Origin of the sequence: Kribbella sp. NPDC048928, from assembly GCF_043197975.1 — a bacterium.
Classification (GTDB): Bacteria; Actinomycetota; Actinomycetes; order Propionibacteriales; family Kribbellaceae; genus Kribbella.
Window position 1 is genome coordinate 1 of the sequence record NZ_JBICUC010000011.1, and the last position, 111,214, is coordinate 111,214.

Genomic DNA, 111,214 nt, shown 5'->3' on the forward strand with positions numbered 1-111,214 from the left:
TCGAGGACGGATCGCTCACGGACTTGTCAGTGCAGTTGAACGAGGCGGTCACGGTCGAACTCGTCAACGAGGCGTTCGCCGAGGCCGCGGCCGGACGTCTGAAGGGGATTCTGCGCTACTCGACCGATCCGATCGTGTCCCGCGACATCGTCGGCGACCCGTCGTCGTGCATCTTCGACGCGCCACTGACCCAGGTCCAGAACCATCTGGTCAAGGTCTTCGGCTGGTACGACAACGAGTGGGGCTACACGAGCCGCCTGGTCGACCTGACCGCACTCGTCGCCACCTCGCTCTGAGCAGTTTCTGGAGGAGAGATGAACAGCGAGTACGTCGTTCGCCTGGACGGCGAGGTGCTGCCGGGCCTGGACGAGGCTGACGGGTTCGATCCGTCGCAGGTCGGTGTCAAGGCCGCGCGGCTGGGGCCGGCGATCGCGCAGTCGATCCGGCGGTTCCGGGCTGGGCGCGACCTGGTGGTGGCGGCTGCGATCCGCTCCGCCTGCCAGGACGCGTCGTGGCCCCAGGCCGGTACCGTTGCTGTCGGCAACCGAGAGGCGGAGGGTGTCGACCAGTACTCGGTCCACCCGGGGCGCAGGCCGCTGGTCGTGAAGCACCGCGGCGCCAAGCTGACCAAGACCGTGTACGCCGACCCGCATGGCACCCGGACCGTTCCGACGTCGTACGACGAGCGGATGGCCTTGGTCCTCACCGACGAGGAACTCCAGCAACTCGCCGAATGGTCGGAGCCGGCCGACAAACGCTTCCATCGCGCGATGAGCCTCGAATGGGCGAAGGACGGCCTGACGAACAACCTGTACGTCGTCGAGGTCCGCCCCTGGACCGTGCCACCGCTGACCGTGGTCGCCCGCGGCCGCACGATCGCCGTACCGCAGCTGGGATGACCGCCATGTTCGAGGTGCGGATTCATGGCCGAGGCGGCCAGGGGGTGGTGACGACGGCCGAGCTGCTGTCGGTCGCGGCGTTCACCGACGGCCGGCAGGCGCAGGCGTTCCCGACCTTCGGGTCGGAACGGACAGGCGCCCCGGTCGTCGGGTTCTGCCGGATCGGCAACCGCCCGATCCGGACCCATGAACCGATTGCGGAGCCCGACGCGGTGATCGTCCAGGACGCGACCCTGATCCATCACACGGACGTGTTGGGTGGTCTCAAACCGGACGGATACCTGCTGTTGAACACGTCGTGGTCGCTGACCGAACTGGGACTGGACGCGTTCGTTCGGCAGTTCCGGCCGGACCGGGTGCTGTCTGTGCCGGCGACGGAGCTCGCGCTCACCCATCTCCGCCGGCCGTTGCCGGGGGCCGTGCTGCTGGGTGCCTTCGCGGCGCTCACCGGGCAGGTGCAGCTCGACTCGGTCGTCACGGTCGTCCGGGACCGCTTCTCCGGACAGGTTGCCGAAGGCAACATAGCCGCGGTGCGGGCGGCGTACGAACTGGCCCGCCGGACATTGGAGGAGACTGCACATGCGCTCGCAGATTGAAGGCTCGCGCGCGGTCGCGGAAACGGTCGCGCGCTGCCGTCCCGAGGTGATCTGTGCGTACCCGATCTCGCCGCAGACGCACATCGTGGAGGCGCTCAGCGTTCTGGTCGCGAACGGTGGGCTGGCGCCGTGCGAGTTCGTGAACGTCGAGTCGGAGTTCGCCGCGATGTCGGTCGCGATCGGGGCGTCGGCGACCGGCGCCCGGGCCTACACGGCGACCGCGAGCCAAGGCTTGCTGTACATGACCGAGGCGCTGTTCAACGCCTCCGGGCTCGGCTTGCCGATCGTGATGACGGTGGCGAACCGGGCGATCGGTGCCCCGATCAACATCTGGAACGACCACAGCGACTCGATGTCGCAGCGCGACTCCGGGTGGATCCAGCTGTACGCCGAGAGCAATCAGGAGGCGGCCGACCTGCACGTGCAGGCGTTCCGGATCGCCGAGGAACTGTCGGTGCCGGTTATGGTGTGCATGGACGGGTTTGTGCTGACGCATGCAGTCGAGGGCATCGACGTACCGTCGCAGGAGCAGGTGGACGCGTTCCTGCCGCCGTACCAGCCCCGGCAGGTGCTCGATCCGGACGACCCGATGACGATCGGCGCGATGGTCGGCCCGGACGCCTTCACCGAGGTCCGGTACCTTGCACACGCCAAGCAGCTTCAGGCACTCGAGGTGATTCCGCGGGTGGCCGACGAGTTCGCCCTGGAGTTCTGGCGGAGCTCCGGCGGGCTGGTCCGGCCGTACGGATGCCTTGGTGCCGAGACTGTGGTCGTGGCGCTCGGGTCGGTACTGGGGACGTTGAAGGACACCGTCGACGAGCTTCGCGCGGACGGGATGAGTGTCGGGGTGCTGGGCCTGACCACGTTCCGGCCGTTCCCGTACGACGCCGTGCGGGCAGCGCTCCGCGAAGCGCGCCGGGTCGTCGTACTCGAGCGCGCACTGGCGGTGGGGATGGGTGGCATCGTGTCCGCCGACGTGCGCGGAAGTTTGCCTCAGACATCGATCAGCACGGTGATCGCGGGTCTCGGTGGCCGGCCGGTGACCAAGAAGTCGCTCCGCGCGCTGCTGATCGACGCCGTCGCCGACCGGCTCGAGCCGTTGACGTTCCTGGATCTCAAACGCGACGTCGTCGAGCGGGAGAGGGCTTAGCCATGCCAGTACAACGCATCAAGTTCTATCAGACCGGCAGTTTCGCGGTCGGGAACCGGCTGCTCGATCCGGACCAGCAATCGGTTCAGGCCGACGCCGGCCGGACGAACTCGCTGACGACCGGCCACCGGGCCTGCCAGGGCTGTGGGGAGGCGCTCGGCGCACGTTACGTGCTCGACGCGGTGATGCGTGCCGCCGGCAGCCGGGCGGTGACGGTGAACGCCACCGGCTGCCTGGAGGTCTTCTCCACGCCGTACCCGGAGTCGTCCTGGCGCGTCGCCTGGCTGCACTCGCTGTTCGGCAACGCGCCGGCGGTGGCAACCGGTGTGGCCGCGGCGCTGAAGGCGAAGGGCCGGACCGACGTCCGCGTTGTCGGGCAAGGCGGCGACGGCGGCACCGTCGACATCGGCTTGGCCTGCCTGTCGGGGATGTTCGAGCGCAACGACGACGTGCTCTACGTCTGCTACGACAACGGCGGCTACATGAACACCGGCGTACAGCGGTCGGGAGCGACGCCACACGGCGCGGTGACGACCACGACTCCGGCCGGGAACTCGTTCGGCCAGGGCAAGAGCCTTCCGTTGATCGCGATGGCGCACCGGATCCCGTACGTCGCCACGGCGACCGTCGCGGACCTGCGCGATCTCGAGTACAAGGTGACCAAGGCGATGGAATACCACGGCGCGCGGTACCTGCACGTGCTGGTGCCGTGCCCGCTCGGCTGGCGGACGGCGTCCGACGAGACGATCCGGATCGCCAGGCTGGCCACGGAGACCGGTCTCTTTCCGGTGTTCGAGGCCGTGGACGGCCAGATCACCGACGTGACCCGCATCCGGCGGCTGCGCCCGGTCGTCGACTACCTGCGGCCGCAGGGGCGGTTCGCGCACCTGTTCGGCGACACACCACGCGACGACGTCGTCGGCAGGATCCAGGCCGAGGCCGACCGGAACATCCGGGTCTTCGGCCTCACCGAACCCGCAGAGGTGAGTTGAATGAACAAACACCCGTATGCGATCACCTTGGACGTCGGCTCGAGCCTGGCGAACAAGACCGGGTCGTGGCGCACCGAGCGGCCGGTCTACCTCGACCGGATGCCGCCGTGCAACAACGCCTGCCCCGCAGGCGAGAACGTCCAGGAGTGGCTGTCGAAGGCCGAGGAAGGCGACTACGAAGCCGCCTGGCGGCAGATCATGGTCGACAACCCGTTCCCCGCGATCATGGGCCGGGTCTGCTACCGGCCGTGCGAGACCGCGTGCAACCGTGCGACGCTGGACGAACCGGTCGGGATCAACTCCGTCGAGCGCTTCCTCGGCGACGAAGCGATCAAGCAGGGCTGGTCGGTCACCGTCGATGCTCCACCGAGCGGCAAGCGGGTGTTGATCGTCGGCGCCGGACCGTCCGGGTTGTCGGCGGCCTACCACCTCGCGGTGCGCGGCCACGAGGTCATCGTGCGGGACGACTCGCCGCAGGCCGGCGGCATGATGCGCTACGGCATCCCGTCGTACCGGTTGCCGCGCGATGTCGTCGACGCGGAGATCGCGCGGATCGTCGGCCTCGGCGTGCGGCTCGAGCTCGGTACGCCGGTGACGGATCTGGCCGCGGCGCTCGCGGACTTCGACGCGGTCTTCCTGGCGGTCGGTGCGCACGTCGGGCGTCGGGCGGACATTCCGGCCGGTGACTCGGCGCGGATCGTCGACGCGGTGTCGATGCTTGCCGAACTGGAGAAGGGCGAGCGGCCGCTGCTCGGCCGCCGCGTCGCGGTGTACGGCGGCGGCAACACGGCGATGGACGTCGCCCGGACCGCCCGGCGGCTCGGCGCCACGGACGCGATCGTCGTGTACCGGCGTACCCGGGAACGGATGCCGGCGCACGACATCGAGGTGCAGGAGGCGCTCGAGGAGGGCGTCCGGATGCGGTGGCTGTCGACAATCGTGTACGCCGGTGCGGATCGCGTCCGGATCGAGAAGATGCGACTCGACGAGACGGGCTTCCCGCAGCCGACCGGCGAGTTCGAGGAACTGGACGCGGACTCGGTGGTGCTGGCGCTCGGGCAGCAAGCGGATTTGGCGCTGGTACGAGACCTTGCCGACGTGAACGTCAAGGACGGCGTGGTGCAGGTCGACTCCGCGATGATGACCGGGCGCCGTGGTCTCTTCGCCGGCGGCGACATGGTGCCCGGGGAGCGGACCGTGACGGTTGCCGTCGGCCACGGTAAGCAGGCGGCGCGGAACATCGACGCATGGCTGAGCAGTTCCGCGTACGAGCACCCGGAGCGTCCGGAGCTTGCGACGTACGACCGGCTGAACACGTGGTACTACGCGGACGCGCCGGCGACCCTGCGGCCGCAACTGGACGCGGCGCGCCGGATCACGTCGTTCGACGAGGTCACCGGTGGGCTCACCGCCGAGACCGCGTTGTTCGAGGCCCGGCGGTGCATGTCGTGCGGGAACTGCCTGGAGTGCGACAACTGCTTCGGCGTCTGTCCAGACAATGCGATCATCAAGCTCGGCCCCGGCAAGGGCTACGAGATCGACCTCGACTTCTGCAAAGGCTGCGGCCTCTGCGCCGCCGAATGCCCAAGCGGCGCCATCACAATGTTCCGCGAACGCTCCTGACCGCCACGTCGCAGCCGAGCAGGCCGTAGTGGCCGTCGTAGCGGGCGTAGAGGGCGTGGAGGCGGCCGGTGGACTTGTCGGTGAAGATGTCCATCGGGGCACTGGTGAGGTCGAGCCGGGCGATCGCCTGTGCGAGACCTCGGCGTTCCGCGACGGCGAGGGCGAGGCGGTGCGGTGACTTCGAGGCCGAGCGGGTTGGGCCGGGGTCTGGAGGATCCGGTAGCGGCCGGGACCGTTACGGATCACGATGCTGTCCTCGCGGGTGTACTTCTCACGGAACAGGTGGAACCGGTAGTCCATTGCCTCGAGACCATGATCGCCTCGGCCGCCGTCGTCGTCGCGGGTTGGCAGGTCTTGCGCCGGGTCACCCGGCGTACCGACGGTGGCAGCAGCTCCGGCGGCGACCTGGGCCCGGACCCTCAGGTCGCCGGCCAGTTGTACGTCGAGCTGCGCGACCAGCGGCCGCAACAGACCGGGCTCCGGCAACCGGGTGATTCGGACCCGCTGTTCGCCGCCCACGGTCCGAGGATCGGCGCAAGATGTTCGCGAATCACCGCGACGGCATCGGTCGGCAGAATCCCGCCGTACTGACCGGAATCGCCGCGACCACCCGCAGCGGTGCGGCCGCTTGCCCTTCTGTACTCATCTTCCCCCTGGAAGTGCGCCTCAGCCGCGATGCAACTGCTCGGCGGTGAGGATGTGCGTGTCCGGGCCGGGAAAGAACAGCGTCTCCGCGTCGGTGTCGTCCCACTTGACGAGGTACGGCGGTGCTCCGTCGGCGCCGTGCACCTCGAGGATCAGGCCGCGTCGCGGTGGAGCGCTCAGATGGTTGCTCTCGACGATCAGCCAGTTGCCTGCTGTTGCCTTCATGATCTGCTCCTTCGGTCTCGACAGCCCCAGATTCGCATCCCTGTTGGTCTGGCGGCAGGTCCTTTGGGCCTCGAAGCGGGGCCGATGGTCCCTGCCGGAGCGCGACCGCTGCCGCGAGGATCGAGAGCACTGGCGAGAGGGGCCTCCATGGACGGGTCCGGGAGACTGCGGGCGCTGCACGACCAAGAGATAGTCGTCGGCTACGACGGGTCACCGGCTGGCGACGCGGCGGCGCGATGGGCGGCAGATGCGGCGGAGCACTTCGGGCAGCGCATGCGGCTGGTTCACGTCATTCCCGGACCAGTTCCGCGTCGCGCCGGTGGTGCCGCGGTCGCACTCGGCGCGGATGTTCTGGGGCGCGCCGCCGAGCGGCTGCTGGACAAGGCGTGTCGCGATCTCCGGCTTGATCATCCCGGACTCGCCGTCGACGACGAGGTGCTGATCGGCGACCCGGTGCCGAGGCTGTTGCGGATGGCAACTGGTAGTGCGTTGCTCGTGCTGGGTTCTCGCGGCTTGGGCGAGTTGCGTGATCTTGCCGAGGCCTCGGTGATGGCGCAGATCGCGACTCACGCAGCCTGCCCGGTGGTCGTCGTACCGGCGCACTGGACGCCAAGAGCAGCCGGCCATCGTGAGGCGGTGGTCGGTGTCGACGGCTCGGCGGAGAGCTGGAACGCGATCGCGTTCGCCTTCGAGTTCGCCGAGCAGACCGGTGCTTCGGTCAGGGCAGTCCTCGCGTGGCACGACGCGACCAGCACCGGTCCAGGCGACATGCTGTTCCCCGTCCAGGACGTCGACGCTCTCCGGGAGGACAGCGCCGCGCTCCTGGCCGAGGCGGTCGCCGGCCAGGTGGTCGACCATCCGGATGTGAAGGTCACCGAGCGACTCGTCCGTGGTACACCGGCGAAGGTCCTGGAGGCCGAGTCCCACGGCGCCGAACTGCTGGTAGTCGGATCTCGCGGCCGTGGACGGATCCGCGGGCTCCTGCTCGGCTCGGTCAGCCGCGCGGTCCTCCACCACGCGACCTGCCCGGTGGCAGTAGTGCGCTGACCCGGCCGTCGGCCCCGTCTGGCACAGGACGTTCGGCCCTGCTCACCCGCCTCGGCACGACCGACGGTGGAGGTATGAGGGTATCGACCGAGGACCGATCGTCCGAGCGGGAGCTGAGGGACCGCCGCGGTATGTCGTTGGTGGTCGAGGCACTCGCGTACCTCGGTGGCGTGATCATTCTGGTCGGCGCCACCCTGATCAGTGCCGACTACTGGGATGCGCTCGGCCACGTCGGGCAGCTCGCACTGGTTGGTGGCGGCGCGGCCGTCATGTTGCTGGCGGGTGCAGTTGTGCGCAGGCCACGTGCCGCCTTCCAGTTGCGGGTGAAGTCCGTGCTGTGGTTGATTGCCACGGCAGGCACCGGCGCCTTCCTCGCGCTCTTCGCCGATCGGGTACTGGACTTCGGCACTGACGCGATTACGCTGACGGCCGGCACTGGAGCGGCGATGCTGGCGGCGGTGCTGTGGTGGTGTCTGCCGGTTTTCGCCCAGCAGGCAGCGTTCTTCGTCGCGACGATGCTCGCGACCGCGGCGGCGGTCGCACAGTTGACCAGCGCATCGCATCTTCCAGGGCTCGCCGTCTGGGGAACCGGCCTGATCTGGTTCCTGCTCGGTGTGCGCGGAACGGTAGGCCCGCGACGGCCGGTCCTCGCGCTCGCCGCCGCGGCCGGCCTGGTCGGAGCGGGGATGACGATACCGGCCGGTGCCGGAGCGGTCCTTGCCCTCTGCACCGTCGTCGCAGTCGTCGTGGTCGCGGTACTCGTGCGTGACCTTCTGCTGCTCGCCGTCGGCGCGGTCGGTGCTCTGAACGTCCTGCCGGCCGTGATCAGCCGCTGGTTCCCGGGAGACCTGGCAGCGCCCCTGGCGCTCCTCGTCGTGGGCGCACTGCTGGTCGCGGCCGCTGTCTACACCGCAGTCAGGGGGAAGTCATGAACGAGGGTGCTGCGAACGTCCAGGTGACGGTGCGGGGTGATGTGCCGGAGGCGAGTGCGGAGTACGCGCTCGCGAAGGTTCGGCACGTCATGAGCCGGACGCCCGACCGGATCGGCTCGGTGCACGCCGTGCTCGCCGTTGCCGCGAATCCTGCGCACGAAGCGCCGGACGGCGTCGAGGTCGAGGTCCAGGCCGAACGTGCACCGGTTCATGTGCACGCGGCGGGCGCCGCCTTGACCGAGGCGGTCGACGAGGCCGTGGACCGCCTTCGCCGGCAGTTGACGGACCTTCGCGAGCGTCCGCGCGCCCGGCGCCGTACCCCACGTCCAGTACCGGCCGCCGTCGAACCGGAAGAGAAGGAGACCGACGACCATGAGTGAGAAACAGCCCGATCGGATGGTCCGGGATGTGCGTGCGCGGTGGGCGATTGCCGTTGCCTGCTTGGCGATCGTCGCGCTGGCGGTTGTGATGGTTGTCTTGGTCAACGACTCCGGCAAGCCGTCCGGTACGTCGCCGGCGCCCGGCCCGACCGTGACGGTCACCACCACACCGCAACCGACCACACACTCGCCGACGACGCAACCGACCACCAAGCCGACGACGACACCGACGAGCACGCCGGGCCGGAGAGTGTTCCGGTACCAGCCTCTGTGGCCGTTCACGTCCGAGGCTGCTGCGGCCGCCTGGCAGCAGGCGTACCGCAGTGGTGGCAAGCAGCCGTGGCATCTCGACCCGGCGCAGACCGCGCTGTCGTTCACGAACGGGTTCCTGCAGTTCGGCGAGATCAGCCTCGTGGTCTCGAGTTCGGTGAAGGGCGACGACGCACTCGTCTCGGTCGGTTACCGCGCCGAGCGGAATCCGCCGTCGGTCGCCGCCGTCATCCATCTGGCCCGGCTCGGTCAGGGCGCCGACGCGCCGTGGGAGGTTGTCGGCACGCGCGACACGAGTTTGACGTTGACCCAACCGCGGTACGGCACGGCGGCGCAGTCACCGCTCACCGTCGGTGGACGCATCACGGGCGTCGACGAGGCGATCCGTGTCGACGTACGGCAGGCCTCGACCGGCAGCCGACTCGGAACGTTCTGCTGCGTGGCCGCGGGCGGTCAGGCACAGCCGTGGACCGCGGAGGTGACATTCCGCGGCGCGACGGATCCGGCCGTGGTGATCGTCGCCTCGACCGGCGGCCACTACCAGGGCGTCGAGGCTTTCGCGGTCACGGCGATCCGCACCACTGACTGAACAGCACAACCCCAAGGAGAACTGAGATGGACCAGCCCAGGATCGTGTGGCTCACCGACGAGGCCGGTACCGATCTGGCTACCGTCGGCGGCAAGAACGCATCGCTCGGGATCATGCTGCGGGAGCTCGGCGAGACCGGCATCAAGGTGCCCGAGGGCTTCGCGACAACTGCGGCCGCGTACCGCGAGTACGTCGAGACGACCGGCCTGAAGGCCGTGATCGGCCGGCAGATCTGCCGGTACCGCGGCAAGGCCGCCTTGGCATCGGTCGGCGCCGGGATCCGCGAGGCATTCGCCGCCGCGGACCTGCCGATGGAGGTCGAGTTTCCAGGCGATCCGGCCGCGCTGACGGAGCACGGGCGGCGGTCCAAGGTCCTGACGGATCCGGGCCGGTCGCCTCTGCACTGAGGATGCGCGACGAACGAGATTGGAAGTGGGCCCCGGGACCGTGGTCCCGGGGATCGGAACGAGTGGAGGTGACCAGCATGCAGACCCGGCCACCCTTGGGGGAGCTCGGTTTGAACGCCGGCAAGAAGACCCGGTTGCACAGGATCCTGTTCGACCACGGGTTGCAGAACGGTACGGCGTTGTTCCTGCCGTACGACCAGGGACTGGAGCACGGGCCGCGGGACTTCTTCGCGAACCCGAACGCCTCGGACCCGGCGTACATCATGAAGCTCGCGAAGGCCGGGGAGTTCAACGGCGTCGCGATCCAGATCGGTCTGGCGGAGAAGTTCTTCTGGGACTACGCCGGTGAGTTGCCATTGATCCTGAAGCTGAACGGCAAGACCGACATCCCGTCGGACGCGGCCGCGCTGTCGCCGGTGCATGCGAGTGTCGAGGACGCCGTACGGCTGGGTGCCGACGCGGTGGGTTACACGCTGTACGTCGGCTCGCCCGCGCAGGAGACCGATTTCGCGCAGTACCGGAAGATCCGTACCGACGCCGAGCGGCTCGGAATGCCGCTGATCGTCTGGGCGTACCCGCGGGGCGTGGCGATCGAGGCGAAGGGCGGCAAGGACTCGTTCTACGCCGTGGACTACGCGGCGCGCGTCGCCAGTGAGCTCGGCGCGGACGTGGTGAAGGTGAACTTCCCGCACCCGGACAAGCGCGACAACGTCAAGCCGCCGTACGAGGAGATCTTCTCGCCACAGCAGGCGATCGACGGCGTCGTCCGGTCCGCCAACCGCACGCTGGTGCTGGTCTCCGGCGGCGAACGTGCCGGTGACGAGGCGATGTACCGCAAGGCCGAGCAGGCAATGGACGCCGGCGGTCTCGGGCTGATCTTCGGCCGCAACGTCTGGCAGCGCGGGTACGACGAATCGCTCGCCTTCATCGACGGGCTCAAGGAAATCCTCGTCCAGCACCCCAGCAACTGAAAGGAATCGCAGTGACCACCAAGTACATCCTCGTGGGTGTGGACGATACGCCGGAGGCACAGATCGCGTTGCGCTGGGCCGTCGACGCGGCCCAGCAGCGGGACCTGGCGGTCCGGGTCGTGCGGGCGTACCTGAACGAGCTCGACCGCTGGCCGGCGCTCGGGATGGCCGGGTACGTGCCGCCGCCGATGCCGTTGGACGGATTCCAGGAGGAACTCGACCACGCGGTACAGATCGTCCGGGACCGGCTCGGCTATGACCGCGGATCCGGCTGGTTGGCCGCTCTGGATCCGGCACACGCGATCCTGACGGAGGCCGGCGACGCCGAGATGGTCGTGGTGGGTACCCGATCGCGGAACAAGATGTCCGCCGCCTTCCTGGGATCGGTGGCGACCTCGGTCGCGGCGAAGGCGCCGTGCCCGGTGGTCGTCGTGCGTGGCGAGCGCAGGACCGCACCGGTCGTCGTGGGGACGGACGGGTCGCCGGACTCGGAGGAGGCCGTCGGCTTCGCGTTCGAGGAAGCCGCCGGCAGCGGTCAGCCGTTGGAGGTCGTGTACTGCTGGCAACCGCAGGCCGACCATCTGGCACCCGCCGCGAGCACCCATGAGTTGCTGTCGGATTGGCTCGCCGAGAGCCTCTTGACCTATCGGGACAAGTACCCGCAGGTGAAGGTCCGCTCCACGGTCCTCGAAGGCCGGGCGAGCGCCCAGCTGATCGCGCTGTCGGACACGGCCTCGCTGGTGGTCGTCGGATCGCGCGGTAGGGGCGGCGTCAAGGGCCTGTTGCTGGGCTCGGTCAGTCAGAGCCTTCTCCATCACGCGGATTCGCCTGTCGCGATCGTCCGCCGGCACAGGGAGTCATGATGCGCCACCTACTGACAGTCTCCGACGTGATGACGAAGGACGTCGTCACGGTCGCCGAGGACACGCCGTTCAAGGCCGTGGCCACGATCCTGGCCGATCATCACATCAGCGCGGTACCGGTGCGCAGTGTGTACGGCGGTGTGGCCGGTGTCGTCTCCGAGACGGACCTGCTGCGCAAGGAGGAGTTCCAGCGCAAGCCGCATCGGCCCTGGACGCTGCGCAAGACCCGGACCAGGGCAGATGCGATGACAGCGCATGTGCTGATGTCCAGTCCCGCCGTGACCGTCGAGGGCGGCTGCACGCTGGACGAGGCCGCCCGGCTGATGGCGGCTCGTGGAATCACGCGCCTGGTGGTGATGGACGGCGACGCGATGACCGGAATCGTGACCCGTTCGGACCTGCTCAAGGCGTTCGTCGCGCCAGACCAGGAGATCCTGGCACGAGTACGCCGCGACGTCGTCGACCGCCATCTCTGGGACGACCCTGCGGCGGTCGAGGTGACGGTCCTTGAAGGCGTCGTCACGCTGACCGGGCAGGTCGAGAGGCGGAGCACGGTTGCGTTCGCCGAGGAGCTCGTCGGAGGTGTCGACGGCGTCGTCGGGGTGCGCAACGAGCTGACCTGGAGGTTCGACGACACGACCCGCGCCAGCGGCGCGACGTTCTACTAGGAGAGCCGGCCGGTGACCACGACAGATGTTCCCGCCACGGATCTGACGAGTGATCCCCGTGAACCGGCCGAGAGGTTGTTCCGTGATCTGCGGACGACTCCGAACGGCCTCACCGGCCGGGAGGCTGCGCGGCGGCTCGAGGCGTACGGGCCGAACGAGCTGACCCGGCGGCGGGGCAATGGCTGGGTGGGTGAGCTGGGGCGGCAGCTCACCCATCCTCTTGCGTTGCTGCTGTGGCTGGCTGCGGCGCTCGCGGCGATCGGCGGCACCGGCGTCCTCGCGGTGGCGATCGTGGTGGTGATTCTGCTGAACGCGGGTCTGGCGTTCGCGCAGGAGCGTCAGGCGGAGCGTGCGGTCGAGGCGCTGGCGGCGTACCTGCCTGTGCTGGCGACGGTCGTCCGTGACGGTGACGCCCGGACCGTAGAGGCCCGCACGCTGGTGCCGGGAGACGTCGTGGCGATCGCCGAGGGCAACCGAGTGTCGGCGGACGTGCGGTTGGTCAGTGGCGCGGTCGAGATCGACAACTCGACGCTGACCGGCGAGTCGGTGCCGGTGGTCCGGTCTGCCGAGCAGACCGATGTCCACGGCAACCTTCTGGATGCCGGCGACCTTGTCTTCAGCGGTACGAACTGTACGGCGGGTGAGGCGCGCGGGATCGTGTTCGCGACCGGGATGCACACCGAGCTCGGCCGGATCGCGGCGATGTCGCAGCGGGTGACGCGTGAGGACAGCCCGCTGGAGCGGCAGGTCAAGCGGGTCGCGTGGCTGATCGCCGCGGTGGCCGTCGGCGCGGGCGTGCTGTTCTTGTTGCTTGGGACAACGGTCGCCGGGTTGTCGCTGCCGGACGCGCTGAACTTCGCGATCGGTCTGCTGGTCGCGAACGTGCCCGAAGGTCTGCTTCCGACGATCACGCTCGCGCTTGCGGTCGGGGTTCGGGTCCTGGCCCGCGCGGGTGCGGTGGTGAAGCGGCTGTCGGCGGTGGAGACGCTCGGTTCGACGACCGTGATCTGCACGGACAAGACCGGGACGCTGACACAGAACCGGATGCACGTGACGGATGTATGGGTGCCGTCGCGGAAGGTCGAGCTGCAGCCGGCCGAGGACGATCAGGTACGGCGGCTCGCGGAGGCGTTGGCGTTGTGTTCGAATGCCGCCGAGGACACCGGGGACCCGACCGAGGTTGCCCTCGTCCGTGCAGCCGGCAAGCTGGGCACACCGGTAGATCTTGACGCGCGGTCGGCACGCCGCGTCGATCAGTATTCCTTCGATCCGGGGCTGCGGCTGATGTCAACCGTCGACCGGACCGGCGACGGACTGGTTGCCCACGTCAAGGGTGCGCCGGAAGAGGTGCTGGCCCGGGCGACGCGGTACGCCACGGAGTCCGGTGACGAGCCGTTGACCGACGAGCTGCGCGAGGAATTCGGGCGAACGTTCGCGCAGTTCGAGGGCCGCGGGCTCCGGTTGATCGGCGTGGCCGACCGTCCCGTCGTGCAGTACGCCGCCCGCGTGGACGTGGAGCGTGATCTGGTCTTCCTAGGGGTCATGGCGATGCTGGATCCGCCACGGCCCGAGGTGGCCGACGCCGTCCGGCGGTGTCAGGCCGCGGGGATCCGGTTGATCGTCGTGACCGGCGACAACGGTCTGACCGCGGCCGAGATCGCCCGGCAGGTGGGCATCACCCACGACGGTGTCACGGTCGTGACGGGCGCCGAACTCGAGCGGATGAGCGAGGGCGACCTGGACCGGCTGCTCGCGTCCGAGCGCGAACTGATCTTCGCCCGCAGCTCGCCCGAGGCGAAGCTGCGGATCGCGGACGCGTTGCAGGCGCAAGGGCACGTGGTCGCGATGACGGGGGACGGCGTCAACGACGCTCCGGCACTCCGGCGGGCCGACATCGGCGTCGCGATGGGTGCCTCGGGCACCGATGTGGCCCGGGAGGCGGCCACGATGGTGCTGACCGACGACAACTTCGCCGGCATCGCTACTGCGGTCGAGTCCGGCCGTCGGGTGTACGACAACGTGCGCAAGTTCATCGTCTACATCTTCGCGCACGCGACCCCGGAGGTCGTTCCGTTCCTGATCTACGCACTGTCCGGCGGCCGGGTTCCGTTGCCGCTGACCGTGCTGCAGATTCTCGCCATCGACCTCGGCACCGAGACGCTGCCGGCGCTCGCCCTTGGCCGCGAACCCGCCGAGCCCGGGTTGATGGACCGCCCGCCACGGCGTCGTACGGACGGTGTCATCGACGGCCGGATGCTCGCGCGTGCGTGGGCGTTGCTCGGCGGATTGTCCGCGGCTCTCGTCGTCGGTGTCTTCTTCTGGACGCTGCTCGCAGGCGGCTGGCATGCCGGCGACCCGACCGGCAGCGCTACGGCGTTGCACAACTTGTGGCTGCAGGCAACCACCATGTCCTTCCTCGCGATCGTCGCGTGCCAGCTCGGCACCGCCTTCGCGTCCCGGACGCAGTACGCCTCGCTCCGCTCGATCGGCGTCACCACGAACCGCCTGCTGCTGTGGGGCATCCTCTTCGAGATCGTCTTCGCCGCGGCGGTGGTCACGTTGCCGCCGCTCCAGTCCGTGTTCGGCACCGCCGTCCCGCCGGTCTCCCACCTACTGGTCCTACCAGCCTTCCCGTTCGTAGTCTGGGGAGCGGACGAGTTGTGGCGCTTGTGGCGCCGCGGGCTCGCCCGAGAAAGGTCCTGAGCATGAACGCTGTCTTCGAGTGGCTCGCCAACCTGCCGCCGTGGCTGGTGCTCACGGTCGCCGGGTTGCTGCCGGCGCTCGAGGCGTCGACGTTCCTCGGCCTTGTGGTGCCGGGCGAGACCGCGGTCATCATCGGTGGCGTGCTCGCCCACGCGGGGGCGGTACCGCTGTGGGTGGTGATGGTCGCGGCCGCGGCAGGTGCGATCGTCGGCGATCAGGTGGGTTTCGTCGTCGGCCGCCGGTACGGCCCCGCACTCCTCGGCCAATTGCCGCGCAGGATGCGCCGCGCCGAGCAGATCGACCGTACGCTCAAGCTGATAGCCCGTCGCGGCGCGATCGCCGTCGTCCTCGGCCGATGGACAGCCGCCTTCCGCGCACTCATGCCCGGCATCGCCGGCATGAGCCGGATGCGCCGCTCCCACTTCACCATCGCGAACGTCGCCGGCGGCGCAATCTGGGCCGTCCTCGTAGCAGGTGGCGGCTACCTGGCCGGAGCGTCATACCGCGCCCTCGAACAACGCCTCGGCCTGGTGAGCGGCCTGCTGCTGAGCGCACTCGCGCTCACAGCGGTCACGGCGCTGCTCGTACGCCGCCACCGCCACCGCCGGCGCGCATGAGCGGACAAGCAGCAGGCCACGAACGCGGAGGAGTGGCCGGCGCACCGGATTGCACCGAACCCGCTGATCCACAAGCACACCGAGCTCGGTGACACTGCGATCTACGCCGCGCTCGGAGTAGCGGTCCTCGTCGCGGGCGCTGCCGTGGACGACGTCGTCCGCATCGGCGACTCCGGCGCCAAGGCCAGCTGGAGCGACTGGGCCTCTCACTAGCCCTCTGTCTCACCGATGTGCGGCGCCGCCGGAGTGGCGATCGGATGCGTGCCGTGGCGTGAAGGTGACGTGCTCGGCGAGTTCGATGCACCACAGGGTCAGCGTGGCGCCGACGGAGATTGTAAGTAACAAGGTCGCCGGGATGGCGGCGCAGACCACGGCCGGTACGGCGAGCAACGGAGTCAGCCAGGTGGTGTGCTCGTCGGCGACCAGCACGACAGTGGCGCCGGTGAGGACGAGAGTCAGCGCGCTCGCTCCGTGGATCGGCAGGAAGTTGCTGTCGGCAATGAACAGCAAGTGGAGAGCGACGAGCGCCGCGACGGCGATCGTCGCGGCCAGGTCGCGGTGGGGGAGCATCGGCATCTCAGCCGCCGTGGGCGACGGCGATGTCGCGGCCGTCGAGGGTGGGGAGGGCCGCGACGGTGAGGAGGATCGCGCCGGCGAGCCCGCGGCGGGCGTCGTACAGTGACTTCAGGAACACGTTGCGAAACATCATGCCTCCGGACCGTCGTAGTAGTCGAGGAAGGCGGCTCGAGATCCGCTTCGTGGCTGAGGATGTTGGTGACGTCGTACGGAGCGACCGCCTTGATCAGCTCTGCGGTCGATCCGGTCACCGCGACGCGGGCCGTGTGGCTGTCGACGGTGACTTCCTGGACGCCGGGTACGGCGTGGATCCGTGACCAGGCGGCCGGCGCGCAGGATCGCGACACTGTCGGCGACCGCCTCGACCTCGGACAGTACGTGTGAGGACAGGAAGACCGTCCGCCCTGCGTCTCTGGTTTCGCGGAGCAGTGCGCGGAACTCGCGCTGCATCAGCGGATCGAGACCGGAGGTGGGTTCGTCGAGGATCAGCAGGTCCGGGTCGTGCATGAACGCCTGCACGATGCCGACCTTCTGCCGGTTGCCGCGCGACAACGATCCGATGCGGACGCCGAGGTCCAGGTCGAACCGCTTCGCCAGCAGTTCGATCCGGTCCCGGCCGACGCCGGAGCCCGCCGTGGGGCGGATGAGCCCGGCGAGCAGCCGGATCGTGGTGGTCTTGCCGGCCCCGTTCGGCCCGAGGTAGCCGACGATGACGCCGGCCGGTACGTCGAGATCGAGCCGGTCCAGGGCGGTACGGCGACCGAATCGCTTCGTCAGGCCCCGGGTCTTGATGACGGTATCCACGTCATGTCTCCGGATGGTGTACGACGGCCACCGGACAGTGCGAGTGGTAGAGCAGGCCGCGCGCGACGGAGCCCATGCGGAACTCGGAGAACGCCGTACGGCCGAGGCCGCCGACCACCACGAGGTCTGCGTCCTGGGACTCGCGGGCCAGGACGAGAACCGGGTGGTCGACGACTCCGTGACTGGTGACGGAGGCATTCGGGTACTTCGCGGTCCAGCCTTCGAGGATCTGTGTCAGCATCTCGTCGGCGGTCTCGATCCATGGCCGGGTGGGGTCGAACCAGCTCCTCGGGTCCGGGCACGTCTCGCGGGGTTCGATCGCGTGCACGGCGCGCAGTTCCGCGCCGGTCGCGTCGGCGAGTTCGAAGGCGAAGCGCAACGCGTCCTGCCCGTCGACGGATCCGTCGACACCGACGACGTACCGGTTGTACGGCGGCTCCGCAGGGTCCCAGGTGTCGGGTACGACGATCAGCGGCACCTTGGTGGCCAGCGCCGTACACACCTGGGAGGTGGAGCCGAGGACGAGTTCGGCGAACCCGCCCATGCCGCGACGGCCGATGACCAGTGCCTGCGATTGTTCGGACAGCGCAAGCAGGACCTGCGCCGGATGTCCGTGCCGCACCTCGAGTGATGCGGTCCGGAACCCGATCCGCTTCAGCTCGTCGAGCGCGTCGTCGAGTACCTCGGTGCCGTCGTCCCGTGCGTCGAGCGGCTCGCCGGCGCTTCGTTGCCGGTCGTCGTCGCGGACGTACACGGCGCGCAACGGTGCGTGCTGTACGGCGGCGTACGCGGCAGCCCAGGTGAGCGCGATCAGACCGTCGCGGGACCCGTCGATTCCCACCAGCACAGGTAGTTCGTTGAGCATGGCACCTCCTCGGGCAGTTCCAGTCAACGCACGCGGGGCCTGTATGGGCAGGACGGAAGGTCCCGATCGACGGCACCGAAGGTCCCGTTCAAGGAGGTTCGCGATGAAGGCATTGGTCTACAACGGTCCGGGACAGCGGAGCTGGCACGAGGTGCCGGACCCGGTGATCCAGGATCCGGAGGACGCGATCGTTCGCGTCGACGCGGTGACGATCTGCGGCACCGACCTGCACATCCTCAAGCTGCCGGACAACGTCAGCAACGAGGAAGCGGTGCTGCTGGCCGACATCCTGCCGACGCCGTACGAGGTCGGCGTACTCAACGGCAAGGTATCGCCGGGCGACACCGTGGTGATCGTCGGCGTTCACGGCGCACCGGCCACGCTGCACCTCGAGGACCTGTGGATCAAGGACGTGACCATCACGACCGGTCTGGTCGACACGGTCTCGACGCCGCGGCTGCTATCGATGCTCGCGGCCGGCAGGCTGCAGTTGCCCGGCCTGATCACGCACCGCTTCGGCCTCGACGAGATGCAGGACGCGTACGACGTGTTCTCCGACCCAGCCAGCACCGGAGCCCTGGAGGTCGCCCTGTTCGGCGACGCGGGCGTCCAGTAACAAACCGAAGCCGCGGTCCGCGCAAATGAGCGGACCGCGGTCTTCTGCGTGTCAGGGATGCACGAAGGTGATCGGTTGGAGGATTTCGATGCGGACGCCGACGTGGTCGCAGGTGGGGAGGTCGTGGTAGATCTCCCAGCTGTCGCCGGTTGCGTGGGCGCCCTCGGTTTCCAGCCACTCCGCGATGGCGTGGTACGTCTCGGCGAGCTTGACGTCCGGGTCGGTGTGCCAGACGGCGAGCACTGGCCCGCCTGGCAGTGTGGACGGTTCGACCACGCCGCTGTTCGCGATCGGGGCGTCGACCGGGAAGCCGGCCTCGGCCTCGGTGATGCCGTCGGGCGAGGGGTGGCAGCGCGTGAACGGGTAGCCGGTTGGCGCGATGCCGTGGTGGCGGAGGTGTTCGGCGACCACGGCGCAGGCCGACGGTACCCAGTCGGCCAGCTGCTCGGGAACCAGCAGGGTCCGGCGTACGGCGGTCGGTTGCCCGGTAAGCGCTCTGACCTGGGACATGGCGGACTCAGCGGACGATGGCGATCGGGCAGTGGGTGTGGTGCAGGACAGTCTGGCTGACGGATCCGAGCAGCAGCCCGGTGAAGCCGCCTCGACCGCGGGTGCCGACGACCATCAGGTCGGCGGTCTCGGAACGCCGAAGCAGAACCTGCCCGGGTACGCCCATGACGAGTTCGGTGGTCCACTCGACGTCGGGGTGGTCCGCGGCCGCGCCTGCCACCGACTCGGCGACCAATAGCCGCGCCTCCTCCTGGACCTTCTCCTCGTCGTACTGCAGCATCGCTTCTCCATCGTCGTAGGTGAGGTAAGGACTCGTCCACACGTGCATCGCGACGACGCGGTCGTGCATTGCGTCGGCCTGGTCGAACGCGAAGTCGATCGCCTTGGCGGAGGTCTTCGAACCGTCGACGCCGACAACAACTGTCGATCCTTGGGGGCGCGGCTCATGCGGGATCACGACGACCGGGCAGTGCGCGTGCGTTGTGACCTGTACGGCGACGGAGCCGACCAGGAGTCCGCTCCAGCCGCCGAGGCCGCGGGACCCGAGGACGACCATCCTCGCGTCCTCGGCTGCTTCGATCAGTGTTCGCGCTGCCGCGCCGCCGACCAGGCTGGTCTCGACGGTGAGCTCGGGGTGGTGCAACCGGATGTTCTCGGCGACCGCGTCGAGTCCTTTCTGGCGGGAGGTCCGGATCGCCTCGAGCGGCACGACCTTGCCGGGTGCGGGGCGGGTGATGATGACGAGTTCGAAGGCCTCGACGAGTCGGAGCGGAGCCAGCGTCCGGACGGCCTCCGTTGTCGCCCAGCGCAGGGCGCTCTGGCTGCCGGTCGAACCGTCGTACCCGACGACGATCGGGGCGGGCTGCGTTGTCGGTGTGGTCATGGCGTTTCTCCTTGTCTAGAACCAGCGGTCGAAGGATGTGTGCCAGTCCCGGCGACCGGTATGGCCGTTGGATTGTGCGGGGTAGCCGATCCGGATGACCAGCTGCGGCCAGGCACGGCCGCCGACCAGGTCGCGGATCTGGGAGCGCGGTCCCGGACGCTCGAGGAGCTGGTCAAGGAACGAGGCGGCCAGGTCGTACGACGCGGCGACGAGCAGCATGTGCTGCAAGGCGATGCCGGCCCGCACCCAGGCGGTGGTGTCCTCGTCGTGGGTCGTCAGTACGACGATGCTCGGCTCGGGCTCGAACACAGCCTGGCTGCGATGCGGGCTGTCGAACCCGGCCGACAGGTCGCGGACGAACGCCGGGCGGACCGGTTGTGGCCCGAGCACGTTCTCCGGCACGCCGTCCGATGCCCTGTCGCCGCCGATCCAGGCTTTCCGTTCAGCGCGGCGATCCTCGTCGAGGAGGTCCGCGTCATCGGTCCGGCCGAGCAGCACACCGAGGCGGGCGGTGCTAGTGAGCCAGTGCAGGTCAGCACCTTCGGCCCGCGCGGCCTCGTCGAGTTCGCGCCGTACGCTCGGGTGGATCTTGTGGTCCAGCAGCGGTCCGCGGTACGTGTGCCGTTCCGCGATCTCGCCGTACAGGCCACTGAGGCCGGGAACCGGTGCCTTGCGGTCGGCGAGGAAGACCCGCGCGGTGACCTCCGGACGCACCGGATCGGGCTGTACCGCGACCTGGGTTTCGTGCCCGAGGATGGCGGCGGCGACCTGGATGTTGAAGACTGCGGCGCCCACGGCGATGTGTACTGCCCGCCCTGAGGGGTCCTCGAGTGGAAGCTTTCGCTCCTCGTCGAGCAGTACGTCGACCGCGAGGCCCTGTACCTCGAAGCGCCATGGCTGTGTGTTGTGCAGCGACGGCGCGTGAACGGCGGCAGCCAGCAGGATGCCGACCTCGTCGTCGGTCAGTTGCGTGTTCATTGGTCGGACACCTCCCTGGGGGCGTGGTTCTCCGATTCCAGCGTCGGTCTGTCGGGGAGTGCCGGACAGCGGCGAATGTCCCGGGAGCGATGGGCCGTTCGGCTCAGGTAGGTGGGGTGAGAAGGGCTCTGACCGTCGTCCGCGCGAAACCTCACGATCGAGGTGTCGGAATACAAGTGAAAGGACGACACCATGACCACCACGCCGCACCGGCCACAACGGCAGCACCTGCCGGCCCCTGCGATGGCACCTGACGGTGATCGGCACCCGATCATCACCACCGCGGCCGGCCGCGCGCTCGCCGTACTGCGGATCGTCTTCGGGCTCACCTTCCTGTGGGCCTTCTTCGACAAGCTGTTCGGCCTCGGCTACGCCACCAAGTCCGGCAAGAGCTGGATCGACGGTGCCGATGTCACTGCAGGCTTCTTGAAGGGTTCGACCGGGCCGATGAGCGGGTTCTACCACTCGCTGGCCGGTGACTGGTGGGTCAGCCCGCTGTTCATGGTTGGCCTGGCGGGCATCGGTCTCGCGCTGACGCTCGGCATCGGGATGCGGGTCGCGGCCGTGGCCGGCACCCTGCTGTACCTGTTGATGTGGTCGTCGAACCTGCCGCCACAGACCAACCCGGTGCTGGACGACCACATTCTCGGCGCCGTCACGGTGATCGTGCTCGCGCTGGTTGCTGCTGGCAACGTTTGGGGTCTGGGCAAGTGGTGGAGCAGCCTGGACTTCGTCCGCAAGTACCCGTGGCTGCGGTGACCGACATGACGGTCAAGCCGGTTATCCACGTGGGAGTCGACGGCTCGTGGCGTGACACCGGTGCCCTGGAGTGGGCCCTGCAGGAGTCGTTGCTCCGGCAGGAGCCCCTCCAGGCGGTGCACGTGATCGACGAACAGGTCCGGCACGTCCCCGGCTGGGAGCCGGACCTCGTCGACGACCAGGCGATGGGGCTCGTCAACGACGTCCAGAAGTACCTGGACGACAACGCGAATCCGCTGGACAACACAGTCGATCTGGTGGTCGGGCCGCCGGCCCGGACGCTGACCGAGGTTGCCGAGGACGGCCGGATGCTGGTTGTCGGGCGCCGCGGCCTGGGGACGTTCAAGCGGCTGCTGATCGGTTCCACCTCGGAGGCGGTCGTGGCACACGCGACCGTGCCGGTGGTGGTCGTTCCGGACCACTGGAAACCCGCGGATCATGCCGGACCGGTGCTGGTCGCTCTGGACGACGCCGAGGACAACGCGCCGTTGCTGGAGTTCGCGATCACCGCCGCGCGCGAACGCAACCTGCCGGTGCGCATTCTGCACGTCTGGGATCTGCCGGCGGTCTTCAGCTGGGACGCGATGAACTCGGCTGGAGTGAGTGCCGAATGGGCCGAGAACGCCCAGAAGCACTTCGAGATCCTCGCCGTCGAGTGGCGGCAGAAGTATCCGGACTTCGAGGTCGACGTACGACGGGGACACGTAGTCGACGGGGTGGTCCACGCCGCCGAGGAGTCCGACGCGCAGCTGCTGGTCGTTGGCACGCGGCACCCGGGCCGGCTGGCTGCGGTGCTGGCCGGATCGGTGACCCGCGGAGTGCTGCATCACGCGACGTGCCCGCTGGCCGTCGTACCTGTTCGACAGTGAGGTGAGAAAGATGTCTGCTTGGAATCGGACCGGGCCTGTCGTCGTGGAGGTGGACGGGAGCGCGGAGAATCTGCGAGTGGTGGATTACGCCACTGCGGAGGCGCTGCGGTCCGGTGCCAAGCTCGTGCTCGTCGCGCCGTATTCGGCACATGCTTCGCCCAACCCGATGATGCCGGGATACGCGTCGAAGCCGCCGGCGGAGCTCGCCGACGTGGCGTTGCGGGCGGCGGTCGCGCACGTGCGGCACCGGAACGGGTACGGCGTGGAGCTCGCGGCCGTCGCCGGCGAGGGCTCCCGGTCCCGGGTGCTCGCACACGCGGCGCGGAAGGCACGGATGCTGGTGGTCGGCAGATCCCGCAGCCGCGGACCGCAACGGCTGGTGCACACCCAGGCGAACCTGACGCTGGCGTCACGCGCCGGTTGCCCGGTGGTCGTCGTACCGCTGTCCTGGAAGCCGTCGCTGCTCGACCGGAAGGTTGCCGTCGGCATCGACGGTACGGCGTTGTCGGCCGAAGCGCTCGAGTTCGCGTTCGGCGAGGCGGCTGCTCGGGAGGGCGACCTGATCGTCGTACATGCCGGGCTGCCGGCCGAACACCCGTTCGCCGACGAGGATCCGGAGTTCTCGTGGATCAGCAGGGCCGAGTGCGTGCTGTCCGAGACGCTCGGGCCGTGGACCAGTCGCTTCCCGACCGTGAAGGTGACGCGCTTCCTGAGCAGCCGGCCGCCCACGGCGGCACTGGTGCACGAGAGCGCCGACGTCGGACTGGTCGTTGTCGGTGCACACAGCGGCCCGCTGCCGGTCGACCCGGTCGCGCGGCGTTCGATGGCCGCGATGACATGTCCGGTGGCGATCGTGCCGCATCACCTGACCGACGCCGAGCGCCTCAAGCTGACGGCGTCGCGGCGTACCGGCTCTGTCGTTCCTACGTCCTGAGTGGAGGAACCATGTCTGTGAACGATCGTGCGCTGATCGTGTACGAGACGATGTTCGGCAACACCGAGCGGATCGCACGGGCGATCCGCGACGGGCTGCGGCAGTACGTCGCGGCCGACATGCTGCCGGTGAACCAGGCACCCGAGGTGGTGCCCGGCGACGTACGGCTGCTGGTCGTCGGGGGACCGACGCACGCGTTCTCGATGAGCCGGCTGTCGACGCGGCAGGAGGCTTGTAAACAAGGGGATGTGGTGATGCCGATCGAGGTCGGCATCCGTGACTGGCTCGACGTACTGCAGTCGCCGAGTGGGCGCGGGGCTCCGCAGGTGACGACGTTCGACACGCGGATCGCCAAGGTCCGCCGGTTGCCGGGATCCGCGGCACGGTCGGCGGCCAAACTACTGCGCCGGCGGGGCTACCGCATGATCGGCACCTCCGAAAGCTTCTTCGTGAACGAGACGATCGGCCCGATCCGCGATGTCGAGATCGACCGGGCCGAGCACTGGGGCGAACAACTCGGCCGCCTCCTGACCGGCTCCGCGCGGGTCGCCTGAGAGGAGTGGACACGATGATGTACTCGACGTCGGGTGCCACCTTCTGGATGATCGCCGCGTTCGTCGTGTGGATCCTCCTGGTAGGCGGCGCCACCTGGGCGACCGTCCGCGTGCTCCGCCAACCACACGACCGACCCCAGCCATCGCTCCCGTCCCCCCTCGACATCCTCGAACGCCGCTACGCCGCCGGCGACATCACCCGAGAAGACTTCGACGAAGCCCGAGCCCGCCTCCGCGAACGCCAACTGGACGTCTGACCTTCCGATAGGCGTAGCAGCCGAAACCTGCGGATGCCCGCTGGCCGCACGTCGTCGGGTCTCGTTCTCGTCAGCGGCGCCGAGAGTTTGCATCCAGAGTTGCAGAAGCCCACCGGTCGGGCTGTGGTTCTCGCGGTACCTGCTGAAGCGCAGTGGGGTCGACCTGGCTACCAGGAGCGGATGCGGCGGCCGGTGGTTCGGTGGGGTTCTATGACCATGTGGGTGTCGCGGGTGCCGCCGGCCCAGGAGGTGAGGTGGCCTTGGAGCGACTCGGTTTCGAGGTCGGTGGCGGGGCGGACGAGGCCGTTGACGAGGACGCTCCAGCCGTCTTGCATGCCTTCGTCGAAGTGGTCGAGTTCGAACGCGATCGGTGCCAGGTCGTACTGCGCGACCGCGCTGTCGGCCGCCGTACGGAAGATGATCAAGCCGTCGCGGTAGCAGTAGTTGACCGGGATCACGACGACCTCGTCGGCCCCCGTGTAGGCGATCCGCCCGACGGTGCCGGCGGCGATGAGCGTGATGCACTCGCCCCGTCGCATCGGCTGCAGGACAGGTGCGAGTGGCGGCTCGTGCGGCGCGGACGGTTGTTGAGGTCCGGCGAGGTCTTCGACGGTGGAGTCGAGGGCGTGCGCGAGCCGCACCAGTTCGGCGGCGGTGAGTGCGGACGGGCGGTTCTCGATGTGCCGGATGCGGTCCGTGCTGAGACCGGTTCGCTCGGCGACTTCCGTCGTACTGAGGCCGAGAGCCTGCCGGCGGTGCCGGATCCTGGTGCCGAGACTGCTCGGCCCACCTGCGGTCCTGGTGTCCATCGGAGTCCGCCTTCCTGTTCGATCGCTCGGTTCCAGGCAATCAGCCAGACGGCCGCCGGAGCAGGGTCCGAGGTCACGTACCGGCGGGCCGGACGACACCCGTGGATCCGGGGTGCCGAAGGTCCCGCGTGGGCCGGGACCGTGGTCCCTGGCCACGGCGCGAGCCGCGCGGGATGCTGGAGCGAGCGCCCGGACGGGCGGGGTACGGCGTGGAGCCGAAGGAGACGGTGATGACGATCAAGGTGTTCCTGCTCGACGATCACGAGGTGGTCCGGTTGGGGCTGCACCAGCTGCTCGAGGCGGAACCGGACATCGAGGTGGTCGGTGATGCCGGGACGGCCGCGGAGGCGATCGCGCGGATTCCCGCCGTCCGGCCGGATGTCGCCGTACTTGACGTGCGGCTGCCCGACGGCGACGGGATCAGCGTCTGCCGCGAGGTCCGCTCGCAGATGGAGGAGCCGCCGGCCTGCTTGATGCTGACGTCGTTCTCCGACGACGAGGCGCTGTTCACTGCGATCATGGCCGGCGCCTCCGGTTACCTGCTGAAGCAGATCAACGGCTCGGCGTTGATCGACGCCGTACGCCGGCTCGCCGCCGGCGAGTCCCTCCTCGACCCGTCGATGACCGCCAAGGTTCTGGAACGCCTCCGGCACCCCACTGAGGCCGAGGACCCGCGTTACGCGTCGCTGACCGAGCAGGAGCGCCGCATCCTCGCCGAGATCGCCGAGGGCAAGACCAACCGCCAGATCGCCCAGTCGCTCTACCTTGCAGAGAAGACCGTCAAGAACTACGTCTCCTCATTGCTGCGCAAACTGGACCTCGAACGCCGCACCGAAGCCGCCGTCTTCGCAGTCGAACATGCCAAGAAGCACCAACGCTGAGTCGTCAGCCCAGGAAGTGGCCTGCAGGGTGCTTGGCTGGTCGGTTGATTGCTGGCCGGTGCCAGGTGCTGCGTTCGGTGGCGCTGATGGCGGCGTTGATGTCGGTGGCCCAGGCGCGGATCTTGTCCCAGTCGCGGGAGTCTGCGGCGAGGTTGCCTGCCGCCAGGCGGTGGGCGAGGAAGCCCTTGGCGCTTTCCCCTTCGAGGCGGCCGGCGAACGTGACCGCGGGGGTCGCGCCGATCTCGTGGACGAGCCGACGGACGGCCGGTGGCATCGCCTGGTCTTGGTCCTTGTCGGGGCCGATCGGGCCGCTGTGGAAGAGCCAGACCTGCCGCTCGCGAAGCTCGTCGACGTGGTGCCGTAGGAACCGTACCGCCTCGCGCCGCCAGCCGCGGATGTAGATGGCGCTGCCAACGATCACGACGTCGTACGGCGTGATGTCGTCGACCCGGGTGACGTCGCGGACGTCGACGTCGTGCTTGTGCGCGCGGAGTTCCGCGCCGATCGCCTCGGCGATGCCCGCGGTCGCACCGGACTTGCTGGCGTAGGCAACCAGGATCTTCTTGGACATCACAGCCTCCCTCGCTGTCCGTTCCAGCACACCAACGCGGACATGTCACGTGCAGTGCCGAACGACCCGGCTACGCGGGACCTTCGATCGCCGCGTGCGGAACGACTGCGACCGGGCAGAGCGATTGGTGCAGCATGGTCTGACTCACCGAGCCGAGCAGGAGACCGGCGAACCCCCCGCGGCCACGCGAACCGACGACCAGCAGTTGGGCGTCGGCCGACCAGTCGAGCAGCAGCTCCGACGGATGGCCGCTGACCTCGACCAGTTCGGTGTCGTACGCCAGCGGGTGCGCGCGGACCCCGGCCAGCAGGTCGTGGTCGTCGTCTTGGTCGTCCTCCAGGACGGCGACGATTCGGGCGGCCAGTCCGTGCCGCTGAGCGTGGGCGAGGCCGAAGTCGACCGCGGCGTCGGCGGCGGGCGAGCCGTCGTACCCGATGACGACCCGACTGCCGGCCAGTGAGTCGTCGGTGGGCCGTACGACGACCACGGGGCAGTGTGCGTGTGCCGACAGCTCGATCCCGGCCGAACTGACGACGAGGCCGAGCAAGGGGCCGATGGCGCGGCTGCCGATCACGATCAGTTCGGCGTTCCGCGACGCCGCCAACAGGACGGCGGACGGGAAGCCGTCGACGCGGTGCCCGGTGACGGGGAGCCCGGGTTCGAACTTCCGGGCGAGCTCCACCGCGTCCGCGACGATCCGGTCGGCCTGGGCACGAAGCCCCGGCGCCAGGTCACTCGGCCCGAGCGGAACGTGGAACTCTGCCCACACGAACGCGTGCACCAACTCCAGCGCGGCGCCATGGGAAGCGGCCTCGGCCGCGCCCCATCGGATGGCGTTCTCACAGTCCTGCCGACCGTCGATGCCCACGACAACCTTCATGATGTCCTCCACCGCCAGTTCCTGATCTCGAGTAGGTCCTCGCCGTGTTCGAGGATGTAGGCGTGGTGCCGCGCGCGCTGGTCGATCAGCCACTGCCGGACCTCCGCGGCACGTTCGCCGAGCCCGGGCACGCGGTCGATCACGTCGAGGGCGAGATGGAAACGGTCGAGGTCGTTGCGCACGACCATGTCGAACGGCGTGGTCGTGGTGCCCTCCTCCTTGTAACCGCGGACGTGCAGGTTGTCGTGGTTCGTCCGCCGGTAGGTGAGGCGGTGGATCAGCCACGGATACCCGTGATACGCGAAGATCACCGGCTTGTCCGTCGTGAACAATGCGTCGAAGTCGGCGTCAGGCAAGCCGTGCGGATGTTCGCCGGCCGGCTGCAGCCGCATCAGGTCGACGACGTTCACGACGCGGATCTTCAGCGACGGCAGGTGTTCACGCAGCAGGCTGACGGCGGCGAGTGTCTCCAGCGTCGGTACGTCGCCCGCGCACGCCATCACGACATCGGGCTCACCGGCGTCGTTGCTCGCGAACTCCCACACGCCGACACCGCGGGCGCAGTGCAGCGCGGCTTCGTCCGGGCCAAGCCAGTCGGCCTGTGGCTGTTTGCCGGCCACGATGACGTTGATGTAGTCCTTGCTGCGCAGGCAGTGCTCGGCGGTCGCCAGCAGGGTGTTGGTGTCCGGCGGTAGGTACACGCGGATCACCTCGGCCTTCTTGTTCACCACGTGGTCGATGAACCCGGGGTCCTGGTGGGAGAAGCCGTTGTGGTCCTGCCGCCAGACGTGCGAGGTGAGCAGGTAGTTGAGAGAGGAGATCGGCCGTCGCCAGGGGAGTGTGCGGGTGACCTTGAGCCATTTCGCGTGCTGGTTGACCATCGAGTCGACGATGTGCACGAACGCCTCGTAGCACGAGAACCAGCCGTGCCGGCCGGTGAGTAGGTACCCCTCGAGCCAGCCCTGGCAGGTGTGTTCGCTGAGGATCTCCATCACGCGGCCGTCGACGGCGAGGTGCTCGTCGGTCGGCAGTACTTCGGCGTTCCAGGCCTTGGCGGTCACGTCGTACAGGGCATCCAGCCGGTTGGAGGCGGTCTCGTCCGGCCCGAAGACCCGGAAGTTGCGGTGCGGCAGGCTCGCCCGCATCACGTCGCGCAGGTAGTGGCCGAGGATCCGGGTCGGCTCGTGCTCGGACGCGCCGGCACTCTCGACAGTGACGGCGTATTGCGAGAGCGGCGGCAAGTCGAGGTCGCGCCGGAGCAGCCCGCCGTTGCTGTGCGGATTGGAGCCCATCCGCCGCTCGGGGACCTGCTGCAGAAGGCGTGGCACCGGACGGCCGCCGGAGTCGAACAGCTCCTCCGGGTGATAGCTGCGCAGCCAGTCCTCGAGCATCCGCAGGTGTTCCGGCGAAGTACGGACACCGGCCAGCGGCACCTGGTGAGCGCGCCGCGTCCCTTCCACCGGTACGCCGTCGACCTCGCGCGGACCGGTCCAGCCCTTGGGAGTGCGCAGTACGATCATCGGCCAAGGCCGCCGCGGGGCGGCGTGACCAGCGCGGGCCTCGGTCTGGATCGCGATGATGTCGTCGAGGACCCGGTCGAGGGTGAGAGCGAGCGCCTGATGGACGTGCTCGGGTTCGGCGCCCTCGACTAGGTACGGCCGATACCCGTACCCCTCGAGCAGCCGGGTCAGCTCGTCGTCGCCGATCCGCGCCAGCACCGCCGGGTTGGCGATCTTGTAGCCGTTGAGGTGCAGGATCGGCAGGACGGCGCCGTCCGTCGCGGGGTCGAGGAACTTGTTGGAGTGCCATGAGGTCGCCAGTGGACCGGTCTCGGCCTCGCCGTCGCCGATGACGCAGGCGACGACGAGCTCCGGGCTGTCCAGTACGGCGCCGTACGCATGGCTGAGCGAGTAGCCGAGCTCGCCGCCCTCGTGGATCGAACCGGGCAGTTCCGGGGCGACGTGACTCGGGATACCGCCGGGGAACGAGAACTGGCGGAACAGCCGCGCCATGCCGTCGGCGTCGCGCGACACGCCCGGGTAGGTGTCGCTGTAGCTGCCTTCGAGCCAGGTGTTCGCGGCGATCGCCGGGCCGCCGTGACCGGGGCCGATGACGTACATCATGTTCAGGTCGCGGCGCCGGATCACCCGGTTGAGGTGGGTGTAGAGCATGTTGAGACCGGGCGTCGTACCCCAGTGACCGAGCAGGCGTGGCTTGATGTGCTCGACCTGTAGCGGCTCGCTCAGGAGCGGGTTGCCGAGGAGATAGATCTGGCCGGCGGAGAGATAGTTGGCGGCTCGCCAATACGCGTCGAGGTCGGCGACTTCGTCGTCGGACAGCGGCTTTCCGGTGAGTTCGTGCATGAGGTTTCCTTCGAGAGGTCGAGGATGTGGTCGACGGCCTCGAGGTCGCGGTGGCGGTGGGTGATGACGAGCACGGTGCGCCCGTGGGTGGCGTCGGTGATGTCGTGGACGAGTTCGTCGGCGGTCGGTCCGTCGAGGTGTGCGGTGGGTTCGTCGAGGACGAGTACGGCGGGATCGGCGAGCAGTGCGCGGGCGAGCACGAGGCGCTGACGTTCGCCGCCGGAGATCCGGGCCCCGCGTTCTCCGACGGTGGTACCGAGCCCGTCGGGTTGCCGTCGTACCCAGGTGCCGAGGCGGACCAGGTCGAGTGTGGCGAGCAGTTCCTGGTCGGTCGCGTCGGGTTTGCCGATCCGGAGGTTGTCGCGAACAGTGGCATCGAAGACGTGGTCGTCCTGCCCGCAGAGCACGACGGCCCGCCGGTACGACGCCTCGTCGAGCTCGGCGAGTTCCGTCCCGCCGAGGGTAATCCGTCCGGCCTCAGGGGTGAGGAATCCCATCAGCGACGCTGCCAGCGTGCTCTTTCCGGAACCGCTCGGCCCGATCAACCCGACCCGTCGTCCGGGGAGCAGGTCGAGATCGACCCCGGTCAGAGCAGGGCCCGAGGCGCCGGGCCAGCGGACCGTCAGCTGCCGGGCCGAGAGCGCGCCGACGGACGAGGTCACTGCAGCCTGCAGGTCGGGGTCTGCGGTTTCGGTGCCCCAGGCAACTGATGGATCCGGTAGAGCGGTCAGTGCACGGAGTCGGTCGGCGGCCTGCAGGCCGCCAACGAGCTGCGCCGCTGCGGCGGGGAGGGGCGTGACGAGTTCGAAGGCGGCGAGTGGCGTGAGCACCAGGACGGCCAGCAGGACGCCGGACAGCCGCCCGTCACGGACGGCGGGGACGCCGACCAGGATCTCGCCGGTCACGGTGAGGGCGAGCGCGGCGTTGGCCACAGCCGCGCCGAGGCCGCCGGCTGCGGCGGATCGTTGCAGAATCCCGGTCAGCCGGGAGTCCTGTTCGCGGGCTTGCTCGAGTGCCTTGGACGTCGCGCCGTAGGCGGTCAGGTCGGCCAGGCCGGTGAGGAGTTCGTGGACCTTCGTGGTGAGCGCTGATCGGGTCGGTGCGAGCCGGCGTTCGGATCGCGCGGACAGGATCAACGAGGCAGTGGGTGCGCCGAGTCCGGCGGCCGACAGGCCGATCAGCAGAACGGCGCCTGCGGCCGGCAGGAGGGCGGTCAGGAGTGCGACTGTGGCGATGCCGGTGAGGAGACTGATCGCGATCGGCAGCAGGGCGCGGACGAGCAGGTCCTGGACGGCGTCGACGTCGCGCGTGACGCGGGTGAGCAGATCGCCGGCGCGGGTGCCGCCGAGTCCGGCGGGTGCGGCCCGGTCGAGGTCGATCCACGCCTCGACGCGCGTGCGGCCGAGCACCCGGAACGCGGCGTCGTGCCCGACCAGCCGTTCGGCGTACCGCAGGACCCCGCGCCCGATTCCGAACGCACGGACCGCGACGATCGCGACGCTCAGATACAGCACCGGTGGATGCTGCGCGGCGCGCGAGATCAGCCAGGCCGAGGTGGCCATCAGCCCGATCGAACACGTCATCGCCAACGTGCCGAGCACGGCGGCGGCGATCAGTCGCTTCAGCTCGGGGCGTACGACGATTGCCAGCCAGCGGTACGTGCTCATGCCGGTACCGCCGTACGGTCGAGATGGATGATGTTGTCGCACAGCACGAGCAACGCCGGACGATGGGTGACGATGACGACGGTGCGGCCGTCGAACGCCGCGGGGAGCGACTCGAGCAACGCCCGCTCGGTGTCGGGGTCGACGCTCTCGGTCGGCTCGTCGAGCAGCATCAGCGGCGCGTCACGGAGGATCGCCCGGGCAAGTGCGATCCGCCGCCGCTGTCCCGAAGACACCCCCGCACCTCGCTCGCCGAGCACAAGCTCCAGCGGTACGTCGACCTTTGCGGCCCGCGCCGCCCGGCGCACCGCGAGCTCATCCGCGTCGCTGCTGCCGAGCTTGATGTTGTCCGTGACCGTCCCGGCGAACAGGACCGGGTCCTGTCCCATCCAGGCGACGTCGTAGCGCCACCGCTCGAGATCGGCCTCGGCGAGATCGATGCCTCCAGCGACCACCTGACCACGGTCGGCCCGGATTGTACCGACCAACAGACCCAGCAGCGTGGACTTGCCGGCACCACTCGGCCCGACCACCCCGGTCACCTGCCCGCTCGGAAACACGAGCGAGACGTCCTCCAGGCAGTCGGACGCCGGGTCGCGGCCGTCGACGGTGACGCCGTGCAGAACGAGATCACCGCTGGGATCGGCGATCTGGTGGCCGGGCTCCGGTGTTGTTCGTTCGATGACCTCGAACAGTTCGTCGGCGGCGGCCAGGCCCTCTGCGCTGGCGTGGTAGTGCGTGCCGAGGAGCCGGAGAGGCAGGTAGGCCTCGGGGGCGAGGATCAGGACCAGGAGCGCGGTCTCGAGCGACAGCCGTCCGTCGACCAGGCGAAGGCCGACCGAGACGGCGACGAGTGCGACCGACAGGGTGGCCACGAGTTCGAGGACGAGGGACGAGAGGAACGCGATCCGGAGCGTGGCGAGCGTCGTACGCCGCTGCCGGTCGGTGAGCCGCCGGATCGTCTCGACCTGTGCGCGGGAGCGCCCGAAGACCTTCAGCGTCCCGATCCCGGCGAGAACGTCGAGGAAGTGGTGCGCGAGTGTCTGGAGTGTTGCCCACTGCCGTGTGGTGGCCGCTTTGGTGGTGAGTCCGACGAGGACCATGAACACCGGGATCAGCGGCAGCGTGACGACGACGATCACCGCGCTCAGCCAGTCCGCGGTCAGCATCCGCGCCGCGATCATCAGCGGGACGATGCCGACGAGGACGAGTTGTGGCAGGTAGCGGGCGAAGTAGTCGTCGAGGGCATCGATGCCGCGGGTCGCCAGCGTCGTCAGCTCTCCGCTGCGTTCACCGGTCAGCCAACGCGGGCCCAGGGCAACGATCTTCTCGAGGAACTGTATCCGCAGTTCGGACTTCACCGCCGCGGAGCAGCGCTGGGCGACGACCTCGGCGGTCCACGACAGCGCGGCTCTGCCGAGCAGAACGCCCGCGATTGCGATCACCCGGCCGCGGAGCCGGTCGAGCTCGAGGCCTCCGATGAAGGCATCGGCGATGATCGAGGCGAGCAGCCCGGCTTGGAGCACGATGAGTATTGCTTGCGCAGTGCCGACCACGCCCGACAGCACCAGGAAGATCCTGGTGCTGCGGGTGTGCCGGAGCAGGCGCCGGTCGACGGCCGGCATCAGGCGGCCGTGGTTTGCGGCTTGACCTGCGGGATGTCGTCACGGGTCAGGCGCGTGCGGAAGACCCAGTAGGTGTAGCTCTGGTAGAGCAGCACGATCGGGGTGAAGATCACGGCGACCCAGGTCATGATCGTCAGCGTGTAGTGGGTCGAGGACGCGTTGGTGGTGGTGAGGCTGAAGGCCGGGTCGGTGGTGGACGGCAGTACGTTCGGGTACAGCGTGACGAACAGTGTCGCGGCGGCGACCACGATCGTGGTCGCCGTACCGAGGAACCCGAGACCGTCGTGTCCCGCGCGTGACGCAAGGACGCCGAGAATGAGGCAGACTGCGGCGAGGGCCGCCAGTACCCAGGTGATCCACGAGCCGTCGTACGACTGGGTCCAGATCAGGAACGCTGCCGCCAGCGGTACGGTTACCGCAGCCAGCGGGAGGACCAGCCTGCGAGCGCGGTCCCGGACCTCGCCGCGTGTCTTGAGTGCGAGGAAGATCGCGCCGTGCAGGGCGAACAGTGTCAGCGTGGTGAGTCCACCGAGCAGCGCGTACGGGTTCAGCAGCGTGAAGAAGTTCCCGGTGTAGTTGTGGTTGGCGTCCAGCGGTACGCCGCGCACGATGTTCGCGAGCGCGACGCCCCAGAGCAGAGCCGGTACCGCGCTGCCGATGACGATGGCCAGATCCCAGCGCCGGTGCCAGGCCGCGTCCTGGAGTTTGTTGCGGTACTCGAGGGCGAGTCCGCGCACGATCAGCGCGACCAGGATGACCAGAAGAGCGAGGTAGAACCCGGAGAACAGGCTGGCGTACCACAACGGGAAGGCCGCGAACGTGGCGCCGCCGGCGACCAGCAGCCAGACTTCGTTGCCGTCCCAGACCGGGCCGATCGTCCGCAGCGTGACCTGACGGTCGACCGGGTCCTTGCCGACCGCGGGCAGCAGCATGCCGACACCGAAGTCGAAGCCTTCGAGTACCAGGTAGCCGGTCCAGAGGACCGCGATGAGCAGAAACCAGATGTCGGTGAGATGCACGGTGGTCTCCTCAGTACAGGAAGGCGACGTCGGGTTCGGTGGCGCCGGCCGTAGGTTCGGTGGGTACGGCCGGTACTGTCCGGGCGAAGCGGAGCAGCAGCAGTACCTCGATCACCGCGAGTACGCCGTACAGGACGGTGAACGTGATCATCGAGGTGAGGACCGATCCGGCGCCGACGGTGGGTGAGACGCCGTCGCGGGTCTGCATCAGGCCGAACACGATCCAGGGCTGGCGTCCCATCTCGGTGAAGATCCAGCCGAAGCTGTTCGCGATCAGTGGCAGCAGCGGGAGTGCGATCGCGGCGTGGACGAGCCATTTGGACGGCGATCGGCCTTGCCGCCGCAGGTGCCACAAGGCGAGTAGAGCGATGAGTGCGGCGAGGACGCCGAACAGGATCATCAACCGGAAGGTCCAGTACGTCACCGGGATGTTGGGTTTGTAGCTGCCCGGGCCGAAGCGTTGCTCGTAGGCCTGCTGGAGGTCGTTGATCCCTTGCACCTTGCCGTTCCAGGTGCCGGTCGCGAGGAACGACAGGCCGTGCGGGACGGTCAGCGACCAGACTTCGCGCTGGCCGTCGAGCGAGCCGATGGTCAGCAGTGAGAAGCCGGCCGGTTCGGAGGTCTCGTACAGCGCTTCCGCGGCCGCCATCTTCATCGGCTGCGTCTCGGTCATGATCTTGCCCTGGATGTCACCGGTCACGAAGACCGCCGCGGCGGCGACCAGGACGGTGATCGCGCCGAGCTTGACCGCCGGGCGGAAGAGCTCGACCCGCTCCTTCCCGCCGCGCAACAGGTGCCAGAGCGCGATGCCCAGCATGAACGCGCCGCCGGTGAGGAAAGATGCCGAGATGGTGTGCGGGAACGTCGCGAGCGCGACCTTGTTGGTCAGCACCGCACCGAAGTCGTGCAGCTCGGCCCGGCCGGTGGCTTTGTTGTAGGTGTAGCCGACCGGCCACTGCATCCAGGAGTTCGCGGCCAGGATGAAGTACGCCGACAACTGGGTGCCGATGGCAACGAGCCAGATGCTCGCCAGGTGCACCCGCTTCGGGAGCCGGTCCCAGCCGAAGATCCAGAGCCCGAGGAAGGTGGACTCGAGGAAGAAGGCGAGCAGCCCCTCGATCGCCAGCGGGGCGCCGAAGATGTCGCCGACGAACTTCGAGTAGGCGCTCCAGTTCATCCCGAACTGGAACTCCTGGACGATGCCGGTCACCACGCCGATGGCGAAGTTGATCAGGAACAGCTTGCCCCAGAACTGGGTGAGCTGCCGGTACTTGAGCTTGCCCGTCCGGTACCAGGCCGTGTGTAGGCCGGCCACGAGGGCCGACAGGCCGATGGTGATCGGCACGAACAAGAAGTGGTAGACGGTGGTGATACCGAACTGCCACCGTGCCAGGTCGATCGCATCCATGCTGCTCAGCGTCGCGGCGTACGGCGGTGCCGTCGTAGAGGCAAAGGTCCCGGGCCAGGGGACCAACGGCACTGGCCGGGCGGGGCCGGCGCGCGGTGGGCTGGTGGGGTGTCGAGGAGAGGCAGGAGGTCATGACGGCAACCGAAGCAGTGCCCACTGCGGGGTGGGACGTGCTGGCGTCGGACGGGTCGGTGGTCCGGATCCGTCCGGTGCGGGCCGACGACGAGTCCGCTCTGGAGGCGATGAACGACCGGGTCTCGGACGACTCGATGTACATGCGGTTCTTCGGGATCAACCGGTCGATGGCCGAGGAGTTCACGCACCATCTGACGACCGCGCGGGACGGGCACGTGGCCTTGGTTGCGGAGTACGGCGACGAGCCGGTGGGGGTCGCGAGCTACGAGGTACTGCGGTCCGGTGAGGCCGAGATGGCCTTCCTGCTGCAGGACTCGGTGCACGGTCGCGGGATCGGGGCGCTGTTGCTCGAGCAGTTGGTGGCGACGGCCCGGGAGAACGGTATCGAGCGGTTGCGCGCGGACACGCTGGGCGAGAACGCCAAGATGTTGCGCGTACTGGTCGACTCCGGGTTCGAGCAGGTCCGGAAGCTGCAGAGCGGCGTGGTGGAGCTGGTGCTGGACACGGCGTACCACCCGTTGACCCTGGAGCGGATGGCCGGCCGGGAACGCGCGGCCGAGAACCGTTCGCTGCAGCGGATGTTCTCCCCGGGGACGGTCGCGGTCATCGGCGCCGGCCGCAGACTTGGTGGCATCGGCCACGAGGTACTGCGGAACATTGTCAACGGCGGATTTACCGGGTCGGTGTACGCCGTGAATCCGCATGCGGCGCAGATCGCGGAGGTGCCGGCGTACCCGTCGATCGAGGCCGTGCCGAGGACCGTCGACCTCGCGGTCATCGCGGTACCGGCCGAACAGGTGGCCGATGTACTGACCGAGTGCGGCGCTGCGGGCGTCGGCGGAGCGGTCGTGCTGACGTCCGGGTTCTCCGAGCTGGGCGCGACCGGCCGTGAGTTGCAGCGGCAGATGCTCGCGGTCGCCCGGCGGCACAGCATCCGGCTGGTCGGGCCGAACTGCCTGGGGCTGGTGAACACGGCTCCGGAGGTCAGCCTGAACGCGACCTTCGCCGAGGTGGCGCCGACGCCCGGAGCGCTGGCCATCGCGGCACAGTCCGGCGCCGTCGGAATCGCCGTACTCGAGCACGCCGGACGGACCGGCCTGGGCATATCCGAGTTCGTCTCGCTGGGCAACAAGGTCGATGTCAGCGGCAACGATGTCCTGCTGCACTGGTGGGGCGACCAACGAACGGCCGTGATCGGTCTGTACCTGGAGTCGTTCGGGAACCCGCGCAAGTTCGGCGGACTGGCGCGGATGATCGGCCGGACGAAGCCGATCCTGATCGTGAAGGGCGGCCGCTCGGCCGGTGGCCGGCGGGCCGGGCTGTCGCACACGGCGGCCGCGGCGACGCCTGAGACGGCGGTGGACGCGCTGTTTGCGCAGTCCGGCGTACTGCGGATGGAGACCGTCGAGGAACTTGTCGAGACAGCCCGGGTGCTGGCGATTCCGCCGTTGCCGCGCGGGCGACGGGTCGCGGTCGTCGGGAACGCAGGCGGCGCGGGCGCTGAAGGTGATCGTGGACAGCGGCGAGATCGCCAGCGTCGTGGTCAACTACGCGGTGACCAGGGCCGGACGGGTGGAGGACATCTACGACACGATCGCAGCCGCCGCTTCGCTGGCCGAGCTCCCGATCGTGGTCAACTGCGTCGGCTCGGCACACGCCGGTCCGGAGATCGCGCTGGCCGACGGGCGGCGGCTGCCGGTCTTCCCGTTCCCAGAAAGCGCGGTCCGGGCGCTCGCTCACGCGGTGCGGTACGCCGAGTGGCGGTCGCGGCCGCAGGGCGACGTACCAGAGCTGGCGCGCGTCGATGCGTCCGGTGCACGTGCCGTGGTGCAGCGATTCCTCGAGCACGAAGCCGAAGGCGGCTGGCTGGATCCGCGACGGGCATGCCTGCTGCTGCAATGCGCCGGCGTTCCGGTGATCCCGGTCGTGACGGCGCTGAACCGGTCGGAGGCGATTAAGGCCGCGGAGAATGCCGGCTATCCGGTGGCGCTGAAGACTGCGGCCCCGGGCGTGCTGCACAAGACCGACATCAACCCCCTGCTCGCCGGCCCGGCCGGCACCTTCGCCGTCGACGTACGAATCCGTCTGGCCCCGGCGGCCCCCGAGCCGGACTGGTACGCCAGGCGGATGCGGGGCGATTGATCAGGGCCGGACGCGCTCCAGGTACCTCGGGGCCACCGCGCGTGCCGGGGACCTGGAAGCCGGGCAGGATCACGGTGTTGCGCTTGCCGGGCAGCAGCCTGGCGAGGTGGTGCAGCACTCGGCCGCCGGTCGCCATACCGGAGGCCGAGATGACGATCGACGGCAAGGCCGGCATCAGTACGACGCCACCGCGGGCGGTCGTCGCGGTGATCACATGGGCCAGCTGGGCGTGGTCATTGCGCGGCGGCTCGCTCGAAGCGGACGGCCACCTTGGTGAGTGCCCGCAGAGCCGCGACGGTCTCGGCGATGTTCTCGAGGTCGGCCTCCCAGCGGTCGATCTCCTGGTGCAATGTGGTCATGTCGGCTCCTTTGGGAGGAAGTCCGCGATCGGCCTCCGGGCGGTACCGGTGTGCGGCCGGTGGTGACTGAAGCGGATGATCATGTGGGCGTGGCCCGGCCGGCCGGTCAGGGCCTGCACTTTGCGGCGCAGGTCGTCGTACTCGAGCGGCTGGTTGAGGAAGGATGCGCTGATGCCGGCGCGGGTCGCGGTGAGCAGCACGCGTTCGAGCGCGGCGCCGGCGGCGACCTGGTCGGTGGGCGCGTCGAAGTCGGTGGACAGTACGGCGATGTCCGGGGCCGTCTCGAAGGTCGTCTTCTGGCGCACCCGGTCCGTGGGCCGCGTGGCCATGTCGCGGACGGCGGACGGGTAGGTCGCCGACCGTGGGCCGAGTGCCGAGCTCGGTATGCCGTCGGCGGTGCGTTCGCCGCCGACCCAGTGGGAACGTTCGGCACTGCGGTGCCAGTCGTGGATCTCGCGCAGGTCGGTGTCGAGGATCAGGTCCAGCACCGTGCGGACCTCGTCCTCGCCGAGCCACGTGAGCCCGGCGCCTTCGGCGTACGCGGCCTGCATCAGTTCGACGCGAGCTTCCTCGGCCAGCGGTACATCGTCCGACGGCTTGCGGTCGGTGTGCCGGTGCGGGATCTGACGGGCGAGGTCACGCAGCTCGTCGTCCTGGTCGGCGGTCGGTTCGATCACGATCCGGGCGAGCAGGTCGGGTTCGTCGCGTGGGTACGGCGCCAGTCCGAACCAGGTGCCGTACCCGAGGCTCTCGGCCGCGCACCGTAGGTTGAAGGTCGCGGCGCCAGCGGCGATCCGCATCGCCCGGCCGGTCGGGTCCTCGGCGGGCAGCGCGCGTGATCCGTCCACGTATACGTCGATCACGTGGCCCTCGACCTCGAACCGCCACGGCTGGGTGTTGTGCATGCTCGGCGCGGCGACGGCGGCCGAAAGCAGTACGTCGACGTCCTTCGACGGCAGCTGATCGGACACTGCAGGCTCCTCCCCACTGGTTCTCCGATTTCAGGTTCGCCGGAGGCAGTGGGTAGCGCTGCGGTCGAGAGTCCCGACCTGACAGGCCGTTAGTCAGTTGGAGCGGTGAGCTCGACCACGGTGCCGTGCGGGTCGTTGTTGATGATGCTGAGGGTGCCGCCGAGAGCCTCGGCCCGCTCGGCGAGATTGCGCAGTCCGCTCCTGCGATTGGTCGCACCGATGCCAACGCCGTCGTCCGCGACGCGGGTGACGACCACTCCCGAGCCGACGGTCACCTCGACCGTCGCCTGAGATGCGTGGGCGTGGCGGACGACGTTGGACAGCGACTCCCTGACGGCCGCGAGGAGCTGTGGCCGGATTTCGGCCGGTACGGCGGTGTCGACGGGGCCGGTGCACGTGAGCCGCGGCCGGAAGCCGAGTGCCTCGGCGTACTCCGAGACCATCGTCTGGAGGTCGCCGCGTAACGACGTCGACTCCGGACCGTGCTGGAGCTCGAAGATCGCAGCCCGCAGGTCGTGGATCGTGGTGTCGATGTCGTCGACCGCCCGGCTGAGCCGGTCCTGGTGCTCGGGCCGGGCGAGCCGGTGCATGCCCTGGAGTTGCAGGCCGGTCGCGAACAGCCGCTGGATGACCAGGTCGTGGAGGTCGCGCGCGATCCGGTCGCGGTCCTCCAGTACGGCGAGGGCGTCGCGATCCCGTTGTGCCTGGGCGCGTTCGAGCGCGAGAGTTGCCTGGCCGGCGAACATCCGGACCAGGTCGGCGCCCTCGGTGACCCGGTTGCTCGCGCCCTGTTCGAGCGCCACGACGACGAAGCCGCCGGTGCCCGCACCACCGGCCGGTAGCGGGGCGATGGTCGTCCGGCCGAGGGCCGATCCTTCGGGGAAGTCGGTCAGGCCGCCGGAGTCCTTGAGGACCTGTGCGAGGTCCTCGAGCACGATCACCTGCCCGTCGTTGGGCACCACCTGGCCCAGGACGGGGAGGCCTGCCGGGAGCCGTCGGCCGACGTACCTGCCGTAGTCCGCCGGTCCGTCGATCGCGCGCACCACCAACTCGTCGCCATCGGTGATGAGGACGCCGGACACCTGCGCGCGAGAGATCTCACGGCAGCGCTGTGCGATCAGCTGGAGTGCCTGGTCGGCGTCGAATTCGCCCAGCATCAGCTGGGTGATCTCGGCGGTGACCTCGTGCGAGCGCCGGCGTTGTTCGGTGTCGGCGTACAGGCGGGCGTTGTCGATCACGACCCCGGCCGCGGCTGCGAGCGCGGTGACCGTGCGTTCGTCGTCCTCGGTGAAGTCGGCGCCACCGGTCTTCTCGGTCAGATAGAGGTTGCCGTAGACGTGTTCGCGGGTGCGGATCGGGACGCCGAGGAAGCTCTTCATCGGCGGGTGGTTGGACGGGAAGCCGTACGAGCGCGGGTGCTCGGCGAGGTCGTGCATCCGGATCGGTTCGGGGTGCTCGATCAGCAATCCAAGGATGCCGTGACCCTCGGGGTACGGTCCGATGGCGGCGATCTCGTCGTCGCTTACGCCGTGGGTGATGAAGCGGACGAGTCGTTTGCCGTCGGGGCCGACGACGCCGAGGGCGCCGTACCGGGAATCGGCCAGTTCGCAGGCTGTGCCGACGATGCGATCGAGAGTGCTGTTCAGGTCGAGGTCCGCGCCGATTCCGACCACGGCGTCGAGGAGTGCCCGGAGGCGGTCCTGGTACTCCATGATCTCGTGGACTCGGCCGAGCAGCTCCTGCAATAGCGCATCGAGTCGTACCCGGGACAAACCGGCGTACTCAAGCGCCCCCTCGTCCCAGGTCCCTCGCCCCGCACGCGAATCGCCCGCCACGCGCCCAGCCTAGGCACTGCCGCCGGGGATGGGAACCCTTGCTAGGCGCCTGTGCGGGGCCGCTCACCCCAAGGAACCAGACGCCGGCCATGCACGGACTCGACGCTGACGCGCACGAGCCGCGGGTCATCCATGGGCAGCCAAGAGTGCACCGGCAACGTCCGACGCAGCTCGGCCGCCTGGTCGCGGGTAACCACCGACAAGTGGCCGATCGCGGTGACCGTCCACTCCAGATGGCGCTCGACATCCACCTCGTCCGCCTCGAACGCCACGACGTCACCCCGCTCGGCAGCCTGGAACTTGTCGCCCTGCCCGGTGCTGAACACGACCGTGTCGGCATCCACCAGAAAGTTGACCAGCCGCACCGCAGGCAGACCACCCCTCGTGTAGACGAGCCGCCCGAGCGGGACGGATCCGAGCAGCCGCGCAAACACTCGGCGCGACTCAGAACCGCCAGCCGCGAGTGACCGAATCGAAGTGGCGTGGTCATGGCAGGGCCTTCCGGGAGTTCTTGCTCAACTGTCGTGGGAGGCGTAGGACTGGAGTAGGGCCAAAAGGCCCCGACCTGTGGGACATCTCGATCGGGCAATGGTCTTCGCGGTAGGTGACCTTCGGCCCCTGTGCCGACGGGCCGGGGCGGCGCACGCTGGGAGGATGAGCGTCTTGTCCGGCGGATCTCCGCGCGAACCCTGGTTCCGGCAGCACCCCAGACTCGTCCTGATGGTCGCCGGTGTGCTCTTCGCAGGCGTGCTGGTACTGCGTCTTTTTGCCGGTGACGCTGTCGATGCGACGACTCTGCTGTTCACCTTGCCGGTGGCGCTGATCGCGGTGGCGTTCGGCGTGCGCGCCGGTCTGACGGCCGGACTGCTGGCCGTCGCGCTCATCGTGGTCTGGGCGGTCGCGACCGGTACGGCGTTGAGTCCGGTCGGGTGGATCGCGCGGTGCCTGCCCGAAGTACTGCTCGGACTTCTGCTCGGGGACGCTGCGCAGCGGGTCCGCCGGGCGGAGGAGGAGCGTCGGCGGGTGGAGTCGGCGGCATTGCTGTACCGCGAGGCGATCGAGATCAACGACTCCATCGTCCAGGGGATGGCGGCGGCGCGCTGGGCGCTGGAGGCGGGGCGCGCGGAGTCGGGCCTGAAGACGCTCGAGGACACGATCGTGCAGGCGCAGGAGCTGGTGTCGGGCCTGATCCGGCAGGCCGGAATGTCTGAACGCATCTGAGGACCTTCGGACCGTTCAACGAGAGACCACAGAACGTGCAGCACCTGCACGTCGGGGCGTTCGGTTGAGGGTGACAACAGAGTGTGCTGGAGGAGCGATGAGGCATCCGTTGCAGGGTGGCCGACATGGTGACGCGCGACGTCGTCACAGTCGCCCAGGACACGCCGTACAAGGAGTGACGATCGAGCAGACCGTCGTGCACGCGCTCTGGGACCACCCGTTCGGTCCTGAGCTGGCAGTCCACGACGGTGTCGTCGGGGTCGAGAACCAGCTCAAGCGGATGCACGACGACACGCTGTCGGCGCCGTCCATCCAGCCGTCACCGGAACACTGCCGCCGGCCGTGACACTTCGGGCGGTTCGGCCCTGCGATCCGGGGTCTTCCGGACCTGGCTCCGACCCGCTCCGCGGCGTCAGGATGAGGAACATCAGCGGACGACGGAATCGCCGGAGCCGCGTTGCCGGAGAGGGGCCGGTCATGAAACGCACCCAGGTGAGGATCCAGCGTCCGCAGCGGCCACGCCGCCCGACGAGACTCGATCTCCGGACGCCGTCCGGCCGTGTCCTGCCGTTCTGACCGATGAACCCGACGCTGCGGTTCGGACGGATCGCGGGCATCCCGATCGGTGCGCACTGGTCGGTGGTGCTGATGATGTTGCTCGTCAGCGACACGCTGGCGTCGACCGCGCTGCCCCAGCTCGTCCCGGGCTAAAGCACTGCGGCGTACTGGCTGACCGGCGTTGTGGCGGCGCTCGCCTTCCTGGCTTCGCTACTTGCACATGAACTCGCCCACGCGCTGACGGCTCGCCGGTACCAGGTGCCTGTTCAACGGATCACACTGTGGATGCTCGGCGGGGTGAGTGTGCTCGACGGCGATCCGGCGACGCCGCGGGCGGCCTTCCTGATCGCGGCGGCCGGACCAGCGACGAGCCTCTGTATCGGCGCGGTGTCCGGCGCCGGCGGCCTGCTGTTGCGGGTGACCGAGGCCCCTGACCTGTTGCAGGCGACGGCGCTGTGGTTCGCGGTGATGAATGTCGCTCTCGGTCTCTTCAACCTCCTGCCCGGTGTACCGCTTGACGGCGGCCGGGTGCTGCGTGCGTGGCTCTGGCATCGGTACGGCGATCCCGACCGGGCCACCGCGGTCGCGTCGGTGGCGGGTCTGGTCGTCGGCGGGCTGATCGCGGTCGGTGGAGTCGTACAGCTGGTGACCGGCGATGCAGGCGGCGTCTGGCTGATGGCGGTCGGGTACGTCGTCGCGCTCGCGGCGACCGCCGAGGGCCGGCAGGCTCGTGCGCGTGCTAGGGGTGAGCGGTTTGTCGCAGGCGCCGTCATGCGACCGGTGGTCGAGGTCGGCGATGCAGCGATGCCCGTTTCCCGCTTTCTGACCGACGTCGCCCCCGGAACCGAACAGCTCGTGTTCCCGGTTGTCGGCCCTGGCGGCCGGACGACCGGAGTCGTCAGCCTCGCCCGTCTCGTGGCGGTTCCGCTGGAGCTCCGGTCCGGCACACTGCTGCGTGACATCCAGACTCCCGTCGAGCGGATCCAGGTTGTCGACCCGCGAACTCCGCTGACAGAATTGCAGCACCTGGCACCGGACGACGTCGCGCTGGTCGTGGATGGTGCCCGCCTGGCCGGCTTGATCACGGGGTACGACGTGGCGCACCGAACCGGCTGCTCGTGGTGATGGACAGGATCGTCGGCGGTCTCGATCCATGGGCGGATGGGGTCGAACCAGCTGATCGGGTCCGGGTAGGTCTGCCGGACCTCGATCGCGTGGACGCCTAACAGTTCTGCGCCGGTCGCCTCCGCGAGTTCGGCGCAGAACCGGAGCGCGTCCTGACCCTCAACAGATCCGTCGATGCCGACCACGTGTCGGACTGACCAACGCGGTCCAGCTCGGCAAGGCGTAGACATCAACTCGCTGACCGCCGCCCCCGCGCGGCGACCAGCCGTGATCAGAGGCGGACGCGCTCCAGGTGGGTCGGGGTGACTGCGGTCCAGTCGAGTTCGGTGTGGATCCGTCCGGCCAGTTCGGCACGGGCGTGGTCTTCGCCATGAACGACGTACACGGTCTCCGGTGGCCGAGGAGAGGCAGCGAGCCAGGCAAGCAGTTCGTCGGCGTCGGCGTGGGCGGAGAACTCGGAGAGGCCGACGATCTGGGCGCGGACCGGGACGTAGCGGCCGTGGATCTTGACGGCGCGGGCGCCGTCGAGCAACGCGCGGCCGCGGGTGCCGGGGACCTGGAAGCCGGGGAGGATGACGGTGTTGCGTTTGCCGGGGAGCAGCCGTGCGAGGTGGTAGAGGACGCGGCCGCCGGTGGCCATGCCGGACGCGGAGATCACGATCGACGGGCGGCCGGGGTCGCTGATCCGCATCGATTCCTCGACGGAGTGGACCAGGCGCAGGGTGCCGGGGTCGAACGGGTCCGGGCCGCCGATGATCTCGGGGCGGAGCTCGGGTGACTTGTTGGTGACGGCCGCGCGGTACACGTTGAGTGCGGCCAGCGCCATCGGGCTGTTGACGTATACGGGCAGGTGGGGGATGAGGCCGTCGCGCATCAGACCGGTGAGCTCGTGCAGCAGGACCGCCGTACGGTCGATGGCGAAGGCCGGCATCAGTACGACTCCGCCTCGGGCCGCGGTCGTGCTGATCAGGTGGGCGAGCCCGGCGTGGTCGAGCGGCTGGTGGTGGCGGTTGCCGTACGTCGACTCGACGAGGACTGTGTCGACCGCGGGTGGAAGCTCTGGCGGGCGAAGCAACGGATGCTGTTGCCGCCCGAGATCACCGCTGACCAGGAGCCGTCGTCCGTCGACGTCGAGTACTGTGAACGCGGAGCCGAGGATGTGGCCGGCTCGGTAGAGCCTGACCGCGATGGAGTCGGCGAGGTCGATGCGACTGTCGGTGGGGCGGAAGAGCCGGATGGCCAGCTCGGCGTCCTCGGAGTCGAACAGGGGCTGGGGCGGATCGTGCCGGGAGTATCCGCCGGCGCGGGCGTGCTGTGCGTCCTCGACCTGGAGGTGGGCGGCGTCGCGAAGCACGATCGCCGCCACGTCCGCCGTAGATGGCGTGCAGATCACCGGGCCGTGAAAGCCCTGCCGGACAAGGCTGGGTAGGTAGCCGCAGTGATCGAGGTGTGCGTGCGTGAGCACAACGGCGTCGAGCGTCGCCGGGTCGATCGGGAACTCCTCCCAGTTCCGCCGGCGCCACTGCGCCTCGCCCTGGAACATGCCGCAGTCGAGCAGGATCCGCTGCCGGTCGTGCTCGAGCAGAAACTTGCTGCCGGTCACCGTCCCGGCTGCGCCGAGGAAGGTCAGCGTGCTCATTGGACGTCTTCGAGGGTTTGCTCGAGGCGCAACGCCGTCTGCGTGAGCGCGCGCAGCGCCGCGAGGGTCTCGGCGATCTCTTGGTGCGAGGTCACCGGGTGGACGGTGCGGAACAGATCGTTACGGAGGTCTTCGAGGCGGTCGACGAGATGCTCGATCTCGGTGGCGACGATCCGGCAATCAGGGGTGCCGAGCAGCGGCAGGATGCGGCCGCGGTACGCGATGATGGTCTGCTGCGCCTCGGCCAGCCGGCGTTCCTCGAGGAACCAGTCGTCTGACGTGCTGGTGTCCGCGATGTCGTCGAGCTGGGCTTCCCAGCGCTCGATCTCCTGCTGCAGCGGAGTGGTCATGGCTGACTCCTTCGATTCACCTTCAGGATCGCCGGGGGAGCCGTTGGGGCGCTGCGGGCAAGAGTCCCGACCTACAGGACCTTCGGTCCTTCGATCCGAGGACTCAGGCCCTGTCCGGCCGAGCTCGGCTGCGGTTCGGTGGAGGTGAGAAGGAGGGCCGAGATGAGGCATCCGCTGAAGGTTTCGGACGTGATGACGCGCGACGTGATCACGGTGACCGGGGACACGCCGTACAAGGAAGTGGTGTCGCTGCTCGCGACCCATCACATCAGCGCGGTCCCGGTCGTGAACCGGTTCGGCGGTATCGGTGGGGTGGTCTCGGAAACGGATCTGATCCGGAAGGAAGAGTTCCGGCGCCGGCGCCCGCCGAGGCTGGCGCGGCGGACGGTCCGGACCAGGGCGGCGGCGGTGAGCGCCGGCGACGCGATGTCGCATCCCGCGATCACGATCCCGCAGACCGCGACGATCCCCGAGGCGGCCCGGCTGATGGCGACCCGCGGGATCACCCGGCTGGTCGTCACCACCGACGACAACGACGCACTGGCCGGGATCGTCACCAGGTCGGACCTGCTGAGAGCGTTCCTGGAACCGGACGACCGCATCCTGCAGCGGATTCGCCGCGACGTCGTCGTCCACGCGCTCTGGGACGATCCGTTCGCGATCGAGATCGAAGTACATGATGGTGTCGTCACGTTGTCCGGCGAGGTCGACAACCGCAGTACCGCGGATGTTGCCGGCAAGTTGACGCAAGAGGTGGACGGTGTCGTTGCCGTCGACAACCGCTTGACGTGGGTGTACGACGACATCGCGGCAACACCGCACCCGCTGCCTTCCCCGGAAGTGCGCCGCCGCACCTGAAACCGAGTGCCCGACGTCACCTGTGCCGACGCTTGCGGAGCGTGTGGTTGAGGCGGGCCCAAGCGATCATCGCGCCGACGGGGGCAAGGGCGATGAGAGCGACATCGAGCGGGTTCCAGCGCCACGACTGTGGATCGCGCACTCTCGTGGGTTTGCGTGGATCGACCTCCAGATCGATTCGATCGCCGACCTTCGGACGTTGGTGGATGTCCTCGACGAGGACGCGTACGCCGGGAAAGCGTGACTGCAGTTCTGCGTTGAAGCTGGGCCCTCGCTGGTCGTAGTTGGTGCGGACGACGAGTGCGGTCACGAGCTCGCTCCGGTGGTTGAGCACGAGGTCGTCGTACACGAACGACACCGAGAGGCCAGCCATCGCGGCGATCCACAGCAGGCTCAGGATCAGGCGGAGTGCCGTCCACTCGCCGACGGGTGTCGACAGGACGAGGCGCTCGAGCCAGGGCCCGTCGGTGCCGCCCTGCCTATGTTTACCGGTCGCCACGACGATCCCACCCGCTGCCCTCGTCGCCGCTGCGCTGTGGGCGGCGGCTCTTGCCAACACGTGCCGCACCTGATTGCAGCGGCGCTGCGTAGCGTGTGTGCCGTTCTGTAGCTACGGCGAACGTCACCTCGACGGTGTCGATATAACTCCCGCCCTTGCCGTACCGGACTGTCAGCTCCACGCCGTCGGCAACTGTTCCGACACCGGTTTCCAGGAAGTCGTGCGCGACAGCCTGCTGGTTGCGCATGTCCAGAAGGGCGCCAGCACCAAACACCGTCGCTACGAGCGCGAAGACACCCATGACTGAGGCCCACCGCGGAAAGGCTTGCACGGGTCTTCCTCTTTCGATCGACGACGCAGTACGTCGCCGACCAGGCTTCCCGGCACTCCACGAACAAGCCGCGCCGAAGCACGGCGTTCATTGGCTCTATCGATCGAACAGGGTCGCACGTTACAACGTCAGGACCTTTGCCTCTGATGATGCGCCGGACGGCGGCGGAGCATGACGTCAGGTGGAGATCACGCTGGGGAGGTCGGGCGGTGGGTGTTGCGATCGAGGTGGCTGGGCTGGTCAAGCGGTACGGCGCCACGCCGGCCGTCGACGGTGTGTCGTTCTCGGTGGCCGAGGGTGAGGCGTTCGGGTACGTCGGTCCGAATGGTGCCGGTAAGACGACGACGATCCGGAGCATGCTCGGGCTGGTGCGACCGACGTCCGGGACGATTCGCATTCTCGGCCGGGACATCTCGAGCGATCTCAGGGCGGTGCTGGCAGACGTGGGTCACCTGCCGGGGGAGTTCGGGCTGTGGCCGCAACTGACCGGCCTGGAGTGCCTCGAGTATCTCGGCGACCTGCAGGGGCGTCCGCCCGTACGGCGCAAGGAGCTGTGCGAGCGGCTCGAGTTGTCGGCGGCTGATCTGCATCGGCAGGTGAGGGTCTACTCACGCGGTATGCGGCAGAAGATCGGTCTTGTCCAGGCGTTCCAGCATGATCCGCGGGTACTGGTGCTCGACGAGCCGACCGAGGGTCTCGACCCGGTCATGAAGGAACGGTTCGGCGGATTGCTCGACGAGCATCGACGAGCGGGCGGAACTGTCTTCCTCTCCTCGCACATCCTGACCGAGGTGGAGCAGACGACGGAGCGGGTCGCCGTGATCAAGGCCGGCCGGATCGTGGCGACCGGAGCGACTGCCGACGTGACTGGCGAAAGCGTGCACCACTGCACCCTGGTTCTCAAGTCTCCGATCGCGGATGGTGCGCTCGACGTCGCGGGTGTCTCGGCGCTGGAGAGCGACGGCCTGGTTCACCGGTTCGAGTTCCGTGGGGACATGGAGGCGTTGATGCGCCAACTCGGCACGTTCGCCGTACAGGAGTTCGTCTGCGAGCCGGAGCATCTCGCCGAGACGTTCTTCGAGATCTACAGGGAGGTCAGATGAGTGTCGTCGTACTCCGCCAGACGCTCCGCCAGGTACGCCACGCGATCGGCGCCCTGGCCCTCGGTGTGGGGGTGTTCTTCTACCTGATCCTGTTCGCCTCGGCGTCGTTCACCAAGGACGCGCCGAACGTGCCTTTCCTGCAGTCGCCGCCCAAGGCGATGACGGCGTTCCTCGGTGGTTCGGCCGATTTCTTCCACCCTGACGGATGGTTGAGCCTCGGGATGACGCACCCGGTCGTGCTCGCGTTGCTGACCTCGTCGGCGCTGCTGGTTGCGGCCGGATCGGTGGCCACCGAGGTCGAGCGCGGCACCATCGACCTGGTGCTCGTCCGGCCGGTCGGGCGCCTGCGATTCCTGGCTGCGAAGGCGGTCGCCTCGATCGTTGCCGTGACCGCTGCGGAAGCCGGCGGACTGGCCGCCGTACTGATCGCACGGGAGACGATCGGCCAGGTGGCGGGCCTTCCGATGACGTCCGTACTTCGGGCGTTCGCCGGCTCGTGGCTGCTGTTCGTCGGCGTCGCGATGCTCGGCGTATTGGTGTCGGCGGCCTCGAGCCTGCGCGGCCGGGCGATCGGTATCACGGTCGGCATCGTCGTCGCCTGGTTCTTCCTGAACTTCATCGCCCTGCTCATCGACGGCATCAGCCCGCTGCGCTACGCCTCACCGTTCCACTACTTCCGCCCAGTAGACCTCCTCGCCGGCACGGCACCCGCCGGTGACCTCCTGGTTCTTGTCTCGATCCCTCTGATCGCAGCCGTCGCGGCCGGACTCCGATTCACACACCGTGACCTGACCCGGTGATGCCCGGCATACAGCTGCTACTCGCTGTCGGGATCGTGGTTCGGTGTTGTCTGGTCCGCTGCCCTTGTGATGAGGTGCTGGGTGGGTTCACCGGCTGTCAAGGGGATGTTTCGGCTGTGAGCGTGCCGGTCGGACCGTGGCCGGGGAACCCACCACACATGGGACTATTGACCCTGTGGCGGGACCGTGGGCGCGACTACTGCTTGGCGTATGACAGACGTTGCCCGGTCCTTGCACATTCGGCCGCCGCATCATGCATGGTTCCGGCAGCATCCTGCTGTTGCCTTCGCGGTGGCCGGAGGGCTGTACGGCGCGGTACTGCTGCTGACAATGTTCGCTGGCACGCCGTGGGACGACTATTTCTTGCTCTATATCTTCCCGGTCGCTCTGGTGGCGATCACATTCGGTCTTCTTGCTGGTGGGATAGCCGGTCTGTCCGCCGTCGCGCTCATCGTTCTTTGGGTCGTACTGCGCGACGTCCACTTGACCGTCGGTGGATGGGCAACGCGCGTTGCGCCGATGCTGGTGCTGGGCTTGCTGCTCCGCCGTGCGGCTGACCGGCTGCGCCTGGGCGAGCTGGAGCGTCGGCGGCTGGAGGCTGCAGCGCTGTTGCACCGTGAGGCGATCGAGATCAACGACTCGTTGGTGCAAGGTATGGCCGCCGCCCGCTGGTCGTTCCAGGCAGGTCAGATGGACCACGGCCTCAAGATCCTCGACGAGACACTCGGTCAGGCCCAAGAACTTGTCTCCAACCTGATCCGGCGGGCCGAGATGAGCGGCCGTGCGCTGCCGTTGGACAAGCCTTAGCAGTCGTCCAGCCGTGTCAGCCTGTGAGCAACGTTCCTGCGGACCGAATGATGGTGATGTGGCGCATCAAACGATCGTCAGATCGGCGAGAAGTTTTTCTACCTGGTCGCGGATCTCGTCGCGGACCTGGCGGACAACCTCGATGGGCTGGCCGGCGGGGTCGGTGAGTTTCCAGTCTTCGTAGCGTTTGCCGGGGTAGAACGGGCAGGCGTCGCCGCAGCCCATGGTGATCACGACGTCGCTGGCTTGTACGTCGTCGGTCGACAGCAGGTGTGGTGTCGTGCCGGTGAGGTCGATGCCGAACTCGCGCATGGCTTCGACGGCGACGGGGTTGATCTGGTCGGCCGGTTCGGAACCTGCCGAACGTACCTCGACTTGGTCGCCGGCGAGGTGGCGTAGCCAGCCTGCGGCCATCTGGGATCGGCCGGCGTTGTGGATGCAGACGAACAGGACACTGGGCTTGCTCACGAGGATGCTCCAGCGGTGGTTTCGGTGTGAGGTGTAACGACATCGTCGGCCGCTGCTCCGGCGGACGGGAAGAGTATTGCGACCAGAGCTGTGCCGACGATCGCGCCGATGATCTGGAAGGCGGCGAAGCCGGGGACCGAGCTGGGTGCGATGCCGGCGAAGGTGTCGCTGAATGCGCGGCCGATGGTGACGGCCGGGTTCGCGAACGAGGTCGACGAGGTGAACCAGTACGCCGCGCCGATATAGGCCCCGACTGCGAGCGGCGCGAGCTGGGCGCGGCCGGTTGCGGCGAGAGTGAAGATGAGCAGGATGAGGCCGGCGGTGGCGACGGTCTCGCCAAGGTAGAGGTGTCCGGCGGATCGATGGGTGGCCGACCAGGACACGGCGGCTTCGCCGTACATCAGGTTGGCCAGGATCGCCCCGCCGATGCCGCCGACGATCTGCGCGGGGATGTACGCGCTGACATCCTGTGCGGTGAGACCGGTGCCGGTACGTCGGCCGAGCCACCAGTCGACCGCGGACACGACGGGGTTGAAGTGGGCACCGGAGATCGGGCCGAACGTCAGGATCAGCACGGCGAGCCCGAGTGCGGTCGCGAACGAGTTCTCCAGCAGTTGCAGCCCGACATCACTGGGTGAGAGTTTGGCGGCGGCGATTCCGGAGCCGACCACGACGGTTACGAGCAGGCCGGTGCCGAGTCCTTCGGCGAGCGCCTTGCGCCATACCGGTTGTGCGTGGCTCATCCGCGGCTCACCGGTACGGCGAGCTCGTCCAGCAGCAAGCGCACGCGGCGTTCGATCTCGTCGCGGATCGGGCGTACGGCGGCCACGTCGAGGCCGTCAGGATCGTCCAGGTCCCAGTTCTCGTACCGGGTCCCGGGGAAGATCGGGCACGCGTCCCCGCAGCCCATGGTGACGACCACGTCGGCGGCCCTGACGATCTCATCGGTCCAGGGCCTGGGGAACTCGGCGGAGATGTCGATGCCGCGTTCGGCCATCGCGGCGATGGCGGACGGGTTGACCTCGATGCCGGGTTCGGAGCCACCGGACCAGGCGACGGCGTTGTCACCGGCGAGCTGCTGGAAGAACCCCAGTGCCATCTGGGATCGGCCGGCGTTGTGGACGCACAGGAACAGCGCCACCGGTTTGCCGTCGTCGTGGTGGCCTTCGACACGAGCGAGCGCATTGAGGCGCTGCCGGGCGAAACGCTCGGCCAGCAGGGGCAGGAAGTTGGGGACGGTGCTGCCAGTCGCGAACTGGTCGTAGCTGGAGTGTAGGATCCGTTCGATCGTTTCCGGGCCGTAGATGCCGGAGAACTCGTCGGTCAGTCGTGCGGCGGCGGTACGCAGTGCGACGTATTGGTCAATGGACAGGTCTTCGCGACGTGACCACGTAAGTTCGGTCATCGCTTGCTCCCGGTGGTGTCGGTAAGGGCCTGTGCCAGCCGGTCGATGCGGTCGGCGATTTCGGTGTAGGCGGCTTCGAAGGCCGCGTCGGTGTCGATCGGAGCAGGGTCGGGGATCGACCAGTGCAATCGGGGCCGCTGTTCGGTGGGCAGGTGTTCGTGGGCGTTGTCGCAGACCGCGATCAGCAGATCGTCGCGGCGTACGACGTTCTTCAGGTCTGCGGTGCGCCAGCCGGACGGGTCGAGATCGTGGCGGCGGGCGACCTTCAGCGCCCGCGGGTGAACGCGCTCGGCGGGTTCGGTACCGGCAGAGACGGCGGGGACGTGGCTGCGGCGGGCCCAGATCGCCGCGGCGAGCTGGGACCGTGCGGAGTTCTGGGTGCACACGAACAGGATCCGTTTCGCTGTGAGCAGCGCTGGTGAGGCGACCGCGGCCAGCGCTTCAGGTTCGAGCCGGACATAGGTGCGGCGGCCGTCGCCCTCGGATCGCGTGCGGACAACGAGTCCGGCGTCTTCGAGCACTTTGAGGTGATGGGCGATCAGGTTCGTCGGCATGTCCAGCGCCGCACCGAGTTCACCAGGCGCAGCATCGCCGGCAACCAGCGTGTCCACGATCACCAGCCGTGCCGCGTCGCCGAGCGCCGCATGAATCCGGGCTCGCTCCGCCAAGGTGAATCGCTCAGTGTTCATTGCCTCAATAATTATTGAGGCATTTGTCGAAGTCAAGCCTGAGGAACTTGCTCGCCCGGGACCCTCGTGGGGGGTGGTGATGTCCGGTGTGCAGACATCGGGTACTCGCGGCCTTTCGTCGGCGGATGCGGTACGACGACTCGCGGCCGATGGGCTGAACGAGCTCCCGGCGCCGCCAGGGCTGGCTGAACGCCGGGGCCGCCGCCATCGTCCTGCTCCTCGTCGACACCATCGCCAAGGGCTCCCGCCGCGCGTGACACGCAATGAGCATCATGCTGGACCATAGGTGGATCACCATGAACGCGAAGAACAGCTCGACGCTCCACAAGGTGCAGCGAGTTCACGAAGTGACCGGTCGCCGACGCGTGCCACCAGGCCGGACCGCCCAGCGACAGGGCCGCGCCGGAGACGAGTACGACGAGCAGAGCCGCCAGGGTCAGGGCTCCGAACACGTAGATCCAGGAGTTCACGTACGCGGGCTGGCGGTCCGGCAGCAGCTGGCCGGGCGGGACCGTACGGCCGAGCCGCGTGCGCAGCCGGGTCGTCCAGTTGCCCTTGGCTGGCCGGTTGTTGTCATGTTCCGCCGTACGGCTGGCGATCGAGGTCATGGCCGGTCCCGATGATCGCCAGGGAGCGGGCGATGACGTTGTCAGGTCGGGGGCGGCCGCGGAAGGGACTTTCGGCCCTGCCCGCGCCGTACGTAGCCTGTTTGACTCTGGGCATCGAGGAAGGAGGCTTCCGATGACGACGGACAGGGAGCTCGAGGCTGATATCGAGACCTATTTCCGCGACGGCCAGTGGCACACGCGGCGCGGCGAGTGCGCGACGCCGTTCGCATCCGGTGAGAGCCGGGAGCGCATGATCGCGATCGGCGTCGAGGTCGCCCGCTGGAACGGGTTCCGGCATGTGATCCGCGATGCCGACGGCAGCATCGTCGAGATCAGCGTCTACGAGCACGGCCCTACCCGAGCCGCTCGCCAATCAGCCGGCACGTCGTCAAGAGCGGCTGACGGCTGTGGTGACGACCGACCGGAGTACAGATGGTGTGCACGGTCCGAGGCTGACGGGCGAACAGGTCTGGCGGGCGATCGCCGACCGGTCTTTCGCCGTACTGAGCTATGTCACCCCGACCGGCGAGCCGCGATCGAGCGGCGTCGTGTACGCGGCCGGCCCAAGGCAGTTGTACGTCGCCGTCGCCCCGGACAGCTGGAAGGCGCTGCACATCCCGGCGACCGATCAGGTCGCGGTGACGGTCCTGGTGCGGCGCGGTGGGCTGCTCTCGTTGATCGTGCCGATTCCGCCGGCGACCATCAGCTTCCACGCGCGAGCGGTGGTGCATCCTGTCGGTGCGCCCGCCCTCGACGCGCTGTCGACCGAGCTCGCCACGTTGGTACCGTCCGAGCGGCTGGCCAACTGCCGGATCGTGGAGATCTTCCCGGAGGGTCACTTCCTCACCTACGGCATCGGTACGTCCCTTCGGCGGATGCGCAATCCGAGCGCGTCCCGCGCCCGCGTCGCGGTGCCTTGACCGTGTGTACCGGGATCGTGGGGTGGGCGCCAGGTCTGTTTCGCGTTTCTGCCGGAGGCGGTGGTCCCTGTAATTGTGGCACCCACCTGCGATGTTCTGAGTGAACAGGGGACGACTCGGCTCGTGGCGCTGAGGACGGCGGTGCCTCGGTGCCGATCGTCTCCTGGAGATCCGAGAGTGGGAGCTGATCGTGACGCCGGACAAGATCGTTGTCGGGGTGGATGCGGCGTGGCGCCGGTCCGGAGCGTTGGATTGGGCGCTGCACGAAGCAGAACTGCGTCGGCTGCCGTTGCGGGCAGTGCATGTCGCGAACGAGCCACGGCGGTACGACGCCGTCGCGCCGATCAGAGTTGACGGCCAGTTGATCCGGCCCGCGGCCGTTCCGCCGCACGATCGGCGGCTGGTCGACGAGCTCGAGCAGTACCTCGCCGGGTTCGACCCGGCGATGGACCTCAGCGCCGACGTACTGGTCGGAGCCCCCGACGAACGCCTCGCCGAACTGAGCGCGGCCGCCGAGTTGACGGTCGTCGGCCGGCGCGGATTCGGTGACTTCACCCGGCTGCTGATCGGGTCGACCTCGGAGTCCGTCGCGATTCACGCCGAGGGCCCGGTCATCGTCGTACCGAACGGCTGGCAGCGGGCCAAGCACGCGGGCGCTCCGGTCGTCGTCGGGCTGGACGGGCACGACCAGAACGAAGACGCGCTGGAGTTCGCGTTCGAGATGGCGACGATGCACCGCGTTCCGCTGTGCATGGTGCACGCGTGGGACGTACCTGCGCCGTACACCTGGAACGCGGTCACGGCCGCCGGGATGCGCGATCAATATGAGCAGGCGGCGCAGGAGTTCTTGGACACGGTTGCCGAGCAATGGCGTCGCAAGTACCCGGACGCCGAGGTGCGGCAGGCGCTTCGGCAGTCACACCCTGTCGTCGCGCTGCTCGACGTCGCCGAGCCGGCCGACGCGCAACTCATAGTGATCGGCGGCCGTCGGCACCGGCTGCCCGGTCTGATCGTCGGTTCGGTCGCCCGTGGCGTACTGCATCACGCCACGGTGCCTGTCGCCGTCGTCCACGAACACCGCACGACCGCATCACCTCTCGGTCAGCAGTAGGCGGCCGAGGACGAACGGATCTGCGGCCGAGACGGCCGGCCGGGTACGACGGGAGGTTCGGCCCTGGAAGCCCGGGTCTTCCGGATCTGTTCGCGGCACCGCCCAGTGCGCGAGACTGGGCGGAAACCGGTTCGGAACTGCCGGAGCAACACGCCGCAGAGGGGGCTGGTCATGAAACGCACCCAGGTCAGGAGCCAGCGCCCACAGCGCCCACGCCGTCCGATGACACTCGATCTGCTCACCCCCGTCCGGCAGCGTCCTGCGCTTCTGACGACATGCTCGAGATCGAGGGGTTGACCAAACGGTACGGCGCGACGCTCGCGCTGGACGACTGTACGTTCAGCGTCGCGCCGAAGCGGTTGATCGGTCTGCTCGGGCCGAACGGGGCCGGCAAGACGACGCTGATGCGCTGCCTGCTGGGGCTCGTGGTTCCCGACGGTGGGACGATCCGCTGGTCGGGTGGACCGCTCGGCGAGGACCGCGGCCGCAACTTCGGATACATGCCGGAGGAGCGCGGCCTCTATCCCACGATGCGCGTCGACGAGCAGGTGAGGTACTTCGCGATGTTGTCGGGGATGGCGCCTGCGGCAGCGGGGCGGGCGACCGCGGACGTGGTGCGCCGGGTCGGTGCCGGTGACCTGTCCGGTCGTCGGGTCGAGGAGCTGTCGCACGGTAACCAGCAACGGATCCAGCTGGCGGTCGCTCTGGTGCACAATCCCGAGATCCTGGTGCTCGATGAGCCGTTCGCCGGTCTCGATCCGCTCGGTGTCGACCAGTTCGGAGCGCTGCTGCTCGATCTGGCCGCGGACGGTACGACGGTGCTGTTCTCCAGCCACCAGCTCGACTTGGTACAGGATCTGTGCCAGGACATCGTGACGATCAACCATGGTCGTGTCGTCCTCGCCGGTGAGCTGGAACAGCTGCAGCGGGCGACCGCGCGGCGGCGGATCACGGTGGTGTTCGCGGCGGCTGCACGGCGCAACTGGACCGCTGCTCTGGATGGCGTCACCGTCGAAAAGGCCGAGGACCGGCATGTGCGGCTGAGCCTCGACGCGGGCGGTGACCTCGATCGGGTTTTGCACGCGGCGCGTACGGCGGGGCCCGTGCTGCGGTTCGACTACCAGCCGCCGTCCCTGGAGGAACTCTTCCGGGAGGCGGTCGGACGATGAAGCACGAGTTCCGGACCGTCTGGATCGTCGCGAGTCGCGAGTTGCGGACCCGCGTTCGCAGTACGGCGTTCCGCATCTCCGCCGTAGTGATGCTGCTCGCCGTCGTACTCGTCATCGTGATCCCGGTCCGGGTCGCGCAACGTCAGCACCCGCCCACGGTCGCGGTGGCGGGAGCTCCGTCGCTGACGACCGCCCTGGCAGCGAGCGGCCTCACTGTCCGGACCGTCGGCAACCGTGCGGCAGCAACCGCTCAAGTCACGTCCGGTTCGGCGGATGTGGCCATCGTTGCATCGTCGGACGACGTCGAGGTCATCTGGAAAGGCGGCGCCGATGCCACGCTCGCCCCGGTGATCGAGGCGGCGGTGAGCCGTTACGTGGTCGTGCGGCGCGCCGATGCGCTGGACCTCACGCCAGCCGAGGCCGCTGGGCTGCTGGCCCCGGTCGAGCCGACGGTCACCGTGCTCGATCCGAACCCGGACGACACCAGCCGGCTGATCGTCGCTCTGGCCGGGGTGATCCTGCTGTTCGTTGCCTTGAACATCTATGGCAGCTATGTGCTCACTGGCGTGGTCGCGGAGAAGTCCAGCCGGGTCGTCGAAGTACTCCTGGCCCGCGTACGACCGGTCCAGTTGCTCGCCGGCAAGATCATCGGCATCGGCCTGCTGGGCGTCGCGCAGTTCGCGGCACTGGCAGTCGTCGGTGCCGTCACGCTGCAGATCGTGAAGCCGCCGCATCTGTCCAGCGGCACGCTGCCGCAGATCGCGAGCGACGTACTCTGGTTCGTCCTCGGTTACAGCTTCTACAGCGTCCTGTACGGCGCCTTGGGCTCGCTGGCCTCCCGCATCGAGGACGCACAAGCCGCCGCTGCACCGCTGACAGCTCTCCTGACCCTCGCGTACCTGGGCGGCTTCGTCGCACTCCGCAACCCACACGCGTGGTGGGTCACAGCGCTCTCGTTCTTCCCGCCCACTGCCCCGATGTACCTGCCACTGCGCTCCGCTCTCACGCACGTGCCGCTCTGGCAAGGCGTATTGGCGGCGCTACTGGTGGTCGCAGCGACAGCCGTCGTACTACGCGTCGGCGCCCGTCTCTACCAAGGGGCGATCCTGCACCACGGCACGCGACTCCGCATCCGTCAGGCCTGGCACGGCACGCCCTGACTCGGACCGGCGGGATCTGGACCGCGAGCACCCCACGGGTACATCAGCGGGCCGCGCGGGCGACTGGTCGCCACCAGGTCTCGTTGTCGGCTGGAAGCGTGGGCGGGTCGGCGAGCAATTGGTCGCGATGCAGGCTGGGCACCACGTGATACCGGATCGAGCCCGGCACGCTCACCAATTCGAGTACGCGCCACAGCGCGCGGGCGTACGCCTTCGCGGCGTCGGGGCCGTCCCATTCGTAGACGCCGCGGTACACCCCATAGGCGTCGTTCGCGAGCCACAGCTTCGAAACGAAGCCGGGAAAGCCGACGAACAGCGGCGTGTTGACCAGCGATTCCCAGCGGAAGAACGCGTGGCCTCGGCCGTGCACGCCGTACAGCCGGAACGCGACAACCAAGACGCACGGATCCGTGACGGCTGCTCGATCGACCACGGTCTCGCGGTACACCCTGCTCTTGGTGCCGTCGGCGAACCGGAGGTAGTTGCCGAGGTGTTCCTGCCGGTGGTGGATGCGTCGTTGCATCAGGAGGCGCGCTGTGGTGGCGATGCTCCGCGCGACAGCGGCGAACGCGGCGATTTTCGGCAGTGGGGTTTGTTCGCTCATGCGGAGCTCCGTCTCAGGTCACATCACGGCGGACGGCCAGGGTGGTGCCGAGGGTTGCGAAGGCGACGCCGTACGCGAGCAGCAGCAGACCCGCCGCCCAACCGGCGAGGTACTGCACGTTCGCCTGGTAGTTGTTGACCAGCCCGTTGAACGCTCCGCCCGGCAGGTACTTGTAGTAGTCCCTGATGCGGGGCAAGGCCGCGACCAGTCCTTCGATCACGAAGAGGTAGATCAGCGTGCCGACGATCGCGGCGACCTGGTTGCGGAGCAGTGCTCCGATGCCGACTCCGAGGACTGTGTAGACCGCCAGCCCGAGGACCACGCCGATCAGCGTCCGTGGCAACCCGATGGTGGTGAGCGAGATATCGATGTGCTTGGCCGACAGCCAGGGCAGCGCGAGCGCGATCGTTGCCAGCACGTTCACGCAGCCGAACCCGAGGCCCGCGACGGCGTACGCGATGAGCTTCGCCATCACCACTCGACCGCGTCGTGGGGTGGCGAGGAACGTCGGCGTCACGGTTTCGTGCCGGTATTCACCGGTCATCGCGACGATGCCGAGTACGACGGCCAGCGGCGACGAGGCTGCCGCCGAGGCGAACAGATTCCGTTGTCCTGCCGGGGATGTCAGCGGCGGGTTGGGGTTGCCGGGAGATCCGGACAGCCCGATCGTCAGCCCGATGATCAGGACGGTCATCCCGATCGCGCCGAGCAACAGCCACAGCCAGAGCCGCGTCGTGAACAGCTTAGTGAACTCTGCCCTGAGTAGCCTGGTCATCTGCCGCCTCCGTCGCTCGACTCGCCGGTGAGGGCGAAGAAGATGTCCTCGAGATCGCTGCGCTCGGCCGCTAGTTCGTGGAGCTCGATCCCTTCGCGGAAGGCAACGTGACCGATCGCTGCCGGCTCCAGCCCTCTGACCATCAGGGCATCGTCTTGTCGCTGCACATCGGGACGGGGAGAGAGCAGACCTAGTGCCACCGTGAGCCGGTCCAGGTCGGGGGCTCGAACGACGACTGTGCTGCCCTGCTGGCTGGCGAGCTCTTTCAAGCTGCCCTGGCGGACGAGCGTTCCCTGGTCGATCACGACGATGTCGTCGACGGTCTGCTCGACCTCACTCAGCACGTGGCTGGAGATCAGGACCGTACGCCCTTCGGAGGCCAGGCGGCGGAGGAATCCGCGCAACCAGGCGATGCCCTCGGGATCGAGCCCGTTGGCCGGCTCGTCCAGTATGAGCACGCCGGGGTCGCCGAGGAGCGCCGCGGCCAGGCCGAGCCGTTGCCGCATCCCGGTGGAGAAGCCGCGCACCTTCCGGTCCGCGACGGCGCTCAGCCCGACCAGACCGAGGACCGCATCGACCCGAGCGACTGGATATCCGTTGACCACGCAGAGGATTCGCAGGTGGTCCTTCGCCGATCGGGCGGGGTGGAAGCTGGACGAGTCCAGCACTGCTCCGACGGTCGACGACGGGTGCGGCAGGTCGATGTACCGTAGGCCGCCGATCGTGGCCGTGCCCGCGGTCGGTGTGACCAGGCCCAGCAGGCATCGCAGCGTTGTGGTCTTGCCGGCGCCGTTCGGTCCGAGGAAGCCGCTGATCGTGCCTGGTTCGACAGTGAAACTGAGGTTGTGGACCGCGCGTACAGGCCCGAACATCTTCGTCAGACCCGACACCACGATCCGGCCGGTCGCGTCCATCAGCTATTCCGCCATCAGTTTCTTGAGGCTTTGCCAGATGATCTGTTCGCGGTCGGCGATCTCGTGCATAGGTGTGACCGCCGGGCCGAGCAGCTCGGCGGGGTCGTCGAGTTCGGCCGCGGCAGCGAAGGTCGCGGCGACGTCTTCCCAGAGGTCGCCGATCGAGTGCATCTCGTCGCCGAGGCGGCTGAGGCGGCCTTCGCCGGTGATGATCGCGGCTTCGTCGAGGAAGCGTGCATACATGTACCGGAAGATTCCGCCGCCGGTGCCGCCGCGGGCGTCGATCATCAGCGCGGTGTTGAAGCATGTACGACGGATCGCATCGGAGTCGAGCACCTGCGGCCACCGCAGCGTTTCCTGGATCGCCTTACGAATTCCGCGGACGCCGAGGTTCGCGATCGGTGGTGTGAGCATGCCGTCGCACACGTCGGTGATCGCGGCGCGGACGTCGGCTGGGCGTGGATCCCGTGCCTTGTCGAAGTTGAACGTGTACCACGTGTGCCGGGGCGGGAACGGCCGGTACGTCGATCCGCGCGCCTTCTCCAGCACATCCCAGTCGACCGGGTGAAGTTCAGCATCCCGATCGGCGATCAGTACCTGTTCGGTCTGCGAGTCGTAGCCGGCGACGACGATCACGTGGCCGCCGAAGTGGTAGCCGGCCGGGAGATCGAAGTACGGCAGGAAGCCCATGTCGAGGTAGACGAGCACCGGCTCGCCTGCTTGCAGAAGCTCCCGGAGCTCCGCCTGAGCGACTCGGGTACTCGCGGTAGCGTGTGATGCGATGGCGACGCCCGTACGCCGGCCCGCTGTCTTCTCCAGGCCTTCCGCCCTAGGGCCGGCATTGTTGGCGCGGCCACCGTAGAAGGGATCGGTGTCCTTGAAGTGGAAGTACACGAACCCGAGCCCCGATCCGAGGCCGAGCAGGAGCTCCTCGCTGATCCGGTAGCCGTGGAAGTCGTACACGTGCTTCAGCGACCCGGTCACGCAATGATGCGTCGGATACGTCCCGAACTCCGGAAACGGCCGAACCGTCACGGGCCCGGCGACTGTGCTTGCCATCTCAGTACCTCCCGACCCCAGCCTGGTGCGGCCGGGCGCACAGCCACAGGGCCGAAAACGCCCGTTGGCACCGGGACGTCGTACCCCGGATCAACGGGTCTTCGGGCCCTGGCAACAGCCCACGCCGCTCGAGACGGCAGGCGGTCACCGCCGCCGCGGGCTCTGCAGCGATCACCGTGATCCTTGGTCTCACAGTCGCTCTCGGTGCCAGTGTGCTCTGGATGACCGTTCTCTTGGCCGCCGGTTCGCCACCCGCGGTGCGATGGTGCGCACAGACGTTGTCCATCGGACACCGCGACGTACTACAACGCAGTACGGCGGACCTGTGCCGACAATGGCGCGACAGTTACGAAGCTCTCCACCGGGCGAAGACCGGCCGCCAACGTCTCCGCATCGTGCTGGAGCGCCAGCTCTGCCTCGACGAACTAGGCCGCCGCGACCCGGAGGGCCTCGAAGCCTGGCTGACCTCCGCCGCCAGCGACCCCTCCAGATTCCTCAAGACCCGGTAACCGCAAATCGGTTGAGGCAGAATTTGGTCGCCGTGCCGCGGCAGGCGGAGACGCGCTCTGACAGCCATGTGGCTCACCTAACCGTTGGACGAGCCCCTCAGCAGCGGGCTCAGCCAGGCCAGGACAGGCGGCTACTCATCGTTTTACTCATTGGAATGGATGCCAAAGGCTGCGTAGCAGCGCCGTTTCTTGGCAACTCTCCATCGGAGAGTGCGCAGGTCAGCGCTAAACTACGGCTGTTACTGCGATCCAATGACAAGCCTGGCACCGTAAAGCGGAGTTAGGGTGCGGACCCCATCGTCTGGGCCTCTGAGCCCTCTTGGTGATGTCCGAGCAATGAACCGGCGAATATGGCAGCTGTCAACTATGCGCCGAAGCCCGGTTTGTACAGATGACGGTACTGGGCGTAGGCGTGGCAGAGAACATGAGTCCTGCTGAGCGACGAATGCATCATGACGCTGAACTGGCTCGTCGAGCCATCTTGGCGGCCGCGTTCACCATCACCGTGCATGGAGAGTCGCCAGCTGGGTGCTCGCGCTGCGCAAATGGCATGTTTTCAGCTCCGGGTGACAAGGGTCGGTCATCGATGCGTAGCAATGATCAGGAAACCGCAGGTCTGCGGCGTGATCCGCGAGAATCGACGGATCGCGCCGCAAGACCTGCGAGAACATCGATCAGGCGGCAGGCAAGCCTGCCCGATTTGCCGCTAGAACTCGCCGTAGACCTGGACCTTGGTGCCGATGGGGGTGTCGGCATAGATCTGATGGATCTGGGGGCGCATGACGCGGACGCAGCGGTGGCTGTCCGGGTACGGCTTGACGAGCGAGTTCACGCGCGAACCGTGCAGGGCGATCCCGGGCCGATCCTTGAGGAAGTAGAGCGAGTCGTACATATACGCGTCGTCGTACAGGCTGCTCTCGTGCGCACCGGCCCACTTGCGCCACACCTTGCCGGTCCGGTTCGGGGTCTCGTATCCGGGCCCGCCGGTGGAGATCCAGACGATCCGTTTGTAGGACTTGCCAACGATCTGGTACAGCACCTGGCAGGTCTTGTTGACGTAGATGCCGGGTTCGCGGGTCGGCGCCGGGCGCTTGGTTGCGTTCAGCACCGAGTACGCGTCGTTGAGCGTCAGCCCGCCCCGGCTGACCGGCATGCCGTGGGTCTCGCGCCACGCGCACAGCGCCTGCTTGGCGCGTGAGGTGATGTCGCCGTCGACGTCGCCGACCGGGTAGCCGAGTTTGTCCAGTTGCTTTTCCACGCGCAGCGCGTAGTACGCCGGCTTCTGCTTCACCTTGGGCTTCGGCGGGACGGTCGGCTTGACCGTCGGCTTCGTGGTCGGCGTCGCGGACGGGGTGCTCGGGGATTGCGAGGGTTGTGTCGACTGCGAGGGCTGGGTCGGTGACGGTGACGGTGACGGTGTCGTCTCGCTCGCGGCCACGTCCGAGCAGCCGGCCAAGATGAACGGCAGTACGACGGCGGCGGCAATGAGACCACGTCGACGGGACACGGATTCCCCTCTCCTCAACCCTTTTCAATGTCGCAGAAGCACGCCGGGTAAGCATGCAGCGACCCGCCGAGACTAATCGGCAAAGGTGCCAACGCCTGCCGCTAAGCCGTTCCCGTCACCGAACCGTTGCCGAGCCCCGGCTCCGGATCGACTGCGACACTAGGCACATGAAGTGGCTGGAATCGCCGGATGCGCTCTTCGAGGCTCTTGAGCGGGTGGCGCCGGAGCTGAGCTGTCTGCCGATCGTCACCCGCGAACTCGTGAACAAGGACGAGCCGCTGTGGTGGTCGTCGAGCGCGGTCCTCGGCGGGCGCTACGTCGCGAAGTTCGCCTGGTCACGTCCGGCGGCGCTGCGGCTCGCACACGAGATCACCGTACTGACCGAGTTGGCGGCCGTACCGTACCTCCCGAAAGTCGTTGCAAGCAGCACCGATCCGGTCCTGCTTGTCACCGAGCTCGTCCCCGGCAGATCGCTCTTCGAGGTCGTCGACTCGATCGACCGGGACCGCGCGGGCCGTCAGCTCGCGTACTTCCTGGCGGAACTGCAGCGCGCGGGGGAGCGGATGGACGACCTACCGCCCGCCGCGCTCCAGCCGGCCGGCACCGACACGGTACGGGAGCGATTCGGGAAGTGGATCCGGCCGGAGCAGCGCACGGCGGTCCTCAACTGGTGCGACTGGGCCGATGAGGTACTGGCCGAACCAGCGCTTCCGGTCCTGGCCCATGCGGACCTCCACGGCGGCAATCAGGTCTGGTACGGCGATGAGCTCCGCGCGATCGTCGACCTCGAGACCGCCGGCCTGGCCGACCCCGAGTACGACCTCCGCGCCTTCCCCGGAACCGGGCCCGGCATCGAGCTACTGACAGCCACCATGAAGCACTACCAGGAATTCACCGGCCGCGCCCTGGACCCCGACCGCGTTATGGCCTGGCACCTTCGCACCGCCCTCGGCGACGCCCTCTGGCGCAGTGAAGCCGGCGTCCTGCTCCCGGATCACCGAACCCCGGCCGAGTGGATCGAAGACCTCTCCACCCGGTTCACCGCCCTGAAAATCCGGAGCGTTTAGAGCCCGAGGTCGCGAAGGAACTCAGGCTTGTACGCCTGGAGCACCACATACCGCGGATCCGGAACCTCCATGTTCGCGTTCTTCGCCGCGTCCCCGTCCGCGTCGTGCGGTCCGACCGGAACACTCGGATCGGTCCAGTCCTGCTCGGCGGCGTTCCAGCGCGTGATGGTCGACGTCGCCTCGAGCCGATCGCCCGCGACCAGCTCCTTGGCGGTCCGCGCAGCCTCCTCGGCGTCCTCGAGCGTATGCGTGTACATCAGCATCCGGTCCCCGTCGCGGGTCACCGTCACCTGGCTCCCGAGCCGCTTCTGCGCGTCGTCGTCCAGATCCAACGCCCGCAACCGATCCCAGAACGTCAGCCGGTGCCCCTCGTCCCCGAGCACAACCTCAACCCGAAACTCCTCATCCGCCATGCGCGCCACCCTACCCACTCGGGCCGAGATCAGCAGGCATCGGCTCAGCCGCGGGCAGCGGACCGCCGCAGCACCTCTTGTATTTCACGCCCGACCCGCACCAGCACGGCTGGTTACGCGGTGGTGGCCATGCCACCCGCCGGCCGTCGGGCAGGTCGTCGTGCTGGATCCGGGCGTCGCGAACGCAGTCCAGCAGACCGTTGTAAGTCCACGTCGCGATCGTCGTCTTCGTTCCGTGAGCGCGCAACTCCTTCTCGACCATGTGGCAGTAGCGGTCGGCGTTGCCGCCGATGAAGTATTTGCGCCACTGCACGGAGTCATCGAACTCGTTCCGGTCCCAAACCTCGACTTGGCCGCCGCGAACTTTAGGCAGGCGGAGGAGATCGTGGAGGTCGGCTTCTCTGTCCAGCTCTTCGTCCTCTCCCTGCTCGCCGAGCAGGTCGATGCCGTTGAGCGGTAGTCCGAGCGTCCACTTGACCCGGCGCCTGCCGGTCACCAGATCCCGGACGCGATGGATGTTGGTGACGTCTTCCGCGGTCAGATTGTCGGCTGCGATGTCGTACCAGAGCAGGGCCTCGTCGAGCTCACCGCGCCGCTCCAGGATCTCGGCCGCAGTGCGCCATGCATAGTTGTAGATTCGTCCATTGGTCATGACGGCGTCGAGCTCGGCCCGTGCCTCGCTCTCCCGGCCTCCTTCGAACAGGAAGTCGGCATAGTCCACTCTCGCGTTGTCTCCTGCTGCGCCTCCTTCGCTGATCAACTGCTGCCAAATTGCCACTGCCTGCTCGGACCGCCCCAGGTACTCGTGTTCATTGGCGATGATGAGCAAGGCGAGGGTCCGGCCGAGTTTGGGGTCCATCGGGTGATTGCGGACTTCGTCCGCCAAGGGATCGTCCATGCCCGGGAACGTATTCGGATCGGCGCCGCAGGAAACCGCGGATTTGGCACCTGTGGATATCCCTGCAGACAAGCGGACTCGGTTCGCCAGGCCATCACAATCGCCGCAGCCGGGCCCGGGCCTCGCCTGGGACGGGCTCGGGGGCGCAGTTGTGATGGCTTGGCGGTTCGGCTTGGTGGGATGGGGGTGCGGTCCAACATGCGGGGGCGCAGAATCGGTGGGGTTCGATCGACTAGAGTTCTTAGTCATGGAACTGAGGCACTTGGAGCACTTCGTGGCGGTGGCCGAGCAGAAGCACTTCACTCGGGCCGCTGAGGCGATGTCGATCTCGCAGTCGGGGCTGTCCGCCTCGATCCGGGCCTTGGAGCGGGAGTTGCGGGCCTCGCTGTTCGTCCGGAACACCCGGAGCGTGGAGCTCACCGAGGCCGGGCGCGCCCTGCTCTGCGAAGGCCGCCGCACGCTCGCCGCCGCCGAGGCCGCCAAGGACGCGGTCGCCGCAGTCCAGGGCTTGCTCCGCGGTCACCTGACCGTCGGCCTGGAGCAGTGCCTCGGGGTGGTCGACGTACCGGCGTTGCTCGCCAAGTTCCGATCCGCGTACCCGGGCGTCGAGATCGAGGTACGTCAGGCCGGCTCCACGCCGATGCTCGACGAGGTCGCCTCCGGCCGCCTCGACATCGCATTCGTCGCGACCGCGGGCGATCCGGTCGACGGGCTCGATCTGCGGCCGCTGTCCCGCGAGTCGATGGTGCTGGTCTGCTCGCCCGATCACCGGCTCGCGAAGGCGTCCGGTGTCACGCTCGACGACCTGGCGGGGGAGTCGTTCGTCGACTTCGACCCGACCTGGGGCGCCCGGTTGATCTCCGACAGCGCCTTCGCTACCGCCGGGGTCGCGCATCCGGTGACGATCGAGGTCAACGACGTACACACCCTGCTCGCCCTGGTCGCTCACGATCTCGGCGTCGCCCTCGTCCCCGAACGCATCGCCGCCAAGCGCGGCGACCACATGACGGTCCCGCTCGCTCCCGGCACAGCCTCCGACTGGCAGGTCTCAGTCGCCGTCCCCACCGGCCCAGCCGCCTCCCTGGCCGCCGACGCCCTCATCGGCATGCTCCCCACAACAGCCGTCCACGCCTGAGCAGCCGGCCACTCGCGCGACCGGCCGCCCACCGCGTGGGTTACCAGGCGTAGTCCTCGGGGGCCGTCTTGTAGCCCGGGAAGATCTCGTCGAGCTTGGTGAGGGACTTCTCGTCGAGCTTGATGTCGACCGCGCGTACGGCGGACTCGAGCTGGTCCATCGTGCGCGGGCCGACGATCGGGCCGGTCACGCCGGGCTGGTGCAGGAGCCACGCCAGCGCGAGCTCGCCCGGCTGGTGCCCGAGCTCGTCCGCGAACGCCTCGTACTGCTCGATCTGCGGCCGCAGCCGGTCAAGAGTCTCCTTCGAGCGGCCCTCGAGCCGCCGTACGCCCTCGTTCTCCTTGCGGATCACGCCGCCGAGCAGGCCACCGTGCAGCGGCGACCACGGGATCACGCCGAGCCCGTACGCCTGCGCGGCCGGCAGCACCTCACGCTCGATGTCGCGCTGCGCCAGGTTGTACAGCGACTGCTCGCTGACCAGACCCACGTAGTTGCGCCGCGCCGCAGCCTCCTGCGCCTGCGCGATGTGCCATCCGGCGAAGTTCGAAGACCCGGCGTACAGCACCTTGCCCTGCTGTACGGCGACCTCCATCGCCTGCCAGATCTCGTCCCACGGCGTGTTCCGGTCGATGTGGTGGAACTGGTACAGGTCCACGTAGTCGGTCTGCAGCCGCTTCAGGGACGCGTCGAGCGCGCGGCGGATGTTCAGCGCCGACAGCCGGCCCTCGTTCGGCCAGCCTTCGCCCATGTCGCCGTACACCTTCGTGGCGAGCACCGTCTTGTGCCGGTTCGCCGCATCCTTCGCGAACCACTCACCGATGATCTCCTCGGTCCGCCCCGGACGGATCGACCGCCCGTACCCGTTCGCGGTGTCGAAGAAGTTGATCCCCGCGTCATGCGCGCGATCCATGATCGCGTGCGCATCCCCCACCTCGGTCAGAGGCCCGAAGTTCATAGTGCCCAGAACAATCCGACTAACCGAAAGCCCCGTACGCCCAAGCTGAGTAAAGTCCATGCCTCCCAGCCTTGCGCGCCCTGGCCAACTCTTCCAATAGAAGAATCAGGTCAGTGTCATCGTCCGACCTTCTGAGTCACCAGGTAGCGGCGGACAGCCGGCGGCGAGCGGCCTCGGTCGGGGTGGCGCCGCCCTCGGCGATCGCATCGAGCAGCGCACCCACGAGCGCGGGGTCCTGGGTGTGCCGGACGTCGAGGGAGAGACCGCGGCGCTCGCAGGTACGGCGGAGAGCTTCGTAGAGCGGCGCGCCCGGCTCACGGACCAGCCCGCCGCCCACGACCACGGTGGCGTCGTCGGCCAGACCACATGCAGCGATGAGGCTGAGGCAGTAGTCGGCGATGCGGTCGGCCTGCGTGTCGACCAGCCCCGCGACGACGGGGTCCTCGTCGATGAGTGCTAGTACGGCCGGGGCGTGCGCGGCCAAGGTCGCGAACGTGGACGGGTTGCCGCGGTGCGTGGTCGCCTCGAGCATCTCCTCAGGCGTTGACGCCCCGAACACGGACGGCAGTACGGCGCTCAGCTTCGTCGGCTGCGCCAGCCCGAGCTGCGACAAGTACACGGCCCGCAACGCCTCGCTCACCAGCCCTTGTCCGCCGAGCGGATGCTGCAACCACCACGACAGCGCCCACTCCTTCGCCGGACCACGACCAGCGAGGGCGGCACCCGTTCCCAGTACGACGGAGATGCCCTGACCGTCCAGCCGACCGGAGCGAATCAGAGCGAACCCGTCGTTCTTCACGCTGAACGAGCCCACATCGAAGAGCTCCCGCAGTGCAGCGGTCCAGAACTGGGCGTCCTCCGGCCAGTCGACACCGGCCAGCCGGAACGCGGAGTGTCTGACGTCGCCCGGCCGCAGGCCCGCGCCGTCGAGGAGCTCACCGACCAGGCCGAGGACGACGGCCTTGGCCGCCTCCGGCCCGGCCGGCGCGTAGATGTCGCCGATCCCTCCACGGACCAGGCCGACGAGCTCGCCGTCGGCCGTCGTCAGGCCCGCCCAGGTCTTGGTGTTGCCGGCGTCGACCGCGAGGAAGACCTCTGTCACCGAAGAAGTCTCTCAGGCAGGTACGCCGCGTGCGCCGCGGCCATCTCGTCGTACAGCGGCTCGGCCACGGCCAGGTCAGGCACCAGCGGGTTCGCGATCAGCGCCCGGATGGCGTCGGCGCGGTTGCCCTCCCAGGCGGCCTTCGCTGCGAGCATCTGGTAGTCGGCGAGCTGACGCGTGATGCCCCGTACTGACAGCGGCAGCGGCTGCTGCGGTTCGATGTGGCAGCCCTTCCGGTCGACCGTGCAGTAGACCTCGACGACCGTCTCCTCGTCGAAGCCCGGGAGCGCGCCGTTCGCGTTCGGAAGGTTGACCGGCAGCCGCGCCCCGGTGTCGTTGTAGTAGGCGCTCATCACGTCGATCGCCAGTTCGAGCTCGTGGATCCCGCCACGCGAGCGGGCCGGGTCGAGCTCGGGATGGCTCACCTCGGCCTGTTCGCGGTAGTGATCCCAGTAGCCGGGCACCGCGTCCATGATCACTTCCGAACGGGTCCGCGGTGCGGTCTGCTGTGCCCTGAACACCTCGTCGCGGAAATAGTAGTAGTTGAAGTAGTCCGACGGAATCGACTGCATGACGACGGCGAGGTGCAGCGCCCGCTTGGCGTTTTCGTCGAGCGTCGGGTCGTTCTTGCGTTCTTCCCAGGCTGCCTCGAGCAGCGGCATGACGTCGCGCCCGTCGTACAGGTGCTCGTAGCTCCAGCAGTTGTGGTTCACACCGGCCATCGTGACCTTCGCGCGAGCGGGATCGAGCCCGGCGGCCTTGAGTACGACCGGCGGGAAGACGAGCGGTCCTTCGCACATCGAGTAGATGGGGATCGCGGTGTGGTCGGCGACCGCTTGCGAGACGATGTTGACGGGGTTGGTGTAGTTGAAGATCACCGCGCCGGGGGCGACGGCCTGCAGGTCGTCGGTGATGGTTCGCATGTCCTGGATCGAACGCAGCGCCATGAAGAACCCGCCCGGGCCTTGCGTCTCCTGCCCGATGACGCCGTGCTTGATCGGAATCCGCTCGTCCAGTGCCCGTGCGCCGAAGTTGCCGGGGCGGAAGCTGGTCAGTACGGCGTCGACGTCGGTCAGCCCGGCGCGCTGATCGGTCGTCGCCGTCACGGTGATGCCGTCGCCACCGTTCGCGGCGAGCTTTTCGGCGATCCGGCGGACCACCTCCAGGCGCTCCGGGTCCTTGTCGACGAGCACCACCTCCGAGCCCGCGAACTCGGACCCGTGCCACAAGAACGAGGCCATCGTGCCGGCCGCGCGGGAGGATCCGCCACCGATGTAGGCCATCTTGATTCGCGCCATGTCTTATGAGACTCCTTCTCGTTCTGACTCTTGTGCAGCTGCTTCGTCGGCGTAGATGAGCGCGTTGCGGCATTCGTGCACGATGGTTGCCGGCCACAACGGGTCGTAGCTGTCGGCCTGCCGGATCCGGTCGAACGCGTTGGCTTTGTTCGATCCCCACAGCAGCATCACCGCGGAGTGCGAGAGGCCGGCCAGTTCCCCCGTACCGATGGTCACGCCGTACGCCGGAACGTCGGCGAGGGATCGCAGGTTCGGAAAGGTCGACACGTTGTCGCGCCGGGTCGACTCGGGCAGCTCGACGACTCGGGTGGGCGCGTCGCGCGCCGTACCGGGTCCGTTGAGGGCGACGTGTCCATCGCCCTGACCGCTGGCCAGCAGGAAGAGATCGATGCCGCCGAGGGCACGGATCTCCGCGGCGAAAGCCTCCGGCCGGTTGGGATCCGGAGCGCGCAGATTCGTCTCGCGCAAGCCGAGGTCGTGCAACGGCGCGAGCAGGTTTCGCCGCGCCCAGCCGATGCAGCTGTGCGGTCTGTCGGGGGACAGCAGTTCCCAGCCTCCGGGTCGCCGGGTGACGTACTCGTCCATCATGACGACAAGCAGATTGTCCACAATCCTGTTGTCTTCATGAGCGAGTCGATCCAGGGCCGCGGCGACCGGAGTCGCGCTCCGTCCGGCCGGGAAGCCGATGACGGCCCGGCCCGCGGCCGCCAGTTGGTCGACAATCCGACGAGCCACGGTCTCGCCGATCTCGTCGGCGGTGGGCATCACAGTGATGGGCGTTGTCACGTCACTCCTTGACCGCGCCGGCCATGACGCCGCTGATGAACTCGCGTTGGAAGAACAGGTAGAGCGCCACCACCGGCAACGAGACGATCAGCGAGCCGGCCGCCATCAGGTTGACCTGCAGGACGTGCCGGCCCTGAAAGGCGCCGAGGGCAACGGTCGCGGTCTGCTTCTGCGGGTCGCCGAGGAAGATCAGCGACAGGAAGAAGTCGTTCCAGGTCCACATGAACGAGAGCAGGACCAAGGTCAGTACGGCCGGGCGGGCCATCGGGACGAGGATGCGCCACAGGGTGTTCCAGGTGCCCGCGCCGTCGACGGCAGCCGAATCCATCACGGACCGGGGGAGTGCGCGGAACGTCGCGCGCATCCAGTACGTACCGAACGGGACCGCCATCCCGAGCTGGATGATGACCAGTCCGAGCCACGAGTTCGTCAGGCCGATCCGCTCGAACTCGTAGTACAGCGGAATCACGATCACCTCGGTCGAGACCATCATCCCGAGCAGCACGATCGGGAACAGGAACCGTTCCCCGACCACGCCAAGAACGCCGAACGCGTACCCGGACAGGATCGCGAGTACGGTCTGCCCGGCGACCGCGGACACCGTGACGACCAGCGACGCGTACATCGAATGCGCGAGGTTGCCGTCGTGCCAGGCCGACTGGAAGTTGCTCCAGGCAATCTGCGAGAAGTCGAGTGCACCCGAGGTGTTGGGGCTCAGAGCAGTCAGGACGAACCAGGCGACGGGGAAGAGGACGCCGATCGTCAGCGCGATGACGATGATGTAGTTCGAGACTCGCTCGAATCGGGAGATCATCGGTCCTTGTTCTCCATGATCCGGGTGATGGCGACCGCGATGCCGAGGCAGAGCACGGCGAGTACGACACCGGTCGCCGACGCCCTGCCGACATCGGGATTGACGAATGCCAACTGGTACAGCAGGAGGGCCGGCGTAGTCGTCGCCGTACCGGGACCGCCCTGCGTGGTGATGTAAACCAGGTCGAACGTCCGCAGAGCGCCGGTGATGGTCAGGGTCAGCGCGATCGCCATCTGCCCCCGCAGGCTCGGGAGGGTGATCAGCCAGAACTCCTGCCAGCGCGTCGATCCGTCCAATCGCGCGGCCTCGTACAGCTCGTCCGGAATCGCGAGGATGCCGGCCAGGAACAACACCATCGTGAAGCCGAATCCACCCCAGACGCCGATCATGCCGAGCGAGGGGAGGGCCCAGGTGAAGTCACCGAGCCAGTTGCGGGTGAGGTGGCCGAGGCCGGCCCAGCGCAGGACGCTGTTCAACGGGCCGTCGGGTGCGTAAATGCGCTTCCAGATGATGGCGACCACGACGCTCGTCAGCACCTGGGGGAGGAAGAGGAACCAGCGGTAGATGCTTTCGCCGCGGATCTTCGCCCTGCTGAGCAGTGCCGCGCTGATCAGCCCGAGGCCGAGCGGGATCAGGCCGAACATCACGATCAGGACCAGGACGTGCCCGAACGCCGCGTACATCCGCGGATCGCGCCCGAACTCGAGGTAGTTCCGCAGGCCGACCCAGGTCGGTTCGCTGACGCCGTCCCATTTGTAGAACGAGTAGTTGACCGTCTGCAGCAGCGGGACCAGGATGATCGCCGCGTACAGGATGAGTGCGGGGGACAGGTAGAGCAGCCCGATCCAGCGCCGCCGCCGTCGATGCCCGGACGTTGTCCGAGTTCGAGGTTTCGCGCGGACGGCGAGGCTCTGAACAGTCATCGCCGCCCGGCCTGGAACTTGTCGTAGTCGGCCTGCACAGCCTTCACAAGACCGTCAGGAGTAGTACGACCGGCCAGCAGCAACTGCACCTGGCCGCCAAGCGTGTCCAGCATCGAGGGCGTCGACCAGTCGAAGTACGGGACGTAGCCGTTGCTCTGGTCGAGCGCGTGCTGACCCGTGATCTCGGTACCGAATTCCGGGTTGTCCGAGGATGCCTTGACGTCGTTGAGCAGCGGCAGCAGACCATTTTCTACGACGAACTGAGCGGTCTGCGGGCCGGCGAGGAAGTCGAGGAACGAGGCTGCGACGTCCGGGTGCGCACACTTGGAGCCCAGCGCGACGGCCGTTGATGCGCCCGTACCGACGACCTTGCCGCCGTTCGCCTGGGGGAGTTGGACGTACCCGTACTCCTGCTTCTGGGCGTCCTTGAAAGCCAGCGATCCGGTGTATTCGAAGCGGAACGCCGACTTGCCCTTGAGGAACGCGTCGATCGCGTCCGCGTACTGGATGCCGGCATGGTTCGGCGTCAGCCAGCCCTTGTCCTGGTACGACTTGAGGCGCTCCGCACCGTCCGACAGCCCGATGGCGGAGGCCTGCACCGATCCCGTGGAGTAGACGAAGTCGTTGATCTTCTGCTGATCCCCGAACAGGTCCTGCAGGGCGAGCAGGATCGCGGTCGACGAGCCCTTGTCCTGCGAGCCGTAGCCGATCGGTATCACGCCCGCGGCCTTGGCCTTCGTACAGGCGTCCTCGAACGAGGCCAGATCCGTCGGTACCGCGGCGCCGGCCTTTTGGAGGACGGTCTTGTTGTAGTAAAGGCCGATCAGCGCCGATTGGGCGACCGGGGTGGCGAACAACGAGCCGGATCCCATTTCCTTGCCATCGGCACTGAACTGGGTCTGCCTCAGGATCGTGCTCGGGAACTTGTCCCAGCCGAACGCCTTGGAATAGCCGTCCAGATTGAGGACGAGGCCGGCTTTGGCCAACGTACCCAGGGACTGCCATCCGTTGTTGACGGTGATGATGTCCGGTGGGTTCTTCTCCTTCAAGCGCAGATTCGCGGTCTGCGTGAGCTGGCCCCAGTCGACCGACGTGCGCTTGATCTTCACGTTCGGATACTTCTTCTGGTACGCGGTGACCGCGTTCGCCACCCACTTGGCAGCATCACCCGACCACCAGTCGAGCATGCTCAGCGTCACGGCGCCGGCCTCGGCGACATCGATCGAGGCCGCGGGCGTGGTCGGGGCCTTGCCCGCCTTGGTGCCCTGCGGCGCACAGCCGACCACCGTGAACAGTCCGAGCGCGGCTCCCGATTTCAACACCGACCGCCTGGTGACCATCGCGACTCCTTCGTCAGTCCCCGTGCCGTGCCCGCCACCATACGACTGTGAAACCAGTTATGCCAGTGTAAACCAGTCTTGAATATCCGCAGCGCTAGGTTGTTTGACTGGTATAGTTTCCGGCGTGACAGCGGGAGAACCAGCGGTTGATCGGGTCAAGAAGCGGATCCGCGAAGGGATCGTCAACGGGCGTTTCCCGAGCGGCAGCCGGCTGCCCAGCGAACGCCAGTTCGCCGTCGAGACCGGCCTCAGCCGGATGACCGTACGAGCCGGATTCCAGGCCGCCTCCGACGACGGCCTGATCGTCCCGTCACCCCAGCGCGGCTGGTACGTCCGCGACCTCGTACTGCGCGAGCCGCCCAGCCGGCTGCAATCCTTCACCGAGATGGCGCACGAACTGGGCTTCCACCCCAGCTCACAACTCCTCGACCGCCGCGAACGCCCCGCAACCCTCGAAGAGGCCCGCCGACTACACCTGGCACCCACGACCCCCGTCGTCGCCATCCGCCGCCTCAGAGGAATGGACGGCCGCCCCGTCACCGTCGAGGACCTCGTCATCCCGCTGGCGATCGCACCCTGGCTGGTCACCGCCGACCTGACTGACGCGTCCCTGTACGAACTCTTCTCCACCCACGGCATCGAGTTCACGTACTCGCGCTACACCGTCCAGGCCCAGAATGCCGACGAAACCCTCGCCACCCTCCTCAACCTCCCCACCAGCGCCGCCATCCTCGTAGCCACCGAAATCGCCTACGGCAAAGACACCACCCCCCTCCTCTCCGGCACCAACCACTACCGAGGCGACGCCTACCAATTCACCGCCGACCTAACCCGCTGACGTCCTCACCCCCGCGCGTGGTGAGGTGATCAGCCCACGCGTGCTCCGCAGCCCCTCCGTTCGCTACGCTCTCTCCCGCGTTACTCCCACCCACCCCCGACTTAGCGCCGGATTAGCGGCTACCGCCGCATCGACGGCCACGTAACGCCGCTAACTGCGCTCATCGAGCGCATCCCACGCACGCTCTCCGCAACGCCCGCCCCGTCAGAGATCTGCGAGGACTGCCGTGGCATGCCGGCGAAGGTGCGTCGAGGAACTCCGCGAGTCCCGACTGCTTCTCACAGGCGACGAAGGTCGCTCACGCAGTGACCAGCGAAACTCGGAACCCTACGTAGCTGACGCGTCCAGCGGCACCGATGCAAAGGATCTCGTCCGTCAGATCGCATCCGCGAAGCCGTACTCAACCTACTCACCTCATGATCAACGCAGGGCCGGAATCGGGTCAGCGCATCTCATCGAGAAGGGTTCGGTTCGGGACCTCGATCAGTGTCGAGCTCACCAGGGGAGGCTCGGCGGGCGTGTCGAACCAGTTCCGGGTCATCGCGGCGTCGAGTGAGGCCGCGTCGACCGTCCGGCCCAGTGCTGCTGCAAGGACGTGAACGGCCAGTCGCGGCGGGATGGCGTTCCCGATCTGCTGAGCCTTGTCGTTGCCGGACCACGGGTAGTCGCGAGGAAAGGTCTGCAATGCGCCGGCCTCCGAGGACGTGAAGCGCTCGACGCGTCCGTTCGGCATCTTCAGCCTGTTCCGCATGATCTTCCCCGTGACGGTCGCGGACGGCTGGTCGGAGCGACGACGCCCACGCTTCTTGGGGTCACCACCCGTGCCGTAGTTCGAGATCACGGTGAACGGTTCGGCTCGCCCGAGAGCCTCCGCCATCGTTCGCCAGGGCTCCAGCGTGGGATCACCCTCTCCGCGTCCAACACCTTGTCGGAACGCGCGATGGGTCGGGGCGGGAAGCTCGACGCCGCCGCTCCGGCGGGCGATCAAGATCGCGCGACGTCGGGTTTGCGGTACTCCGAACTGCTCGGTTCGGAAGACCTTGCACTCGCAGCTGTACCCGATGCCGATGAGAACTTCCCGGATCGTCTTCCAGACGGGGAGCACTGTCGGCACCTGCTCAAGGACGACGGCCTCGAACGGATCGCCTGCTCGATGCGCGTCGAGCGCCCACCGCAGCGGCTCGAGGACAAGCCGCGTTCGGTCGTCCTCGACCGCGGTCAGAACCTCTTCCGTGTCGTCACCTGCTGCCATGTTCCTGGCGGCCTGGACGACCTGCTCCAACGCACGTCTGCCGTCGCCGTTCCCGGCCACCGTGTACGTCTGGCATGGTGGCCCACCGGCCAGGATGTTGGCGTCGGCGAACCGCTTCGGCTTGAAGTCGCGGACGTCGCCCTGATGCGTCGTCAGGCCGGCGGTGCGCCGCGTTTCGCACGCGTCGTCGTCCCACTCGATTCCCTCGGCCGTGACGCCGAGCCACCGGGCGGCGACGTCGAGTCCACCCGGCCCCGCGAACAGATCCACCATGTGCAGCTTCGACGGCAGACCGTTCTGATCCCGCGTCATGCAGCGAAAGTATAGGGCGTTCGCGACCCGACCGACGCCACCGCAACGCCGGCTGCGCCGTGGGCCCTTGACGCGCTGATCGACCGGACCTGTACGGCGGTTCGGAAGACATCGCGGGCGCATCGTGAGAGGTTGGCTGCGTCATGGACAGAGATCGCGCAGCCGAACGGTCGACGGCGCCGGACGCAGGGACGCGGGTCGGTTCGCATCCGGTCCTCAAGACCACGGCACAGACTTCCTCGCGGATGTCTCGTCAGGCACGGCGTGACACCAAACCTGAGATCGAGTTGCGCCGCCGACTGCATCGGCTCGGGTATCGCTACCGGGTCAACCATCCGTTGCCGGGGATGCCTCGCCGACGTGCAGACCTGACCTTCACGGCGAAGCGGGTGGCCGTGTTCGTCGACGGCTGCTTCTGGCACGGTTGTCCCGAGCACGGGACGAGCCCTCGCAACAACGGTGTCTGGTGGGCGGAGAAACTCCGGAAGAACGTCGCCCGGGACCGCGAGACGGACGCCTTTCTCGACACCGCCGGGTGGTCCGTGGTGCGAATCTGGGAGCACGAGGACCCCGACACGGCGACGTTGCGTGTGGTCGGAGCCTTGACCGCGGCGGCCAGTTCGGGTGACTGTACGTAACGTTCCATTGTCTAGTCCGATATAGGCGCAGGGAGCGGCCGGCGGAACCGGAGACCGGTCCGCTAGTTGTCGAGCCGATGAGCGTCGAGCGTGGGGAACCGATGAGTGACGAGATCGATGCCAAGTACGAGGTGTTCCGGGACCTGCTCGAGACCAGGACACCGGAGGAGGCGGTCAAGTCCCTCGAGGTCCTCGGTCTGCAGGACGAGGTGATCCAACGGATCATCGAGCGCCACGAGCAGCGGGTGATCGAGATCCGCGAGATGGACGAGCCTCGCGTGGTCTACGAAGGTAACCGATACACCTGGTACACGGGCCCGAGATCCGGCGACAAGTGCTGGCCGGCCCTGGTCGATCGGCTCGTGGCCTCGGGATGGAAGCAGGATCCGGCGATCGACGCCCTCGATGCGGCGTCGACCAAGGTGGTCTCGCTGCTGAGCCATCCGAAGGAGCGGACCTTCTCTACCCGTGGACTTGTCGTCGGCTACGTGCAGTCCGGAAAGACCACGAACTTCACCGCGGTCATGGCGAAGGCTGCAGATCGTGGCTACAAGCTCTTCATCGTGCTTGCAGGTATCCACAACGGTCTGCGCCGCCAGACCCAGGCCCGTCTCGTGCAGCAGCTCATCGAGCCGAATCCGACCCGATGGTCCCAGCTGACCGACCTGGACAAGGACTTCGTCCCGACCGCGAACGCCGCATCATTCTTCGGCAGGAGCAACCGCACGCACGTCCTGTGCGTGGTCAAGAAGAACGCGACCGTCCTGCGGAAGTTCGCCGATTGGCTGCGGTCAGCCTCGCAGTACCTGGGGGACTGCCCGGCGCTGGTCATCGACGACGAGGCCGATCAGGCGACCGTTGCCACCAAGACGATCAACCCGCTGATTCAGGAGGTTCTCGGGATTCTGCCGAAGTCGGCGTACGTCGGGTACACGGCGTCACCCTTCGCCAATCTCCTGATCGACCCGAGCGCAGGCGGCGACTTCTATCCGCGCGACTTCATCGTCAACCTGCCCAAGCCGTTCGGACACTTCGGTACGGAGGTCGTCTTCGGTCGGTACGCGCTCGACGGCGAGAGCCCGGAGGATGTCGACGACGGGTACGACATGATCCGTACCGTCCCCGAGTCGGACGTGGAGTTGGTCCGGCCGATGCGTCGGGTCGACATCGAGTCGTTCCAGCCGACGCTGACGCCCACGCTGAGATCGGCGATCGAGTACTTCTGGCTGAGTACCGCTGCCCGTAGGGTCCGCGGTACCGGGGTCAAGCACAGCACGATGCTGATCCACACGAGCGTCAATACGGTTGTTCACAACCGGTTCCGGAAGCCGCTCGAGGACCTGCGCCAGGAGCTCAGAGCAGGATTGGATTCGGCGGACGTACTCCACAGGCTCCGGTCTTTGTGGGACGCGGAGAGCATGACGGTCTCCGCGACCGAGTTCGGTGAGCTCCCGGTCACTTTCGACGAGCTGCTCCGGGAACTGCCGGGTGTCGTCGACGACTGCAAGATCATCATGGACAACTCGAGCAGCGAGGATCGGCTGGACTACGAGTCCGGCCCGGTCGTCGCGATTGCTGTCGGCGGGAACACGCTGTCGCGAGGTCTGACTCTCGAAGGCTTGTCCGTGAGCTACTTCGTCCGTGCCGTGTCGGCCTACGACACGCTCCTGCAGATGGGGCGTTGGTTCGGGTACCGCGACGGGTACGCCGACCTTCCCCGGATCTGGATGACGGACGAACTGCAGGACTGGTTCCGGCACCTGGCGACGGTCGAGACGGAGATGCGTCGGGACATCGATCTGTACATGATCGAGGACAAGGACCCGCTGACGTTCGCAGTACGCTTGCGGACCCATCCGGCCCTGCGCGTCACGACGGCTGCAAAGATGAAGGACGCGGTCCCTGCGATGTCCGCGTACGGCGGGCAGCGCGTCCAGACCAGGTACTTCCGGCGGACCGAGGACTGGCTGAACGTCAACCAGAATGCGGCGAAGGACCTTGTTGCGCGGGCGAAAGAGTCCGGCGAGCACGAGCCGGACGCCAAGAACGGTCGCCACGTGTTCCGGAACGTGCCGAGCGAGCACGTTCTGGACTTTCTGCGGGCCTACCAGTTCCACGAGAAGTCGCAGGAGTGCGACTCCGACCTGCTGATCCGCTACATCGAGCGCCGGAAACGGGAGGCCGACTCGCTGTCGCGATGGAACATCGCGATCGTCGGTAATCCTGTCGATTCCGACCTTGGCAACTTCAAGTTCGCACCTGAGGTCGAGGTCGGTCGTATCGTTCGTGCCCGCCTCGATTTGGATGGGCAAAGCGCCGACAACTCGTTCGAGGACGACTTTGCCGACATCAAGACGCTCATGAGTCGACGGGACGCGGCGCTCGATCTGGCCGGTGAAAACGGCAAGTTCACGGAGGAGGAGATCAAACAGGCGCGCCTCGACCAGTTGCCGGACCGCGGTCTGATCGTCCTCTACCCCATCGACAAGACCTCGAAGCCCAAGCCGGTCGCACCGGGGAAGAAGCAGCGTAAGCCGCTCGACGCGGAGGCAGATGTGATCGGCGTCGGCCTGGTGTTCCCGCAGCCAGGCGTCGACAGCCCGATCGAATGGAAGTACATCTCGGCAGACCTGTCCAAGATCGACATCGAGGAAGAGGACTTCGAGGCGCTGAACGCCGAGGAGCCGGCGTGACCGTCACGCTGCGCGAGGTGGTGCAGCAGCACTGGGAGGCACTGGAAAGCGGCGGACCTTCCGTTTCGGAGTTCCGCGTCGCCGATCTGCCTGTCGAGACGGCCGTCGGACCGGTGGTCGCGGCGGTCGATCGCGCCGGTAACCGGCACATCCTGGTGCCGATCGAGCCGCGCCGGAAGGTTCGCGGCGGACTGGACGGCCCGGCCCTCGTACTTAGGAAGATGTCACTCGAGGACGCGGCCGCTCGAGGCACGTTCGCCGATCTGTGCTGCGCGCGCCCGGACCTTAACGACGTCTTCACCGGCCTCTGTGCAGACGTGTTGGCAGAGGTCGAAGAGCAGCCCAAGGATGCGCTGAAGGCGCTCTACCGGCAGCTCGACAGATGGCGTGCGCTGTTCCAGACGAAGAGCAACTTACTGCGACCCGAGCAGCAGGCCGGCCTGTTCGGCGAACTGTTGTTCCTGGAAAGGTTGCTCGGACGAGACCCGGGTGCCCATCGACTCTGGAGGGGGCCTCTCGGGCATCGGCACGACTTCGCCTCGGCGCAGTACTCGGTCGAGGTCAAGTCGTCGTTGGCCACCGATGGTAGGCGGGCACGGATCCACGGCCTCGATCAACTCGACGCCCCCGCGGGAGGCCTGCACCTGTACTGGATCCGGCTCGAACTCGGAATCGCCGGCGGTCGGACACTCAACGAGATCGCCAAGCATGTGCTCGACCTCTGTGAGGACGAGAGCGCGATCCGTTCGTCGTTGTCCGCGGCGGGCTACCGGTTCGTCGATGCAACCCAATACGAGGACAGCCGATTCTCGGTGCTCGAAGAGCGTCGCTACGCGGTCGACGCCGGGTTTCCCAGACTCGTCGTCAGCGAGCTGACGGCCGCCGGTCTGCCGATCAACGTCACCGACGTCACCTACACGATCGATCTGTCTTCCGAGCCACCGGTGCCGCTCGACGACGAGGATGCGGGCAGCTTTGTTGCTGCGCTGCTGCGAGAGGGGGCGTGATGTCGACGGCATGGTCGTCCCAGACATTTCCTCCCGAGGGCGCGAGCGCGGCCGAAGGAATCCGCAATCAGCTCGGCAGACCCGAGCTGGACCTGTTGACGATCCTGGTCAGGGAGTCCGCTCAGAACTCGTGGGATGCGCGTCGCACCGACGTACGCAGCGTCGACTTCCGGCTGTCGATCGGGGCCGTCAGTGCTGCGCACCTGGCCACCTGGCGTGATCTGCTGCTGCGCAACGCTCCGCTCGACGGGGATCTTCCATTGCGCCGGATTCTGCGAAAGTCCGACATTCGCACACTGACGGTCTCCGACCGCGGGACCAGCGGTCTCGGGGGGCCGACACGTGCGGATGTGCTGCACGGCGACAACCACGACTTCATCTCGTTCGTACGCAACATCGGGGAGCCGAGGGACAAGGAGTTCGGTGGTGGTACCTACGGTTTCGGCAAGGGAATCTTCTACCTGTTGTCGACCGCAGGCACCGTCCTGCTACACACCCGGTGCGACGACGGGAACGGACGCCTGCAGACGCGACTGATCGGTTGCGCCCTCTGGAAGAGTTATGTCGGCAAGGACGGGACGGCCGACCGACGGTATACCGGTCGGCATTGGTGGGGCGACGTGAGTGGTGACGTCGTCGAGCCGCTGGTCGACGCGGACGCGGTCGAAGCTGCGCGCAGACTCGGGCTGGAACCTTTCGCGGACGACGAGACCGGTACGGACGTCGTCGTCCTGGACCCGATCCTCGAGGACCGGGGTTCCCAGGAGGCGGCGGAGTACCTGGCGGAAACTGTTGCGTGGCACCTCTGGCCGAAGATGCTCGCACGTCCCAACGGTCGTCCGCCCATGCGGTTTGCCGTGCGTTGTAACGGTGTCGACGTACCCGTGCCCGACCCGGAGACGACACGGCCTCTCGACCTCTTCGTCGAGGCTTATCGGCGATCGCTGGGAGAGGGTGGCAAGACTCTCGAGTGTCGCAGTCCGAAGAAGACTCTGGGAAGGCTGGGCCTGGTCAAGACGGTGGCGCCGGCCTTATCGCCAACTGACGCGGGGTTGACGGCGGGAGTGGACACTCTGGTGCATCACGTCTGTCTGATGCGCCCGGCCGAGTTGGTCGTGACGTACCACCGTGGACCGAAGCCACCGAGCGAGCTCCTCGCGTATGCCGGCGTCTTCCGCGCCGACCAGGCGATGGACGACATCTACGCTCGCGCCGAGCCGCCGACGCACGACGGGTGGAACCCGCAGTCTCTGCAGTCACCGGAGAACACGTTCGTCCGTACCACGTTCCGACGCATCCAGGAGGCGTTGGACGGCTTGCTCGAGCTCGGCGGGTCCGCACGCGGAGGATCTGCCGCGCTGGCACTAGGTGCAGCGAGCAACCACTTCGCATCGCTGGTGGTCGGGGTGGACGGACTCGGGGGAGCTACCGATTTCGGATCGTCGGGTCGCGGTCAGAGCGGCGCCGACGGAAAGAAGGGCGGACGCCACAAGAAGGGGTCTCCGCGACCAGTGGTCACAAAGACGTCGATCGAGTACGTCGGCGATCCGGGCCTCGATCTGTACAACGGCGAGACCGTCGTCGTCCAGGCATTCCGGCTGCCGGGCGAGGGCCTGCAACTGGTCACTGCGAACGTGGCTGTCCTTGCGGGCTCCGGTGCGCGTGAGACGGACCCACCGATGGGCGCGGACCAGCCCGTGGTTCTGGGCTGGCAGTCCCATGACGGGGAGCTCTTGGCGGACCTGTTTCCACGACTGCGTGGCGGCGACGGGGCCACCTGGCGGGTGTTGGTGCGGCCGGCGCACGACACGATGACCGAGGTGCTGATCACCAGTCGATCGGACATCGACCAATGACGCGACAGGCAATGCCGTACCGGCTGCCGGCAACCGACACGGTGGTCGCCGGCGGCTGGGTACTGGCCATGGGCGAGGAACACGTGGCGCTGCCGGACAAGCTTCCGGACTGGGACTACCAGACGAACTTGGTCCTGAGACGAGCTGTCGAGATCGACGCCAAGTCGTTGCGCGTCGGTGCCGGGCTGTCGCCGAGCGCGCCGCTGGCGTTGGCAGTCGTCTGGACCGCAAGCGGATCCGGACTTCGCGCCCCCGGATGTCGCGTCGCACTCTCCGGACACGACGAGGAGGTGTGCGAGATCGAGGTCCTGGTTCCGGGGGCAGAGGTCGGCGGCCGCTTGACCCTCGACACTGTCGTCGTCCTGGACTCCCGCAACGAAGAGCCAGATCCCGGCGCGCCGCGCCGGGCCGGTTCGGTCCTGTGGCGCGACCGACACGAGGTTCAACTGCAGGGCGACGCGCCGCAGTTCCCGATCTCGGTGATCGACTTCGGCAAGACCTCGTTCCCGAACGATGCGGCATGGCATGTCCAGATCTCCGGCAACTTGTCGTCCGCGACGATGGGCGGAATGATCCTTCTGGTGAACGAGCGCAACTCCACGATGGTGCGTGCGTTCCAAAATGCGGCGCGGCCACGCACGGTCGACAAGGCTGTGTTGTCGGCGGTCTACTGCGACGTCGCGCGGACCATGGTCGAGCACGGACTGCGGTCGGAGGAGCTCACTGAAGGGACTCCGTACCCGGAAGGCGCTCTCGGCGCCACGATCGTCTCGCTGCTGGAGCGGATGTTCCCAGGCGTCTCGCTCATCGACCTGAAACTTCGGATGGAGCAGTCTCCTGCCCACTTCGCATCGGAGCTGCGTGCCGCCGTCCGACTGTTCGAGGAGGTCGAGTGAACCTCCTCTACCCCAGGCTGCTGAACGAACAGGCCGGCCCGCTGCACGAGCAGTTCAGGGAACTGCACGTTCAAGAGCTTCGCCGGCGCGCCGACACGGCGCACCAGTCGGCCATCTATGCAGCCACCGGCGGGGACCGGGTGTCTACCGGACAGCTTGCAGAGCTTCGCGACGGCGCCTTGCAACTCGCCATGCAGCACGGGTTTCCGACGGAGTCGTCGCGGGATGCGCGGCGTGAGTTCGATCTCCGGCTGGCGCAATACCTGCACGCCGGAATGAAGATCATTCCGGCCGAAGCGGCTTCGGGTGACGTCTGGGCATTTCTCGCGCTGGTACTGCTGCCGGACCTTTCCTACTGGCGGTATCCACGCCCTCCCGGCGACCGGGTGCTCGGAACCGACATCACCCGGCACGTGCTGGGACGGCTCTGGTGGCGTTCCCAGTTGATCCACTCACCGGACGAACCCGATTCCTACAAGGCCCTCGAGGTGCTCGGCGAGGCGGCCTTCGACCAGATCTACGCCCGTCGCAAGGCGCTCGGCAACAGTCCGATGATGGTGAAGGCAATCCTGCGGACGTGGTCGGGGCTGGACCTGGAGGGTCTCGAAGAGCGAGCGGTGTTGCGCGACTTCCTCCAACGGCTGTTGCGACTCAGTCCGTTCGTTGCCTTCGAGGCACTGGACCCTGGCGACCTCGACCGGGAACTGCACTCTGTGGCTCAGGAGACGACTGAGGCGGTCCGGCGGTTACGCCGGGACACGTCGGCGGGAATACCGAAGTGATACGTGTTGCAACGTTCGGGTGGTACCGGTGCAGACAGAAGGACAGCCAGTGGCAAGATCACATCTGACGTTGCAGTTCGATCCCCTCACCATCGAGCATCTCGGCTACAAGATGTACTCGCACCTCCCCAACGCCCTGGCTGAGCTGATCGCGAACGCCTACGACGCCGACGCGACGAAGGTTCAGGTCCTGCTGCGGGAGGACGAGAGGGGTCGATCGGTCACCGTCCAAGACAACGGCCACGGCATGAACCTCGGGGATCTGCGGGAGAAGTACCTGCGCATCGGGCGGAACCGCAGGGTCGAGGGCGAAGGGCGCTCGGAGTCGGGCCGCCGCGCGGTGGCCGGTAAGAAAGGCCTGGGCAAGCTCGCTCTGTTCGGGATCGGCGAGACGATCCTGCTGACGACGAAGCGAAGTGGGGCGTCGGAGAACCTGCATGTGGCGCTCAGTTGGACGGAGATCAAGAACGCGACGGGGACGGAGTACCACCCGGACCTGACGCGGAGCGCTGCGGATCCGATCGAGCACGGGACACGGGTCGAACTGACCAACCTTCGCCGACGTACTCCCGTCAACGCACGCGATCTCGCACACAGCCTCGGCCGACTCTTCGGCTACGTCGACGACGAGTTCCGGATCGAGGTGATCGACGCGGGCGGCACCAGTCGGCCGATCGATCGTGACTCGCGGCTCAACTCGCTCGCGAAGGACGTGGAGTGGCGTGTCCCGGAGGATCTACCGGTCGAGCTGAGAGACGCGCTGCCGAATGACCGTATTCGTGGTCGCATCGTCGCGGCAGAGAAGCCCGTCGGAGCCGAGCATCGAGGGATCGCCCTCTACGCTCACGGACGCCTCGCCAACGAGCCGGAGTTCTACGGTGTGTCGGAGTCGAGCTACGCGTACTCGTACCTCACCGGGTACTTGGACGTCGACTACATCGATGACGGCGTCTCCGACGTGATCTCGACAGATCGGCGCTCGATCAGCTGGGACGGCGATCTCACAACGGAGCTCAACGGATACCTGCGCAGGCTTCTGCAGTGGGCTTCCCGGGAGCGGAGAGGCGCTCGGCAGAAGGCCAACAAGGAGCGGATCAAGACGGACCACGGAGTGGACGTCGACAGTTGGGTGAGGTCCATCCGAGGCAGTGAGCGGGATGCGGTCGGAGACGCCGCCTCGATCCTGGTCTCACCCGACTCCGCCCTGGACGACGGAGATCGAACATCGCTGCTCAAGAGTCTTCGGACGATCGCCCCGGACTACGCCGATCTCCACTGGCGACACCTTCACCCGGCCATCAAGGCCGTCTCGGCTTCGTTCTACGAGTCCGGCCACTTCCATGCTGCCCTCTCCGAGGCGCTCAAGAAGTTCGTGAACGACATCAAGAAGGTCATCGGGCTGGACGGCCAGGCAGCTGCTGCGATTGTGAACCAGGCGTTCAAAGTCAACGGTGACGAGGCGGCGCAGATCGATGTCACCCGTCCGTACGAGGGTGCCGGCCTCGACCTCAACACCCTGAAGGCGATCCGTAACGGCCAATGGCGGCTGTCCGACGGAGTCGTGGCCGCGTTCCGCAATCCCATCGCCCACGAGGAGGAACTCCTGTTGATCGAGACCCGGGCGATGACGTACCAGGACTGCCTCGACGCCCTGAGCACAGTGTCCTACCTGTACAGACACTTCGAACGGGCAACTGAGCCTTCGGACGCTTGAACAGAGCTGTCCGCCGCACTCGGGGTCAGACGCTGGACGGCGGTCGTGAGCCTTGCCGTCATCGTGGGGCTGGCGGCTCGTTGTCTTTGTCGAGGTTCCATCCGAATTCTGCGGCGACGTCGTCGGCCGAGACGTAGTCCTCGACGCGATTCGTCGCCAGACGCTGACGAGTGACCGCGCGGGCGTCCGCGGCTTGCTCGGCGTCCGCCGCCGACTCCTCGAGTCGCTCCCACCGGTTGAAAGGCACGACCACGCCCTCAGCCTGGCCGTCGTCACCGAAGATGAGTGGCTCGGCCTCGCCTGTGCGGAACCGCCGCAGCATCCGGGGGAGGTTGTGCGCCGCGGTCGCCGTATCGATCACGTTGACCCGGTCGCCATCTGCGACCACGGAGCGGTCTACACCTCCAAGGACTACGCCCGGCTCTGCCACGAACTGGGCGTCGCCCAGTCCATGGGCGTCACCCAGTCTATGGACGCCATCGGGACGAGCGCTGACAACAGCCTGGCCGAATCGTTCAACGCCACCTTGAAACGCGAGGTCCTCCGAGACCACAACACCTGGCCCGACCAGGCCAACTGCCGCCGGCAGGTCTTCCGTTGGCTCGTCCGCTACAACACCCGCCGCCGGCACTCCTGGTGCCACTACCACTCCCCGAACACCTACGAGACCAGCTACACCGCTAGCGGCATAAACCCACCACTGTGTCCAAGAACCGGGGAAGGCCAGCATCGGCGGGCGGTGACTTCATGTTGGAAGTTGACTCTCATCCAACGTGGAGGTTGGAGCGTACTTCCTTGAGGACGTCTTCGAGGAGACCCGGAACGTTGCGGCCACCGAGTACCAGCTGGCGGTCCAGGAGGCGGTTGGAGGTCTCACAGGACGTCTCGCTGACGAGCGCGCAACCGTGGCACGCGGAGAGGTTCAGGCTGCTGGCACCCTGCCGGTCGCTCTCGATGCAGACGGGGTCGTTCGAGCAGTAGTCAGCGTCGTCAAGGGCAGCGGTAATGAGCGGCCCAATCTTTTGAGGAGCGCCGAGCCTGACGAGGCCGCCAAGGGTTCCTTGCGCATCGCCCGCCGCGGTGTAGATGAGGATTCCGGCCATCCCATCCGGGCCGCTGCCGCCAGCGTAGATCCGTTCCTGGAGTGAGGCGGAGGAGTAGCCGCTTGCATACGCTAGACGGCGGACCAGGAGGTGGGCAATCGTGTGGAGCGCGACAAACCTGGCCTCCGGCGCAGGCAGGCGGTGTGCCCACGGGGTCATATTGCGTCGCTCGATCAGGGTGCCAGCCCGTGCCTGGACGGCAGGCTGGCTTTCCCAATCTCTAAGTCGCTGCTCATCGAACTGAAGGAAGATGCCCTCGCCGAACACCTCGATTGCCGGATAAAAGCGGCGGCGTTTGGCATCGGGTCCCAGGTCGGCCGAGATCTGTGCGGCACGCGCATTGTGGCGGCGGAAGCCCTTGAGCGCCCGCACTTCCCTGACGCGCCTGACCTGTCCGACCCCTGCGATCGCATCCGCAACCGTCTGCGGAGTGGCGTCGTCGTGCTTGATCCGCCAACCGTCGACAACGAATTCGCCCTCAGTCGAATCGCGGCCGGGCTTCTCTAGCTTCTTCAGGAAGGCTGCCCACTCGCCGTCCTTGAGGTCGCGTATAACGGCTTCGTCGCGTGTGACGGCTTCGTCACGGTTGTCGGCGGTCGCAGCGATTGCCAACACGTCCTCCGGCGTGACGTCGAGATCAGTGGCGATCCAGCCGGCCACGAGCTCCGCCTGTGGTCCTCCGTTGTCGGCGACGACCTTCTCGAAGAACATGTGCCCACGTACTGCATCTGCCTGAGTGATAGACCGTGGCTCCTCCTCCGGAATGTCGAGTGCAGAGATCCTCTCGGCGATGTAGTTGCCCGTCGCGCCGCGTTGCACTGCGACGAGGTTGTATTCGCACGGGTTGCCGACCTTCTCGTCCTCCCAGGGCTGTCGGCCACCGCAGCGGACGCCGTCGCGCTTGAGGGACTCGGCTCCGACCAGATCAGACAGGGGGCGTGACCTCTTGCAGGCCCCGCAAGTGACGTGGAGTGACGTGAGGCCCTCGCCGTGGGTGGATGAGCGGACGAACTTGAGTTCTTTGTACGCTCGACAAAGACGAACGACCTCGGTGACGCCGCCGTCGCGCCCGCGGTGGGCCCACTGGAACCATGGAATGTCCTGGATGTGGCTGCCTTGCTCGCAGACAGCGACATACCGCATCGGAACGAGCGCACCCTTGCAGGCCGCGCATGCGTTGCGCCACTTGCCTTTGTCTTTGCTTGTGCTGCGAGAAAGGCGAGTACATCGTTCACAGAAGCGCCACTCCGGGAAGCGCCAGTACAGGAGTCCGTTCGTTTCTTTCGCAGCTCGACCTGCGTGAGTGGGCGCTTCGAGAAGGACGCTAGGTCCGAGTCGATCGGTAAGGCGGCCGCAGTGGATCTCGGAGGCGAACTTCTTGTCCCACCAGGAGGTGTCCGGTGCGATGAGCGATGCGCCCCGAATGTCGACAATCGCACCAACTCCGAAGGGGGTGATTGTCTCGGACAGTCTAAGTTCATGCTTGATCCGTTCCACGGGATCCCTCCTCGAACGGTTCGCGTACGTCGACGGCGACATTCGGCTCGACCGATCGCATCGAGTCGGCTACAAGCCATCCTTCGCCCGCCTGCCCAAATCTCTTGAAGAGCGCTACTTCGTCCCGACTCCTCCGGTCGTAGACCAGTTTCGCGCTGTCCTGGCGAGCCCGCTGCGCCCGGCCGTCCCAGTCTCTGAGCAGCGCCCAGACCGCACTGTCAGTGTCGACAGCCTCCGCCTGCTCGGAGCGTCCGACGACGGCGACGAACTGGACTACCAGCGTCTCGATCTGATTCTTGAGGCCGATGTCCTCCAGGTCCATGCGCAGGGCTGCAGCATTGTCTGCCAGCGAAGGGATCGCGTGCCGCAGCAGCGCGACGAGGGCACCTGCGAGAGAGCGGTCACGGGACGCCAACGACCAAGGAGTCACGCTCGTCGGCTCTACGCTGCGGTAAAGCGCCTCGTGATAGCTCCTGAAGGTCTCGAAATGCGACCGGTCACGAGCCCGGTTGGACCGGAAGAGGGTGGTCACGACGCCCTTGACGTCGCCTCGTCCGACGCGGCTTGTTGCCTGGATGTACTCGGCGGTCGTCCTGGGTTGGCCGACCATCAGCATCAGAGCGAGCCGTGGGATATCGATGCCGACAGACAGCATGTTCGAGGAGAGCACGACATCGATGGCGTCGTCGGACTCATCGGCCCGCCGCTTGAGCGCTCGCAGATCGTTCGGCAGCTCTTCGGGTCCGCGACGACTGGTGAGTTCGAGGACTTTGTCCGCTCGCACACGACGTAGTGGCAGCCCGAGCCGCTCTGCGCGGGGTTCGAGTCGGCCGTTGACGTCGTCGACGACCAAAGTACTGGTGCGGCCGAGCTCGCGCAGGCTGTTGTGGTACATGACGGCGGTCCAATACGCGTCAAGGGTGAAGGTGTCGCCCGCAGTAGTGTCGAGAACATGAGGGATTTCGAGCAGTGGCGCGGAGGCCGCGACGACCGCGGACATCTGGGACAGCGCCTGAGGCATGAGGCCGATGTACAGCCGACCCTCGCCGCTCCTGACGGGCTGGGAGAAGAAGGTACGATCATCGTCCAGCCCTGAGGGCGGGTACAGGGTGACCTCCCGGCCGTAAAGACCTCGCACCTGTTCGTCCGATGCTCGGATAGTTGCTGTAGAGGCGATGATCTTCGGGGGCGATCCGCCTCGGCTGAGCAGGAGTTGAAGCACCGCGTCGAAAACGGCGATGGTTGTGCCGAGTGGTCCCGACAGCAGGTGCAATTCGTCTTGGATGATCAGCGACGGCTGGCGGTACGGCGTTCCGAGGCCTAGGAGCTTTCCCGCATGAGGCTGGAACTGGAGTCGGGCGAACTTGTCGACTGTCGCCAGGAGGATGGTGGGTGGCTGTTCGTAGATCAGGTCGTCGACGACCGCGACGGGTAGTTCCTTGTTAAAGTAGCAACCGGTGTTGGTGCAGCCAATGACGACATCCTGGCCATCCAGACGCACGCCGTACTTCGACTGGTCGTCGGACCTGGACGCTGGCAGCAGCGGTGCTCCGCACCAGGGGCAGCTTTCGACTTGGAACTGGTTGGCCTCCTCCGGCCGCGCGGCCTTGTGGAGACGGTCGAGCGCTGCTCTTGCGTCCGCTCGACTTCCGGGGGTCACCTCGTTTCCGACCCAGAGCCCGATGCTGAACGCAGCCATCCGACGAACCCGCAGGTCGTTGAAGACGCCCGGGCGGCGTAGTAACTCCATCGCGCAGACGAGTGAGGCGGCCCGCTGGAACTGCTGCGTTGTGAGAAGCCGCAGCGTGTACCGGGTGACGACCGCCGTCCCACCACCTGATGTGCCGTGCGCGAGGCGACGACGGAAGATCTCGATCGCTGCGAGGCCGAGATACGCCTCGGTCTTGCCGCCGCCGGTCGGAAACCAGATCAGGTCGACCAACTCCCGATCATCATGGGTCTCGTCGATTGTCGAAATGAGCGCAACCAGAAGAAACCCGAGTTGGAAGGGACGCCAATGCGGTTCGCCGGCCGGCTTGCCTTGGTTGATTCTCGCCTGACGCATCTGTAGCCGCATCGCCACCATGCCGAGCGCAAAGGCGGTCCGCAGTTGGTCCTGGTCCGGCTGACGCAAGACCTCGATCGTTTCTCGCATCCTCGCGGCCGCTTTCGTGGACCGGTCCACGATCCGTTGAGCCACCTTTTCCTCGTTGCCGAAGCCCGGAACACGTCGCTCCTGCTCCGACACCCACCTGTCGAACGCGTCGACGAAGGCGTCCAGCGATGCCAGGACGGCGTCGGGGCTCTCATCGAGCTTCGCCAGATGAGCGAGGCCGAGTGCTCCTGCCTCCAGCGTATCGGCTTCGAAGGAGAGGGTTTCGACGTCCGGTACGACGAACGACGGGACCGGGGTAAGCCAGATTCGGGCGCAGGTAGTGCCCTCGAGCGCCCAGTCTGCAGCCATGCCGTGGCCGATCGCATACACCTTGCGCTCGCGGAAGCGTAGCCTCAGTTCGGCCGCTTCGTCGTCCACGTCAACGGATCCGGTCGGGTCGTACTCGAGGAACCGCGCTCCTTCCACGGGCGTGACGCTGAGTGCGACCTGGTAGAGCATTTTGGCGATGTCGAGTCGGTCATTATCGGTGGAGGGTTCTCTGACCCGGACGTAAACGGTCGCTAGGTAGCCGGAGCCATAGTCTCGCCAACGAGAACCGACCTCGACCTTCACGCCGTTCGCGCTCACCTCTTCGGGCCCCTCACCGCGCCGCATCTCGAGACCATCGAAAGCGAACGGTCGACGCTGCCACCTGCGCGGCCCGTCGCCCTCGATGGCTTTGTACGTGCCGCCAGACAGATCGCAGACCGCAGCGGGTCGATCAGTGACGAACGAGATCGCGGCCGACGAAGGCCGCCACTCTTCGGATATAGGCACCGCGGCGCCGCGCTCCTCGACCTCACCGGAGGACTCGACCTCCGCATCGGCAGAGTCCGCCTGCGAGAGGTCGTCGCTCTCAGAGTGGTCGACAAGCCCTTGCGGAAAGAGCATGCCGACGGAGTACTGCCGGTTCGGCATATTCTCCACGATCTCGTCGTCCCCGCCCTCCGGGCCGACATACGCCGCCACCAGATGGTCCACCACCAACTGTTGGGGATGGGTGAGGGTCACTTCGCGATCATCCAATCCTTCAAGAGTTGTCGAAGCCGCTGCTTGTCTTCCTTCGATGCGATGATATGGAGCGACACGCGGGCCCTGGTGGTAGCTACGTAGAAGGCGGCAATCCCGGCCTCGTCGTAGGTGTGCGGAAGGTCGAAGACGATGACGTACTCCGCCTCGAGACCCTTCGCGTACTTCGGACTGGTCATGACGAACCCGCCGGGGCTCGTTGCCGGCCGGGAGTCCGACGTTGTGCTGATCATCCAGATATCGGCCCTACGCGCTCCGTCGGCAGCGATCCGCTTCGCGAGCAGGTCAGCTTCGGCAAGGTCGGCCTGCCCTGGTGGGGTGTGCCACTGGACCTTCTCACCATGAACGATCCCAGGATCACCTACGTCAGCTCCGAGATACTCCTGGACGACGTGAACGATGGCCTGGGTATTGCGGACGTTCAGGTCGAGGTCGACCGAGATCGCCTCGCCGGCGATCAGTTCGGCAACGTCCTCGTCATATTCACCGTCGACGTGAACCTGGTTGTTCGGGTCGAGGAACATCCGCCACCATCCGTCGGCTCGTCCGCCGGCGACGACCGCGTCGATCCTGTCCATCGCGTCAGCACTCATCATGTCCTGAGCCTCGTCGACCATGACGACGTCGTACGCTCTGTCGTCCGGGAGGTCGTCGAAGGGGATCAGATCGATGTCACGGCCCTCGATGTGCGGAGCGAAGAAGTTGGTCAAAGCAGATGAACGGAAGGTGATGAGAACCGACTTTCCCTGCTCCACCTCCTGCTTGGCCGCCTCAACCAGCACGAGCGATTTGCCCGTACCGGCTCCGCCGAACACGAGAAGGCGCGGGTTACGGGCGAGCGCTGCGAGGACCCGTCCCTGACCGGCGGTGGCACGGTTCTGCTCCTCTATGACGGCTCCGCGCTGAGCATCTATCACGGGCATGCGGGTGAACTCGCCGAAGAGACGTGTCCGCAGATCTTCGGCTCGAGCTCGTTTCTGGCCGCGTGGTGCGGTCCGTGGATTCTGGGTTATGCGGTCGAGGGCCCCTTCGAGACCCGCTGAGCTCATATCGCTTTGAGCGAGCCAGTGTGTAGGAAGCCAACCGACCGAGGCAGGAGGCGAGTCGATGTCCGGGGTGATGACCACCGCCTCGTGGGCGAACCATCCCGCGCCCTCCTCCTGAAGGATGTCACGCAGTGCATAGGCGGCGGATCTGGCCTGCTCCATCGGCGATCCGGACAGTTTGTGCCAGTCTCCTCGTCGGTCGACCGAGTACCAGACACCGTCGTGCTTTCGCACGCCGCCGCCTTTCACCTCAATCACGACAAGAACGCCCCTCCACAGGACGATGAAGTCCGCCTCGGCCTGCTGCTTGTAGGCGTGTGAACGAAGGTCGACGGAGTGGAATGCGACGGCGTCGGGGTCGCCCTCGACATCCTTCAGCAGACGCGCCACCGTCCGCTCAGCGTCGCTGGTCGCACGGCGTTCGATATCGGCGAGCGTAGGTACGAGGATCATCCCTTCTGCTCCTCCCAGAGATCCGCATAGTCGCGATATCCCAGGAAGTCGTTCATGGCTCCCCAATTGTCGGCGACGTCGACGATGAGGCACTCCTCCTTGCCGCCGTTCTTCGGGCCACGTAGACCGCGGCCGGCCATCTGGATATACGCACTCGGGCTGAAGGTCGGCCGAGCGATGTAAAGAGCACGCACGCCAGGAGCGTCGAAGCCCTGGATCAAGAGGTCGCAGTTGGCCAAAACCCTGATCTCGCCCTTCTGGAATCGCCTGATCACGTCCCGGCGCTGCTGCCGGCTCGTTTGTCCGCTGACGGATTCGGCCTCGATGCGGCGATAGCGAAGCGACGCGGCGAGAACCTGCGCCGACAGCACGCTCGGCGTGAAGACCAGGATCGGCCAGTCTGGATCCTGCTCGGCGATGTGCTCGACAAGGATCTTCATCCGGGCCTCGTTGCGTCCCAACCGCTCGTAGAGGCTCCTGTCGATGACATGCGACGAGCGAATCTCCGCCTGCTGATCGGCGTCCAGCTCGACATCAATGCCCGGAAGGATCTCGTGTTTGACGCCTGCAAGGACGCCGAGGCCGACCAGCTCCTTGTAAGCATCAGTCTCGAACGCAGTCAGGCGGTTGTGCCCAAATCGGGCTGCGAGTTGCTCGGTCCGAGTCGTATCCCCGGCGCTGCCCTTGAACGGCGTCGCGGACAAACCGACCAGGGGACGGTCCCAACTACGCCCGTCGACACCGAGCCGGCGAAGGATCTGGGTGTACCGCGTGGATCCGCCAGCGCGATGGGCTTCGTCGACGAAGACTGCAGTCGGCACCGTCAACCATTCGTATTCGGGAAGGTCCAGGATCGCTTCGAGCTTGGCATCGGTCGCCACGATCACGCTGACGTCGGTATCGGGTTGGTGGACCTTGTTGTTCTCCCACAGCCTGCCGATCGCCAGCGGGCGTTCGTCGCCGAGATACCGCCAGACGGCCTCAAAGGTCTGCACCGCCTGCTCGCACAACTCGATAGACTGCGCGATCCAAAGGACAGTCCCGCTCAGAACCTCATCGACGAAGAGACGAAGGACCGTCTGGGTCGCTACGCGCGTCTTGCCCGCACCGGTCGGTAGCTCGACCATCCCCTTCTGTGCGGCGCCCTGCTCGGATGGCTGAGTCAGGACGACACGTAGTTTCTCGCTGATCTTCTTCTGGAAGGTGTGAAGCTCGTTGAGCTTCACGGCACCGGGAACGACAAACTCCTGCGGCCGGGTTTGCGATCGTTCGCCGGCGTATTCCGCCGCGAAGCCCATCTTGCGCACCCATGAGATGGCAGCAGGAGTGCCGGCCCAAGCGGTGGGCACATCGGTGAACCCCACCTCGCGGAAGCGTTCCGCGAGGATCTTGAGCGAATCGGAGCCGTAGACCACAAGAAAGAGTCCAGCGATCGACGTGTCGGCGTCGACGAGTTCCTGGGCCTCCAGCGCCGACCAGAGACCAGTCGGCAATGCGTCTCGAAGATCATCCGGTCCGATGTAGAGCTCGAGGCGCTCGGCATCGGAGCCGACCGACCGCGCCTGGACCCGCAGGTCCTCGAGCATGTGGTCGAGACCAACCTTGATCACGGCTGAGAGTTGGGCGTTGTCGAGGCGACGTTCGAGCAACGCCTCGTTGACGAACTTGAGCACCTGGGCCTCGTCGGCATCGTCTCGGACGACGAGCTCGCTGCCGTCCAGGTACCAGTTGAGCGGCTGGTCCTCGACGCCGTCCTCGGTGGTGACGCGCTTCGCGATCATCATCGCCCTGGCCAGCTTCACGCCGTTGAGCCGATCAGAACCGACGATGTTGCGCAGTCCGGTGTACACGTCCAGGAGGGGCTCGCTGTTCTGTCGTCCCTCGATGATCTCCGAAAACGCGAAGCTGTCCTCGAATCGGCGGCAGCCCACAAGACGGATCAGTTCGTCGACCTGATCGGGCCGAGCGCGCAAACACGGGCGTTGTTGCGTGCGGAGGAAGGCCTCCTGGTCGTCGTTCGTCGCGACATATACGGCATTTGGCGCCAGCGGCTCGATCGTCCGCGCGACACGGGCCGGAATGGTGGCAGGCTTCGCACCCTCCAATCCGACCTTGGTCGCTGCGACGACGAATTCGACAAGTACCTCGTCCTTCACGCCCGCTGGGAAGATCTGGCCTTCCAGCATCTCGCGCATGACGTGAGGCGGCACGTCGCTCAGCTCATCCGGCAGGTCGAGGATCGCAGCAACCTGAGGGCTTCCGCGGAAGAGGGGCAGAAGTCCTTCGTAACGAACGAGCGACGGGGCGACGACGTCCACGGGGGAGCGCAATCCATGAGTCGACTTCACCAGTCCCGCTGTTCGAACCGCCCACCTGGCAGGGGAGTCGACTTTGTACGTAACGCCGGTGTCGACATCCTCGCAGGACCAGTCGTCATCGCCGTGCACTACGAGGGCCGTGGTCCACGGCTCTCGGGCGCTGACCGGACTCTCGGCATCGCGCAGCAGAAACAGCACCGAGAAGGGGCCAGGTCCTGCGGCGCGGTTGAACTCGATCGCCTCGACCGGACGCTCACCGACGCCGTTGTGTCGGTTGAGTTCCTCCAGCACCCATAGCTGATAGTCCTCGAAGTGCGTCTCGTCCTCGAGCGGGTACTCCTTGACCGGACGACGTACGACGCCGAGTTGGTAGGCGACGTCCGCCGAACAGCGACGCTTGTCCAGGCACCGCGAGACGAAGTTCGGTCCAACCTCGACCTCCAGGTCCAGCACCTGCTGTGGCCAGGCCCACCCGCCGTCGAGCGTCGGAACTCTGACGGGCGTCTTCGCCGCCTTCATGATTTTGGCTGCGGCCTGCGTGGACAGATCCAGGGTCGAGTCCCAGACCTTGATCAGGTCGTCCGGGCGCGGACTGTTGTCGAGTTTCGCGAGCCGTGCGGTAAGGATCGCCTCCGGGTCGAGATCCCGGAACCCGCGGTCCTGGAGGATTTTCTCGACGCCGTGCTGCCTGAGAAAGGTGGGATCGACGAAGACGGCGTCCTCGATCTCAAGGTCGGACTCGTGGTGGAGGAATACGACTCGGCGATCCTCCAGCGCTCGCATTCCGTGGGTGGTCGGGATGACCTTGGCCTTGTTGATCTCCGGAAGGTTCGAGTGTCCGGCGACCGTCCTCAGCGCATTGGCCGCCGAAACGGGATCAGTGCCCTCGGCCCACTCGCGCAGCCAGGTGAGCAGGCCGCGCTTCGGAAGATGCGCCAAGGCCTTTCCGGGGTCGCGCGTGTCCGCCTCCGAGTTCCGGCCAAGGATGTACAGGTCGCGAAGACGAGTGGATCGGGTGCCGGTCTGGTAGCACAGCCAATGCGGGACGTCGTCACCCGTGTTGGCCGACTGGATCCACGCCTCGTGTAGCCCCTTGTCGAAGCTGACTGCGAAGTCCAGTGGTAGAAGGTACTGACCGTTACGAAGAGTCCCGACTGCGTCGGGGATCAGTTCACGATCTGCGGCGATCTGCGGCACGTGGACCGTGAGGAGATCGTCTCCGAAGCTCAGAGACTCCCGTCCTCGCGCCGGCATGAAGTCGAGATGTGCCGCGGGATCTTCGACCGTCCTCACACGCGGCATGAGATTGACGAACATCTCGGCGACCGTATGGAGGATCTCGCGGTTGTAGGCGTTCCTGAGCAGGGTGGTGCGGTCGTCGTTGACACTCCACGGAGCGTTGAACAAGGCAGACGCCGACGTCTCGTCCTGAAGAGGAAAGTACGACCAGAATCGACCTCTCCGCAGGTCTCGCTGGTTGGCCGGCACTGCCACCGTGACCTTCATCTGCGCCCGAGAGACCGCCTCACCAACCTGTTTGCGCGCTTCTGCCGACGGCTCGTGCATTTGGCTCGCTACGAGCCACTCGTCCGGATCCTCGCCCTGGGACTCGATGCTGAAACGCCCTTCACCGAGTTCATGTGAGACATGCTTGGCCTCGTACGAGTCGCCGCCGACGACCCTGAGCCGCACTTCACGGACGGCCTGCACGAATAGCAGGAATTCGGAATGGAAGTCCTCGATCTCGTTGCGGAGACGCCTCAGATTCCTAGCCCTCGGGAGCCGAACGACAGTCGTCGCCCATGACGAGAGGTCTGCAAGGATCCGGTCCTCTTCGACCGCGCGGTCGAAGTTCGCGACCGTGGCAGTCCTCAGGATCGGCAGCCTTCTGGCAGCCGGATTCACGTTGCGCAGTTCGGCCTGCGCCTCCGGGGTGTTGAACTCGAACGAGATGGATCGGCTGAAGATCTGAGGTGCATCGGAGACGGCCAGCACGGACTTGAACCCGAGACCGAAACGTCCGATCTCTTCACCGCGCTTGCCGCTCAGATATGCCATGGCGATAGCGGTAAGTCCGACGCGCGAGAACGGGCGTCCGGCGTTCGCGCAGTACAAGATCTCGTTCTTGGCGTCCAGAACGATCTCGACGCGCCCCGCAGCCTCCCCGTGTTCATCCGCGCCGCCGATGGCATCTGCCGCGTTCTGTACCAGCTCGAGGAGGGTCCTGTTCGCGTACCCACCGGTCCGGATGGATTCCTCGAGGTTCGCATGCTCCACCACGAGGTTGGGCTGGATCCCGTACGAATCGATCGCGCGTCTGAACTGGTCGTTCACCTCGCGTACGAGATCTGGGTCCGGCTTCCAAGCCTCACGATTACGCGTCACTGTGCTAATTGCTCCTCCCCCGAGCCGAGCTCGACAATCAACGCGCAAGACGAGCCAGCGGCACGAACCGCCCAGTAGATGCAGATCGTGGCGCGGGTGCACCTCTTGTGCGCTTCCCCGATGAGTATGTTAGCGAGTTACGGAGCTATGCGGAGCAAGCAACACGAAAGTTTGGGTACAGCACGCCCTTCGGTACTCACAAGCACGGTCAGGCGATTCTGCCAAGCGGATCAGGTCGTGGCCCGACCTGATCCTGGCCGGCGGATCGTCGTTGGAATCGGTCGAGGACTCGCGAACACATGCGCGGAGAGGTCACCGTCGTCGTTCACGGTCGTTCGTCGTTGACACCCGCTCATTGGTTCGGGAAGTACAAGGCCGGCGGCCTGATCAACTCCGGACGCCCGGCGGTCACATCGTCGCGCGGTTACACAGGCGTACGCGAGACGGCCGCGGACCAACGGCTCCGAGGCCTGGCCAGGCAATGACGGACGGCGACTTGGCGGCCCTGCGCCCGGGAGCGTCGTGCTCCGACGTGTGAGACCGGACGTACGGCGCGATACGCGCGTGCACTTCACGTGGTGGTTCACGCGCCGGAAGGGGCCGCTGACCGGAGGAAAGCAGACTATGCGTCACTGGCGCGTCGTGGATCCCTGGCTTCATTTCCGCTCGGCCAAGGAGGGCGTGCCAGAGCGCACCAACATTCGCGGTCTTAGCTTAGCGGTCGTGTTGCCGCCTGCGGCTACTTTTCTTGGGAAGGGCCGCGGCCGGGAGGACGGCGTCGAGCCGCGGGTAGCTGGTTGGTTGCCTGTGGTGCGGAGTTGGTGGGTGGAGCAAGTCCGTCCATGGCCTTGAACGCTTGCGCCAGATCAGGGGGCAGGGCCATTCGCGGCGGCGCGATAGGACGGTCGGCCTCTTTGCCGGGACCAACTGCCGGGCGCACTGTTGGCAGGTGGTCGAGCTCACCGAGGGCGACGCCCTTCGAGCGTCCGAGGCGGTTGGCGGTCACGTCGAAGATTTCGCCGTTCTTGCGGGGCGCAAAGGCGATCACCTGCCGTACTGGTAGGTGATCCGGGGTCGGGCCTTCGAACTCCCGGTAGGTGAGCCGGTGCGAGGGCCCCATCGGCTGTCCCCGGCGATTGAACTCCTCTACTACCGGTATCTTGACCTCAGCGCAGTCCCGAAGATCCGGATGATCGTCGGAGCGGCCGAGACGTTCGCCGGCGAGCTCTGCTTCGCGGCCTTCGCGCAGGGCGCTCAACCCACGGCGAACAGCCTCGAACTGCTGAGCAGCAGGACCGTTGGGCTCGGATCGCGCCTGGGACTGCAGCTCACGAAGCTCGTCTAGCAGCTCCGGATCGACGATGAGATGGTATTTGGCCGTCATCGCGAGGCGGGCGGCTCGTTGTCACTGTCGAGGTTCCATCCGAATTCCGCGGCGACGTCATCGGCCGACACGTAGTCTTCGACGCGATTCGTCGCCAGGCGCCGACGGGTGACCTCACGGGCTTCGGTGGCTTGCTCGGCGTCCGCTGCCAGCTCCTCGAGTTTCTCCCACCGGTCGAAAGGCACGACCACGCCCTCGGGGTGGCCATCGTCACCGAAGATGAGTGGTTCGGCCTCACCTGAGCGGAACCGCCGCAGCATCCGGGGCAGGTTGTGCGCCGCGGTCGCCGTATCGATCACATTGACCCGGTCACCATTGGGCCGATCTTGCGGTGTCTCGGTAGACATCTGAGCTCCTCGGATAGCTGTCTTCCCAACCTAATCGAGTCTAAGAGCGGCAGGATCCCGAACCGCGCGGTCAGCTCTTCGGGAGGTCGGAGTCGTCGACCGGCTGGCTGAGGTCGATGCCGAGTTCGGCGGCGACCTGTTCGATGGGGATTGATGGGCGCGGGTCGGCGAGGCGTGCGCGGGCGATGGTGTAGGTGGTGTCGAAACCGTCCTCATCGAAGACGCGAGTGTCCAGGGCTCGCCAGAGTTCGAACGGGACTACTACACCTTCAGGTTCGCCGGTGTCGCCGAAGATCAGAGGGTCCTGATGGCCGAGGCGAAAGCGGTCGAGCATTTGGGGGAGGAGACCGGCCGCGGTGGAGGTCTTGATCACCCAAACGCGGTCGCCGTCGGGGAGTACGTGGAGCGTTTCGTCCGAGTCCATCAGGAACCCTTCTGCATCGACAACTGTTCTCATCAGACTATGGGCGGCGTCCCGCTCAGGTCGGAAGTTATCCACAGGGCGTCCGGCAACGGAGAGCGCGGTACCGAGCGGTCACGGGGGCCGCTGGCATCGTGCGCATCGTCGACGTCGGCAGCTTGCCGGTCGACTGCGCCTTCGATCCCGGCACGTGAAGGGCCGGCTCAGGGTGGGCCGGCCCTTCGGCGATGTCACAGGTTGCGGAAGAAGGTTCGGAGGTCGGTGGTGAGGTCGTTGGGGCGTTCGAGGGAGGCGAAGTGGCCGCCTTGTTTGAAGGTGGACCAGTGGACGATGTTGGGGTTGTCTCGGTCGGCGAGGGGGCGGATGGTTTTGAAGTCGTCGGCGAAGACGGCGACGCCGGTGGGGGCGTTGTTGGGTTGCGGTTCGGTGCCGGCGTTGGCTTCTTCGTAGTGGTAGCGGCCGGCGGCGGCTGAGGTGTTGGTGAACCAGTAGAGGGAGACCTCGGTCAGGATCTGGTCGGGGGTGACGAGGCTGGTGCCGTTGCCGAAGTTGTTGAAGAGTTCGTTCCAGGCGAGTTGCCCGACGGGGGAGTCGGAGATGCCGACGGCAACGGTCTGCGGGCGGGTCGAGTTGATGGCGTTGTACCCGCCGACCGACTGGAACCACTTCAGGTGCTCCAGCGCCGCGTAGTCCTCCGGCGTGAACTTCTCGAACTCCGCCGGGTCGCCCGACGGGAACGAGAACAGCTGCAGGACATGCAGTCCGAGGAAACCTTCGGGGTTGAGTACGCCGAGTTCGCGGGCGATCATCGCGCCGGCGTCGGAGCCGTGCGCGCCGTACGACTCGTACCCGAGCCGCCGCATCAGCGTGTCGAACGTGCGGGCGACGCGGGCCATCGTCCAGCCGCGGTCGACCAGCGGCGTACTGAACCCGAAGCCGGGGATCGACGGGACGACGACCGAGAACGCGTCGTCCGGAGAGCCGCCGTACGCCGCCGGGTCGGTGAGCGGGCCGATCATGTCGAGGAAGTCGACGAACGAGCCCGGGTACGTGTGGGTGAGCAGCAGCGGGGTCGCGTCCTCGACCTTGGACGGTACGTGGATGAAGTGCACGGTCTGGCCGTCGATCTCGGTCAGGTAGTGCGGGAACTCGTTCATCCGGGCCTCCTGCGCGCGCCAGTCGAAGCCGTTCTGCCAGTGGTCGACCATCTCGCGGAGGTAGTGGTTCGGGGTGCCGTAGTCCCAGTCGTCGCCGGGCGCCGCCTCCGGGAGCCGGGTCCGCGCGAGGCGCTGAAGCAGGTCGTCCAGGTCGGCCTGGTCGATCGTGACGGTGAAGGGCCGGATGCTCTCGTTCTTGTTCATGGCTCTACCGTAGAATCCGTATAGGAACATTAGATTCCTAATTAGGAGACTGTTTTGCTGGAGACCTCGCAGCGCCTGCTGACGCTCCTGGCGCTGCTGCAGACCCGTCCTGCTTGGACGGGTGCCGAGCTGGCCGAGCGGCTCGAGGTGACGACGCGGACCGTACGGAATGACATCGACCGGCTGCGCGAGCTCGGGTACCCGGTCGACGCCACCCGCGGTCCGGCCGGCCACTACCAGCTCGGCATCGGCGCGAAGCTCCCGCCGCTGCTGCTCGACGACGAGGAGGCGGTCGCCGTTGCTGTCGGTCTGCGAACCGGTGCGGGTGTCGTCGGTATGGCCGAGAGCAGCGTGCGCGCGCTGACCAAGCTCCAACAGGTGCTCCCGCACCGTCTGCAACGCCAGGTGAACGCGATCAACAACGCGATGGACCAAGGCCCCGAGAACACCCGCTCGAACATCGATCCGCCCGAGATCGACACAATCCTATTGTCAACAATCGCCGCCTGTATCCGCGACGAGCACTACCTCCGTTTTGAGTACGCGGTACCGGAGGGCGCATCGCTCTACAAGGCCGGGTCGAGCGCCGGGCAGGACCTGCCGATCCTGGTGGAGCCGTACCGGCTGGTGAGCTGGCACGGGTACTGGCACCTCGTTGCGCGGGACGAGGAGTCGGTCTGGCACACGTACCGCGTCGACTGGATGTCGTTGCGGATGGCAACAGGTCGCCGGTACCAGCCGCGGCCGATGCCGGATGCGGAGTACGCCGACTTCGTACTGCGGGACGTCGCGTCGGCCGGCTGGAAGGTGCACGCACGGATCACAGTCCATGCACCTGCACAGGAAGTACTGTCGCGAATCCACGCCGCCGTCGGCATCGTCGAGTCCGTCGACGACAACACCAGCGTCCTGATCACCGGCGCCGACTCCCTCGAGACCATCGCCGTCTACATCGGCATGCTCGGCCTCGACTTCCACGTCGACGGCCCACCCGCCCTCATAACCCACCTCCAAACCGTCGCCAACCGCTACCTCAACGCGACTTGTGGAGCGTCTAACGACAGGACGTAGTCCACCGATTTGTGGCCGGTGCATCGAGACCACGCGGGGGACGGCTCGACCGCGCCGACTACCTCCTGTCGCTAGCCGTGCTGCGAGTCGGGCGAGGGCACGAGTTGCGCTGCGCGTCGGGCAAGGGCGCGAGCCTGGCGTGCTGAAGGACGGGTGGTGGTCGGCGATTGTGTGGCTCTGGCGGTTGGGGCAGGCGGGGGAGTAGGCGGAGATGTGGACCTCTACCCGTCCTTCGGTACGCCTAGGCCGGCGTTGCGGGCTTGGATTATCGCGGTGGCTCGGTCGGCGGTGCCCAGTTTGGTGAAGATCGTGGAGACGTTGTTGGCTACCGTTTTCGAGGCCAGGTCGAGGCGGGTGGCGATCGCGGGGTTGGACAGTCCGGCGGCGAGTAGGTCGAGGATCTGGCGTTCGCGGGTGGTGAGTTCGGGGAACGGGTCGGTGGGTGGTGGGGCGGCGAAGAACGTGAGTACGCGGCGTGCGACGCCGGGGCCGAAGATCGCCTCGCCGGCCGCGACGGCGCGGATGGCGCGGGCGATCTCGTCCTGTTCGGCGCCTTTGACGAGGTAGCCGCGGGCGCCGGCGCGCATCGCGGCGAAGACGGAATCGTCGTCCTCGAACATGGTGAGCACGAGTACGGCGACTTCGGGCGCGGAACGGGCGAGCTCGCGGGTGGCCGCGAACCCGTCGAGGTCGGGCATCTGCAGATCGAGTACGGCGACGTCGGGGCGGGTCGTGACGACTTCGCGGACCGCTTCCCGCCCGGTCGAGGCGACACCCACCACCTCGATCCCCGGCAGCGAACTGAGCAACGCCTCCAACCCGGCCCGTACCACCGGATGATCATCAGCCAGCACAACCCGAATCACCGCACCTCCAACGAAGACTCATCAACCACCCGAACCCCGGCAGAGCATCCGTCGACATCCTGGTCTTCCAGCGGATCCTGCTCAACAGCACCGAGCTCGCCGGCTGCCGGAGTGCCGCGCTGGACGTTCGTGGCGGAGATGTCGGTCGGCGGGTCGGTGGGTAGATCGGCAGGCGGGTCGGGCTCAACGGCAGCGAGTTCGCCGTCTGCCGGAGTGGCACGCTGGAGGCTCGTGACGGCCGGGACGACTGGCGGGTCGGCGGGTAGGTCGGCAGGCGGGTTAGCTCCCGGGGCGGACGGTGGGGTGGAAGTTGGGTCGGCTGGCGAGGCGGAATTGGGGGTGGAAGGCGGGGCGGCTGTCAGGGTGGATGTCGGGGTGGCCTGGCCGGTCGGAGTGGTTGGGTTGGTTTGGCTGGTTGGGGTTGTCGGGGGTCGGGTCGGTAGGGGGAAGCGGGCTCGGACGTGGCCGCCGGTTGGGGTGGGGCCGGCTTGGAAGGTGCCGCCTAGTTCGGCGGCTCGTTCTCGCATGGCTTGGAGGCCGACGCCGGGGTGCCACGGGTCGGTGGGCGGACCGTCGTCGGCTACCTCGATCTCTAGGTCGTTCTCGCAGCGCAATGTCAGTACGGCAGAGGTCGCGGACGAGTGCCGCACGACATTCGTCAGCGCCTCGGTCGCGATCCGGTACGCCGCAACCTCCAACGCAGCAGGCAATGCCGGCAAGCCATCGGCGGCAACCTCCACGCGAATCGTCGCCCCATCCGCGCGGAACGACAGCTGATCCACTCGCTGTCGTAGCGCCCCCACCAACCCGAGCTCGTCCAGCGCCGGTGGACGCAGGTCCTCCACCAACTGCCGTACGTCAGCAATTGCCGTCCGAGTATCTGAACGCAACCGCGCAAGCAGTTCGACGGCTCGCGCGGCGCCGGCGGGAAGAGCTTGTGAGGTGTCGGTGGTGATCAGGTTCGCAGCGGCGTCGGCGGAGAACGCGACTCCTGTCAGAGTTGGTCCCAAGCCGTCGTGCAGGTCGCGGCGCAACCGTCGACGCTCCTCCTCGCGCGCTGACACCAGCTTCTCCCGCGACGCCTGCAGTTCAGCGGACAGTCGGGTCGCGTGCACAGCAACAGCAAGAGGCACGGCGACCAGCCCGAGCACACTCCGATCCGCCGCCGACAACGCCGACTCACCCGACCGCACCCCAACCTCGAGCGCCCCAACCACCTCACCGCCATACACCAACGGCACAACAAACACCCCCTCCCTCACCCCACCCGCGCCGACCCCATCGACCGCCACGCCAATCGTCTCCGCCCGCGCCACACCCGCATCAGCCGCCGCCAGCGCAGTGGGTCCTGTGGCTGTGGTGTTTGTCCCGTCTGTGCCGGGGTGCGGGCGGGTTGGGAGGGTGCCGTCGGCGGCGATTGTGGCGCCGTCTACTCGGAGGGCGGCGTAGGGGAGGCGGAGGGCTGCGCGGATCGCGGCGACTACGCCTGGTAGGCCGGACGACAGTTGTGAGCCCACTCGCGACGCGACCCGCGCCGGATCGTGGCGGTCGCCGTACAGGGCGCGATCGACGAGTTGTTGGAGTCGAGGCAGTACGGGCGCGATGATCAGGGCAACGAATACGGTGACCGCCGCGGACCGCCCGACCTGCGATGCGATCAGTGAATCGAGCAGCGCGACCAGCGCCGCATAGATGCCAATAGCAACCAACGACAACAGCGCCCAGGTCAACGCCCGCGATACGACGAGTCGGATGTCGAGAAGCTGGTGCCGTACGATTGCCACCGCGATCGCGATCGGGATCAGCGGAATCGCCAGCAGTACAAGGATCGGCGTCCCCGCGACGAACGACCACGGGATCACGAAGAGCAGTGCGATCACCGATGCCAGCAGCAACCACAGCAGTTGCCGACGACCGGCTTCGTCGGCGCGCCGGTAGCGGATGCCGAGGCAGCTGAGGGCCAGCAGGATCGCGACCAGGTTGCGTACTTCGGTCGCGGTCCAGAGCGGTTGCAGCGCGTCGAAGTTCCGCAGCGTGAGGTACCCGTACGGGAGGTCCGGCGACACGGGCTCGCCGCTCCCCGTCATCTCCAGGACGAAGAGCGGCGACGTTGCGATGATGCCGATCGCGGCCCAGCGCCAGCGTGGCGACAGCAGCCGTCCGTCTGGGAATAGCAGGAGCGCGAGCGGCAGGAACAGCCCGATCGACCACGGCCACGCGGCCAGCGAGATCGTGACGAGTACCTGCTGGGCGACCTGCCCGTGCACCACATACGCCAGTGCGTCCGCAACCGGGGTGATCGCGTGCCCGATCCCGTCCGCGAGGAACAGCCAGCCGATCGCGTTGGAGGGCCGATGCCACGCGATCACCGCACCACACAGGCCGAACGTCAGCGCCATCAGCCCATTGGTGACAAGGAAATTGTCGACCATTTCCTGCCAGCCCCAGCCGATCGAGACGCCGTACGCGACCGCGAAAACCACTCCGACGACTACCAGCGCGGCTAGCGCGCCGGCCAGGCCGCGGCGGTTCCCGGAGGTCGTCATACCGGCAGTGTGCGCCCGAATGGTTCCCGGCGTCTCGGGATCAGGATCCCGGATCGGCTGGGGGACCGCCCGTCGCCAAGGGATCTGGCCCCGCAGCGGACTCCGTCGTCGCCGGGTGACGGTGATACCCACGCTGAGACAAGGGGGTAGGGAAGATGTACAGATTTGGGCTGATGTTGCTCGGGTTGCTCGCACTGGTTGACGTCGCGACGCCGCTCACGACTGACGGGGAGCACCCGCCGATGAGCATCGCGATCGGGTCCGCGGTGGTCGGGGTGATCAGTCTGGTACTGGTCGGGTTCGCCTGGCGGGGCCGGCGGTGGGCACTGGCGCCGCTGATCACGCTGCGGTTGGCGTCGGCGCTGCTCACAGTGCCGGCGTTCTTCGCGGACGGCGTACCGACAGCAGCAGTAGTTGCCGCTGGGTTTGGCGTTGCTGCGACAGTCGTCGGCGTGATCGCAGTACTGCTGCCGAAGCGCGAGCTGGCAGGTGCGCGATGACACAGACGATCAGCCGTACGACGTCCCGCGCCGATATCCGGCCCGTCTGGCGGTGGGCGGCGGCGGTCATCTTGCCGATCGGGCCGGCTGCGGTCGCGCTGCTCCGGTACTTCCTGCCGTACAACACGACTGACGACGTTCCGACAATCACCAATAGGATTGTCGACGATCTGGATCGCAGCTCGTTCGTGCTGTGGCTGGCGTACATCGCGTTCCTGACGTTGGTGCCTGGCGTGTACTTCGTTGGCCGCCTGGCTCTCCGGGGTGCGCCTTGGTTGACCGCGATCGCACTCTTCCTGGTGGTCCCGGGGTACCTGTCGCTGCCTTGGACGGCGTCGAGTGATGTGTTCACCTGGTCTGCGGGTACGGCGGGGCTCGACCCGGTGTCGATCGCGAAGGCGGCCGATGTCACGCACGGCTCGATGGATCTCGCGGGCTTCACGTTCGTGATCGGACACGTTCTCGGCACGCTGCTGCTTGGTGTCGCGATGTGGCGTGCTCAGGTCGGGCCGCGGTGGGCCGCGGTGGCGGTCGCCGTTTCGCAGCCGATCCACTTCGTGGCTGCGGTCATCGTTAGCAGCCACACGCTCGATTTGGTCGGTTGGGGCTTGCAGGCAGCTGGGTTCGCCGCGGTGGGGTGGGCGATCCTCCGGATGCCGAACGACGAATGGCAACCGCTCCGCTGAAGTCGGAACGCCGCCACACGCGGCGGGACCGCAAAGTGGAGAGCCGGGCCAGATCCTGACCGAGATGGAGATCATCGGCGCCGGCCACGTGCGAGGGGGCGCAATACGGAGGGGTGTTCATCTCCGACGGGGCCGGCGAGCGAGGGAGAACGCGTGAGCTACGGAGAACGTGGGAGTGGGGGAAGGTGCGAGCGGCAGAACGCGGAGTGGGGGAGGAGGTGTGAGCGGAGGGAGGTGCGAGCGAGGCAGAACGCGTGAGCGAGACAGGACGTGGGAGTGGGGGTAGGAAGTGTGAGCGGGGGGAGGAAGCGTGAGCGGGGGAGGTGCGAGCGAGGCAGAACGCGGGAGTGGGGGGAAGGTGTGGGTGAGGAATGAGTGAGCGGTGGAGCGTCTGTGCTTGAGGCAACGTGTCAGCGGGGGACGGCAGGAGCGAAGGGGCTGGTGTGAGCGGGCGGCGGGTGGGTGGGTTTATCTGCGGCGCCCGCTCAAGTGCTGGGGGGTCAGGGCTGGTCGCCCACGAGTGCGATTGCGCGTGCCTCGGGAACTCCCAGCATCAGCAGGCTCGTGATCGTCGCCGCTCGGACGCCGTGGGCTTCCTTCGACAAGTCGCTGTCCGCGATGGCGAACACGGCGCCGTAGGCGAGCTGGCTCAGAATGCCTGCCGGCAGGTGCTGCGCGAACACGTCGCTGTCCTGGCCCCGTTTGACGAGGTCGGCGAGGAGCTCGTCAACAGGCCCGAGCAGGCTGTGGATCGCGTCGCCGTACTCGCCACGGCGGAGCGCCAGCAGCACTCGGTACCGGTGCGCCACCGGCCAGATGCGGGCGATGAATTCGACCCACGTCGCGTCCGCTTGTGCGTCGGAGGCGTCGACGTCGGTGAGTACGGCTGTCATCTCGGTGACTGCCCGTTCCGTGAGTGTCCGGACCAGGTCGAGGCGCGAGGGGAAGTGGCCGTAGACGGTACGACGGACGACGCCGGCCGCGGCGGCGATGTCGCCCATTCCGGCGTCGGGGTTGTCGCCCAGGACAGCCAGGGCGACGTCGAGGATGCGATCGCGTGTCTCGTTCATCGAGCGCGCACGGGAGGACTCGGTAGGCACGACCGCAGTGTTGCACACCGGTGTGCAACGAATCACATTGCACACCGGTGTGCATTGAAAGTAGATTGCACATCAGCGTGCAACGGAGAGTTGCGCTGTGCTTCGAAGCCCAGGAGATGAAGGCAATGACAGCACCTACGCCGCCGACCTCGGTCATGGTCCGCCCGTTCAGCGTCTCGATCCCGGATTCGGCGATCGACGACGTGAAGCAGCGACTGGCCAGAACTCGGTGGCCGGATCCGGAAACGGTGGGCGACTGGTCGCAAGGGGTTCGCCTAGCGAACGCCAGAGCTCTGGTCGACTACTGGCAGCGCAGCTACGACTGGCGGCGCTTCGAGTCCGAGCTCAATCGTTTGCCCCAGTTTCTGACTGAGATCGATGGGCTGGACATCCACTTCATCCACGTCAGGTCCAAGAATCCCAACGCGATGCCGCTGATACTCACGCACGGATGGCCGGGCTCGATCGTCGAGTTCCTGAAGCTGATCGGCCCGCTGACCGATCCGGTTTCGTACGGAGGGGACGTCGCCGACTCGTTCGACGTCGTCGTCCCGTCGCTCCCCGGGTTCGGGTTCTCCCAGAAACCCACCGAGACCGGGTGGAACGTATCGCGCATCGCAAGCGCGTGGGTCGAGCTGATGAAGCGTCTCGGCTACACGAGCTGGGCCGCGCAAGGCGGCGATTGGGGTGCCGTCGTCACCACCGCTCTCGGGGCCATGCAACCTGAGGGGCTCCTCGGAATTCATCTGAACACCCAGTACGCCTTTCCTGCCCGGATACCCGACACCTTGTCGCCCGAACAGCATCACGCGGTCGAGACCCTCGCCCTCTACACGGGCGGTCTCGGTGGCTCGAACCACCTTCAGGGCACGAAGCCGGAGACTGTCGGGTTCGCCCTGGCTGATTCTCCCGCCGGTCAGGCGGCTTGGATCTACGAGAAGTTCCAGTCCAAGACCGACAACAACGGCCTCGCCGAGGACGCCATCAGCGTCGACGACATGCTCGACGCGATATCCCTTTACTGGTTCACCAACAGCGCAGCATCGTCCAGCCGCATTTACTGGGAGAACAGATCGGCCACCTTCGCGGGCCCGAAGCTGACGCTTCCAGTCGCGGTGACAGTCTTCCCGAGGGACATTCCACGCCTGCCACGAAGCTGGATCGAAGACACGTACAGCAATCTGATCCACTACGGCGAGGCTGACAAGGGCGGCCACTTCGCAGCCTTGGAAGAGCCCGAGATCCTGGTCAGCGAAATCCGCACCGGCCTGCGCACCCTTCGTTCCTGACGCCAACGCACAAGCTCAGGAGCGCGCGCGTATCAGTCGGGCTTCACTCGGGCCGTCAGTTCCGCGACCTGGATCGAGCTGCAGGAGGGCGTCCCGGAGGCTTCGTCGGGATGTTCGAGGGGAGCGGCGACCGGTCGGGTGCGCCATTGGACGATGAGGACGGCGGAGAGTACGAGGGCACCGCCGAGCCACTGCGTCGCGGTGAGTTGTTCGCCGAAGACTGTGGCTGCGGCGATCACCGTGACGACCGGCTCGAAGATCGAGAGGATCGAAGCCACGGACGGTCCGACGCGCGCCATCCCTGCGAAGAACAGCAGGATTGCGGCAACCGTACTGATCAACGCAACCGCAGCCAGCCACAGCCATCCGACCGGCGCGAACCCAAAGCTCGGCGCACCGCGCAGAAACCCCAGCAAAACAAAGGTTCCGAACGCGCCTGTACAGACCAATGCCGTCAGCGCGAGCGGCGGTACCTCGCCTCCCAGCGAGTCTCCAACCATGATGTAGGCCGTGTAAACGATTGGTGCACCCAATGCAAGCAGAATCCCCAGCCAGTCGAGTTCGCCCGACAGTGCACCGCTGAGCACCAACCCGATCCCGAGCAGCGCGATCAGCAGCGCGGCGATGCGCCGGCGTGACGTCTGCTCGCGGCGGAGTGCGATCGCCGCACCCATGACGAGGATCGGATAGAGGTAGAGGATCAGCGCGACCAGCGAGGCATCGATCCGCGCGAGCGCGGAGAAGTAGAAGGTCGACTGCGCGGCGTACCCGAAGGCGCCCATCGCGAGTCCGGTCGCCACAGCCCGACGCGGCAGGTTACGCAGCGCGCCGCGGGCGAGCGCGATGCCCAGCAGCAGTGCGCCGGCCAGACCGAACCGGACCAGCAACAGCGCATTCACCGATACGCCCGCGTCGTACGCGAGCTTGCCGAACACGGCCATGACCCCGAAAGCGGCGGCGGAAAGAAGGCAGAAGAGGCGTCCCACGACATCGATGGTCAGACCAGTGAACCGTTCACGTCCATCACGGCTTCACGGACAGCACTGTGAAGCTAAGCTGAACAAATGATGGATCTGCATCGCCTGCGGTTGTTGCGTGAGGTCCACGGCCGCGGCACCGTGCACGGCGCCGCCCGCGCGCTCGGCTACTCGCCCAGTGCGATCTCCCAGCAGTTGGCGGTTCTCGAGCGCGAAGCCGGTACGCCATTGCTCGAACGGATCGGCCGCAACGTACGGCTGACAGCTGCCGGTGAGGTCCTGGTTCGGCACGCGACCGTACTCCTCGAAGGAGTCGAGGCGGCCGAGGCGGAGCTGGCGGCCGTCGCCGCCGGTCGGGTAGCCGGCGTGGTCCGGATCGCGTCGTTCCAGTCCGCGTTCATCCGCGTCGTTGCGCCGGCGATCCGCAGTCTCGCGGCGACGCATCCCGAGATCCGTGTGGAGGCGGCCGAGCTTGAGGTCGAGCAGGCCGCGCCTGCACTACGGCTGCAGCAGTTGGACGTGATGGTTGGTGATGAGTACGACGGGCAGCCGCGCGCCGTACACGCCGACCTGCACCGTGAGCACCTGTTGCGTGAGCAGATCCATGTGGTTCTCCCTGCGGATCATCCGCTGGCTGGTGGCGAGCGGGTTCCGCTGCGGGAGTTGGGCGGTATGTCGTGGGCGGCGTGTCAGCCTGGTACCGGGCATCGCGAGATGCACGTCCGCGTCTGCCGCGAGCTCGGTGGGTTCGAGCCGGACATCCGGTACAGCTCGGACGACTTCCTGATCCTGTTGGAGCTTGTGCGTACGACGGGCGCCGGTGCGCTGCTCCCGGATCTGGTTGTCGGGGCGGGCGCGCCGGGAGTGGCCGTACGGCTGCCGGCTGAAGGAGACGTAGGACGGGGCGTCTTCCTGCTGACCCGTCGTA

Annotated in this window: 111 protein-coding genes and 3 pseudogenes (1 of these 114 cut by a window edge); 56 read left to right on the plus strand and 58 right to left on the minus strand. The window is 67.2% G+C overall.

Going from position 1 to position 111,214, the window contains the following annotated elements:
* From ACGFI6_RS36655 to ACGFI6_RS36680, 6 genes and pseudogenes are all read left to right on the plus strand, one after another.
* Positions 1-296 (plus strand): annotated as a pseudogene (locus ACGFI6_RS36655) (type I glyceraldehyde-3-phosphate dehydrogenase); the annotation flags it as partial.
* 18 nt (positions 297-314) lie between these two features.
* Complete coding sequence (locus ACGFI6_RS36660) at positions 315-899, plus strand: PEP/pyruvate-binding domain-containing protein (protein ID WP_393126999.1); 585 nt, start codon at positions 315-317, stop codon at positions 897-899.
* Positions 896-1,495 carry a 2-oxoacid:acceptor oxidoreductase family protein gene (locus ACGFI6_RS36665; RefSeq protein WP_393127001.1) on the plus strand — a complete coding sequence of 200 codons (600 nt, stop codon included), beginning with the start codon at positions 896-898 and terminating at the stop codon, positions 1,493-1,495. Before ACGFI6_RS36660 ends, ACGFI6_RS36665 begins: the two co-directional genes overlap by 4 nt.
* Positions 1,479-2,645 (plus strand): transketolase C-terminal domain-containing protein, encoded by a 1,167-nt coding sequence (locus ACGFI6_RS36670; protein ID WP_393127003.1) that lies wholly within the window; start codon positions 1,479-1,481, stop codon positions 2,643-2,645. The genes ACGFI6_RS36665 and ACGFI6_RS36670 overlap by 17 nt, the downstream gene beginning before the upstream one ends.
* 2 nt (positions 2,646-2,647) lie before the next feature.
* Positions 2,648-3,637: a thiamine pyrophosphate-dependent enzyme gene (locus ACGFI6_RS36675; protein WP_393127004.1), complete on the plus strand. Its 990-nt coding sequence runs from the start codon at positions 2,648-2,650 to the stop codon at positions 3,635-3,637.
* A complete protein-coding gene (locus tag ACGFI6_RS36680) occupies positions 3,638-5,260 on the plus strand; it encodes an NAD(P)-binding protein (RefSeq protein WP_393127006.1) in 1,623 nt (540 codons plus the stop codon).
* On the opposite strand, the gene ACGFI6_RS36685 is transcribed toward ACGFI6_RS36680, so the two are convergent.
* Positions 5,235-5,354 carry a hypothetical protein gene (locus tag ACGFI6_RS36685; RefSeq protein WP_393127007.1) on the minus strand — a complete coding sequence of 40 codons (120 nt, stop codon included), beginning with the start codon at positions 5,352-5,354 and terminating at the stop codon, positions 5,235-5,237. The two genes, ACGFI6_RS36680 and ACGFI6_RS36685, sit on opposite strands and share 26 nt — an antisense overlap.
* Before the next feature lie 218 nt (positions 5,355-5,572).
* On the opposite strand from ACGFI6_RS36685, the gene ACGFI6_RS36690 reads away from it, so the two are divergent.
* Entirely contained in the window at positions 5,573-5,851 is a 279-nt protein-coding gene (locus ACGFI6_RS36690) for a hypothetical protein (protein WP_393127008.1), read from the plus strand.
* Between the two features lie 75 nt (positions 5,852-5,926).
* Here the strand turns inward: ACGFI6_RS36690 and ACGFI6_RS36695 are convergent, their stop codons facing one another.
* Complete coding sequence (locus ACGFI6_RS36695; RefSeq protein WP_393127010.1) at positions 5,927-6,130, minus strand: DUF1918 domain-containing protein; 204 nt, start codon at positions 6,128-6,130, stop codon at positions 5,927-5,929.
* Positions 6,131-6,277: 147 nt separating this feature from the next.
* Between ACGFI6_RS36695 and ACGFI6_RS36700 the strand changes: the two genes are divergently transcribed.
* From ACGFI6_RS36700 to ACGFI6_RS36745, 10 genes are all read left to right on the plus strand, one after another.
* A complete protein-coding gene (locus ACGFI6_RS36700) occupies positions 6,278-7,177 on the plus strand; it encodes a universal stress protein (protein WP_393127012.1) in 900 nt (299 codons plus the stop codon).
* Positions 7,178-7,251: 74 nt separating this feature from the next.
* Positions 7,252-8,109, plus strand: a complete 858-nt coding sequence (locus ACGFI6_RS36705; protein ID WP_393127013.1) for a DUF2157 domain-containing protein — start codon at positions 7,252-7,254, stop codon at positions 8,107-8,109.
* Positions 8,106-8,489 (plus strand): HPF/RaiA family ribosome-associated protein, encoded by a 384-nt coding sequence (locus ACGFI6_RS36710; RefSeq protein WP_393127015.1) that lies wholly within the window; start codon positions 8,106-8,108, stop codon positions 8,487-8,489. The genes ACGFI6_RS36705 and ACGFI6_RS36710 overlap by 4 nt, the downstream gene beginning before the upstream one ends.
* Positions 8,482-9,348 carry a hypothetical protein gene (locus tag ACGFI6_RS36715; protein WP_393127016.1) on the plus strand — a complete coding sequence of 289 codons (867 nt, stop codon included), beginning with the start codon at positions 8,482-8,484 and terminating at the stop codon, positions 9,346-9,348. The genes ACGFI6_RS36710 and ACGFI6_RS36715 overlap by 8 nt, the downstream gene beginning before the upstream one ends.
* 26 nt (positions 9,349-9,374) lie before the next feature.
* On the plus strand, positions 9,375-9,755 hold the full coding sequence (locus tag ACGFI6_RS36720) for a PEP/pyruvate-binding domain-containing protein (RefSeq protein ID WP_393127018.1): 381 nt from the start codon (positions 9,375-9,377) through the stop codon (positions 9,753-9,755).
* A gap of 77 nt (positions 9,756-9,832) precedes the next feature.
* Complete coding sequence (locus ACGFI6_RS36725; RefSeq protein ID WP_393127020.1) at positions 9,833-10,726, plus strand: class I fructose-bisphosphate aldolase; 894 nt, start codon at positions 9,833-9,835, stop codon at positions 10,724-10,726.
* Between the two features lie 11 nt (positions 10,727-10,737).
* A complete protein-coding gene (locus ACGFI6_RS36730) occupies positions 10,738-11,589 on the plus strand; it encodes a universal stress protein (protein ID WP_393127022.1) in 852 nt (283 codons plus the stop codon).
* Entirely contained in the window at positions 11,586-12,257 is a 672-nt protein-coding gene (locus ACGFI6_RS36735) for a CBS domain-containing protein (protein ID WP_393127024.1), read from the plus strand. The genes ACGFI6_RS36730 and ACGFI6_RS36735 overlap by 4 nt, the downstream gene beginning before the upstream one ends.
* A 12-nt stretch (positions 12,258-12,269) precedes the next feature.
* Positions 12,270-14,960 (plus strand): cation-translocating P-type ATPase, encoded by a 2,691-nt coding sequence (locus tag ACGFI6_RS36740; protein WP_393127026.1) that lies wholly within the window; start codon positions 12,270-12,272, stop codon positions 14,958-14,960.
* 2 nt (positions 14,961-14,962) lie between these two features.
* Positions 14,963-15,577, plus strand: a complete 615-nt coding sequence (locus ACGFI6_RS36745) for a DedA family protein (RefSeq protein ID WP_393127028.1) — start codon at positions 14,963-14,965, stop codon at positions 15,575-15,577.
* 222 nt (positions 15,578-15,799) lie between these two features.
* Here the strand turns inward: ACGFI6_RS36745 and ACGFI6_RS36750 are convergent, their stop codons facing one another.
* From ACGFI6_RS36750 to ACGFI6_RS36765, 4 genes are read right to left on the minus strand one after another with little or no spacing between them, the layout of a single operon-like run.
* Positions 15,800-16,153 carry a hypothetical protein gene (locus tag ACGFI6_RS36750; protein ID WP_393127030.1) on the minus strand — a complete coding sequence of 118 codons (354 nt, stop codon included), beginning with the start codon at positions 16,151-16,153 and terminating at the stop codon, positions 15,800-15,802.
* Position 16,154: 1 nt separating this feature from the next.
* A complete protein-coding gene (locus tag ACGFI6_RS36755; protein ID WP_393127032.1) occupies positions 16,155-16,286 on the minus strand; it encodes a hypothetical protein in 132 nt (43 codons plus the stop codon).
* Positions 16,283-16,957 carry an ABC transporter ATP-binding protein gene (locus ACGFI6_RS36760; protein WP_393127033.1) on the minus strand — a complete coding sequence of 225 codons (675 nt, stop codon included), beginning with the start codon at positions 16,955-16,957 and terminating at the stop codon, positions 16,283-16,285. Before ACGFI6_RS36760 ends, ACGFI6_RS36755 begins: the two co-directional genes overlap by 4 nt.
* 1 nt (position 16,958) lies before the next feature.
* Positions 16,959-17,822, minus strand: a complete 864-nt coding sequence (locus tag ACGFI6_RS36765; RefSeq protein ID WP_393127035.1) for a universal stress protein — start codon at positions 17,820-17,822, stop codon at positions 16,959-16,961.
* 103 nt (positions 17,823-17,925) lie between these two features.
* Between ACGFI6_RS36765 and ACGFI6_RS36770 the strand changes: the two genes are divergently transcribed.
* Positions 17,926-18,438 (plus strand): hypothetical protein, encoded by a 513-nt coding sequence (locus tag ACGFI6_RS36770; protein ID WP_393127037.1) that lies wholly within the window; start codon positions 17,926-17,928, stop codon positions 18,436-18,438.
* A 51-nt stretch (positions 18,439-18,489) separates the two neighbouring features.
* On the opposite strand, the gene ACGFI6_RS36775 is transcribed toward ACGFI6_RS36770, so the two are convergent.
* Genes ACGFI6_RS36775 through ACGFI6_RS36785 form a run of 3 tightly spaced genes read right to left on the minus strand, consistent with a single transcriptional unit; the run spans position 18,490 to position 20,809 of the window.
* Positions 18,490-18,948 (minus strand): GyrI-like domain-containing protein, encoded by a 459-nt coding sequence (locus ACGFI6_RS36775; protein WP_393127039.1) that lies wholly within the window; start codon positions 18,946-18,948, stop codon positions 18,490-18,492.
* A 7-nt stretch (positions 18,949-18,955) separates the two neighbouring features.
* Positions 18,956-19,831, minus strand: coding sequence for a universal stress protein (locus ACGFI6_RS36780; protein WP_393127041.1), 876 nt, complete (start codon positions 19,829-19,831; stop codon positions 18,956-18,958).
* Positions 19,832-19,846: 15 nt separating this feature from the next.
* Complete coding sequence (locus ACGFI6_RS36785) at positions 19,847-20,809, minus strand: Acg family FMN-binding oxidoreductase (RefSeq protein WP_393127043.1); 963 nt, start codon at positions 20,807-20,809, stop codon at positions 19,847-19,849.
* 192 nt (positions 20,810-21,001) lie between these two features.
* Here ACGFI6_RS36785 and ACGFI6_RS36790 point away from each other — a divergent pair, with 192 nt between their 5' ends.
* From ACGFI6_RS36790 to ACGFI6_RS36810, 5 genes are read left to right on the plus strand one after another with little or no spacing between them, the layout of a single operon-like run.
* Positions 21,002-21,568, plus strand: a complete 567-nt coding sequence (locus ACGFI6_RS36790; protein WP_393127045.1) for a hypothetical protein — start codon at positions 21,002-21,004, stop codon at positions 21,566-21,568.
* 5 nt (positions 21,569-21,573) lie between these two features.
* Positions 21,574-22,437, plus strand: a complete 864-nt coding sequence (locus ACGFI6_RS36795; protein WP_393127047.1) for a universal stress protein — start codon at positions 21,574-21,576, stop codon at positions 22,435-22,437.
* A 10-nt stretch (positions 22,438-22,447) separates the two neighbouring features.
* Positions 22,448-23,371 carry a universal stress protein gene (locus tag ACGFI6_RS36800; RefSeq protein ID WP_393127049.1) on the plus strand — a complete coding sequence of 308 codons (924 nt, stop codon included), beginning with the start codon at positions 22,448-22,450 and terminating at the stop codon, positions 23,369-23,371.
* A gap of 11 nt (positions 23,372-23,382) precedes the next feature.
* The gene (locus ACGFI6_RS36805) at positions 23,383-23,925 is read left to right on the plus strand and encodes a flavodoxin family protein (protein WP_393127051.1); all 543 of its coding nucleotides are present in this window, start codon (positions 23,383-23,385) and stop codon (positions 23,923-23,925) included.
* Positions 23,926-23,939: 14 nt separating this feature from the next.
* Complete coding sequence (locus ACGFI6_RS36810; protein WP_393127053.1) at positions 23,940-24,182, plus strand: SHOCT domain-containing protein; 243 nt, start codon at positions 23,940-23,942, stop codon at positions 24,180-24,182.
* Positions 24,183-24,349: 167 nt separating this feature from the next.
* On the opposite strand, the gene ACGFI6_RS36815 is transcribed toward ACGFI6_RS36810, so the two are convergent.
* Positions 24,350-24,991 carry a helix-turn-helix domain-containing protein gene (locus ACGFI6_RS36815; protein ID WP_393127055.1) on the minus strand — a complete coding sequence of 214 codons (642 nt, stop codon included), beginning with the start codon at positions 24,989-24,991 and terminating at the stop codon, positions 24,350-24,352.
* A gap of 230 nt (positions 24,992-25,221) precedes the next feature.
* Here ACGFI6_RS36815 and ACGFI6_RS36820 point away from each other — a divergent pair, with 230 nt between their 5' ends.
* Complete coding sequence (locus ACGFI6_RS36820) at positions 25,222-25,872, plus strand: response regulator (protein WP_393127056.1); 651 nt, start codon at positions 25,222-25,224, stop codon at positions 25,870-25,872.
* Positions 25,873-25,876: 4 nt separating this feature from the next.
* Here the strand turns inward: ACGFI6_RS36820 and ACGFI6_RS36825 are convergent, their stop codons facing one another.
* The 7 genes from ACGFI6_RS36825 to ACGFI6_RS36855 all read right to left on the minus strand — a co-directional run bounded on the left by ACGFI6_RS36825 (position 25,877) and on the right by ACGFI6_RS36855 (position 35,402).
* Positions 25,877-26,443, minus strand: a complete 567-nt coding sequence (locus ACGFI6_RS36825) for a flavodoxin domain-containing protein (protein WP_393127058.1) — start codon at positions 26,441-26,443, stop codon at positions 25,877-25,879.
* Positions 26,444-26,513: 70 nt separating this feature from the next.
* The gene (locus ACGFI6_RS36830; RefSeq protein WP_393127060.1) at positions 26,514-27,323 is read right to left on the minus strand and encodes a universal stress protein; all 810 of its coding nucleotides are present in this window, start codon (positions 27,321-27,323) and stop codon (positions 26,514-26,516) included.
* Complete coding sequence (locus ACGFI6_RS36835; RefSeq protein WP_393127547.1) at positions 27,320-29,662, minus strand: phosphoketolase; 2,343 nt, start codon at positions 29,660-29,662, stop codon at positions 27,320-27,322. The genes ACGFI6_RS36830 and ACGFI6_RS36835 overlap by 4 nt, the downstream gene beginning before the upstream one ends.
* Positions 29,566-31,353 carry a thiol reductant ABC exporter subunit CydC gene (gene cydC / locus ACGFI6_RS36840; protein WP_393127062.1) on the minus strand — a complete coding sequence of 596 codons (1,788 nt, stop codon included), beginning with the start codon at positions 31,351-31,353 and terminating at the stop codon, positions 29,566-29,568. The genes ACGFI6_RS36835 and cydC overlap by 97 nt, the downstream gene beginning before the upstream one ends.
* Positions 31,350-32,975 (minus strand): thiol reductant ABC exporter subunit CydD, encoded by a 1,626-nt coding sequence (gene cydD / locus ACGFI6_RS36845; protein WP_393127064.1) that lies wholly within the window; start codon positions 32,973-32,975, stop codon positions 31,350-31,352. Before cydD ends, cydC begins: the two co-directional genes overlap by 4 nt.
* The gene (gene cydB / locus ACGFI6_RS36850) at positions 32,975-33,994 is read right to left on the minus strand and encodes a cytochrome d ubiquinol oxidase subunit II (protein ID WP_393127066.1); all 1,020 of its coding nucleotides are present in this window, start codon (positions 33,992-33,994) and stop codon (positions 32,975-32,977) included. Before cydB ends, cydD begins: the two co-directional genes overlap by 1 nt.
* A 10-nt stretch (positions 33,995-34,004) precedes the next feature.
* Entirely contained in the window at positions 34,005-35,402 is a 1,398-nt protein-coding gene (locus tag ACGFI6_RS36855) for a cytochrome ubiquinol oxidase subunit I (RefSeq protein WP_393127068.1), read from the minus strand.
* A gap of 131 nt (positions 35,403-35,533) precedes the next feature.
* On the opposite strand from ACGFI6_RS36855, the gene ACGFI6_RS36860 reads away from it, so the two are divergent.
* Both ACGFI6_RS36860 and ACGFI6_RS36865 read left to right on the plus strand, forming a co-directional pair.
* Entirely contained in the window at positions 35,534-37,495 is a 1,962-nt protein-coding gene (locus tag ACGFI6_RS36860; protein ID WP_393127070.1) for a GNAT family N-acetyltransferase, read from the plus strand.
* Positions 37,431-37,679, plus strand: coding sequence for an acetate--CoA ligase family protein (locus tag ACGFI6_RS36865; RefSeq protein ID WP_393127548.1), 249 nt, complete (start codon positions 37,431-37,433; stop codon positions 37,677-37,679). The genes ACGFI6_RS36860 and ACGFI6_RS36865 overlap by 65 nt, the downstream gene beginning before the upstream one ends.
* Here ACGFI6_RS36865 and ACGFI6_RS36870 read toward each other — a convergent pair.
* From ACGFI6_RS36870 to ACGFI6_RS36890, 5 genes are all read right to left on the minus strand, one after another.
* Positions 37,567-37,854, minus strand: coding sequence for a hypothetical protein (locus ACGFI6_RS36870; protein WP_393127549.1), 288 nt, complete (start codon positions 37,852-37,854; stop codon positions 37,567-37,569). The two genes, ACGFI6_RS36865 and ACGFI6_RS36870, sit on opposite strands and share 113 nt — an antisense overlap.
* 58 nt (positions 37,855-37,912) lie before the next feature.
* Positions 37,913-38,038 (minus strand): hypothetical protein, encoded by a 126-nt coding sequence (locus ACGFI6_RS36875; protein ID WP_393127072.1) that lies wholly within the window; start codon positions 38,036-38,038, stop codon positions 37,913-37,915.
* Positions 38,035-39,009: an Acg family FMN-binding oxidoreductase gene (locus tag ACGFI6_RS36880; RefSeq protein WP_393127074.1), complete on the minus strand. Its 975-nt coding sequence runs from the start codon at positions 39,007-39,009 to the stop codon at positions 38,035-38,037. Before ACGFI6_RS36880 ends, ACGFI6_RS36875 begins: the two co-directional genes overlap by 4 nt.
* Positions 39,010-39,098: 89 nt before the next feature.
* Positions 39,099-40,844, minus strand: a complete 1,746-nt coding sequence (locus ACGFI6_RS36885; protein WP_393127076.1) for a GAF domain-containing protein — start codon at positions 40,842-40,844, stop codon at positions 39,099-39,101.
* A 41-nt stretch (positions 40,845-40,885) separates the two neighbouring features.
* Positions 40,886-41,278, minus strand: a complete 393-nt coding sequence (locus tag ACGFI6_RS36890; protein ID WP_393127078.1) for a pyridoxamine 5'-phosphate oxidase family protein — start codon at positions 41,276-41,278, stop codon at positions 40,886-40,888.
* Positions 41,279-41,498: 220 nt separating this feature from the next.
* Here ACGFI6_RS36890 and ACGFI6_RS36895 point away from each other — a divergent pair, with 220 nt between their 5' ends.
* From ACGFI6_RS36895 to ACGFI6_RS36910, 4 genes are all read left to right on the plus strand, one after another.
* Positions 41,499-42,065, plus strand: coding sequence for a hypothetical protein (locus tag ACGFI6_RS36895; protein ID WP_393127080.1), 567 nt, complete (start codon positions 41,499-41,501; stop codon positions 42,063-42,065).
* Positions 42,066-42,240: 175 nt separating this feature from the next.
* A complete protein-coding gene (locus ACGFI6_RS36900; RefSeq protein WP_393127082.1) occupies positions 42,241-42,411 on the plus strand; it encodes a hypothetical protein in 171 nt (56 codons plus the stop codon).
* 233 nt (positions 42,412-42,644) lie between these two features.
* Positions 42,645-42,776, plus strand: coding sequence for a hypothetical protein (locus tag ACGFI6_RS36905; protein ID WP_393127084.1), 132 nt, complete (start codon positions 42,645-42,647; stop codon positions 42,774-42,776).
* Positions 42,777-42,806: 30 nt separating this feature from the next.
* Positions 42,807-43,748, plus strand: coding sequence for a site-2 protease family protein (locus ACGFI6_RS36910; protein ID WP_393127086.1), 942 nt, complete (start codon positions 42,807-42,809; stop codon positions 43,746-43,748).
* 65 nt (positions 43,749-43,813) lie between these two features.
* On the opposite strand, the pseudogene ACGFI6_RS36915 reads toward ACGFI6_RS36910, so the two are convergent.
* The 3 genes and pseudogenes from ACGFI6_RS36915 to ACGFI6_RS36925 all read right to left on the minus strand — a co-directional run.
* Positions 43,814-43,978, minus strand: a pseudogene (locus ACGFI6_RS36915) (universal stress protein); the annotation flags it as partial.
* A 41-nt stretch (positions 43,979-44,019) separates the two neighbouring features.
* Positions 44,020-45,387, minus strand: a complete 1,368-nt coding sequence (locus ACGFI6_RS36920) for an MBL fold metallo-hydrolase RNA specificity domain-containing protein (RefSeq protein WP_393127088.1) — start codon at positions 45,385-45,387, stop codon at positions 44,020-44,022.
* A complete protein-coding gene (locus ACGFI6_RS36925; RefSeq protein ID WP_393127090.1) occupies positions 45,384-45,737 on the minus strand; it encodes a hypothetical protein in 354 nt (117 codons plus the stop codon). Before ACGFI6_RS36925 ends, ACGFI6_RS36920 begins: the two co-directional genes overlap by 4 nt.
* Positions 45,738-45,899: 162 nt before the next feature.
* On the opposite strand from ACGFI6_RS36925, the gene ACGFI6_RS36930 reads away from it, so the two are divergent.
* Positions 45,900-46,595, plus strand: a complete 696-nt coding sequence (locus ACGFI6_RS36930; RefSeq protein WP_393127092.1) for a CBS domain-containing protein — start codon at positions 45,900-45,902, stop codon at positions 46,593-46,595.
* A 16-nt stretch (positions 46,596-46,611) separates the two neighbouring features.
* On the opposite strand, the gene ACGFI6_RS36935 is transcribed toward ACGFI6_RS36930, so the two are convergent.
* Together ACGFI6_RS36935 and ACGFI6_RS36940 are read right to left on the minus strand one after the other, a co-directional pair.
* Positions 46,612-47,094, minus strand: a complete 483-nt coding sequence (locus ACGFI6_RS36935) for a hypothetical protein (RefSeq protein ID WP_393127094.1) — start codon at positions 47,092-47,094, stop codon at positions 46,612-46,614.
* Complete coding sequence (locus ACGFI6_RS36940) at positions 47,081-47,395, minus strand: hypothetical protein (RefSeq protein WP_393127096.1); 315 nt, start codon at positions 47,393-47,395, stop codon at positions 47,081-47,083. Before ACGFI6_RS36940 ends, ACGFI6_RS36935 begins: the two co-directional genes overlap by 14 nt.
* Positions 47,396-47,634: 239 nt before the next feature.
* Here ACGFI6_RS36940 and ACGFI6_RS36945 point away from each other — a divergent pair, with 239 nt between their 5' ends.
* The 3 genes from ACGFI6_RS36945 to ACGFI6_RS36955 all read left to right on the plus strand — a co-directional run bounded on the left by ACGFI6_RS36945 (position 47,635) and on the right by ACGFI6_RS36955 (position 50,135).
* Positions 47,635-48,528, plus strand: a complete 894-nt coding sequence (locus ACGFI6_RS36945) for an ABC transporter ATP-binding protein (protein WP_393127098.1) — start codon at positions 47,635-47,637, stop codon at positions 48,526-48,528.
* Entirely contained in the window at positions 48,525-49,328 is an 804-nt protein-coding gene (locus ACGFI6_RS36950) for an ABC transporter permease (protein WP_393127100.1), read from the plus strand. Before ACGFI6_RS36945 ends, ACGFI6_RS36950 begins: the two co-directional genes overlap by 4 nt.
* A 210-nt stretch (positions 49,329-49,538) precedes the next feature.
* On the plus strand, positions 49,539-50,135 hold the full coding sequence (locus tag ACGFI6_RS36955) for a hypothetical protein (RefSeq protein WP_393127102.1): 597 nt from the start codon (positions 49,539-49,541) through the stop codon (positions 50,133-50,135).
* Positions 50,136-50,201: 66 nt separating this feature from the next.
* Here ACGFI6_RS36955 and ACGFI6_RS36960 read toward each other — a convergent pair whose 3' ends face one another.
* The 4 genes from ACGFI6_RS36960 to ACGFI6_RS36975 are packed head-to-tail and all read right to left on the minus strand — an operon-like array spanning position 50,202 to position 52,697.
* Positions 50,202-50,609, minus strand: coding sequence for an arsenate reductase ArsC (locus ACGFI6_RS36960; RefSeq protein ID WP_393127550.1), 408 nt, complete (start codon positions 50,607-50,609; stop codon positions 50,202-50,204).
* Complete coding sequence (locus ACGFI6_RS36965; RefSeq protein WP_393127104.1) at positions 50,600-51,346, minus strand: aquaporin; 747 nt, start codon at positions 51,344-51,346, stop codon at positions 50,600-50,602. The genes ACGFI6_RS36960 and ACGFI6_RS36965 overlap by 10 nt, the downstream gene beginning before the upstream one ends.
* A complete protein-coding gene (locus ACGFI6_RS36970; protein ID WP_393127106.1) occupies positions 51,343-52,008 on the minus strand; it encodes an arsenate reductase ArsC in 666 nt (221 codons plus the stop codon). The genes ACGFI6_RS36965 and ACGFI6_RS36970 overlap by 4 nt, the downstream gene beginning before the upstream one ends.
* Positions 52,005-52,697, minus strand: coding sequence for a helix-turn-helix domain-containing protein (locus ACGFI6_RS36975; RefSeq protein WP_393127107.1), 693 nt, complete (start codon positions 52,695-52,697; stop codon positions 52,005-52,007). Before ACGFI6_RS36975 ends, ACGFI6_RS36970 begins: the two co-directional genes overlap by 4 nt.
* 79 nt (positions 52,698-52,776) lie before the next feature.
* On the opposite strand from ACGFI6_RS36975, the gene ACGFI6_RS36980 reads away from it, so the two are divergent.
* From ACGFI6_RS36980 to ACGFI6_RS37000, 5 genes are all read left to right on the plus strand, one after another.
* Entirely contained in the window at positions 52,777-52,983 is a 207-nt protein-coding gene (locus ACGFI6_RS36980; protein WP_393127551.1) for a cation-transporting P-type ATPase, read from the plus strand.
* A gap of 759 nt (positions 52,984-53,742) precedes the next feature.
* Positions 53,743-54,225 carry a pyridoxamine 5'-phosphate oxidase family protein gene (locus tag ACGFI6_RS36985; protein ID WP_393127109.1) on the plus strand — a complete coding sequence of 161 codons (483 nt, stop codon included), beginning with the start codon at positions 53,743-53,745 and terminating at the stop codon, positions 54,223-54,225.
* A 190-nt stretch (positions 54,226-54,415) separates the two neighbouring features.
* The gene (locus ACGFI6_RS36990) at positions 54,416-55,336 is read left to right on the plus strand and encodes a universal stress protein (RefSeq protein WP_393127111.1); all 921 of its coding nucleotides are present in this window, start codon (positions 54,416-54,418) and stop codon (positions 55,334-55,336) included.
* 275 nt (positions 55,337-55,611) lie between these two features.
* Complete coding sequence (locus tag ACGFI6_RS36995; protein WP_393127113.1) at positions 55,612-56,505, plus strand: ABC transporter ATP-binding protein; 894 nt, start codon at positions 55,612-55,614, stop codon at positions 56,503-56,505.
* Entirely contained in the window at positions 56,502-57,665 is a 1,164-nt protein-coding gene (locus ACGFI6_RS37000; protein ID WP_393127115.1) for an ABC transporter permease, read from the plus strand. Before ACGFI6_RS36995 ends, ACGFI6_RS37000 begins: the two co-directional genes overlap by 4 nt.
* Before the next feature lie 43 nt (positions 57,666-57,708).
* On the opposite strand, the gene ACGFI6_RS37005 is transcribed toward ACGFI6_RS37000, so the two are convergent.
* From ACGFI6_RS37005 to ACGFI6_RS37020, 4 genes are read right to left on the minus strand one after another with little or no spacing between them, the layout of a single operon-like run.
* Positions 57,709-58,269, minus strand: coding sequence for a hypothetical protein (locus ACGFI6_RS37005; RefSeq protein ID WP_393127117.1), 561 nt, complete (start codon positions 58,267-58,269; stop codon positions 57,709-57,711).
* A gap of 13 nt (positions 58,270-58,282) precedes the next feature.
* Positions 58,283-59,044, minus strand: a complete 762-nt coding sequence (locus ACGFI6_RS37010; RefSeq protein ID WP_393127119.1) for an ABC transporter permease — start codon at positions 59,042-59,044, stop codon at positions 58,283-58,285.
* Positions 59,041-59,958 (minus strand): ATP-binding cassette domain-containing protein, encoded by a 918-nt coding sequence (locus tag ACGFI6_RS37015; RefSeq protein WP_393127121.1) that lies wholly within the window; start codon positions 59,956-59,958, stop codon positions 59,041-59,043. Before ACGFI6_RS37015 ends, ACGFI6_RS37010 begins: the two co-directional genes overlap by 4 nt.
* A gap of 3 nt (positions 59,959-59,961) precedes the next feature.
* Positions 59,962-61,017: a BtrH N-terminal domain-containing protein gene (locus ACGFI6_RS37020; RefSeq protein ID WP_393127123.1), complete on the minus strand. Its 1,056-nt coding sequence runs from the start codon at positions 61,015-61,017 to the stop codon at positions 59,962-59,964.
* A 221-nt stretch (positions 61,018-61,238) separates the two neighbouring features.
* Here ACGFI6_RS37020 and ACGFI6_RS37025 point away from each other — a divergent pair, with 221 nt between their 5' ends.
* Positions 61,239-61,526 carry a hypothetical protein gene (locus tag ACGFI6_RS37025; protein ID WP_393127125.1) on the plus strand — a complete coding sequence of 96 codons (288 nt, stop codon included), beginning with the start codon at positions 61,239-61,241 and terminating at the stop codon, positions 61,524-61,526.
* Positions 61,527-62,232: 706 nt separating this feature from the next.
* On the opposite strand, the gene ACGFI6_RS37030 is transcribed toward ACGFI6_RS37025, so the two are convergent.
* Positions 62,233-63,033: a L,D-transpeptidase family protein gene (locus tag ACGFI6_RS37030; protein WP_393127127.1), complete on the minus strand. Its 801-nt coding sequence runs from the start codon at positions 63,031-63,033 to the stop codon at positions 62,233-62,235.
* Between the two features lie 167 nt (positions 63,034-63,200).
* On the opposite strand from ACGFI6_RS37030, the gene ACGFI6_RS37035 reads away from it, so the two are divergent.
* Positions 63,201-64,100, plus strand: a complete 900-nt coding sequence (locus ACGFI6_RS37035) for an aminoglycoside phosphotransferase family protein (protein ID WP_393127129.1) — start codon at positions 63,201-63,203, stop codon at positions 64,098-64,100.
* On the opposite strand, the gene ACGFI6_RS37040 is transcribed toward ACGFI6_RS37035, so the two are convergent.
* Entirely contained in the window at positions 64,097-64,513 is a 417-nt protein-coding gene (locus ACGFI6_RS37040; protein WP_393127131.1) for a hypothetical protein, read from the minus strand. The genes ACGFI6_RS37035 and ACGFI6_RS37040 overlap by 4 nt on opposite strands.
* Before the next feature lie 10 nt (positions 64,514-64,523).
* Positions 64,524-65,411: an SEC-C metal-binding domain-containing protein gene (locus tag ACGFI6_RS37045; protein ID WP_393127133.1), complete on the minus strand. Its 888-nt coding sequence runs from the start codon at positions 65,409-65,411 to the stop codon at positions 64,524-64,526.
* A 247-nt stretch (positions 65,412-65,658) separates the two neighbouring features.
* Here ACGFI6_RS37045 and ACGFI6_RS37050 point away from each other — a divergent pair, with 247 nt between their 5' ends.
* Positions 65,659-66,546, plus strand: coding sequence for a LysR family transcriptional regulator (locus ACGFI6_RS37050; protein WP_393127135.1), 888 nt, complete (start codon positions 65,659-65,661; stop codon positions 66,544-66,546).
* Between the two features lie 40 nt (positions 66,547-66,586).
* Here ACGFI6_RS37050 and ACGFI6_RS37055 read toward each other — a convergent pair whose 3' ends face one another.
* The 7 genes from ACGFI6_RS37055 to ACGFI6_RS37085 all read right to left on the minus strand — a co-directional run bounded on the left by ACGFI6_RS37055 (position 66,587) and on the right by ACGFI6_RS37085 (position 73,764).
* Entirely contained in the window at positions 66,587-67,501 is a 915-nt protein-coding gene (locus ACGFI6_RS37055) for an aldo/keto reductase (protein WP_393127137.1), read from the minus strand.
* 136 nt (positions 67,502-67,637) lie between these two features.
* Positions 67,638-68,603 (minus strand): N-acetylglucosamine kinase, encoded by a 966-nt coding sequence (locus tag ACGFI6_RS37060; protein WP_393127139.1) that lies wholly within the window; start codon positions 68,601-68,603, stop codon positions 67,638-67,640.
* Positions 68,600-69,901 carry a glycoside hydrolase gene (locus ACGFI6_RS37065; protein ID WP_393127141.1) on the minus strand — a complete coding sequence of 434 codons (1,302 nt, stop codon included), beginning with the start codon at positions 69,899-69,901 and terminating at the stop codon, positions 68,600-68,602. Before ACGFI6_RS37065 ends, ACGFI6_RS37060 begins: the two co-directional genes overlap by 4 nt.
* A gap of 3 nt (positions 69,902-69,904) precedes the next feature.
* The gene (locus tag ACGFI6_RS37070) at positions 69,905-70,687 is read right to left on the minus strand and encodes a 6-phosphogluconolactonase (protein ID WP_393127143.1); all 783 of its coding nucleotides are present in this window, start codon (positions 70,685-70,687) and stop codon (positions 69,905-69,907) included.
* 1 nt (position 70,688) lies between these two features.
* The gene (locus ACGFI6_RS37075; RefSeq protein ID WP_393127145.1) at positions 70,689-71,501 is read right to left on the minus strand and encodes a carbohydrate ABC transporter permease; all 813 of its coding nucleotides are present in this window, start codon (positions 71,499-71,501) and stop codon (positions 70,689-70,691) included.
* A complete protein-coding gene (locus tag ACGFI6_RS37080) occupies positions 71,498-72,424 on the minus strand; it encodes a carbohydrate ABC transporter permease (RefSeq protein ID WP_393127147.1) in 927 nt (308 codons plus the stop codon). Before ACGFI6_RS37080 ends, ACGFI6_RS37075 begins: the two co-directional genes overlap by 4 nt.
* Positions 72,421-73,764: an ABC transporter substrate-binding protein gene (locus tag ACGFI6_RS37085; RefSeq protein ID WP_393127149.1), complete on the minus strand. Its 1,344-nt coding sequence runs from the start codon at positions 73,762-73,764 to the stop codon at positions 72,421-72,423. The genes ACGFI6_RS37080 and ACGFI6_RS37085 overlap by 4 nt, the downstream gene beginning before the upstream one ends.
* Before the next feature lie 124 nt (positions 73,765-73,888).
* Here ACGFI6_RS37085 and ACGFI6_RS37090 point away from each other — a divergent pair, with 124 nt between their 5' ends.
* Entirely contained in the window at positions 73,889-74,602 is a 714-nt protein-coding gene (locus tag ACGFI6_RS37090) for a GntR family transcriptional regulator (RefSeq protein WP_393127152.1), read from the plus strand.
* A gap of 442 nt (positions 74,603-75,044) precedes the next feature.
* Here ACGFI6_RS37090 and ACGFI6_RS37095 read toward each other — a convergent pair whose 3' ends face one another.
* On the minus strand, positions 75,045-76,166 hold the full coding sequence (locus ACGFI6_RS37095) for a DNA cytosine methyltransferase (protein WP_393127154.1): 1,122 nt from the start codon (positions 76,164-76,166) through the stop codon (positions 75,045-75,047).
* A 143-nt stretch (positions 76,167-76,309) separates the two neighbouring features.
* Here ACGFI6_RS37095 and ACGFI6_RS37100 point away from each other — a divergent pair, with 143 nt between their 5' ends.
* The 8 genes and pseudogenes from ACGFI6_RS37100 to ACGFI6_RS37135 all read left to right on the plus strand — a co-directional run.
* Positions 76,310-76,804, plus strand: a complete 495-nt coding sequence (locus tag ACGFI6_RS37100) for a very short patch repair endonuclease (protein WP_393127156.1) — start codon at positions 76,310-76,312, stop codon at positions 76,802-76,804.
* A gap of 101 nt (positions 76,805-76,905) precedes the next feature.
* Positions 76,906-79,497 carry a Z1 domain-containing protein gene (locus ACGFI6_RS37105; protein ID WP_393127158.1) on the plus strand — a complete coding sequence of 864 codons (2,592 nt, stop codon included), beginning with the start codon at positions 76,906-76,908 and terminating at the stop codon, positions 79,495-79,497.
* On the plus strand, positions 79,494-80,504 hold the full coding sequence (locus ACGFI6_RS37110; RefSeq protein ID WP_393127160.1) for a PD-(D/E)XK motif protein: 1,011 nt from the start codon (positions 79,494-79,496) through the stop codon (positions 80,502-80,504). The genes ACGFI6_RS37105 and ACGFI6_RS37110 overlap by 4 nt, the downstream gene beginning before the upstream one ends.
* Complete coding sequence (locus ACGFI6_RS37115; RefSeq protein ID WP_393127162.1) at positions 80,504-82,360, plus strand: hypothetical protein; 1,857 nt, start codon at positions 80,504-80,506, stop codon at positions 82,358-82,360. The genes ACGFI6_RS37110 and ACGFI6_RS37115 overlap by 1 nt, the downstream gene beginning before the upstream one ends.
* Complete coding sequence (locus tag ACGFI6_RS37120) at positions 82,357-83,256, plus strand: hypothetical protein (RefSeq protein WP_393127164.1); 900 nt, start codon at positions 82,357-82,359, stop codon at positions 83,254-83,256. Before ACGFI6_RS37115 ends, ACGFI6_RS37120 begins: the two co-directional genes overlap by 4 nt.
* Complete coding sequence (locus ACGFI6_RS37125) at positions 83,253-84,038, plus strand: DUF6339 family protein (RefSeq protein WP_393127166.1); 786 nt, start codon at positions 83,253-83,255, stop codon at positions 84,036-84,038. Before ACGFI6_RS37120 ends, ACGFI6_RS37125 begins: the two co-directional genes overlap by 4 nt.
* A 49-nt stretch (positions 84,039-84,087) precedes the next feature.
* The gene (locus tag ACGFI6_RS37130; protein ID WP_393127168.1) at positions 84,088-85,752 is read left to right on the plus strand and encodes an ATP-binding protein; all 1,665 of its coding nucleotides are present in this window, start codon (positions 84,088-84,090) and stop codon (positions 85,750-85,752) included.
* A 382-nt stretch (positions 85,753-86,134) separates the two neighbouring features.
* Positions 86,135-86,437 (plus strand): annotated as a pseudogene (locus tag ACGFI6_RS37135) (integrase core domain-containing protein); the annotation flags it as partial.
* Positions 86,438-86,516: 79 nt separating this feature from the next.
* On the opposite strand, the gene drmB reads toward ACGFI6_RS37135, so the two are convergent.
* The 8 genes from drmB to ACGFI6_RS37175 all read right to left on the minus strand — a co-directional run bounded on the left by drmB (position 86,517) and on the right by ACGFI6_RS37175 (position 101,251).
* Positions 86,517-88,352: a DrmB family protein gene (gene drmB / locus ACGFI6_RS37140; protein ID WP_393127170.1), complete on the minus strand. Its 1,836-nt coding sequence runs from the start codon at positions 88,350-88,352 to the stop codon at positions 86,517-86,519.
* Complete coding sequence (locus tag ACGFI6_RS37145) at positions 88,333-91,518, minus strand: helicase-related protein (protein WP_393127172.1); 3,186 nt, start codon at positions 91,516-91,518, stop codon at positions 88,333-88,335. Before ACGFI6_RS37145 ends, drmB begins: the two co-directional genes overlap by 20 nt.
* Positions 91,515-93,035, minus strand: a complete 1,521-nt coding sequence (locus ACGFI6_RS37150; protein ID WP_393127174.1) for an NERD domain-containing protein — start codon at positions 93,033-93,035, stop codon at positions 91,515-91,517. Before ACGFI6_RS37150 ends, ACGFI6_RS37145 begins: the two co-directional genes overlap by 4 nt.
* Entirely contained in the window at positions 93,032-97,687 is a 4,656-nt protein-coding gene (locus ACGFI6_RS37155) for a sacsin N-terminal ATP-binding-like domain-containing protein (protein ID WP_393127176.1), read from the minus strand. Before ACGFI6_RS37155 ends, ACGFI6_RS37150 begins: the two co-directional genes overlap by 4 nt.
* 790 nt (positions 97,688-98,477) lie before the next feature.
* A complete protein-coding gene (locus ACGFI6_RS37160; protein ID WP_393127178.1) occupies positions 98,478-99,122 on the minus strand; it encodes a hypothetical protein in 645 nt (214 codons plus the stop codon).
* Positions 99,119-99,469, minus strand: coding sequence for a hypothetical protein (locus ACGFI6_RS37165; protein WP_393127180.1), 351 nt, complete (start codon positions 99,467-99,469; stop codon positions 99,119-99,121). Before ACGFI6_RS37165 ends, ACGFI6_RS37160 begins: the two co-directional genes overlap by 4 nt.
* A 70-nt stretch (positions 99,470-99,539) precedes the next feature.
* Positions 99,540-99,893, minus strand: a complete 354-nt coding sequence (locus ACGFI6_RS37170) for a hypothetical protein (protein WP_393127182.1) — start codon at positions 99,891-99,893, stop codon at positions 99,540-99,542.
* A gap of 227 nt (positions 99,894-100,120) precedes the next feature.
* Positions 100,121-101,251 (minus strand): epoxide hydrolase family protein, encoded by a 1,131-nt coding sequence (locus tag ACGFI6_RS37175; protein ID WP_393127184.1) that lies wholly within the window; start codon positions 101,249-101,251, stop codon positions 100,121-100,123.
* Between the two features lie 54 nt (positions 101,252-101,305).
* Between ACGFI6_RS37175 and ACGFI6_RS37180 the strand changes: the two genes are divergently transcribed.
* Positions 101,306-102,322: a helix-turn-helix transcriptional regulator gene (locus ACGFI6_RS37180; protein WP_393127186.1), complete on the plus strand. Its 1,017-nt coding sequence runs from the start codon at positions 101,306-101,308 to the stop codon at positions 102,320-102,322.
* A 221-nt stretch (positions 102,323-102,543) separates the two neighbouring features.
* Here the strand turns inward: ACGFI6_RS37180 and ACGFI6_RS37185 are convergent, their stop codons facing one another.
* Together ACGFI6_RS37185 and ACGFI6_RS37190 are read right to left on the minus strand one after the other, a co-directional pair.
* The gene (locus ACGFI6_RS37185) at positions 102,544-103,188 is read right to left on the minus strand and encodes a response regulator (protein WP_393127188.1); all 645 of its coding nucleotides are present in this window, start codon (positions 103,186-103,188) and stop codon (positions 102,544-102,546) included.
* A complete protein-coding gene (locus ACGFI6_RS37190; RefSeq protein WP_393127190.1) occupies positions 103,185-105,734 on the minus strand; it encodes a histidine kinase in 2,550 nt (849 codons plus the stop codon). The genes ACGFI6_RS37185 and ACGFI6_RS37190 overlap by 4 nt, the downstream gene beginning before the upstream one ends.
* A 155-nt stretch (positions 105,735-105,889) precedes the next feature.
* On the opposite strand from ACGFI6_RS37190, the gene ACGFI6_RS37195 reads away from it, so the two are divergent.
* Both ACGFI6_RS37195 and ACGFI6_RS37200 read left to right on the plus strand, forming a co-directional pair.
* The gene (locus ACGFI6_RS37195; RefSeq protein WP_393127192.1) at positions 105,890-106,234 is read left to right on the plus strand and encodes a hypothetical protein; all 345 of its coding nucleotides are present in this window, start codon (positions 105,890-105,892) and stop codon (positions 106,232-106,234) included.
* Positions 106,231-106,920, plus strand: a complete 690-nt coding sequence (locus ACGFI6_RS37200; protein WP_393127194.1) for a hypothetical protein — start codon at positions 106,231-106,233, stop codon at positions 106,918-106,920. The genes ACGFI6_RS37195 and ACGFI6_RS37200 overlap by 4 nt, the downstream gene beginning before the upstream one ends.
* Before the next feature lie 500 nt (positions 106,921-107,420).
* Here the strand turns inward: ACGFI6_RS37200 and ACGFI6_RS37205 are convergent, their stop codons facing one another.
* Positions 107,421-107,990 carry a TetR/AcrR family transcriptional regulator gene (locus tag ACGFI6_RS37205; RefSeq protein WP_393127196.1) on the minus strand — a complete coding sequence of 190 codons (570 nt, stop codon included), beginning with the start codon at positions 107,988-107,990 and terminating at the stop codon, positions 107,421-107,423.
* A 146-nt stretch (positions 107,991-108,136) separates the two neighbouring features.
* Here ACGFI6_RS37205 and ACGFI6_RS37210 point away from each other — a divergent pair, with 146 nt between their 5' ends.
* Entirely contained in the window at positions 108,137-109,309 is a 1,173-nt protein-coding gene (locus ACGFI6_RS37210) for an epoxide hydrolase family protein (RefSeq protein ID WP_393127198.1), read from the plus strand.
* A 32-nt stretch (positions 109,310-109,341) separates the two neighbouring features.
* Here the strand turns inward: ACGFI6_RS37210 and ACGFI6_RS37215 are convergent, their stop codons facing one another.
* Positions 109,342-110,295, minus strand: a complete 954-nt coding sequence (locus tag ACGFI6_RS37215; RefSeq protein WP_393127200.1) for a DMT family transporter — start codon at positions 110,293-110,295, stop codon at positions 109,342-109,344.
* 78 nt (positions 110,296-110,373) lie between these two features.
* On the opposite strand from ACGFI6_RS37215, the gene ACGFI6_RS37220 reads away from it, so the two are divergent.
* Positions 110,374-111,214 carry the 5' portion of a LysR family transcriptional regulator gene (locus ACGFI6_RS37220; protein ID WP_393127202.1) on the plus strand. Its footprint extends 65 nt past the window's final position, so 841 of the gene's 906 nt are visible here — the first part of the coding sequence; its start codon is at positions 110,374-110,376; its stop codon lies beyond the right edge, outside the window.

Coding starts and splice junctions, on each gene's coding strand:
- ACGFI6_RS36660 (WP_393126999.1), top strand. CDS start 315: ATGAACAGCGAGTACGTCGTTCGCCTGGACGGCGAGGTGCTGCCGGGC.
- ACGFI6_RS36665 (WP_393127001.1), top strand. CDS start 896: ATGACCGCCATGTTCGAGGTGCGGATTCATGGCCGAGGCGGCCAGGGG.
- ACGFI6_RS36670 (WP_393127003.1), top strand. CDS start 1,479: ATGCGCTCGCAGATTGAAGGCTCGCGCGCGGTCGCGGAAACGGTCGCG.
- ACGFI6_RS36675 (WP_393127004.1), top strand. CDS start 2,648: ATGCCAGTACAACGCATCAAGTTCTATCAGACCGGCAGTTTCGCGGTC.
- ACGFI6_RS36680 (WP_393127006.1), top strand. CDS start 3,638: ATGAACAAACACCCGTATGCGATCACCTTGGACGTCGGCTCGAGCCTG.
- ACGFI6_RS36685 (WP_393127007.1), bottom strand. CDS start 5,354: ATGGACATCTTCACCGACAAGTCCACCGGCCGCCTCCACGCCCTCTAC.
- ACGFI6_RS36690 (WP_393127008.1), top strand. CDS start 5,573: ATGATCGCCTCGGCCGCCGTCGTCGTCGCGGGTTGGCAGGTCTTGCGC.
- ACGFI6_RS36695 (WP_393127010.1), bottom strand. CDS start 6,130: ATGAAGGCAACAGCAGGCAACTGGCTGATCGTCGAGAGCAACCATCTG.
- ACGFI6_RS36700 (WP_393127012.1), top strand. CDS start 6,278: ATGGACGGGTCCGGGAGACTGCGGGCGCTGCACGACCAAGAGATAGTC.
- ACGFI6_RS36705 (WP_393127013.1), top strand. CDS start 7,252: ATGAGGGTATCGACCGAGGACCGATCGTCCGAGCGGGAGCTGAGGGAC.
- ACGFI6_RS36710 (WP_393127015.1), top strand. CDS start 8,106: ATGAACGAGGGTGCTGCGAACGTCCAGGTGACGGTGCGGGGTGATGTG.
- ACGFI6_RS36715 (WP_393127016.1), top strand. CDS start 8,482: ATGAGTGAGAAACAGCCCGATCGGATGGTCCGGGATGTGCGTGCGCGG.
- ACGFI6_RS36720 (WP_393127018.1), top strand. CDS start 9,375: ATGGACCAGCCCAGGATCGTGTGGCTCACCGACGAGGCCGGTACCGAT.
- ACGFI6_RS36725 (WP_393127020.1), top strand. CDS start 9,833: ATGCAGACCCGGCCACCCTTGGGGGAGCTCGGTTTGAACGCCGGCAAG.
- ACGFI6_RS36735 (WP_393127024.1), top strand. CDS start 11,586: ATGATGCGCCACCTACTGACAGTCTCCGACGTGATGACGAAGGACGTC.
- ACGFI6_RS36745 (WP_393127028.1), top strand. CDS start 14,963: ATGAACGCTGTCTTCGAGTGGCTCGCCAACCTGCCGCCGTGGCTGGTG.
- ACGFI6_RS36750 (WP_393127030.1), bottom strand. CDS start 16,153: ATGCCGATGCTCCCCCACCGCGACCTGGCCGCGACGATCGCCGTCGCG.
- ACGFI6_RS36755 (WP_393127032.1), bottom strand. CDS start 16,286: ATGATGTTTCGCAACGTGTTCCTGAAGTCACTGTACGACGCCCGCCGC.
- ACGFI6_RS36765 (WP_393127035.1), bottom strand. CDS start 17,822: ATGCTCAACGAACTACCTGTGCTGGTGGGAATCGACGGGTCCCGCGAC.
- ACGFI6_RS36770 (WP_393127037.1), top strand. CDS start 17,926: ATGAAGGCATTGGTCTACAACGGTCCGGGACAGCGGAGCTGGCACGAG.
- ACGFI6_RS36775 (WP_393127039.1), bottom strand. CDS start 18,948: ATGTCCCAGGTCAGAGCGCTTACCGGGCAACCGACCGCCGTACGCCGG.
- ACGFI6_RS36780 (WP_393127041.1), bottom strand. CDS start 19,831: ATGACCACACCGACAACGCAGCCCGCCCCGATCGTCGTCGGGTACGAC.
- ACGFI6_RS36785 (WP_393127043.1), bottom strand. CDS start 20,809: ATGAACACGCAACTGACCGACGACGAGGTCGGCATCCTGCTGGCTGCC.
- ACGFI6_RS36790 (WP_393127045.1), top strand. CDS start 21,002: ATGACCACCACGCCGCACCGGCCACAACGGCAGCACCTGCCGGCCCCT.
- ACGFI6_RS36795 (WP_393127047.1), top strand. CDS start 21,574: ATGACGGTCAAGCCGGTTATCCACGTGGGAGTCGACGGCTCGTGGCGT.
- ACGFI6_RS36800 (WP_393127049.1), top strand. CDS start 22,448: ATGTCTGCTTGGAATCGGACCGGGCCTGTCGTCGTGGAGGTGGACGGG.
- ACGFI6_RS36805 (WP_393127051.1), top strand. CDS start 23,383: ATGTCTGTGAACGATCGTGCGCTGATCGTGTACGAGACGATGTTCGGC.
- ACGFI6_RS36810 (WP_393127053.1), top strand. CDS start 23,940: ATGATGTACTCGACGTCGGGTGCCACCTTCTGGATGATCGCCGCGTTC.
- ACGFI6_RS36815 (WP_393127055.1), bottom strand. CDS start 24,991: ATGGACACCAGGACCGCAGGTGGGCCGAGCAGTCTCGGCACCAGGATC.
- ACGFI6_RS36820 (WP_393127056.1), top strand. CDS start 25,222: ATGACGATCAAGGTGTTCCTGCTCGACGATCACGAGGTGGTCCGGTTG.
- ACGFI6_RS36825 (WP_393127058.1), bottom strand. CDS start 26,443: ATGTCCAAGAAGATCCTGGTTGCCTACGCCAGCAAGTCCGGTGCGACC.
- ACGFI6_RS36830 (WP_393127060.1), bottom strand. CDS start 27,323: ATGAAGGTTGTCGTGGGCATCGACGGTCGGCAGGACTGTGAGAACGCC.
- cydC (WP_393127062.1), bottom strand. CDS start 31,353: ATGAGCACGTACCGCTGGCTGGCAATCGTCGTACGCCCCGAGCTGAAG.
- cydD (WP_393127064.1), bottom strand. CDS start 32,975: ATGCCGGCCGTCGACCGGCGCCTGCTCCGGCACACCCGCAGCACCAGG.
- ACGFI6_RS36855 (WP_393127068.1), bottom strand. CDS start 35,402: ATGGATGCGATCGACCTGGCACGGTGGCAGTTCGGTATCACCACCGTC.
- ACGFI6_RS36860 (WP_393127070.1), top strand. CDS start 35,534: ATGACGGCAACCGAAGCAGTGCCCACTGCGGGGTGGGACGTGCTGGCG.
- ACGFI6_RS36870 (WP_393127549.1), bottom strand. CDS start 37,854: ATGCCGGCCTTGCCGTCGATCGTCATCTCGGCCTCCGGTATGGCGACC.
- ACGFI6_RS36875 (WP_393127072.1), bottom strand. CDS start 38,038: ATGACCACATTGCACCAGGAGATCGACCGCTGGGAGGCCGACCTCGAG.
- ACGFI6_RS36895 (WP_393127080.1), top strand. CDS start 41,499: ATGAGCGTCTTGTCCGGCGGATCTCCGCGCGAACCCTGGTTCCGGCAG.
- ACGFI6_RS36905 (WP_393127084.1), top strand. CDS start 42,645: ATGAACCCGACGCTGCGGTTCGGACGGATCGCGGGCATCCCGATCGGT.
- ACGFI6_RS36920 (WP_393127088.1), bottom strand. CDS start 45,387: ATGAGCACGCTGACCTTCCTCGGCGCAGCCGGGACGGTGACCGGCAGC.
- ACGFI6_RS36925 (WP_393127090.1), bottom strand. CDS start 45,737: ATGACCACTCCGCTGCAGCAGGAGATCGAGCGCTGGGAAGCCCAGCTC.
- ACGFI6_RS36930 (WP_393127092.1), top strand. CDS start 45,900: ATGAGGCATCCGCTGAAGGTTTCGGACGTGATGACGCGCGACGTGATC.
- ACGFI6_RS36940 (WP_393127096.1), bottom strand. CDS start 47,395: ATGGGTGTCTTCGCGCTCGTAGCGACGGTGTTTGGTGCTGGCGCCCTT.
- ACGFI6_RS36950 (WP_393127100.1), top strand. CDS start 48,525: ATGAGTGTCGTCGTACTCCGCCAGACGCTCCGCCAGGTACGCCACGCG.
- ACGFI6_RS36955 (WP_393127102.1), top strand. CDS start 49,539: ATGACAGACGTTGCCCGGTCCTTGCACATTCGGCCGCCGCATCATGCA.
- ACGFI6_RS36965 (WP_393127104.1), bottom strand. CDS start 51,346: ATGAGCCACGCACAACCGGTATGGCGCAAGGCGCTCGCCGAAGGACTC.
- ACGFI6_RS36970 (WP_393127106.1), bottom strand. CDS start 52,008: ATGACCGAACTTACGTGGTCACGTCGCGAAGACCTGTCCATTGACCAA.
- ACGFI6_RS36975 (WP_393127107.1), bottom strand. CDS start 52,697: ATGAACACTGAGCGATTCACCTTGGCGGAGCGAGCCCGGATTCATGCG.
- ACGFI6_RS36980 (WP_393127551.1), top strand. CDS start 52,777: ATGTCCGGTGTGCAGACATCGGGTACTCGCGGCCTTTCGTCGGCGGAT.
- ACGFI6_RS36995 (WP_393127113.1), top strand. CDS start 55,612: ATGCTCGAGATCGAGGGGTTGACCAAACGGTACGGCGCGACGCTCGCG.
- ACGFI6_RS37000 (WP_393127115.1), top strand. CDS start 56,502: ATGAAGCACGAGTTCCGGACCGTCTGGATCGTCGCGAGTCGCGAGTTG.
- ACGFI6_RS37005 (WP_393127117.1), bottom strand. CDS start 58,269: ATGAGCGAACAAACCCCACTGCCGAAAATCGCCGCGTTCGCCGCTGTC.
- ACGFI6_RS37010 (WP_393127119.1), bottom strand. CDS start 59,044: ATGACCAGGCTACTCAGGGCAGAGTTCACTAAGCTGTTCACGACGCGG.
- ACGFI6_RS37015 (WP_393127121.1), bottom strand. CDS start 59,958: ATGGACGCGACCGGCCGGATCGTGGTGTCGGGTCTGACGAAGATGTTC.
- ACGFI6_RS37020 (WP_393127123.1), bottom strand. CDS start 61,017: ATGGCAAGCACAGTCGCCGGGCCCGTGACGGTTCGGCCGTTTCCGGAG.
- ACGFI6_RS37025 (WP_393127125.1), top strand. CDS start 61,239: ATGACCGTTCTCTTGGCCGCCGGTTCGCCACCCGCGGTGCGATGGTGC.
- ACGFI6_RS37035 (WP_393127129.1), top strand. CDS start 63,201: ATGAAGTGGCTGGAATCGCCGGATGCGCTCTTCGAGGCTCTTGAGCGG.
- ACGFI6_RS37040 (WP_393127131.1), bottom strand. CDS start 64,513: ATGGCGGATGAGGAGTTTCGGGTTGAGGTTGTGCTCGGGGACGAGGGG.
- ACGFI6_RS37045 (WP_393127133.1), bottom strand. CDS start 65,411: ATGGACGATCCCTTGGCGGACGAAGTCCGCAATCACCCGATGGACCCC.
- ACGFI6_RS37050 (WP_393127135.1), top strand. CDS start 65,659: ATGGAACTGAGGCACTTGGAGCACTTCGTGGCGGTGGCCGAGCAGAAG.
- ACGFI6_RS37055 (WP_393127137.1), bottom strand. CDS start 67,501: ATGAACTTCGGGCCTCTGACCGAGGTGGGGGATGCGCACGCGATCATG.
- ACGFI6_RS37065 (WP_393127141.1), bottom strand. CDS start 69,901: ATGGCGCGAATCAAGATGGCCTACATCGGTGGCGGATCCTCCCGCGCG.
- ACGFI6_RS37075 (WP_393127145.1), bottom strand. CDS start 71,501: ATGATCTCCCGATTCGAGCGAGTCTCGAACTACATCATCGTCATCGCG.
- ACGFI6_RS37080 (WP_393127147.1), bottom strand. CDS start 72,424: ATGACTGTTCAGAGCCTCGCCGTCCGCGCGAAACCTCGAACTCGGACA.
- ACGFI6_RS37085 (WP_393127149.1), bottom strand. CDS start 73,764: ATGGTCACCAGGCGGTCGGTGTTGAAATCGGGAGCCGCGCTCGGACTG.
- ACGFI6_RS37095 (WP_393127154.1), bottom strand. CDS start 76,166: ATGACGCGGGATCAGAACGGTCTGCCGTCGAAGCTGCACATGGTGGAT.
- ACGFI6_RS37100 (WP_393127156.1), top strand. CDS start 76,310: ATGGACAGAGATCGCGCAGCCGAACGGTCGACGGCGCCGGACGCAGGG.
- ACGFI6_RS37105 (WP_393127158.1), top strand. CDS start 76,906: ATGAGTGACGAGATCGATGCCAAGTACGAGGTGTTCCGGGACCTGCTC.
- ACGFI6_RS37115 (WP_393127162.1), top strand. CDS start 80,504: ATGTCGACGGCATGGTCGTCCCAGACATTTCCTCCCGAGGGCGCGAGC.
- ACGFI6_RS37120 (WP_393127164.1), top strand. CDS start 82,357: ATGACGCGACAGGCAATGCCGTACCGGCTGCCGGCAACCGACACGGTG.
- ACGFI6_RS37150 (WP_393127174.1), bottom strand. CDS start 93,035: ATGATCCTCGTACCTACGCTCGCCGATATCGAACGCCGTGCGACCAGC.
- ACGFI6_RS37160 (WP_393127178.1), bottom strand. CDS start 99,122: ATGACGGCCAAATACCATCTCATCGTCGATCCGGAGCTGCTAGACGAG.
- ACGFI6_RS37165 (WP_393127180.1), bottom strand. CDS start 99,469: ATGTCTACCGAGACACCGCAAGATCGGCCCAATGGTGACCGGGTCAAT.
- ACGFI6_RS37170 (WP_393127182.1), bottom strand. CDS start 99,893: ATGGACTCGGACGAAACGCTCCACGTACTCCCCGACGGCGACCGCGTT.
- ACGFI6_RS37175 (WP_393127184.1), bottom strand. CDS start 101,251: ATGAACAAGAACGAGAGCATCCGGCCCTTCACCGTCACGATCGACCAG.
- ACGFI6_RS37190 (WP_393127190.1), bottom strand. CDS start 105,734: ATGACGACCTCCGGGAACCGCCGCGGCCTGGCCGGCGCGCTAGCCGCG.
- ACGFI6_RS37195 (WP_393127192.1), top strand. CDS start 105,890: ATGTACAGATTTGGGCTGATGTTGCTCGGGTTGCTCGCACTGGTTGAC.
- ACGFI6_RS37200 (WP_393127194.1), top strand. CDS start 106,231: ATGACACAGACGATCAGCCGTACGACGTCCCGCGCCGATATCCGGCCC.
- ACGFI6_RS37205 (WP_393127196.1), bottom strand. CDS start 107,990: ATGAACGAGACACGCGATCGCATCCTCGACGTCGCCCTGGCTGTCCTG.
- ACGFI6_RS37210 (WP_393127198.1), top strand. CDS start 108,137: ATGAAGGCAATGACAGCACCTACGCCGCCGACCTCGGTCATGGTCCGC.